The organism is Niameybacter massiliensis (genome assembly GCF_001282685.1).
Lineage (GTDB): Bacteria > Bacillota > Clostridia > Lachnospirales > Cellulosilyticaceae > Holtiella > Holtiella tumoricola.
On sequence record NZ_LN875035.1, the window covers coordinates 1,131,738 to 1,247,080 of the forward strand.

Consider the following 115,343-nt stretch of genomic DNA (forward strand, 5'->3'; position numbering starts at 1 on the left):
GTTGTGTAAGTTACAAATCGCTACTATTTCATCCATATCTGCTGATTGCCCATATAAGTTGACCACAATAACCGCTTTAGGTGTATAGTCTTCTAAGGCTTTTTGAAGTGCATGAGGGCTCATGTTGAAGCTACCTGGTTCGCTGTCGATAAATACTGGTATAGCGCCTTCATAACATATAGGATTACAGCTGGCTGCAAAAGTTAGTGTAGAGCAAAATACAATGTCTCCTTTTGTCACCCCAACTGCTTTTAAAGCTAAGTGAATGGCTGCTGTCCCTGAACTTAGTGTGACTGCATAAGGTTTATCTATATATGTCGCAAGCTCTTCTTCAAATGCATTGACATGTGGACCAAGTGGTGCAATCCAGTTTGTATCAAAAGCTTCCTTAATATATACCTCTTCCTTTTCTCCCATGTGAGGTGAAGATAAATAGATTCTTTTCATATCGTTTTCCCCTATTCCTATTTTCTTCTTACCATTTAGGTATACTTCATCACCTTAATGGTTTCCCCATTATCTTATAAACTCCTTTCTTATACGTAAATTATCTATCTATATACACCTTTATCACTTATATACGTATATATTTATATCCTTTTTTGGAAGAATTGTTATTTCATCCCATTTTACGTATCATTTCTATACGATTGCTTACTCCTAATTTTTTGTAAATATTGGAGGTCGTCTTGGCTACGGTTACATTAGCTACATAAAGTTGTTCTGCAATTTGCTTATTGGTCAATCCTTCTTTAATCAGCTCGGTAATTTGGAACTCTCTCTTTGTAAGTCCCCAAGTACTCCCTCTATTTTCTTCAATAGTTGACTTTTCTAAGGCTACAATAGGTTTAGAGCTGGCTTCTTTTAAAATTTCACTTACATGACTTCCTACCATACTATCTTGTTGCAAGCCTTCTAATAAAGGCCTTAGAGAAGTTAAATGCTCTCGGTAAGGCAGGATAATATAGTCTTCTTTTGCTATTCCAAGTCCTTTTTTTAGGTTGGCTTTAGCTTCACATACATTGCCTAATCTAAGCTTTAGAATACTTTCAAATAGGTAGTAATAAATTTGTCCAAACCGATTGCTCTTCTTGATAAAGTATTCACCAACTACATCTTGTAAAATTTCTAATTTAAGAATTTCATCTTGATTCATCAGAATTTGAGCATAAGCTATGTAACTACTGATGCCTATCTTTTTCTCATAACAAGTTTTTAGGATATTATTAACGTCTCTTTCTTTTAGTTGGTCTTTATCAATGGTGAGGCAACCTTTGATATACCATAATCCCATTTTACGCATTTCTTCTAGGGATTCACTGGTACTGTAGGCTGTATATAACTCTATATTTTTGATATATCTTTGACACTTGATTTCATCTTGCTGAGCAAGAGCAATCCTTGCTAGAATCAGCTCACTACAAAGTCTCATAATATAGTTTTGTCCCATCTCTGCCTTATAAAAGAGCTTATAGGCACATTTCTTAGACTCACTCCATTCCCCTCGGTAAAGGTAATGCTCTGCATAAAGTAAATAGCGTAGTTCTATACTGTACCCCTGACTAAGCATATTATGTGCTTTAACAACCTTTGTCATTTCTCGCTTATTACCTTGGTACCTCTCTGGTGTAATATGGTATCTATAACTAATGTACATACTATGCTTATGTATAATATCTATTACATTGACAACAATAGAGCCTTCGGGAATGAACTCTTCTACTTTGTCTACATTCTCTATAATCTCTTCCACTGTTTCGCTTGCTACAATACTACGGATGGCATAGAGTTCCCCTATGACTCTATTCATAAGTGGTGCATCATAAGCATTAACTGTTCTAAAACCTACCTCTACTTGATCCATATAGTTCTTAGCATAGACAGCATCCTTATAAAGTAGATGATAATAAATCATTTTAAGACACGCTATAGGATAATTTTGTAGAAGTTGATGATCTATTTTGTGAAATACATTAGCTAGCATTTCTAAATCTATATCTTCGTACTTATATCTCATTTCATCTTGTAAACATTTGAGTATACTCTCATGGTTGCCACTTTGTATAAGGTATGTAAAGGCTGTGTTCCAATCTTGCTTGACTAGATACCACTTGGCAATATACTCACAAGTACTTTGCAGTCTACCTTGCGCATGTAAAACAAGCTCTTCTTTTAAAAACTCTGTAAAGATAGGCAGTAATCTATAACATTCCCCTTTATAGTCATACTTCAATATATTATCTTCTAAAAGTTTTTCAATCCCTTTTAACACCTTTGCATAATCTGGCATATGAATCCACTCACTCATTTTAAATGGACCAATACCTGCTAATGCTATAATCAGCTTTTGATACCCTTCATCATAAATATTGTATATCCCTTCCTTAATCACCTTGTATAGATTATACCTATGATTAAGCTGATTATATTTCATATAATTTTCTTTCATTAAATAGATAGCCGTTGGCCATCCCCCTACATAATAAGCAATTTGCTGTGCTTCATTTGCTTCCATTTCAACACTGTTACTCTCAAAATATTCTTTAATTTCTTCTGAAGTAAGCTTTAGATCATCACAATCTATTATTTGACACTGATTCTTAATGCGCATTTCCTCAATGGCTATAAGTGGTATTGTACGTGTAATTAATACAATGTGTAAGTTCTCTATCGCTTGCTCAACAATTTGTAGTAGTTGCTCATAATATTTATACACATCAGGTATCTTATGATAGTTATCTAGTATAATCCAAGTTGGTTCTGAATACTGTGTGACTGGATACCATAATGTTTGCTTCTCATCATACCATTCCACCTTTGCCTTACTTTGGCTACATGCATTGTGTACAGCTAATGTTTTCCCATAGCCCATAGGCGCGGTGACAATAGTAAGTGGATACATTTCTATATTGGCTAACTTCCACTTAGCCTTTCTCCCCACTATTTTTACCGGATTTCCTTTATTCACTTCTATCTTCCCCTTACCTTTTTCTACAATATGGTATATTTTACCATTTAATATATTAAAATATTAAAATATTATATTGTCATATACAACCAACGTAGTATAAAATGATATTAATAAGGTTCAAAGTTTTTATACAAATATATATTTTAATTACATTCTAATATACCTTTATTGTAATAATATATGCATTCCATCTTAATATACTTTTAGCATTCAAATATACACTCCCATACTCAACACTAAGGAGGTATACCTATGGTTATTGCTCTTATTGAGTCTGATAATACCTGCACCACATTGCTTAAAGATTTTATTGTTCACTACTTCAGAAACTTTATGGGTGAATTATCTATTTATTCTTTTCCAGATTCAGACTCATTTTTTCAAACTTTCTCAAAAAATATCTATACTTTTATCTTTTTAAGCATGGATATACCTCATACGCCTAATCTTGTAGCTGCTGAATATATCCGTACTGTTGATCAAAGTGTAAATTTGATCTTAACAAGTCATAGTACAGACTATGCTATCGAAGGTTATACTGTCCAAGCTAATTATTACTTACTTAAACCGTTCACATATTCTAATGTAGAAACGGCGCTCAGCTTATGCCCTACTCCAACTGTTACGCTAAGACCTTTTATCGAAGTGGTCGTTAATCGTATCTCCACATTAATCTTTGTAGATGATATTATGTATGTGGATACTATCCATAATGGTATACAGATTCATACGACCTCTGATACTTTAAAAACCTATATGTCTTTTAAGCAATTCCTCAAGTTGGTCAAAGAGGAAGCCTGTTTCCTTCAATGTTACCGTGGCATTGTAGTCAATATGGACTACATTCATACCTTACAAAATGATAGTTTTCTCCTTTATAATGAAGAAGTTATCCCTATCAGACTACCTGATCGCTGCTTCTTGCGGGACACTTACCGTGCTTATACATTGCAAAAACATCTTCATGTGCCTCAAGAAGTGACTATATTTTAGAAGTATATAGACACTTCTTGAGGTCTATCTTCTATCCTTTTGTATCATTTCTTAAGATGATTCGTCCCTGTATAATGAATAAGGAAGTTTAAATCCATATTCACTTATACAAGGAGGTTTATGAAGTGAAGAGACGTTTCCTCTATATCCTAATCCTTATCCTTTCCTTAGGTCTCCTAAGCCTAGTTGGGATTTTTAATGTATTACATAATTGTAAAAGTGACACCTATGAATCCGACACATTAAAAGTTAATCTTGAACATGTTGAAAATGCTAAACTACAACAAGAGTACTGGATTGCTACTATTACAGTAAAAGATATGAAGCAAGTGAACTCAGCTTTTGCCCACGATACCTTCCCTGGAAAGAAAAAGCAATTTGTCAGTGCCATGGCACGCCAAAATCAAGCTATCTTTGCCGTTAATGGGACTGCAACGGGATTCAGTGAAGCTGGGATTATCATTCGAAATGGGGTCATCTATCGTGATAAAGTTTTTGACTGCGCCCCTCTTGAGATGCGCAAGGATGGTACACTCTTTATTGGAGAATATAGTAAGCGTACTGCACAACAAATATTAGAAGATGGTGCCTTACATACATGGGATTTTTGCCCTGACCTTATTGTAAATGGACAAGTTACCAATTATGTGGAGCGTCTATGGTTTAGTACAGACCGTGCACCACGTACTATTATTGGTCAGAAGGAAGCTTACGAATATATCTTCTTAGTTGCTGATGGGAGACGCAAGGACTGCCCCGGTATGTCTTATCTAGAAGCCGCAAATATTCTTCTAGAGCTTGGATGCAGCTTTGCCTATGCCCTAGATGGTGGCGGATCTACCACTCTGTATTTTAAAGGTCGCGTTGTGAACCACCCTTCTGGTATTATTCAACGTCCTTATTCAGATATTTTATATTTTGTTAATTGAAAAAGTGTAAGTGGTGAACTAACCACTTACACTTTTTAATTGTCACCTCATAACTTGCCGTTTGTTCAACACCAAGTTTCTTCATTTCTTCACCTTCTTACCTTTTATCCCTATTCATACCATATTGAATTCCTAACCTCTTTGCAATTGCTAAACTTTATATTACACAAATTTTTATACTTATATTAAATATATCTATATGTAATACTCCTAAAAATATATATACAACTATATCTTTTTTAATACAATAAATGTAGATAATTTTGTAAACATGTAATATACTATACACATTAGTAGTCTTCTAGGATTACACTTTTATACATATTATTTTTTAATTTTGATAGGTGAATTATGATTGAAACCTTATTACTTGTATTATTTATTAGCTATAAAAAAGGATCTCAGCTCAAGCTTTTATGGACTGAAAAAGCATTTTATCCTATCTTCCTTTGTGAAGCTTTTTATTGGATTATGCAAATTTTAATCTTTAATGGTAATTACAGCTTTTTAGCTTTCACAGGGCTTTTTAAAAGTATATATCTGTGTTCAACCTTGTTTATTGTCTATAGATATAACCTTTATAAATATGCCCTTATAGGTTCTGGATGTGTCCTTTTAGGCGGTTGGTGCAATGACTTAGCTATTTGGGCTAATCATGGCAAAATGCCCGTATTCCCTACACTTTCATTATGGACAGGTTATTCCTCACCAGAAATGTTTGGTGTTGCAGATCAATTGCATATCTTCGGAGATCAGACCACTAAGTTAAAAATGTTAACGGATTTCATCGACTTAGGTTACAGTGTGTTAAGTATAGGTGATGTACTGATTCGTATTTTACCTTTTATTGTAATTTATCAAGGACTTAAATCTGCCTCGACTCAATTATTATCTACTATTAAGGAGGATATTTAATTATGCTACAACTTACTCTTATGGAATTCTTTTTTAGAGTAATTCCTGATGCCATATTATTTATGATCGGTGCACATATTTTTTCAAATAAGCCTATGCAAAAAAATAATATGCTTAAATCTATTCTTTGTATGGCTATTACAGTATATTTAATTCGTTGTCTACCTATTACCTTTGGTATACATACACTTTTAGGAGTAGTAGCTACTACCTTGATTATTATAGGATTCCATAAAATAGATTTATTACAGGCTATTCGTGCTACGTTTCTTACTACGCTTATTCAATATATATCTGAACTACTCAATATGGTCTGGATTCAATTATGCTTAGGAAAAGAACTCGAAGCTATTTTTGCAAATCCTACTACTAAATTATTATATGGACTTCCTTCTTTAGCTTTTAGCGCCCTTATACTATATATATGCTATATTTTAAAAAGGCATAGGAAAGAGGCTGTAAGAAATGGGGATTGAAAAGTTTAATGAAAAGCTTGCTAATCATATAGGTGAAACGCTTCATTATACTGAGGAACAAACTAATGTTATAGCTTATGGCTTATTTACTCTTTTACAAACCATACTTTCTATAGGTCTTGTTATGATCATAGGTTTAATTTTAGGGATCATGACGGAATCTCTCATTGTCTCCTTCAGTATTGTGTTTCTTAGAAAATGTTCAGGAGGAGTACATGCTACTTCTCCTGAACGCTGCCTAATCATAGGCACTCTTATTTCCATATTAGGTGGGTTATTGGGTTATTGGTTTGGCTTTATTACTACAATACCTATACTTATCTGCATAGGTATTGTCCTTTTTAGCTGGGGCTTCTATGTTATCTATAAAAAAGCTCCTGTTACAAGCATTAATAAACCTATAAAGAGCGCTCATAGACAAAGAAAATTGAAACAAAGATCTCTCATTATGCTAGTAATCTATTTTATCATTGTATCTATCTTACTTTATGCCTATTCTTTTATATCTAACCCTAACTTTATAATATATAGTATCTGTTTAATGGTAGGTATGGGTTGGCAAGTATTTACATTGACCAATTTAGGTCACAACTTTGCTGAATGTATAGATCATGTTTTAATTTATATATCTAATACTATTAAAATTTTAAAATGTAAAAGGGGAAATCAATTATGAAACGTATTAACCACAAATTATTAATGACTCTTGCTGCTGTAGCAACTTTATTTGCATCTTTTACAGCTTCTTCTGCTTGTATGTGGGCATTTTACCAACCTGAAGAACCAAAAAGTTTAAGAGAAGAATAATCTGTAACCTACGTAAAGACCGACTTTGTCGGTCTTTATAATTATCAAGGAGACCTACTTTTATGCCATCTAAAGAGCTCAAACAAAAACGTATTGAACAACTTTTATCCATTGTAAAATTAGCATGTTTATTATTACCGACAGTTATTACTTTTCAAAATCTTACTTCTGTTAATTATTCGCAAAACTATTTACTTCCATTTGCAATATTAATCCCCGTAGTGCTAGGACTCATGTACTATATCTGGAGCTTCTCAACAAAACGTATTATAAATGAAGCTCATTCAAATAGCATTGCTTTTATTGAACATTTTGCATTGGGCATTTTCATTTTTTTAATCATCCTTCTCTCTGGAGGTGTTAGTAGCCCTAATAAATTTATGTTTATTTTCATTATCATTACCGCAACGATTCAACTCGGTCTAAAAGGTGGGCTCTATGTAGCAGGCATTTCATCTTTTGCAACTTTATGCATGGATTTATATATGGCAAAAAACCTGACTATAAATCCATATTTTGAAAACGATTTGACTTTAGCAGGTGTCTTTCTTTTAACGGCTTGGACTCTTGGTACCTATGTTGAAGGTGAACGTGAACATATTGAAATGCTTGAAAATATGGTAAATTATGATGGATTAACAAAGGTTTATAATCATCGTTTCTTTTTCGAGCAACTTCAAAAGGATTTCGATCATGCAAAATTAACAGATACACCTTTAACTCTTCTTTTCTTAGATATTGACTACTTTAAATGTTATAACGACCTTAATGGTCATTTAGAAGGTGATCAAGTTCTTACCCAAATGGGAAATTTATTAAGTACTACTGTCGCTTCTAGGGGAACTGTGGCACGATATGGTGGTGAAGAATTTGCCGTTTTACTTCCTAACTATGATCATAAGAAAGGTTCTAAAATTGCAGAGTTACTTCGTCAAACTGTAGAGCTTACACCTTTTAAAGGAGAAGAAAATCTCCCTAATAATGTACTGACTGTATCCGTAGGTATTGCAACTTATCCTAATCAAGCAAAAGATAGTATCGAACTCATAAAGTGTGCAGATGATGCACTCTATCGTGCTAAATTCTTTGACAAGAATAGAGTTGAAACCTATAGTTCTATCTTAGATGAACTTGAAAAGAATATTGCAAAAGAAGACTTAGATATTTTGAATTCTATTAAAACATTAGTAAATATGATTAATATAAAAGATCGATATACTTACGGGCATGTAGAACGCGTCGTAATGTATAGCCGCCGTCTTGGTAATGCTTTAAAGCTAAGTAAGGATGATCTACGTACACTAGTATGTGGCGCCTATATGCATGATGTGGGTAAAATTGACATTGATGAATCTATTTTAATTAAAAAAATGCCACTTACCAATGATGAATGGCTCCAACTTAAACAACATCCTGTAAAAGGCGAAGAAACCATTCAATATGTTCATTGCCTACAAAGTGCTAGACCTCTTGTTCGCCATCATCATGAACGTTATGATGGTTGCGGCTACCCAGATGGCCTAAAAGGTGAAGAAATTCCATATCTTGCACGTATTTTAACTGTCGTTGATAGTTTTGATGCTATGACTTCCAACCGTGTCTATAACACTAAGAAATCTTATGATGAAGCTATTATTGAGTTAGAACGCTGTAAAGGAGCACAATTTGATCCTGATATTACAGATTGCTTTATCTCACTGATTCGAAATACACCTAACTTCTAATATTATAAATAAAAGTCATATAGGCTAGGAATACATATCATGTTATCCTAGCCTATATGACTTTTTATATAATCAAAAATTTATTCTTCTTCAATCCAACTTATAGTTGGCCAAACAGCTTTACCATTATTAGCTTGAGGACTTCCAGGTGTACTACGTCCTTCTTTGACATACTTCACTAATAGGTTCTTTAGTTCTTCTACAATCTTTGGATATTGACTATATATATTATGCTGTTCTCTAATATCTTCTTCTAAATCATAAAGTTGGAAACTGGCTAATGCTGCTTCTTCTTCTGATCCAGGCATAGGTGCACTCCATCCTCCAGAGCCTTTGCACATTTCTAGCTTATACTTTCCTTTACGAATAGATAGTGATCCGTCTATACTTTGATGAACAATGGCTTCCCTTTCATAGGTAGCTCCACCCTTCCAAAGATCTAATTCACTTACACTATCTTCACCCATATGGTCTGGTAAATAAACCTCCAATATTTCTGCAACTGTTGCCATGAAATCTACTAAGCAAACTGGCTCTTTACAAATACTTCCGGCTTTAATTATACGTGGCCATTTAATAAGAAGTGGTATACGATGCCCCCCTTCATAAATATCTGCTTTGGTTCCCCTAAAGATATAACTTGGATTATGTCCTTTGGTTGCAAGTTCCCTATAATCTGCACTAGGTGAACATCCATTATCAGAAGTATAAATAATTATTGTATCTTCTTCTATGCCGCATGCTTTAACCTTTTCTAATACCTTTCCTACCATCGCATCGCACATCATTACAAAATCGCCATACTCATTGGTTCCTGAAATACCTTGCCAGTCTTTAGTTGGTAAAATAGGTGTATGTGGCGCAGGTATCGGGAAATAAATAAAGAATGGTTCTTCCTTATGCTGTTCTATAGTTTCTAAAACTTTATCTGTTAACTCAGGCAATACTTGTTCATGCTTAAAGCCTGGTGCAGTTGGTCCTTCTCTCCAGAACATTTTCCCAGTATTACTTGTTATATGAGTAGGTAACTCAACAACACAGTTATTTTCAATATAAACATAAGGTGGCATATCTAACGAACCACTTATACCATAGTAATATTGAAATCCAAAATCTATAGGACCATTTTTAATAGGTTGTGAATAATCTACATTTTCTACCACACCAAAGTTAGGTACATTCTTGAATTCACCGTGACATGCCCAGTCCATACCTAAATGCCACTTGCCAATACATGCAGTGTAGTAACCTGCATCTGATAATACATTAGCTACTGTCTGTCTCCCATCTTCAATAAGATGTGGTGTATATCCACCTACTACACCTGACTTCAAGCGTGAGCGCCAGTTGTACCTGCCTGTCAAAATACCATATCGTGAAGGTGTGCAAACCGCTGAAGTAGAGTGTGCATCAATAAAATTCATTCCCTCTCTACCTATTTGATCAAAGTACTTTGTTTCAAATGGGCATTTTTCATTTAAATAGAAGATATCTCCATATCCCATATCATCAGCTAAGATATAAATAATATTTGGCTTTCTCATTTTAATCCCCCAGATTATTTTTACTAAATTATATCATTTATTTTACCATATTTTATATTAATATACATAATTATTTATGACTTCGATTATGCTTTTTACTTTTACTTAAAATATACTTATACCATCACAGTAATAAAGTCATTGCTTGCATACTTACGTTCTTAAATAGCTTAAGCTTTCTTAACTACTAAAATGATATACCTTGCATTCTATCTTAGAATACGTAAAAAAGTCCTGTAAGAATATTTTACTATTCTTACAGGACCTTTCCTTATTTCTTATTTCTTATTTCTTATTTCTTATTTCTTATTTCTTATTTCTTATTTTTATTATCTACTGGTTTCTTTAAGAATCCTAAGATTAATGCACCAACAATAGCACCGATTGCAACTGCTGCTGCGTAACCAAGTGGATTACCAATTACAGGAAGTACAAAGATTCCACCATGTGGTGCCCTTAATGTACAACCAAATACCATTGTTAATGCACCAGCTATACCTGCACCAATGGCTGCTGAAGGAATTACACGAAGTGGATCTGCTGCTGCAAATGGGATAGCACCTTCTGTAATGAATGAAAGTCCCATAATATAATTTGTAAGACCTGCTTCTTTATCTTTTTTAGAAAATTTATTTCTAAAGATTGTTGATGCTAGAGCAATAGTAAGAGGTGGTACCATACCACCAGCCATAACAGCTGCCATAATTGCAAAATTACCTGATTCTAATGAAGCTACACCAAATACATAAGCTGCTTTATTGATTGGACCACCCATATCAATTGCCATCATTGCTGCTACAACAATTCCAAGTAATACTTGGCTTGTTGTACCCATACCATTTAAGAAGTTTGTGATTGCTGTATTTGCTGCTGCAACTGGTGGATTGACAACAAACATCATAATCGCACCAATAAGAAGTGTTCCAAATAAAGGATATAATAATGTTGGTTTAGTACCTTCTAATGATTGTGGTAAATAACTAAATACTTTAATTAAGCCTTTTACTAAGTAACCTGCTACGAAACCGGCTACTAATGCTCCTAAGAACCCAGCGCCACCAGCATTAGCTAAGAATCCACCTACAAAACCGATTGCAAGAGCCGGTCTTTCGCCAATACTCATTGCAATATATCCTGCAAGAACAGGAAGCATGAATCCAAATGCCGCTTCTCCTACTGTTTTTAAGAAAGCTGCAAATGGTGTGTTTTTACCAAAGTTAGCTGGATTAATTGAATAATCATCAAATAAGAAAGCTAAGGCAATTAACAAACCTCCACCGATAACAAATGGAAGCATATGAGATACCCCATTCATAAGGTGTTTATAAATTTGACGTCCAATACTTTCTTTTTCACCTGTGCTAGTAGAAGCATCTTTTTCGCCTGTATGATGATATACTGGTGCATCACCACGTACTGCACGTTCAAGTAATTCATCTGCTTTATGAATACCATCTGCTACTTTTGTAATAATGACCTTTTTACCTTCAAAACGTGCCATTTCAATTTTCTTATCTGCAGCTACGATAATACATGTTGCAGCAGCAATCTCTGCATCTGTTAATACATTTTTTGCACCTGTAGAACCATTTGTTTCTACTTTAAGTCCAATACCTTTATCATCTGCTTTGTTTTGTAAACTTTCTGCTGCCATGTAAGTATGGGCAATACCTGTTGGACAAGCTGTAACCGCTAATACTTTGTAACCTTCTGATTTACTCGTAGCACTTGTTACTTCTTCTTTTTCTCCATCAGGGAACTTTTGTTTTTCTTTTTCATCAATGCAGGCTAATAGATCTTCTTTAGTCTTAGCATTTAATAAACTTTCAATAAAGGCTTCATCCATTAATATAGTTGAAAGTCTTGAAAGTACATCTAAATGTACATTTTCGCCACCTTCTGGTGCTGCAATCATAAAGAAGATCTTAGCTGGCTGTCCATCTAAACTCTCATAATCTACACCTTCTACACTTCTTGTAACTACAAGACCTGGACGTTTAACTGCACTTGACTTTGCATGAGGAATGGCAATCCCATCACCAATACCCGTTGTACTTTGTGCTTCTCTTGCTAAAATACCTTCTTTGTAACCTTCTCTATTATTTAGGTTACCAGCTTGATCCATTAAACCTACAAGCTTATCAATAGCCTCAGCTTTATTTGCTGCAGCAAATGTTAAATCCATACCTTCTTTGCGGATTAAATCAACAATTCTCATGTTGCCACTCCTTTAGTCTGTTTAATTTCCCCTCAATGTTATAAAAAAATAGTTTATTGCCTCTTTTATCTCTTTATAGGCATTTAAGTAAAGCTTCTACCTCTTCTTTTGTTGCTAGATTATAAGAAAATGCTGATGCACTCCCTGTTGCAATACCCATTTTGAAAGCTTCTTCATAACTTCTATGCTGAATATATCCTGCAATAAAGCCTGCTACCATAGAATCTCCAGCACCTACTGAATTTTTAACTTCACCTTTAAGACCTGTATGTTTAAGGACTTCACCTGTTTCACTTACTAAAACAGCACCATCACCTGCCATAGATACAAGCACATTTCTTGCACCTTTTTCTTGAAGTTTTTTAGCATACTCTACAACTTCATCTTGAGTTGTAATTGTTACACCAAATAATTCACCTAGTTCATGATGATTTGGTTTAATAAGGAACGGACCACATTCTAATACATTCATTAATAAATCCTTTGTTGCATCCACTACCACATGGATATCACGTTCTTTGAAGTCTGTCATAATACGTTTATAGATATCACTTGGTACTGTTGATGGAATACTTCCTGCGAGTACTAAAATATCACCACTTTGTAATGTATCAATTTGACTATATAAAGCTTTAAGATGTGAATCTAAAATAGCTGGTCCATTACCATTAATCTCTGTTTCTTCATCACTCTTAAGCTTAACGTTAATACGTGATAGACCTTCTTCTAATTCGATAAAATCACTTTTTACACCGTGTTCTTCTACAAGTCTGCCAATTTCATGACCTGTAAATCCTGCTACAAATCCAAGTGCCTTATTATCTACACCTAAATTCTTAAGTACAATGGAAACATTAATACCTTTTCCACCTGGAAACATCTTTTCTTGTGCTGTACGGTTTACTGCACCCACTTTAAACTGATCTACTTCAATTAAATAGTCGATTGATGGGTTAAGGGTCACTGTACTAATCATTAGTTTGTTCATGCTTATTGTCCACCTCTATAATTGTTGTTTGTTCATAAAACTGTGAAGGTACTTTGCCATTTGTAATAAAGTTTGCTTGCTCTAAGCTAGCAAAACGTACAAAACTAACTTCATCTACCTTGCTATTATCTGCTAAAACATAAGCCTCATTACATTTATTTAAAGCTTTTTGTTTGACCATTGCTTCTTCAATATCTGGTGTAGTAAAGCCTTGTTCAGCACTTACACCATTAGCCCCGAAAAAGCCTTTTGTAAATTGATACTTTTCAAGTTCTGCTACAGCACCTGCTCCTACTACAGCTTCAGTATTCATTTTAACGCTACCACCTAGAATAATAGTTTGAATACCTTTTTGTAAAAGTTTTTGTACATGACCAATCCCATTGGTCACAATTACAAGGTCGTTTGCTTCAATGTAATCTATTAATGCCTCTATTGTTGTTCCAGCATCTAAATAAATGACATCCCCATCTTGAATAATGCTTGCTGCTTTCTTGGCAATCTGTTGTTTATCTTCCATATGCATTGCTTGCTTTGTAGACATTTTATGTTCTATATGAGTGGCTATACCACTTTTAAGCATTGCTCCACCATGAATTTTTTGTAGATATCCTTTTTCGTCCAACGTTGCCAAATCTCTTCGAATTGTAGACTCTGAAGCATTATATAACTCCACTAGTTCAGCTACGCTCACCGTACCTTTTTGCTTCAAAATTTGTAAAATCAGTTGTTGTCTCTCTTCGATCAGCATTTGTATCACTTCCTTATCTGTATTGTACAATCATTTTCAATCACTTTCAATCATAAATAATCATTTTTAACCATTAATTCCTCATTTTCATTCATTATCATTCATTTATTATGATTATTTTCATTCATTTTCACTCATTTAAGTTCATTCATCTTATCTATTCTTACTAATATTATCATATTATTATTAGACATAACTTCCTTTTTTATACTAAACCCTAACTTTTTTCATCAAATGATGCTTATTGAAATCTTCCATTTACAATCAAAAAAGCCACCACATGATGTAGCAGCTTATATATTTTCCTTGGAAGGTAAATTCCCCATATATTTTTTGTAAGTCTTACTAAAGTAGGATAAGTTAGGAATCCCACATTTTTCTGCACTTTCTTTCACATTGTATTTACCTGAGCTTAGTAAGTTCCTTGCATAGTCACAACGTAAGAAGTTGATATATTCTACAACAGTCTGCCCTGTAATCTCTTTAAATACACGACACATGTAATACTTACTGAACCCTACATGCTTACAAATATCATCAATGGTCAATGCTTCAGAGAAATGATTTTTAATATAAATAATCGCTTTTTTAACATTCTCCATTTTATGATTCCAAGTTGTATCAGAAACTTGAAGTTGTCCTAAACTATAGTTCCTATAACACTCTGCAAGTAATAAAATAACTAAGCCCTGTACCACTGACTTATAATGTTTCTTTTGTTTATCCATTTCGTCTATGATCTGCTCCATATAATGAACTAATCCATTATCTTTAATCAGATTTTGGAGAATTAAATCTTCCACATCTACTTCAAAGCTTTCACAAAAACTTTTATCTGCGATCAAACAATAATATTCTAATTCCATTGAAGCTGTATATAAAAAGTGTAATTCATTTGAATTGACAACAAGCAAATCCCCACATCCTACTTCTACATGGTTTGCACCGCAAGTAGCTACACCATTGCCTTTTACAAAATATAAAATTTCAATATTCTCATGGTAATGCATGGTAAAGCCTTCACACTTATTCAGTGTATCATAGTGAAAGATGATAGGAAATTTGGGATCTTGATGATGATGGTGCTCATAGATGATTTCATTCATAGTCATTCCCCTTAAAGCAATATTGTGTTAATTCCTAGCAAAATAGACTCTTTATAATCTATCTTATAACTATATAATGAAACTAGCAACACATTCTAATTAAATCATTTTTTAGGAGAACATCATGTACTTATTACCACAACCAAAACACCTAAACATTAATGAAGGCCAATTTATTATTAAACCTTCTACACTTCTTTTATTAGACGCAACTTGTGATTTTGATGATCTTAAAGCAATTAAGTTACTTCAAGATGAAATCAAACAAGCAACAAGCTTTAACCTTTCTATTAGCAAAGGTTATCACGCAACTGATTCAGCTTCTAATATTCAGTTTGTAAAAAAAGCAGGCTTTAATAAAGAAGCTTATGAGCTTACTATCATATCTGAAGCAATTACTATTTCTGCTTCAACTGGTGCTGGTATGTTCTATGGCGTGCAAACACTTCGCCAAATTATCCGTCAAAATGGTGCACTTGTACCAGCTCTTACAATCTGTGATGAACCACACTTTGCAAATCGTGGTTTCTACCATGACCTTACTCGTGGAAAAGTAGCTACACTTGATACCCTTAAAGAGCTTGTAGACCGTGCAGCTTTCTATAAACTTAACCAAATTCAACTTTACATCGAGCATAGCTTTGCTTTTGCTGGTCTTAGTGAAATTTGGGTAGACAAAGATCCAATTACTGCTGAAGAGATTTTATTACTTGATGCTTACTGTAAAGAACGTCACGTAGAACTTGTACCATCTCTTTCAACATTTGGTCATTTCTATGAGATTTTAAAAAGTAAATCTTTTAATCATCTTTGTGAAATTGATACTACTGATAAAAAGGATTACTCATTTGTTGACCGTATGGCACATCATACACTTAACACACTTGAAGAAGGAAGCTTCCTCTTAGTAGAAAAAATGCTTAACGAGTTTATTCCACTCTTTAGCTCAGATCAATTTAACATCTGCTGTGATGAAACTTTTGATCTTGGTAAAGGACGTAGTAAAGCAAAAGCTGATGAAGTAGGTGCAGGTAGACTTTACGTAGATTTCTTAAATAAAATTGTAGCATGTGTAAAACAACATAATAAAAAAGTAATGTTCTGGGGAGATGTTATCCTTCACCATCCAGAGCTTCTTAATGAAATTCCAGAAGATGTAATTTGCCTTACTTGGGATTACAGCTCTACTTGTAGTGACCATGCTGTAAAAACAATAGCTGAAACTGGACGTGAACAATATGTTTGTCCTGGTGTAGGTGGTTGGAGCATGCTCATGAACCTTATGTGGAATGCCTTTGAAAACATTCGTAGAATGGTTGAGTTCGGAAGAGACCACGGCGCAATTGGTGTACTTAACACTGACTGGGGCGATTATGGACATATCAATCTCCTTGGTAGTTCAATGCCAGGTATGATTCATGGTGCTAACCTTTCATGGAATCCTCAAACAGAAGAAACAGACTTTACAACAACTTACCAAGCAATCTCTCGTCTTGAATATGGTGATACAACTGAAACACTTGTTGGCTTACTTCACCAATTATCTGGCCGTCAAGGTTGTAGCTGGTCTGATGTGGTTAGATGGAAAGAGCTTCAACACAATCAACATGATGAAGTGGAAGTGCTTTCTAACTTAAATGTAGAACGTATCCTTACAGGTTATGAAACAGCTCTTCAAGTAGAGAAAGAACTTCTTGCACTTAGTGGTACAATGCGTCATAACAACTTCGATCTTCAAGAATTCTTAATCTCTGCAAAAGCGATTCAATTAGTGGATAACTTTGTTCTTACATTAATTCAAGATAAAGTAGGTACTAAAGAAGCTGTTCCTACTATGAGCAAATTAGAACTTGCTGCTGCGCTTGAAGTTTACTTTACTCAATTTGCAGCAATCTGGAGGACACGTAATAAAGAAAGCGAACTTTACAGAATTCGTGAAGTCATTACTTATATGTGTGCATACTTAAGAGATAGCGTTGCTTAAGCAATAACCTTTTTAAATACTTATACAAAAGAAACTACCTAGATATTAAATATTTAGGTAGTTTCTTTTGTATTTCCATACTTTTCCATTTTCTTTGGAAATGTTATAATTTAATCATTATTCTATTGTTTCATATCTTTTCTTACTCTTACAACATCTCAAGCTCCGATAAAGATATCCATTTAGTAAGCTATGCAATGAATGAATTAGCCCTACGCTTTTATTATTTATAGAGATTGTAGTAGGTAATACCTACCCATTAAGGAGTTGAAAATATGCATCATCAAATTAGCCAGATTATTGATCAAATAGAACGTGTTATTGTAGGCAAGCGTGAGATTTTAATTCAAGTAATGATTGGGCTTCTAAGTGAAGGGCATATCCTCATCGAGGATGTACCTGGAGTTGGCAAAACCCAACTTGTAGCTACCCTTGCCAAAGTCTTAGATGGAGATTTTAAGCGTATTCAATTTACACCGGAAGTAACCCCTTCTGACATTACAGGCTTTGCTATGTTTAATCAAAAAACTATGGAATTTGAATATCGTGCAGGTGTTAGCATGTGTAACTTCTTACTTGCTGATGAGATTAATCGAGCTTCTTCTAGAACCCAATCTAGTCTTCTAGAAATTATGGAAGAAGGGCGTGTAACAGTAGATGGTATCACTTATACATTACCTAAACCCTTTACTGTACTTGCTACCCAAAATCCTATTGAGAACTATGGAACTTATCATCTTCCTGAAGCACAAATGGACCGCTTTTTCATTAAACTCTCTATTGGTTATCCTAATAAATCAAGTGAACTCCAAATTCTAAATATGTATCAAGATACCAATCCTCTACATACACTATCTCCTGTTTGCTCTATGGAGACTTTCTTACAACTTCAAGATCAAGTAAAAGAAATTTATGTAGATGACTCACTAAAAAATTATATTTTAGATATTACTCATGCCACACGTAGTCACTGTCTCATTACCTTAGGCGTCAGTCCTCGTGGTAGCATCAGTCTGTTAAAAGCTGCTAAAGCCAAAGCATTTATAGACAATCGTAATTATATACTGCCTGATGATATTCAAGCTTTAGCTGTACCCATACTTGCTCATCGTATCATCATAAGCCAAGAAGCAAAAAATCAAAAACTTACACCTACAAAGCTTATTAAAATGATTGTAGAGCAAGTTCCTGTCCGTTAATCTTAATTTGGAGGACTTTATGGAAAATAAAATAGATCTTATTTTGACACTTATAGTTATACTCATCTGCCTATTCTTCATCGATATAACCTTTGGCATAACTTTACTCTGCATCTGGCTAACAGCAATGATTCTCACATGCTCTCTACCTTTACTATTTAAAAATCGTATACATATACACACCCACTTCTCCAATCAAATACTTGAAAAAGGAGATACTTTATCAATCACCTTCAAACTTACTAACACAACTTGTCTCCCAACGCCTTTAATCCAATTAGAGCTTTTATGCCCTGATAATCTTCAACTTGACTGTTCAAGCCACCTTGCACTTTCTCTTGCACCTTATGAAATACGCCTAATTACCATTCGCTATACTGCACTGGCACGAGGTGTCACAACAATCGGGTTAAATCAACTTCAGCTGTTGAATCCACTAGGCTTAAAGTCAAGACCACTCCTTATAGACTTTACACCTTTTCAGTCTATAATCACTATAGTCCCAGAACTTTATCCGATTCATCCCTCTCATCCTTTGATTCTTAATCATACTGGGACAAATGATGGTGAAGATGACCTGGAGATACCTCATTTAACTTATCACTCTTTTGGGGAGATAAACTTTGAATGCCGTCCCTACCTAGCTGGTGATTCCTTACAAAAAATTCACTGGAAACAATCTGCTAAGAAAAATCAGCTTATGGTAAAAAAAGACCTCGCAGCTAGCCTTGGCCGTAAATATCTTATACTGGATCCACTTTCACACTATGCACTTGAAGACTCTTTACTAGAAGCTTTCTTATCATTAGGCTATACCCTTTATCAAAGAGGTATACAAACTACACTATGCCTATTTGAAAATGATGCATGGCATCTTTACAAGCTAGAAAATGAATCCACCTTATATAACCTACAATATCAACTTGCTTCCTATCATTTTATAACTTCTAACATACCACTTACTGACCGATTAACTCCCTTAATACTAAAATCAAATATAGGTGAAAATGGCCAACTACTTATTTTTTCTCCTGTCACCCAAGATATATTTCAAGATACAAAAAACTTTTTTGCCCTACATCAAAGAGAGCTTCTTCATATCTCAAACAAACTTTAAGGAGGTACATCATGTATGCTACGTTTCAATAAGTGGTCTTTGACACCTTTTCATCTACTTACTCTGTTACTAACATTGACATTAACCTTATGGCTTCTAAATGTCTGCTTTAATCTTCCTACATGGCTCCTTCTTGTTCCAATAGCTCTCATTCAATTTTTATCCTTTCTTTTCTTCCATACAATTAAAGAAAAAGGAAATATAGCTGTTGTATACTACTGTGGCTATGCACTTGTTATTTTTCTTTTGTTTAAATGGTTCAATAGCATGGCTATTACATCTCTTACATACACCCAATGGTTAGGAAGCTTTATAATGGTGCCACAACCTGTATTTGCTTATTTTCTTAGCTCTACTTTAATGCTTTCTTCCATGTTCATCGCACTTATCTATTACTTTGTTATTATACATTTTCGTCCAATGGTGCTCATCTTGATAAGTGCATTACCTGCTACAATCTGCATACGTATGGGCAGACCCACTGTTAGTAGCTACCTCTTTATCTTTATGGGGATTCTCTTGTTACTTTATATGTATTATTGTAGCTACGAAGCGGAAGAGCTACCCTATACCGTCTTACCTTGCACTAAATCTTATTGGAGTACTATGAGCCTTCTCTTACTGTGTATTTTTTTAACCTGTAGTCTATTACTTATTCCCGGTTCTAACTTATCTAATCCTATTCATACACTCCTTCGAACCCAAGTGACTAACCACCTACAACCTAACTACACAACCTCTACACTTCCAAAAGAATCTACAGCCACAAGTGCACCTACAGCACTAAGTGATACTCCCATTTTTGAAGTGAGAGCAACCAAACCTGTTTATTTTCGTACAAGAGGTTGGGACTACTATGAAAAGAATGCATGGCATGTAAAAAGAGAAGCACTTAGCCTTGGCTATCAATTGCCTAAGTCAGAAATGAATCAAAAACTAGAACAAAAATCTTTAGTCCTATTAAATGTAATTGAGCGTTTAGAAAAAAATGGTCTCCTTCAAGATATGCCTGAACTTACTCACCTTTTAGAGGCTCCCATTTCACCTATTACTTACTATGCCGCCTATGTTACTACTCTAAATTATTCACACTATATGTATCTCAATCCACCAGGCCTTATTTCTATTAGCAATCCTTTTTCTCCACTTGACTTGTATTTAAATGCTTTAGAAATTTGCTTTGCGAATGATAAAACACGTCCTTATCCTAATGAAGGTTATGTTATTTCTTATATGGATACATTCCCAGCTTCTAATTCTCGTGAAATGTTACTTATTGAATCTTTAGATCCTTCTACCTATAACCAATTGATTAACTTTCTATTGGATAGAGTTTGGGAACAACACAATCTCCAACAAGCTCAAGAAGATGAATACTTTCTCAAAAAATGCAGCGATGAACTGGAAACGGCTACACTGCATTTTTTAGATATTCCTAACAGTATTACCAAGAGAACTTATGATTTAGCTCAAAAGATCACAGCGTCTTCAACATCAACTTATGAAAAAGCTTTGGCTATCCAAAATTATTTTTATAATGGTGAGTTTACTTACGACTTAAATTCCCCTGTTACACCTCTTGATAAAGATGCCATAGAATATTTTTTATTTGAAAGTAAACGTGGAACCTGTGTTCAATTTGCTTCGGCTATGACTATGCTATGCCGTGCTGCTGGTATCCCTACACGCTATATGGAAGGCTACGTTTGCGAAGAATATGATGCCTCAAAAGGCTGTTATATTATTAAACAAAAACATGCTCATGCCTTTCCTGAAGTCTATCTTCCTGGCTATGGGTGGCATATTTTTGAACCTACGATTCCAGCTACAGAAAATAAGAAGTCACCACTATCTCTTATCCTCTTATTGATTACATGCCTTATGTTTCTATTCATACTCTATTTTCTCTCTAAAGTTCTCTCAGAGCAGCTTTGGAGACTATGTATTGTACGTCAAGAACCCAAAATAGCTCTAGAAGCTATATACTCTCGCCTTCTTAAAAGACTCAAGAAGAACGGCTATGTAATAGAAGTTTCTATGACGCCTATTAATATATCTCATATCCTCCTTGAACAAGGGATTGATCTAACTTGGCTTACTGAACACTACTGTAAAGTTCACTATGGACATTGTAGTTGTGATAAGACGGTTGTCTTACAAGCCCTACAACTTTATAAATCCTTGTATCATATGCATCCTTAGTGTTAGAAAAATCCAGGACTGCTTCATCATTGAAGCAGTCCTGGATTTTTGCAATTATATATTTGTTTAAATGAGGGTGTGCTTATATTTAGCCTACTTGCGTGAGTTGGCTAGGTGGATTCTCCTCCACCTGCTACACTCCGCTTTCAGAGAAATGTAACTCATTCAAAAATAATAACGGTGTGAACTCGCTACGCTCAAACAGCACACCTAAAATCATTATTTTTTTATTTCGAACATTTCTTATCTGAAAGCTACGTAGGCAGGTTCCGGAGAATGCACCTATCCAGCTCACTGAATCAAGTCTACGAAATATGCCTCCCTCACTTTGTGGATTGCGCCGCCGGAGAGATTACTAAACTGCATGTAGCCTATATTCTAAGTCCATCCTCGAAAAAAGCTCCATGGAGGTCACCCACCCATCACCGCCCTTTTCTACTGAGAAAGTTAAGTTTTCACTTCCAGTGGCACGCCGTGGAGAGAAAAGAAGAACAAACGTCTCTTCTTTGGAAGACAAAACCTTGTATGTCTCAATGTCTTTTGCTATCTCTCTACCGGAAGGGTCTATAATGTGATGGGCTGTAAGGTGAGTTATTGTATGGAAACTTTCTCCGCAGACTTTTTAGAGAGGCTTAGAGAATGGAATCAAACTGGTTTTAGGGAAATGTCTGAAGAAAAGTGAACTTCTTTTCTGAGTTTTGACCGTTAGTTTGATGGAATGAACTTAGCCTCTCTTAATAGTCGAGGACTAGAAGTTGGAATACAATAAGCTTGCCTACATGTCCTCACACTTAATCAAATATTTAATTGCTAAGTTCATCTCTACCTGCACATTTTACTGCATAAGCTACATATTCATGTGCAAAATGATAGCCTAGCTTTTCAGCTAATGCCACTGATGCCTTATTTGCTGCATCCCAGCTTGGGTAAAGCCCTCTTTCTAGGCACTCTAGTACTAATCTTGCTCCACATACTAACGCAAGTCCTTGTCTTCTATAGTCTTTATGAGTATCTATTTCTATCTCTATTCCTTCTCTATAAATTGTATAAGAAGATGCACCACTTACTACTTTCCCTTCATGTAATACTACAAAACCTAATCCTCTTTGGGCATAGTCTTCATAGTTTGTAAACTGTGAACATAAGTCTTGGCTCCGCTCTTCTTCCATCACTTGCTCATAGACTTCTTGATCTATTGCTTTTAAAACATAGGATGTATCTAAACTTTCTACATATGACTTAAGCTTTGGGATGTTAAAGACTTCTGGTTCTTTTTTTATAGCGTATCTCGTAATTTTAAAGCTTCTCTCTAAGTATGTATCTTCAATAAATTTTGCCCAGGTCTCATTTTGTGGAACCATAATAAGGTACTCTGACTTATAATCTGTTGGTATATGCCTCACAATTTCAATATTAGGTTCACCTGCTAAAAAGCAAAAATCACCAACAACAATTTGGGCTGACTTAGGTTCTTCTGCATCATCTACCCATCCACATCCCATACAACCCTGTAGATATGACCATATCAAGGTCTCTTTCCAATCTTTAAATAACTTACTTACTCTATAACCTTCTATCCTATTAATCTGCTGCATAGATACTTTTCTCTCTTTCTTATTTTTTAATTTTATACCTTATATTTACTATTCTTATCTCCCATCCATATTCTTACTTCTCTTAGCAGTATCTCTCTCCTATAAACTGCACTCAACATTCTTTCTCTTTATCTATCTTATTAACTATACATCTCATGAACGCACAAAAAGCTAACCTAAGCCGTCCCTCCCTTATCTTACTTAGACGGACTTAAGTTAGCTTCTTGTTAGTGGCGCATTTCACACCTTAGGGGATGCTTCGCTTCGTAAATAACTTATACAGTTACACCATACAATATAGCTTACCTTGTTATGATGCGCTAATTGGTGTGCTCTAAGTGAAAGGGATGCCACTGCATTTATCACGGTAAGTGTCCGCATAGGCGATCATCCCATAGGAATGACCTCATGTATGTGTATAAAAGTAATAAGTTGTGGTGTGAAGTTGAATCATCGTATCCGGTGTATCTATTCGTAATCTCCTACAGTTTCCTTGCCACCACTAAAAACTGTAGTTGTGAGGAAAGCTTGCAAAGCTTCAAAATAAGGGAGGTAATCTATCTGCTTTGTATACTTTTCTCAGCCATCTTCTACACATTGAATCCACTTTACCTAGGATTAAGGCTTCATCTTAGCGCAGTTGATTAGCTTTAGATACTTGCTTATTTATAATATACGCTACAATTTTGGACATGTCAATATAATTAAATACATTTTTCTAAAAATTTTATCAAATACATTTTTTCTTCTCTCACTTCTTCTTGTATCGGACTACATTATTATAGAAAAAAGTATATTTGTCTTATTATTTTTTTATTGACATTTCAATTTTATAGTCTTATACTTAGTTTATCAATCAGCAAAGGCGCTGTAGGAACTCTCCTACAGCGCCTTTTTTTGTTTCAAAAACACAAAGGCGTGTTTTCTGTTTACTCAGAAACCACGCCTTTTTTTAATAGACTAATACTGAAAAAGGAGTGATGTTATGTATTCATCAATTGATACTGTATGGGTATTGTTAGGTGCCCTTCTCGTTTTCTTCATGCAAGCTGGATTCGCAATGGTAGAGGCTGGTTTTACACGAGCTAAAAATTCAGGGAACATTATTATGAAAAACCTTATGGACTTTTCTCTTGGAACCTTAGTGTTCTGGGTATTAGGTTTTGGACTTATGTTTGGTACATCTATAGGGGGCTTTATTGGTGTACCTGATTTCTTTGTTCGTGGAGACTATAGTGGAACTTACCCTACTATGGCATTTTTGATCTTCCAAACAGTTTTCTGTGCAACTGCTGCTACGATCGTATCTGGAGCAATGGCAGAACGTACTAAATTTTCATCTTACTGCATTTATAGTGTACTTATCAGTGCTGTTATTTATCCTATTTCTGGTCACTGGATTTGGGGCGGTGGTTGGTTAAGTCAATTAGGTTTCCATGACTTTGCTGGTTCTACTGCTGTTCATATGGTTGGTGGTGTAGCTGCCTTTATAGGCGCAAAAATTCTTGGACCTCGTATTGGTAAATATGGCCCTGATGGCAAACCAAAAGCAATTCTTGGCCATAGTTTAACTCTTGGCGCATTAGGTGTATTCATTCTTTGGTTCTGCTGGTTTGGTTTCAATGGTTGCTCTACTATTTCTGCTACTGGGGACGAAACACTTGTTGCTATGTCTACAATCTTTATTACTACAAACTTAGCCGCTGCCGCTGCTGCTACTTGTACAATGGCTATTACTTGGATACGTTACAAAAAACCTGATGTTTCTATGACACTTAACGGTGCACTTGGTGGCCTTGTTGCTATTACTGCCGGTTGCGACATGGTATCTCCTGTAGGTGCTGTAATTATTGGTGTTATTGCTTCTTTTGTTATCGTGTTTGGTATTGAATTTGTTGATAAAATCCTTAAAATTGATGATCCTGTTGGTGCGATTGGCGTACATGGTATGTGTGGTGCTGTAGGAACAATCTTAACAGGATGCCTTGCACTTGATGGCGGTCTCTTCTACGGTGGTGGCTTCTCATTCTTAGGTGTTCAAATCCTTGGTGTAGTAAGTGTTATGGCTTGGGTCGCTGTTACAATGACTATTATTTTCTTAGTCATCAAACACACTGTTGGTTTACGTGTTTCTAAGGAAGAAGAAATTGCCGGTCTTGATATTGAAGAACATGGTCTTGCAAGTAGCTATGCTGACTTTATGCCAATTCACTTTAACTCAGTAGCATCTACTGAAGCAGCAACAACTCTTGTACCACCTGTAGTTATATCTTCTACTGCATCTGATAGGACTGTTGCACCTCAATCCCATGATGGTGCTAAAATTACTAAACTTGTTATTTTAATGAATCAAAGTAAATTTGAAGCGTTTAAAAGTGCAATGAACCAAATCGGCGTAACAGGTATGACTGTTACCCAAGTACTTGGTTGTGGTATGCAAAAAGGAAGTAGCGAATATTATCGTGGTATTCCTCTTGAATTTAACCTTCTTCCTAAAGTAAAAGTTGAGGTTGTTGTGTGTAAAGTACCTGTTCAAACAGTTATCGATGCCGCCAAAGCTGTACTTCACACAGGTGCAATCGGTGATGGTAAAATCTTTATTTATCCTGTTGAAAATGCTGTTAAAATTCGTACTGGCGAAGAAGGTTATGACGCTTTACAAGATATAAGCTTATAATCCTTGTTCAAACTTGAAGAAATTATTTTTATCATATTTTTTTCTGATTTTAATAAGATCATCCTGATTTTTACCGTAATAAGCGTCTAAATAGCTGGTTATTTCGGCACCTGGGAAATTCACAAATGACCCTTTTGTCATGGTTTCAATTACTTTAAAACGTTCAACAAACCAGTTTTTATTAGGGTCACTATCCTTATTGTCCTCCCAGACCGTTTGGAAGCCCAAAATATATTGGCATCTTCTATAAGCAAAGGATGCAGTATCTTCTTTAACACTTGTTATATGACCTCCTAAACCATAACAAGAAAGTGCTGTATAGACTGCTCCTTCTGCTCTTTCTTTAATCATATCTAGGAGTTCATGCATGTGCTGTTCTTCTAAGTTTTGTTCTACAAAACGTCCTGAAGATTTATAGTGTTCATACTCTGGATGCGCATCTTGTATCCATCTATTAATCTCAAGTACGCTCATTGTTTGAACTAAAACTTGCAATGTATGTCCTAACTGAATAAATGGTGCCACAAGGTGATGTGCTTCTTCTCTTGTACCGTAATAGATACCAATGAGGAGAATGCCATCGCCTTTTTCTTTTGAATTATAAAAACTCAGTTTAAAATTCGCTTCTGGACATAAGTCTCCTATTGTTTCTTGCCATAATTTAAAGACTTCAATTTGACCTTTTCTTGTGACATGATGAGATTCTATTCGAATCAGAGTTGCTTCTTCTCTCTTCTTAGGTAACTTAAAAGTCATTTTGACCACTACGCCAAATTGACCTCCGCCACTCCCTTTAAGAGCCCAGAATAAATCTGCATTTTGCTCTTTACTTGCAACCACTACTTCTCCTTCTGCATTGATAAGCTCAATTTGTGTAATAGCATCACAACCTAGCCCTAGCAATCTAGCAGAATATCCCCATCCCCCGCCAAGGGCAAAACCTACTACACCTACTGTTGGGCAACCACCACCTGGAAATGGATAGCCTTTACTACAAACCGCTTCGTAAAGTTCCCTATTTCTGACACCACCTTCTATAGTCACTTCTCCTCTTGCTTCATCAAGGTGAATTTGATTCATCTCGCTTACATCAATCACTAATACATCATTCCCTGTTGAGTAGCCTTCATAATGATGTCTCCCTGATCTTATACGTACAGGCACTCCTTGTGCTTTTGCCCATTTAATACTTTTAGCCACATCTTCTGATGATTTACAAAATGCAATAGCTAATGGGTATTTTTCTATAGCTCTATTCCACATAGTTCTAGCTTCTTCATATACTAAATTTTCTCGTGTTACTACACGTCCTGATATTTCTAATGTCATCTTTCTACCTCATCTATTCTAAATGCTTCTTCTATTTTTATTAACTTAGTATGAAATAAATCCTCATAAAATATTATAACTAATTATAGGAGCTATTGCACCTAAGTACAATAACTCCTATATATGTAACACTTATCAAATACTTATGTATAGCTTTTAATATTTTATAACTATGGATTAAAATTCATATTTGGATAAATTGCTTTCATCTTACTATCTGGATAATGGTTATCAAAATAGGACCAATACTGTTCTAACCTTATATTGCCCTCTCTTCTTTGAGTCCATCTCTCTACTGCTAATCCCGACATCATTGTATTAAAAATCATAAATACAAATAATATCCACGTAAGTACCTTTCCAAAACGATTTGGAATTTTAATAATCCAAGTAATACACAACGGATATATTTTCTGTATCCATATCAGCCCCAAAATACCCCAAAAAATAGAATAAACCAAATTAATTCTTCCATGTAAATTAAGTGGTAAATGGGAGTAATCCCATGATATAGTTCCAAACATAACCTCTTGTATAAAAGAACATAAATACTCTATCAATGAGCCTATGAGCATACTCTCTAGAAAAATTCTCACATTACTCTTATTCCGCATCCAATAAAGACCTATTGTTAATGCTAGTGCTCCACATCCATATACCAAGTTAAAAGGCCCATATATAAGTCCTACTCTACTCTCATAATGAAAACGTGTGCAAATGCACCATATGGTTTCTATTACCACACCTAAAAAACAGCCTATAAAAAAGATCCAAAATAGCTTATAAAAGTTAATACCTTTTGCAAAATGGTTGGTTTCTTGCTCACATCGTTCCATCTGCTCGATATTAGGTATTCTATACATGCCCCATCCCCTTTCTTATTTCACCTATTCCAATAAAAAAACTCCTTAAACATTCTATGCATCGTTTAAGGAGTTTTTGTCACAAAGTATTCATCTTCTATCTACATTTTTTCTTGAATTTGTTCTATAAGTTCATTCATAGCCTGCGCTGGGTCTTGATAATAATAAGATGCACTGATATATACCATTTCCCACCCTATACGTTCAAGTACGGCAAGGGTATTAATCTCCCCCTCTAGTTCGGAGCTTTCTTGATACTTCTCACTTTCGCATACAAGACGAATTTCTTTTGTATCTCCTTCTATAACAAGACCTGTTAAGGTTGCTCCTGAAGGTGTATGACTTCTTACTTTATATCCTCTATTTTCAAGTTCATTCTTGATCTCTTGTTCAAAAGGTACTAAAGGTTCTTCATAATGAATGGTATCTACTGCAATATCTTTACCACAGTTGTAACAATACTCAAAGAGCCCTCTTCTAATATCTTCTTCTTTTAAGTCTGTCTCAGGATCAAAGGAATGCATAATAAACACTTGATCACGACCACGACTCATGGCAACATTGTAACGCTTTTTATATAAATTATCTGTTCCATAAGTCATCAGGCGAAGAGTATCTTTATCTCCTTTTGCATCTACCATAGAAATGAAGATAATATCTCTTTCATCCCCTTGGAATTGAGCTGGGCCACCACATAAAATGTTGCGCTTTGCATAAGCACGTGCTGTCATTTCCTTTTGTAATAAACTATCGATATAAGCCGCTTGTTTATCTCCTTTTAAGCTAATAACCCCAAAGGTTTTACCATTATACCTATCATCTGCTGCGCACTCTATAATCTTAGCAACAACTGCCTCAGCCTCTACTTGGTTCACTTGTCCTTCCTCTTTAGCATCTTGAATATAACAAGTTACAAGACTCGGCTTAAAGACTTTAGAGTTCTCGCGTAACGGTTCAATTTGGCCTTTATATGCTAGCTCATTGCTATATCCAATGATTTCTGGGACACATCTGAAGTGCTCCTTAAGCCTAACTGGCTGATAACCTGAAAGTTGAGCTAAGTCATAAATAGAAAAACGTCCAGAATACAGATAATGATTTGGTATATCTTCTAAATAAGTCTTAATCAAACGGCTAATCTCTTCTGTATTTTCTCCTACAGCAAGCGGACTTACTTGTTCATCATCTCCTACAATAAGGACTTGTTTCCCTAAGTAAAGTGCAATAAGCGCTGTCACATCTGCTTGACTCGCTTCATCAATAATTACCACATCAAATTGATTTTCTCTTGGGTCAAAGTGCTCTGCTACTTTATCAAGTGGCATAATCCATACTGGTACTGCCTTTTGACATTTTGGCATCAGCTTTCTAGCTTCTTGTTTAAGGAGCTCACGGTTTCTACCTTTACCTGCTCCCATCTTAAGAATCAACTGTTTCCACCCTTCTATAGCTTGAACTTCACTACGGTTGGCATCAAAGTCTACAAGTTTATGTAACCATGCCTTATCACATACAAGTTGTTTAGTATGATAACTTAAACGTCTTTCTACTTCTTTCATCTCTTCTTTGATGACACTGGCTGTACGCTCATGACGTTTTGCTAAAATATCTACCAATTGACGCCATAGCCATGCTTCTTCTACCCCTGTTGGAATCACAACTTCTTCGCCTTCTTCTTTGAAAGCTTCTAAGTAGCTTGCCCAACCTGGTGCTGCAAAAGCAAGTTTATCTAAAAGTTCTGCTTTACGTTTTACTTGTGGTTTCTTATCTCTCGCTTCTAAAAAGGCTTCGTAATGCTTTGTGTAGTTCTCCAAGTCTTTTGTCTTAAGTGCTACTTTAAGCCCTGTAAGTATTGGACTTTCTTTTGTACATTCTAAACTTTGTAACCATTTTTCAAAAGCTTCTTTTTCTTTGGCTGCCTTTGTTTTTTCACATCTTGCAACTTGATATTCTAATACTTCTATCATTTCTTTAAGTACAGTATGGTAAAGGTAATGTATATGACCATGCTCAGACTTGGTATAGTCTTGTTGCTCCATAATACCATCTATATCCACGCCATAAGCCTCAAGCTGTTTTGCAATAGGCATCCACTTTTTCTTATACCAATCTAAATATTTTAAAATCGCTTCACCGTACTTTTGACAAGTCATTTCAAATGGTGCTTCCATTTTATCTGTAGATTGTGCCCCAAGAGGTACCATCTGTCTTTCCCATCTTCCTTTAAGCGCTTCACGCTTTTCTTTCAGTACCATATAGTGAATAAGCACTTCAAAATCCTGCATCGTTTCTGGCTGCTTACCATTTACACGACTAGCTGCTATAATCGTCTTCATTTGAGGGTTAAGGAGCAATGTCATTTTAGATAGTTTACCAGAGTTTTGAAGTTTTTGATTGATTTGACTATAAAGGTCTAGTGGTTTTAGCTTATCATCAATTGGTGAAATTTGTGGTTCTTGTGCCATCATTTCATCTGCATAAGTTAAGCTCAGCTGATAAAGCTCTTTAATTTGAACAGCTAACGTTTGCCACTGTTCTTTTGCCTTATCTTCTCTACCTGCTTCAAGTACTGCCATACACCAAGGATCCTCTAAATGGACTTGCTCCTCTATCAATTTAATATTTCCAATTAAATCTTTTAAAGTTTCTACTTCGTAAGTATGCTCATCTTCTTTAAAATAATTTAACCATTTAGGCGTTTTATACTTTTTGAAGTTTTTCTCTGCTTCAATACATTCTTTAAAGCCTTCTGGTGTAAACATACCTGTTGTATTAAGTTCTAAGCTACAGATTAAAGCATCTTCTTTTGTTAAGTTGTCTTTAATACGATAGAGCTCTTGAACTTTATCTTCTCCAAGTGGCAGGATTGAACCATGTCGTACAGGTCCCATAAGCCACTCACAAGTTTCACGCTTTTCATCTATGTATTTAGCTGCTTCTAAAGGCTTGTAAGTCTTTCCAGCTACTTTAATCGGTGTATACTCAATTAATTTATGATTTTTCAGTTCACCAATTAATTTATCTAATGTTCTAATACACGCCTCGCGATTTTTCTCATGCATGGCAACACGTCTAGAAAGTTCACTACGTTCTAATGTGGCACGAATTTGATGAATACCTTCTAATGTATCTTCTAGTTCTTTTCTACTTTCTGCATCTTGCATTAAACTAATACAAAGTGTCTGTAATTCTGGAATAACATGATCTTTAACAACAGCTAGTGCCTTTTCGCTATAGCTTGTAACAAGAATACGTTTGCCTTCTGCTAAAAGGTGACCAATCATATTGGCTATCGTATGTGTTTTTCCTGTACCTGGAGGCCCTTGTACTAATACTGCTTCATTTCTTTCTAAGTGTTTAGCCACAAGAAGCTGTTCTTTATTGGCAGGTTTTGTAAAAAGGATTTTTTGGTCAATACCATTTACATCTAAAGCTAACTTTTTCATTGTCTCTTTAGAATTTTGATTTTTACGTACCACATCTCCTTCACCTACAATATCCGCTATAAAAGGTGGAATTTGTTTGCGCTTTTCTAAGTCTTCTAATATACCATCTAATGCAACTTGGAAGCCTAATTGTTTTTTTCTAAGGAATAACGTTGGATAATTAGAGATAATCTCTACTCCAGTATCCCCAAAAAGTCTATTTCGTACTTCCGTACAAAAACCTTCTACTCCTTTAATATCTAAGGGACTAATAGGCTCCCCTTGATAAAGCTTAATAAGCTCCACAATACTATCTTCTTCTAAACCTTCTACTAGCCCTAAAAGACCTTGATAAAGTTCTGGCCCCTTATCTTCTAAAAAGAGTGCGAAAGTTTCTGTTTCTATATCAAATGTTACATAAACTGTTTGTAGAATCAGAGGATGATTAACCTCTTCCATTCCCTCCATTCGTACTTGTCCATCTCCATAGACAAGTTCTAAAAGTTCTGGTTCCTTCTTAAGCCTGCTATAGACATTATAGAAGCTATTGTAGACTTCTTCTACTTCCTTAGCTTTTTCTTCATCTGCTAGCATCTGTTCATTCGGCTTACGAATGATACAAATAGGCTGGTCTAAAACTTGCTGTTGCCATCTTTCTTCTACACAAGCATGTTTTGGCCATCCCCCAAGTTGTTCTACCCATTCCCTGTCTTCTTCATTGGCAACCACAGGACTTTTCATACTGTGATAAGCTTTTAAGAAAGTATAGAGATTGGTTACTTTATCAATCTTATTGTTTGCCATGTTGCCCTCTTTCCGTTGTACTCTTTATTTTAACTTTTATAGTAATATTTAAAATTCACCCATCAATCAATTAGGTAAGATATGGTGCTACAACCTCTTCAGTTTAACATATATTTCGACATAAGAAAAAGGACTTTTCATGACTTTAGTCAGTTTTACCTAAATTTTTAATCAACTCTGTACCATCATATAAATTTGTGATTTCATGTTCACGATACATCCATTCCATACAAAGGTTAAAGTCCTCTAATCGAATAGGCGCTTGTGGCTCAAAGCTAAAATTCTTCATCCGTTTTGCAAAAGCTTCCTCATAGCCTAGTTCTTCATGACATAACTGAATCTTCTGAGCTTCACTTAAATGGTTAAAATAGTTTCCTGCTTCTTCTAATGCTTCATGGAAAGTACGCACACTCTCTGTATGTGCTTCATAAAATTCCTGATCAAATGCCCACATTACAAGATTTTTATCACTATTTCTTGTACTCCAAATAATCTGATGCCCTTTATCTGTTAAGTCAGTTACAAAAGGCTCAATGGCTACAAGTGCATCAATCTCTCCATGATCTAAAGCTTGCATACGTTCATAAGAATTGTTAATCCATACAATTTCTGCTTCTGGTACTAAATCTTTTAAATCATTTTCCAAGTACAATCTAAATAATCCTTTTCGATTAACCCCTGCTCGTATGCCTTCATAAGGTGGTTTAAGGCCTTTACGTCCTACAAGATGAATAGTACGGGTTAAATTTGAAGTAAGTACTGCCTTTTTACCCTGTTCTAACATATAAAAGAAAAAGGTTAAATCCCCCATCATCACATCGGATTTACCGTCTCTAAAAGGACTATTCCCATCAAAGGTAAAATCCTCTGCTAAATCTAAACAAACGTCTAAGCCTCGCTTAGCAAAAAAGCCCTTCTGATGGGCAATTAACGTTGGAATAATAAGTGGATTCTTTTTAGTATGGTGTAAATGAATTGGGTGCATATGCTGCCTCCTTAGAAATTTTATAGTTAATAAAATAAATATTTTATGGAGTGAAAACTTAGTAGTTGAGGTAGACCGGTCCGCACTACGTATGTGCTCTCCCTTTCGCTTTTGCTCAAATGGACTAAGAATGTATAAACGCCTATTCAGTTAGAACGTGCGAAAACTTGCTAACGCTCAGACACTCGCACAAAAGCCTTCCTTCATATTCGTTAACACATTCTAAGCCCATTCTCAATAAAAGCTACATGGAGGTCACCCACGCATCACCGCCCTTTTCTACTCAGTTAGGTAAATTTTCACTTCCAGTGGACACACGGGAGAGGCGAAAGAAGAGCAAACGTCTCTTCTTTGGAGATAGAACTTTCAAGTGTTTGATAAGACTTCTTTGTAGTTTACTTTTAACCTTAGAATAATTAGGTGGCTTTTATATAAAGAGTGTTTAGATAATAAAGCCATGTAGTCTAGCTAGCCTCAGACGGAAAGGTTATCATGTGATGGGCTGTAAGGTGAGTTATTGTATGGAAACTTTCTCCACAGACTTTTTAGAGAGGCTTAGAGAATGGAATCAAACTGGTTTTAGGGAAATGTCTGAAGAAAAGTGAACTTCTTTTCTGAGTTTTGACCGTTAGTTTGATGGAATGAACCTAGCCTCTCTTAAAAGTCGAGGACTAGAAGTTGGAATACAATAAGCTTGCCTACATGTCCTCACACTTAACCAAATATTTATTTGATTAGCGACCTACCATACGCATGATTAAAAACTCTATACCAAGAATTAAGTTAAAGCTATAGATGAGTAAAAGTGGTCTTGGTCCCCACTCTCTTCCCATAGTTGGGTAGACCTCTTGTATTTTGTAATAATCTTTGTACCAACGTCTATATCCATATTCATAGAAGATGACAAGACCTGTCAACATCATCCACCATGTGATCCCTCCTAGAAGATATAAGCTGATCCAACATACAACCATAACTATACCTTCTGGAATGAGAATCTTAATAGAATTTCTAAATCCGATAACATGTGGTAGTGTCACCCTTGAACCTTTGTCTTTTTCATAATCTGAAGTATTGTTTGTAGACATAAGGAATACAGTCATAATCATTGGAATAACTGCATAAAGTGTGCCTTCTGTTGTAATATGTCCTACTTGTAAGTAGGTTGAAATCCAGCTGCTTACACCACCTACCAAAAAACCCGATACTGCTTCTCCTATTGGATAAACAATATAGGGTTTTGGTCCTAAAGAATAGGTTACTGCTGCTAATGCTCCAATAACTCCCATCATAAGTACTAACAAACTTCTTGTGAGAAGGACAACCATAAGCCCACTTCCACTTGCTAGCAAGAAAAATCCAGCTAGTACAATCCAAGCATCTTTTAAAGTTGCCTCTCCTCGTACTAGTCCTTCACTACCCTTGTGATATGTAAAGGTTGACTCATCTTCCTCTGCCTTTAAATACCCCCTAATTTCATTAGCTACGTTTGCCACAATATTAAAACTAAAACCGCTAATGAAGAAGAAAAGTAACGGTAACAACTTCAAGTTGCCACTTAAGTAAGCACCAAAAAGGCCTCCACTTAATATAGGCAACCCTGTTGCAAAACCTGTTCTTACTTCCATAACGGTATATGCACGTCTAAAAAATGCTTTCATCATCTAATACTCCCTGCTGTTATGCCTTGATAAATATATTTTTGTAGCGCAAAAAATAATATTAGCATTGGAATCATACTTATAATAATTGCTGCACTAATCACATGCCAGTCTGTTTGATTAGGTCCTACAAATCTATGAATTGTCGTAGAAACTGTATTTAATTTTTCTCCTGGCATATAGAGATAAGGAATGTAAAAGTCGTTGTAAATAGCTATCATCTTTAAAAGAGCTACTGTTGCTGTTGCTGGTTTCAAAAGTGGGAAGATCACCTTTCTATAAATCTGGAAGTATGAAGCTCCCTCTAATAAAGCCGCCTTATCAATTTCTTTGGGCACCTTACTTAAAGCTTGCAGATAAATATAAACCATTAATACATCTGCTCCTAAATACAATACAATAGGTCCTAGTAAATTGTTATATAATCCTAACTTATGCATCAACTTAAATGTCCCCACCTGAGAAATTTCTAAAGGTACTATTGAGACTAATAAATAAGCAAATAATATAGTCTTCTTAAACTTAAAGTCAAAACGATTAATGACATAGGCTACCATAGAACCTATAATAATACTTCCCCCTACGCCAAATAAAATAAGAATAAACGTATTGGTAAATCCCATAAGCATTTTCCCTTCTATAAAGGCACGCTTATAGTTATCAAAGTTTAGAAAACTCTCTGGGGGGATTAATCCAGATGTATTTGTAAACTCATTATACGTTTTGAAGCTTCCAAAAAATAACGTAATAAGAGGGAAGAATATAATAAAGCTCCATAGAAGCAAACTACCATATTTTATAATATTGACTGCTATCTTCTTAATCATTTTCTTCCCCTTTATATAATTTATTTTGTATCATTGTAATAACTAAGATAACTAGACTTACAATAACTGCCATACTTGCAGCAAGACCAAACATCTTCTTCTCAAAAGCAGTCTTCATAGTTTGTAGTAAAAAAGTCATGGTGCCATTTGACCCATTGGTTAAAATGAGTGGCAATTCAAAAGCTGAAATAGCACCTATAGTCAGAAGGATAAAATTGATTTTGAGCACAATTTGTATCCCTGGTAAGATGACTATTCGTACCTTTTGCCAACCGGATGCCCCTTCTATTTCTGCTAATCTATAATGTTCTAAAGGTATACATTGTACTGCTCCAAAATAGAGAATAAAACTTTTACCCGTGTGCCTCCATATAGATATTGCACCTAATGTATAATTAACCATTTTAGGATCACCAAGCCAATATCTTGTATGCTCACCAAGACCTAGAACAGTTAATAGACTATCAAAACTTCCTCCTGGACTAAAGAAAAGGCGAAAGAGCATGGCTACTGCCATTCCACTAATGAGAGAAGGAAAAACAAATGATGCTTTAAAGAAGTTTTTCCCTTTTACCTTAGTAGAAAGTAAAATTGCAAAATAAAGCGCTATCACAATTTGAATAAGACCTGAAACGAAATATACCATGCAATTCAAAAAGACCCTAATATAACTAGGATCTGAGAGGATTTTGATATAATTTGAAAATCCTACAAAGGTCTTAGTAGGAGAAAGCCCATTCCATGAAGTAAAGCTATACTCGATAAGAGCAAAAATAGGATATATGCCAAATGTCAAAAGTAAAAGTAAAGGACAAAAAAGAAAGCAGCCAATAAGACGGCTTTCTTTTTTAGTTTGGTTACTTAGCATATTCGCTTACAGCTTTAGCCCAACTTGCTTCAAGTTCTGCAACATATGCTTCATATGTGCCATATTGATCTGGGTAAAGTCCCATATTGATAACATGTTGTAATACATCTGTTAATCTTGCTACACCTACTTCATTAGCAATGCTTGTATAAAGTGATTCTACTTCAGGTGTAACTGGTGGTGCTGTTAATACAATATTATTTGTTGCAAAAAGTGCCTGTTCTTCATCTGTAAAATCAGCAATTGATGGAGACATTCCACCTAAATCATCTGCATAATCACTTTCTTCAGAAATAAGGAAATTAAGGAAAGCACGTGCAGTTACTTTATTTGTACTGTTTACATTGATTCCTACAACTTCAGGTGCACCAAATGCAAGACTTGTTTTACCATTTAATTGAACTGGGATTGGTGCGATTTCAATATCATTACCTTCTGAAAGTTCCTCAATGGCTTTCACATCTTGTGAACCTTTCATCATCATTGCAATTTTTCCATCTGCAATCATTTGTTTACCCTGTGCAAAATCAAGTGTTACTGGATCTGGCTCTGTAAATCCATTTGCTGTAAGTGCATAGAAAAGATCCATTACTTGTCTAATAGGTTGCCCTTCTGCAAAAGCTGTACCTTTATCTAATGTATCTGCTTTAAAATTTTCCCCACCAAATGATGAAAGGGTTCCACCCCAAGTACCAAGCCCTTTTTCATAATTTGTAAAGAAAGGAATCGCATCTGTATTATCTTTAATCTTTTGACATGCATCAAGAAGTTCATCCATGGTTGTTGGGAAAGTTTCAACGCCTGCTGCTTGAAGTACTTGTTCATTATAAATAATTCCTAATGAGTTGATTGCCGTTGGAAGACCATATACAATCCCATCATAGTCAGCTTCTGTTACATCAATATACATTTTTCCAAGTTCATCTACTTTACCCAGTGGTTCAAAATAGTTTGGGTACATTTCAGGTTCACCTGACATGCTAAATGGAACGAAAAGGACATCGCCATAATCTGTTGTATTCATACGAGTCGTAATATAGTTATTGTAGTCTGCTGAAGACTCCCAAATAATATCTGTTACATTTGGATAAAGTGCTTTAAACTCTTCTTCAATATCTGCAAAAAGAATATCTGCATCTGTACGAGATGTTACAACAGTGATTGTTCCACCAATTTCATCTACTACTGTTTCACCATTTGTACCTGGTCCTTCATTTGGTGTATTCCCTGCACATCCTGTAAATACCATCGGAATAAGTGGTAATATTGCCATCCATTTTTTCATATTTAATCCTCCATTATCCTTTGTTGTGTTACTCTATCAAAATAATGTGCCTTTGCCACATTCAATTTGACTCTAACTTGTTCACCAATCTCAAAATTTCTATCACTATAGTCTTTTACTGTAAATTTACAGTTTTTATATTGTAGATGAAGCAAAGATTCACTTCCTAAATACTCTATTTTTATAAGAGTAGCTTCTAAATGCTCCCCTTCAGTCACACAGTCTATGTGTTCACTTCTTATACCCAATAAATAAGTTTGTCCTGCATACAGATTGGTTACATCTGCCAAAATCGAAATCTCATTTTCTAATGTAATGCCCTCTGTAGTCTTTTGACATGTAAAAATATTTAGTGCAGGTCTTCCTATAAATTGAGCTACAAAAAGATTATTAGGATTTTGATAGACTTCTTTTGGTGTTCCAACTTGTTGTATACTTCCTTCGTTAAGAATAACAATGCGATCTGCTATTGTCATTGCTTCTACTTGATCATGGGTAACGTACAGCATCGTTACACCTAATGTATCATGTAAGGCCTTTATTTCTTGTACCATTGTGTCTCTTAACTTAGCATCTAAGTTAGAAAGTGGTTCATCCATTAGAAAAAGCTTAGGTTCTCTTACCATTGCCCGTGCTAATGCAACTCTTTGCCTTTGTCCTCCTGATAATTTCTTAGGTTTTACTTTCAAGTAAGGTGTAAGCTCTAAAAGTTCTGCTGCCCACTCTACTTTTTCTTTAGTCTTTTCTTTGGATTCTTTACGAATACGCATACCAAAAGCAATGTTATCGTACACATTCAAATGAGGTAGTAAAGCATAGTTTTGAAAAACCATTGCCACATTACGATCTTTAGGAAGCTTATCCTTAATAGATTGACCTTCTATCAAAATATCCCCCTGCGTCAAATCCTCAAATCCGCAAATAAGTTCTAGTAAAGTAGACTTACCACTTCCACTTGGTCCAACAATAACAATAAGTTCACCATTATTCACTTGTAAAGTAAAATCTTTTAAAGCATATTCATTATGTTGATCATATTGCTTTGAAACATTTTGGAATAAAACGTCTTCCATTCGCCTCACCCCCGTCATTTCTGTAAATAACATATGTTATTTTTATAACTAACTCATTATATATAGTTTGAGAAACGTTGTCAATTTAAGGGAATTTTCTTAAGTTAGTATATACTTTTATACTAAAAGTATACATGTAAGAAAACAAAACACAGATAAACAAAGGTCAGCCTTTGAGTTTTATCTATCAGATAGTCTCTCAAGGCTGACCTTCTATATCTCTATTTAAAAATAAGTTTGCTTCAGTCCCCTACCCCAAAGTCTGTATTATTATACAGTACTTCGAATCTTGGGTCTTTGTCTAAGTAAGCATACTTTTCTACAAACCATGTTACAAGTTCTTCATCTCGTTTGATGGCTGTTGTATTGTTCACATATACGTTAACGGTCGCATGGTCAAAGTTTGCTTCAACTATTGCCATATCACGTTCTATCATTTCTTTGGCTTGTCCCTTAATGCCTACCATCATACAAGGTGAGTCAAAATATTGCTTGAGTTCTTTATAATCTTGGAATTTGGCATTTTTATTTAGAAATTCGTTTCTAAAAGTATAATCAAATGTTTCAACCCCTATTTTGAAGATAATAGGAATGCCAAAGAAATCTCTCATTTCTTGTAATCTATTTTTATAACACCAATGACTTTCTAAAAAAAGCTTTTCAATACCTTTTTCCTTAATAATCTCACGGATACGCCAAAGTGTTGCTTTGGGAAGTTCAAAACAACTTCCTGAGTTAATCACTTCTAACACTTTGTATTTTCCTGTAATGTTGGCAAGGACTTGTTCATTAAGACGATTCATCTCATCTTCTTGTGTCCCATTATCTTCTATGTAATCACAAAAACTACATTTGCCCCATACACAAGGAAATCCTTTTAAAAGTACAATCTCTCTTTGATTTTTGTTGGTTATTTCACTATAACGATCCATACGGTCTCCTTTATAAGCCTTCGTCGTGCGATTCTTGCTGTCCTATATTTGCTAGCTTTTTTAATGAACTTGGTAACACCCTTACTGTAGCAAGTACTAATAATACACCAACGTATTTATCAATGTAATCTGTAATAACCTGAACAATAAATACACTTACTACGGTTGGTACACCAATTACACCTAACACTTGTACAATATAAGATGATCCTGAAGACGTAACGCCTCCAAATACTGCAGCTGCAATCATAGCACTAATAATAGAAGTTGGTAAGGTAAAAATAAGTACACCAAGTGGTGTTTTATTCCCTTTTAAGTAACCTTTCTGGAACATCCACCCTGCAATAAGCCCTGTTGAAATCTGTACAGGTGCAAAATATAAAGAATAGATATCGAAAGTTACACCACTTACAATACTTCCTCCAAGTCCTGTTAATATGGCATATTTAGGTCCAAGTAAGCAGGCTACCATAATGGTACCAATGGAATCCATATAAATAGGCAATCTTAATGTAAGTGCTACAAAAGCCCCCACAATATTTAGTGCTATCCCAAATCCAACTAAAGTTATTTTTCTCACATCAACTTTTTGCTTCATCTTATAGTCCTCCTACCATAGAGTCTATAAGGCCTTCATAACCTACAAAAAGTTTTTTTAGAAATAGACTCATAAATTGTTTTTCATCTACGCTTACATTAATGATGGCATTAGGTTGCCTTTTATAGAAGTTTTCACTATCTACAATAGATTGCCCTACAGCAATGCCCTCCGTTACAACTTCTACTGAGCTTTCAAAACCTTGGCACAAGTTTCTATCTATAAAATAGGCCACGGCTAATGGGTCATTGATAACACATCCAATGATACCTTCTTGTTGCCAATGAAAATCAATGTAGAATCTTGTAATCTCAGTAATAAAGGTTGCAAGTTTTTCATCTAAACGATTTATGAATTCTATTAAGTTTGGTGTTAAAACAATTTTTCTTGTCACATCTAACCCAATCATATGGATTTTACGTGGTAAATGTTGATAAGTATAATCTGCTGCATGCGGGTCTACCCAGTAATTAAACTCTGCGACAGGTGAACAATTTCCATGAATCCTATAGGCACCTCCCATTGAAATAAATTCATCCAAATACCCAAAGGCTTCTTCATCTTGCATTAATGCCTTTGCAATATTTGTAAGTGGACCTAGTGCAATAATAGATACCTTCTCTTCTTTTCTTAGCGTATCTAAAATAAACTGCACACCATCTTCATGAATAAATGATTCCTCTACACCCTTGTAGAACATCTCACCTAGTCCATCTTCTCCATGTGTATCTTGCGCTGTTACCAGTTCCCTTTCTAGAGGAACCTCTTCCCCTACATACACAGGAACCTGTGTCTTTTCACAAAGTTCTAAAACTTTAAGGGCATTTTTTGCTCCCATCCTTGCAGGCACGTTGCCACTGCACACCGTGATACCTACTACATCCAGTTCTTCTGACTTTAATGCCAGCATCAGTGCTAATGCATCATCAATTCCTGGATCACAATCAATAATTACCTTTCTTCTTTCCATAACTTTCTTCCTCCTTAAGTTTATTAAATAGTTTAAGGAGAACCACATAAAAATTTTGAGTATTCTAAATCAAATAAGCCCCTTTAATGATAAATGTTTCATCAAAAGGGGCTCAATTACTCTCAATATTCTTATGCTAAGGGTCTAACAATATACTGCCACTATATGTTTACCTTAGTTTTTTATACTGGGAGGTTCTCGAACCAGTCCTAGAGATTTATTCTAGATTTACCTTGCTATAGTAGCATGTTTAAAACTATATTTCAACTTTCTCTTAAAAAGCTCTTTCTAAAAATAAATTGTTTCTACGTAAAAAAATCCTGTCTAACTAGATTTAAGTCTCTAACTAAACAGGATTTCTATTAATTAACAATTCCAGTTAATCTTGGCTGGATTTTTTTCGTCTTTTGCGGCAATCTCACATAGAGCTGCTTCCATTTTAGCACATTCATTTGCTGCAAGCTGATCATAAGTGTCTGCTGACTCATTTATTCCAACTTCATTATAGGCAATAGCTGCCGAACCATAAAATGCAACCGCTAATGAATGAGTTGGTGTATAAATAATCCCTGCTGCTGCACCAACAGCTCTAGCGGCCGCTTGAGATGCTGGACTTGCTTCTGCTTCTTTTGCCGCAACTTGCACTTCTTTGATTATTTTCTTAGCAATATGTAATTTGATCTTGCCATCAAGATAGTCCTGAGCCGCATTAAATGCATTTGCTAGGCGATTATCATTAGGATAATCCTTTTTATAAATAGGAAGTATATGGGCCTTGGCATAGTCCATTCCCCAAGTTGCAAGGGTTACTGTACTTTGTGTTTCAATTAATCTCATAAGAGATACTATATAGGGTGAATCCGCACTTCCAAGCATTTTTCTTAGTTTTGCCATCTCAATACGCCCTCTCTCTTGTATTTATAACTTTTCTTAGCTATCTCCTTACTTCTTAAATAGTGTTTACCCTACTCAAGAGGCTTTAAATTCTCTGTTCCATCTAAACTTAAAATCATTTGTACTAATAATTCAATCTCTGTTTCAATATCTTTTAGACTTGCAACTTCACATGGTGCATGCATATATCTAAGTGGAAGTGATACAAGTGCCACCGGCACACCTTTTCCAGTTAATCTAATACGGTCTGCATCAGTACCTGTTGAGCCTGGAGTAAGCTCATATTGAATAGGTAGTTCATTGACTTTAGCTACTTTTTCAAGTAACCCATTAATCTTCTTACTAATTGGTGCACCTTTTGAAAGAATAGGCCCTTTGCCAAGTGCTATCTCGCCACTCTCTTTAGGACTCATATCTGGATGATCTGTTGCAAATGATACATCACAAGCAATCGCCATCGTTGGATTGATATGGCTTGCTGCAAAGTACGCACCACCCATATTGGTTTCTTCATTAACTGTACTTACCGCATAAACAGCAACTTTAGGATCTTTATCTGCAATTCTCCTTAAAACTTCCGCTACAATAAAAGCACCTGTTCTATTATCTAAACCACGTCCTACAATCTTGTCATTTAATAAATACTCATAGTTTGTATCGTAAATAACATAATCACCAATCATTACAAACTTTTCTACTTCTTCTTTCGTATTGGCACCACAATCTATGTATAAGTCACTTACCTCAATCTTATCTTTAGGTCCACCTTTATGTTGAGGCTTCACCCCTACGATTCCTTTAAGTGTCCCCTCATGCCCTAATACTTTTACAGTCATCCCTAATGCTACTTTAGGATTAATGCCACCTGCTTTAGTTACATAAATATAACCATTTGAATCAATATAACTTACCATAAAGGCAATCTCGTCACAGTGACCAGCTAACATTATCTTAAAAGGGTTATCTGGATTTACAGATGCCATCACATTACCTATCATATCTGTTTCTATTTGATGTGCAAAACCTTTTACATAGTCCATCCATACTCTTTGAACGGCTACTTCATCTCCTGATGGAGAAGGTGTTGTAATTAATTGTTCTAAAAATGCTTTTGATGTTGCTTCCATATTATGCCCCCTGCTATCTCTTATTTAAATTTATATATTTTGCTATGCTTTAAACTTACTACGCTTTCTTCTATATCGTTTTATCCATTCTATGAACAGCTGTATGCTTATTTACACCCATTACTACAAGTGGAATAAATACGAGTTGAATGAGAATACCTGGTATACCTGTTACAACAGCGCCTTTTATGAAAAGGAAAGGACTAGGTAATCCAACCATAAAGAATGTGGCAAGAATCCATACCATCATTCCTGATGCTATACGGCCACAAATCATTGCACCTATTAAAGAAACATATACATTTAACTTATACTTTCTAGAGAGTAAACTTGTAACCACTCCATATATTGCAAGCTCCACTAGCATATAAGGTAATACCGGAAACATAGGTGGCATACCTGTGAGTAGTGCACTTAATATAGGCGTTACAATTCCTACGAGTAAAGCATAGGGAGCACTTAGAAAGAACCCTGCCATAATAACTGGTATATGCATAGGTAAGAATACCGGTCCTGCTCCTCCCATCCCATGAAACACCATAGGCAATATAAGACCAATCGCTACAAATATTCCTGATGTCACTAATTGTTTTGTTGAATTTTTCATTTGTATATTACTCCTTATCATACTCTACACTTTTATCTAACTCATTACTTCCACTAAGTTAAATTCTAATGTGTGTATTTTTTACTTAAGTATATATTATCATGAAAAATATAATAGCAAAACCTAAATAAAATAGGACTAGCATATTTACACTAGTCCACTCTTATCTTCCTATTCTCCTACTTTTACAACAGCAGGCACTTCTTCACCATTTGTATCTACAGTAATACTTTCAATCACTACTGGTTCCACTGGTTTATCATTTGAATCTGTTTGTACTTTTTCTAATGCTTCAATCACTTCAATTCCTGAAGTTACTTCTCCAAATGCTGCATATTGCCCATCTAAACCTGCATTGTCAGCTGACATAATAAAGAACTGGCTCCCTGCTGAATCAGGTTGCATACTTCTTGCCATAGAAATAACACCCTTTGTATGTTGAAGATCATTTCCCTCATGTCCATTTCCTGAGAATTCTCCCGGAATACTATATCCTGGTCCACCTGTTCCTACACCTTGTGGATCTCCACCTTGAATCATAAACCCTTCAATAATACGGTGGAAAGTAAGTCCATCATAAAAGCCGCTGTTTGCTAAAGTTACAAAGTTGTTAACTGTATTAGGTGCTTTTTCTGGATAGAGTTCTAATGTTACCGTACCATAATCTTTAACTGTCATTGTAACAATAGGGTTACTTTTCATTGCTTGCACCTGTCCTGTTGGTGCTTTGCTTGATGCAGGGCTTCCACACCCTACAAGTAATGTACTCATACATAAAATCATTGTTGTAAGTAGTTTTCTTTTGTGTCTCATCATTTTCCTCTTCTTTCTTCTTTGACTCCCCTTATTATTATTGTCATTATATCCTATTTTTATATAATTTAAAATATGTAGTCACTTGCTATACGCTTCCCCATATAAAAGAGGCTACTTATAGCAGCCTCTTTACTAAATTTCTTCTTTATAATTTATAACCATGACCTTCTCTTGGTTAATATCCAATTCCCCATTAAAATAAAATCCAAGTTTTTGATATAAATCAATGGCACCTTTATTGGTATCGTAAACACTTAAATAAATTTCATCATATTCATACTTTTTATAGAGATGATGTAATAATAATTTTACGCTTGCTTCCCCATATCCTCTTCTTTGGTAATCGCCTGAGATTAAAAATCTATCTAGCCATACTCTGCCCCATTTGCCTTCTTGCAAAAATAATCCATACATTGCAAACCCAATAGGCACATCTCCATCATATATCCCAACTGGTTCCCATCTAGAATCTTCACTGGCTTCTTTAAGACATTCTTTGGTTGTTTCAATAAAACTTTCTTGTCCTTTTGCTACTCTTAACTCTAAAATTTCTTCGTAGTTACTACTATCAACTTTTCTAATTGCTAGACTCATAGTTCTCACTCCTTATCACCAGGATAAACCCTCGAGTCACTCCAACGTCAAGTTATTTTGCAAAAGATTCAAAGATAATCTCATCTGGTTTAATCGCACAAGATGCATTTTGTTTCCAGTGCATCTGGGCCTTTACTTTAATCATACCTGGTTTTGTAGTTGAACGTACAAACACCCCAGCAATTCCCCCTTCTGGACGAATAGGATTTGCACCTATTGTATCATCTCCTACAATTTCACCTTCTCCTTCTACAGTGAAACGGATAGGATATTGGTCTGCTGTCATTGGTACTACGTTACCTGCATCATCCACTACTTTACAATATACCATAACAAGGTCAGAGCCATCTGCACGAAGTGGAATATCCATAAAGTCCGCTTCTAATTGTAATTTTCTTTGAACCCCTGGAGATTTTCTTGTGGCAGTTGCTACAACTTCTCCATCCACTAATGCTTCAACACGGATTGTAGAACGTTCACGTTGTTTATAGCAATTTCTCACGTTTTTGAAAGTAAATGGTGGATGTTTTACTGCTACTTCATCTGGACCAATTTCTTCTACTAATTCATCATTATGGTATAAGCGTACACGTTCAGCATTAGAGTATACTGTTACATCGTTAGAACTAATCTCTGACCAATAATTTGCAATAAAGAGTACTACACCTGCTTCTTCAATATCTTGTTGACTTTGGTAGAAGTAATAGGTAAACTTCGGTACACGGTATAAATCAAGTGTTCCACCCCAGCAAGGTGTAACTTGGTAGCCACGATTATGCTCTATACCTGGCCACACACCATATCCACAAATTTTATCATCATTGACCATATTCACGTAGTTTTGTCTACGACATTGAGGATCTAGCCCTATAGAACGATCAACTGCTCTTAGCATGCCTTCTTCTCCCCATCCTCTTGGTGTACGCCATGCACAACTTTGATTATCCCAATCATCTGGTCTATCATTATACTCTCTTACCCATACTGGTACATGTTCCTTATTGCTTAACTCATATTCATCCCCTTCAGGATCTAACATATTTTCATCAAACTCTTTGTATTGAATATCTGTTGGACCATTATCAGATGCTGTATAACAATCCTCATATGGATATTCTTCATGCACAATATGTTGAAGTGCCTGCTTAAAATCTTCTGACATAAAACTTTCATTCAACATTGGCTCCCAAATAATAATACATGGATTATTACGTTGCCATCTAATCATATCCCGCACATTGGCTTGTGCACGTTGTGCAAAGATTCCTTCTTTGAACCATTGCCACCCTGGTGCACTTACAATAAGTGTAAGACCATATTCATTACATGCATCAACAAATGCTGGTGTCAAAGGATAATGTGAACGAATATTTTTAAATCCAGCTTGACGTAACTTTAAAGCATCACGTCGAAGTACACTCTCTGGAAGTGCATTTCCAATATAAACATGTGTATGATGATAGTTAGCTCCTGAGATTCTCCTTGAAACTCCATTAAAAATAATACCTTGATCATATGTAAATTTAAATGTTCTAATCCCAATCTTAGTAGTTATTTCATCATATACTACACCCTCACAACGTACTGTAGTTACAAGCTCATATAAATAGGGTGTCTCTGGGCTCCAAAGCTCGGGATGTTCTACTTTTAATTCTTGTTCAAAGTGCTGTGCTTTATCATTTTTTAAAGTCACACAAGATTTAGTACTAGAAATGCATGTACCTCTTATATCAATAATCTGTTGCTCTATTTCAAAGTTTTTTTCTTCTTGTGTTTCATTCTGTACATGTGTTTTTACATTTACAAGAGCACTTTCATGTGTTACATCTTTGTAAGATACAAAGATTCCACCCCCTGCCACTTCATTTGCAAGTAATGCATGAGTAATGTGTAATGGCTCTACAAAGTAAAGTCTTGCTTCTCTATATAATCCACCATCATAAGTAAAATCTAATGTACCTTGTGGTCTACCTGGTGGTACATCTTCATTATCTGAATTATCCAGTTCAACTTTGATTTCGTTGATTTCTCCCCACTTAATATATGCTGTAATATTTTGAACAAGTGGTGTATAACCACAGTAATGTGTTTTAACAAGTTCTCCATTAATATAGAGTTTACTTACACCCATTGCCCCATCAAATTCAATAATCACTTTTTTATACTGAAGCTCAAGTGGCATCATCATTTCTTTATAGTAAGTACATAAACCTTGATAATTAATACAACCGCTTGAAATAGCAGGTGTAAGTTCTACTGTATGAGGTAAATGCACTTTTTTTGTTTGTCTCTCTTCACTCCCAAGTTGGAATGACCAATCATTATTTAAGTTTTGAATTATTCTTGTCATGTTTTTATACTCCTATTTTTTTACTTCTCTCTCCCTTATCTTAATCTATCTCTTACTAGGAGCACATTTCTTTTTGTAGCCTTCCTATATACATTTGTATTATTTTGCAGAATCCTTTATCATACTATTAATAGATTGATTAAGGACGGACATAAAATGAGTACCAATAAAATAGACTTTTTAAATAAAAAACGTTATAACATTGATTTAAATCTTTATACCTGTGGCCATGAAAAATGTCCACCTTCTATGCGCATTGGTCCTATACCACGCTATCACTATATTATCCACTATGTCGTTAGTGGAAAAGGCACTTTTGAGATTAACAATCAAATCTATTGTGTAGGCCCTGGTCAAGGTTTTCTCATAGAACCTGATATTCTTACTACTTATGAATCAGATTCCGAAGAACCTTGGGAATATATGTGGATTGGTTTTGTAGGGAGTAAGGCTAAGGAATATCTAGACCGTGCAAATCTTTCTTCTCATTCACCTATTTTTACTTATCATAAAGGAGATGCGCTAGAACGTTGTCTTAGTCAAACAGTCAAAAATCTAACTCTTGGACGTAATAATGACATCCTTCTTAACTCTAACCTTTATGAATTTATGTACTTATTAGTTGATAATAATGACACTACACCGCCTATACCTACCCTAGGCAAGGCCCAACAAGCATATATCGAACAAGCTATGCTCTTTTGTGAGAATAACTTCCATACTGCTATAACTGTTCAGGATGTCGCAGATCATATTAAAATCAATCGTACTTACCTTAATAAACTTTTTCACGAATATATCGGGAAATCCCCGAAGCAATTTCTTATGGAATTACGTATGAATAAAGCCTGTAAGCTGTTACTTGAAACAGGGCTAGATGTCTATACTATTGCCACCGAAGTAGGCTATCACAACCAATTTCAATTCTCTAAAATCTTTAAAAAATATAAAAGCGTCTCTCCTTCTGAGTATAGACGCCAAGTACCTACGGAATGGTTTTTGATTGATCCTTCTGAACGTTAGTAAGGGCAGTTAGTGCTACAAATAAATATTTGTTTAAGTGAGGGGGTGCTTATATTTAGTCTACTTACGTGAGTTGGCTAGGTGGATTCTCCTCCACCTGCTACACTCCGCTTTCAGAGAAATGTAATTCATTCAAAAATAATAACGGTGTGAACTCGCTACGCTCAAACAGCACACCTAAAATCATTATTTTTTTATTTCGAACATTTCTTATCTGAAAGCTACGTAGGCAGGTTCCGAAGAACGCACCTAGCCAGCTCACTGAATCAAGTTTACGAATATGCCTCCCTCACTTTGTGGACTGCGCCGGCAGAGAGATTACTAAACTGCATGTAGCTTATATTCTAAATCCATCCTCGAAAAAAGCTCCATGGAGGTCACCCACGCATCACCGCCCTCTTCTACTCAGTTAGGTAAGTTTTCACTTCTAGTGACACGCCCTGGAGAGGAAAGAAGAGAAAACATCTCTTCTTTGGAAAGAAAACTTCCAAGTATTTGATAAGGTTTCTTTCTAGTTTGTTTCTGAGCTCAACCTATCCTAAAAGGTGAGCGTTAGCAAAGCTACTGTGAAGCCTTGCATGTCTCAATGTCTTTTGTTACTGAGTTAAGTAAGATACACTTTGTAGAATTAATAGTACTTTTGATCTAAACTCGGAAATGATTAGGCACTTTCACATGAAGGATGTTTAGAAAATGGATCATGTAGTTTAGCTGTCTCTCTACCGGAAGGGTCTATAATGTGATGGGCTGTAAGGTCAGTTATTGTATGGAAACTTTCTCCGCAGACTTTTTAGAGAGGCTTAGTGAGTAGAATCAAACTGGTTTTAGGGAAATGTTTGAAGAAAAGTGCACTTCTTTTCTGAGTTTTGACCGTTAGTTTGATGAAATGAACTTAGCCTCTCTTAAAAGGCGAGGACTAGAAGTTGGAATACAATAAGCTTGCCTACATGCCCTCACACCTAACCAAATATTTATTTCGCTAATACGACTTGTGCAATATTAATAGCATGGTCTGAAATACGTTCCATATTACTAATGGTATCTATAAATACAATACCTGCTGTAGGATCACATGTATTCTGAACTAAGCGTTTGATATGGGTAGAACGCATAGTTTTTTCCATATCATCTACTTGATCTTCTAATCCTAATGCTTTTTCCGCTAAACCAGAATCTCCTGATGCATATGCTTTGATAGCAGATTCTAAACACTTCAATCCTGTCTGGGTAATCATGATAAGTTCTTTTTTTGCATCTTCTGTAAACGTAGAATCACTATCTATTAAATCTTGAGCAAGCTCTGCAATATTATCCGCATGATCTCCCACTCTTTCAATATCACTTATAATATGAAAAAGATTTGTAACACTTAAAGATTCCTCTTCTGAAAGGGAAACGTTACTTAGTTTAACTAAATATTGATTAATTCCTTTTTGTAATTCATTAATTTCTCTTTCTTTAGCAAAAACTTGTTCCATCTTATCAGCATTTTTTCAAATAAGGCTTGAATAGCTATTTTCACATTGTGTTGTGCAAGTTCACCCATATGCACAACTTCCTTAATGGCATTTTCTAAGGCAAATGCAGGAGTTTCAAACATACGTTCATCTAAATGTTGTAATTCTCCTGGCTTAGCTTCTCCTTTTCCTTTAACAAGATGTTCTGCAAGATATACAAGTGTACCTGCAAATGGGAAAAGTACAATAGTATTTACTACGTTAAAGATAGTATGAACAACACTGATTTCTGTTACCGTAATAATACGGTTCCCAAGACCTGGAACAACAAATTTAAATAGTACAACAGCAATAATACCAAAGATAACAGAGCCTAAAAAATTGAAAATAAAGTGGATAGCTGCTGCTCTTTTTGCATTTAAGGTTGCACCTATACTAGATAAAATAGCTGTAATACATGTTCCTATATTTTGACCAAGTATAATATAAATAGCTGAACTCCAAGGTACAAGACCTGCTAAAGCCAATGCCTGTAAAATACCTACTGAAGCTGATGAACTTTGAATAATTGCTGTAACACCAGCACCTACTAAAATACCTAAAATAGGGTTATGTCCAATGACAACAAACATGTTCTTGACTTCTTCTAGCTCACGAAGTGGTTTAGCCGCAGCACTCATAGAATCTAAACCTAAAAATAGTGCCCCAAAACCAAATAGTATTTCTCCTATATGTTTAATTTTATCTTCTCTTGCAAACATCAGAAGTCCTACACCTATAGCAATGCATAGTGGTGCAATTACCGATGGTTTTAAGAACTTTGTCCATTCTCCTAATGAAACGATCCATGCTGTAATTGTTGTTCCTATATTCGCTCCCATAATAACGCCTACAGCTTGTTTTAGAGACATAAGACCTGCATTAACAAATCCAACAACCATAACTGTTGTAGCTGATGAACTTTGAATTAGTGCTGTTACTCCAGCGCCTACTAATACGCCTAAGAAGCGGTTACTTGTTAAAATACTTAATAACTTTTTCATTTTAGGCCCAGCAGCTTTTTGTAACCCCTCTCCCATATACTCCATACCAAAGAGAAATAGGCCCAAACCGCCTATAAAGGTCAATCCCACATCTAGCCAATCAACTTGATTCATACATTTTACTCCTTACCTTTATCATATGTTACAATCAATTTCTACTTAATATGTCCACATTCAAGGTAAAATATCTCATTTTTGTTCTCTAAAACAAAAAATCGTAGTTATCTATCTGATAACCACGATTTTTCTCTATCTATGCTCTTTGTGAAACTACTACTTAGCTCATAACAGTTAGGATATATCCAGCTAATACAAGTACCCCATTCCATAAAATAATACCTAATGTTGAATAGCATACAAACGCTGCAAAGTTAACTCTAAATGTACCCGCCATTAATGAAATAACAGTTCTTGCACCTGGAATAACTCTCCCTATGCAGCATGCCCTATTTCCATATTGAGAGACTAATACATTGGCTTTATCCAATGACTTCCTAAGTCCCTTAAACTTTTTATAAAGTACATCATATATCTTAGGTCCAATCATAATTACCACTAAATAATATGTAATGTTTCCTAGAATACTTCCTAGAATAGTAATGAACAATATACTTATAAGCTTTATATTTCCTTCTGCTGCCATAATTCCTACCGTAGGGAGTATAACTATTGCCGGAATCCCTGTTAAATTTAATCCTTCTAAAATCATAATAAAGAAAATTATCATCTGAATAGTCATCTTACTAACCTCTTCTACCATTCTTTATGAATTTAGCATACCATTGCCTACGTAATATTTCCAACACTTTTTCACATCCTCACTTTAATCTACATGACTAAACAAATAAATCTTGGTTGATAAACTGCTCAACCAAGATTTATTTAAAAGGGATATGAATACTTATACCTATATAATTTTCCTTACATCTTCAAGCTTACATGGCTTAATATAACGATCTTTGCTACTTGTAATCACTAATTCTAAAACATCATTTTTAATTCTATACACTTTACCTTTTAATTTTGTACCTATCACATTTACAGGTGTCCCCAGTTTCACTTGTTTAATGTCATTGGCCTCACATGTGCAAGCATTTTCTTCATGAAAAACTTTTCTACATACGTTACAAAAATACACTTTCTTCATTTTCTTTTCCCCCTAGAATGTTTTTTTAAGGCTTGTATAAAAAATCTAGTTATTCTATTTATAATAAGGAAATTGAAAATGTATGCCTATTTTTTTATTCCCATAAATGTGATGGAATAAAACCAAATAATACTGGAGCAGCAGACCCATTGGGAAGCATATAGGTCCATTCAACAGATTTATTAGCTTTAGCCTTGCCAATTAATGCTGCTACTTTTTTACTATTTAATACCTCTTCATTGGGTACATCAAAAATAGTCTCTGTATTCCACTTAATACTTCCTAAATACCCCCCACCTCTTGCATTTAGGATAATCCCCATATCCTCTGACGAGGTTAACTGAATTTTAATTGGTAAGCCATAATTTCCACGATTAAGGGTCGTTTCTCCTGTTAAGGCATCGTATCCAGCTAGCCACTCATCAGCTTGTCCTCCTAGAACAATTTTTCCATAGGTATCTAGGTCTTTTATATTTACAGTATAATTTCTCTCAATTACATCAAAAGTACCTCTAATATGGCCATCTCGTTCTAAAGGTTTTAGCATAGAAACATATTCTATAGGCGTTGCTACGTCTACCGTATATACTGTCCAAACCACTTCCTCGTCACTCTCAAAGTCAAAGGTTCCGGATATAACTTCATCCTTTTCCCATCCTTTAATGGTGGAGCTATCATAAATACAAGTTAGTTCTCCTGGCTTAACTGTATAAACTTCTTCTTTGTTCCCTACAAAGAATTGTTTCACTGCTTCTTGTCCCATCTTCAATATATTTTTATGAGGTTGTTGAATAGCGTAGTCTTTCACTTTTACTTCAACAGGTTGATCCCCATTTGTTGTTGCAACTACGATTAACTTTTTGGTTACAGATGTATTATTTAAGTGGTGAACCACTAAACGTCCAATACCTTTACTTACATCTTGGTAAAGGATACCGCTACTAGATACCACCTCAGGGGAATTACTTACAATTAAAGTCCCAGGTACGTCTTGAACCTCTATATCTTCTAACACGTCAAAGGTATTATAGTCTTTGTCTATATAATCTTCGATAAGGTCTCCTGGCTTCCCTCTATTAAAGAGGTAACTTCCGTTTCGTTTAATCATTTCATTACTTACTTCTACTGTACAACTAGCTTTATTGGACCAATTTCCCCATTCATCTTGAATTTCTAAGCTTATTTCATAAGTTCCTGCCTTATTAAAATATCTAGGTTTACTCATTACAAGGCTTCCACCTGTAGTTACGTTTTTATAACGCCATCTTTGACTTTTAATGGTTAAATCATTAGGATTATTCAGTTCAAATACAAAATTTAACTTTTCACCAATATCATAAAGGGTTTGTTCCAGTTTAAAATCCGTAATTTCTAATACTTGTGTTTCTTTAACTTCAATTTTGCGGCTTATCCATTCACTCCAAGTTCCTTCAGCGTCCTTTGCTCGAAGAAAGACTTCTATGATTCCTGGTTGAACATTCTTTAATAATGTTGAAATATTATTTGCTTTTTTATATTCTCCATCTACAATCCGTTTCCACTCTTTTTGTGTAATCTTCAGTCCTTTTGGACTGTAGCTCCCTTCTTTTACTTTAATCGGTTCATCAACTTGATATGATTCTTTTTCAAAGCTAAATAATGCCACTGGTTTCTCTTCATTTGCATATAAAGCTATCGGTAGCATCAAGCATACAAGTACTACCACAATCATTGTCTTTAGTTTATTCATCAGGGCCCCCTACTCTCTTATTTCTTTTATTATATCCAACTCTTACCATAAAATAAATAACCTAATCTCTTTATCCAACATAAGTTGACATTTTAAGAGATTAGGTTAATCTTATAACAACCAAATTATTAAGCTATAATATTATATTGACCCTTTTTAATGCTTTTTATTTGTATATTATAGCAATTTTAAAAGAAAAATAATTTTAGTAATCCTAAAATTACAGATACTGTAACAAGATATTTAGCTATTTTATCTTTTTGTGGACTTTTCACTTTTAAAATAATCCCAGCAACAGCTAAAATTCCAAATACCCAACTTATAATAATCTCTATAGTATAATTACTTGGTAAGCTAGTTGCACTAATAAAAGCAATAAACATACCCAATACTGCTACAATATAGAAAAAGATATTTTGTACTTTTGTTTTTTTTGAAAGAAATAAAAAAGTAATACATAAACCTGATACAACAGCTAATGCTGTAAACATAATAAGTAATAATTCCATAATAATCACTCCTAATCTTTATTAATGATGGATTCATTATAGGAAAAACTTCTGTATTTTTCCCCTATCTAATTCTGAAGAATTCTGAAGACTACAGGTGTAATGCTATGGCTATTTCATAAATACCCTCTTCTTCTACAATACTCACTGTTCCTCTATACTTCTTAGCCAACTGTTTTATATTTCTAAGGCCTATTCCATGACTTTCTATAGTCTTATTCGGATCAATGCGTATCGTATTTTTCTCTATTAACTCTAAGATATCATTCTTCCTTCTCACAACTAACTCTATTGACTTGGTCGATTCAGCGTATTTTATAATGTTCGAACTTAAATTATCAAATATCCGTACCATATCTTGTGGATGAAGCCTAGTCTTAAATTCACCTAATGACTCGAGCATCACTTCCACTTTGAATCCCTCATCTTCTAAAATATCTTCATATTCTTGTATAAGTTGTTCTACTAATAGATGTCCATCGAAAACTTCCTCTGTAACTAATACACCTGTAGACCTATCTGTATCAAATAATAACTCAATCAGTTCCTTTATTTGAAACGCCTTACTTTGAATAATCCCTATATAATCTTCTAGTTTTTCTGTGCTATCATATCTTTTATGTTGAATAAAATCAGAATATGAAATAATTGCAGTAAGTGGTGTTCTTATATCATGAGAAAGTGACTGTATCAACTCTATCCTTTCCTTTTTCAACTCTTCTTCTTTTTGCATATAACTCTCTAATGTCTGTGCTAAATGATTAAGACTATTGGCAAGATCTGATATTTCATCCTCTCCTGTTACATCTATTCTGTAAGATAAATCTCCACCTTCTAGCTTTTGTATAGCTGTATTAATTTCTAAAATATAAGCAAATCTTTGTCCTATCAAAAATAGGACAATACCAAGAAATACTATAATTGCTCCTATAAAACTTACACCATCTATGACACTCAAAATATTATCATTAACCTCAATTTGCTCCCCATAAAATCCATAAAGCTGTATCTTTGTAACGATTGAATAAGACATATTGTACAAAAATCCAAAAGAAAAAAGAGCAATGATTAAGGACAATACTATATGACCTACAAACATTAACGATAGCTTTGGTATTTTATATTTTTTAATCAATATAATACCCCTTTCCCCATGCTGTTTTAATATATCTTGGATTTCTATTATCCTTTTCTATTTTCTTCCTTAAATTTTTAATATGAACCATCACAGCATTATCTCCTACTGCATCTTCCCCCCATACACTTGCAAAAATATTATCTATCGAGAAGATTTTTTTACGATGGGTAATAAGTAGTTCTAGAATTTTATATTCTGTATGGGTCAGTATAATAGGTTGTCCACTTATCAAAACAGATTCTGTATCCACATTAACTTCTAAATCCTCTATTTGAATCTGAGAATGATTCATTTCAACTTGTGGTTGGTAAATATAATAACGTCTGAGTAATGCTTTTACTCTTAAGAGTAGTTCCGAATTAGAAAATGGCTTCGTGATATAATCATCACCGCCTGCTGAAAACCCCATTGTTTTATCTGATTCTTGGGAGTGGGCTGTTAAGAATAAGATAGGTGCAAACGTTTTTTTACGTATTTCTGAAGCTGCAATAAATCCTGATTTACGTGGCATACTTACATCTAAAATAATGAGATTAATATTTTTATCTGCCTTTTCCACTGCCTCTATGCCATCACATGCTACGATGACATCGAATCCCTCACCCGCTAATAGTATATTAAGAATTTCTCTAATTTCCTGATCATCATCTGCTACTAGTATAGTATTATTCTTGTTCATATATTTTCCTTTCTACACAAGAGTTCTACTTGTTCTCTTAGTCTGAGTATACACATCCTTTGTTTTCTTAGCAACGTTCACCCGCCTACTCATACTTAGATATTATAGCAGCATCAACCTTCTATAATATAAGAAAGTCCTATGAGCAAATATACCAACAAAGTATTTACTTCATAGGACTTTCTTACTTTTCTTTACTTAAATATACTTAGAAGCTTAATTTTCAGCTTCTTCCACACTTCTAGATTTATTTTCCTTTATTGCCTAGTACTTGTATTTTCAGCTTATTTCCTACTACTTCTTCAACTATCTTATATATAATTTTCTCTTTAGTATCTCGACTTTGTATGTAAATACTCCATGCATTTCCTAAATCTTTGAGTTGCTGTTTATTAAACTTTAAACTTTGCAAGTACTCAATTGCTTCTTCATAAGAATCCATTATCTTTAGTTTTTGCTCGTAAGATTTATACGTTTCTTGCCAAATAATTTCTTTTTTATTTTCTTTTTTTACCTTTTTAGCTGATAAGCTCGGTTGTAATGTAAGTATATACTCTCCTGCTAACCACCTTTTGAAAGTAGTCTCATCTAAGCCTTCTATAAATTCAAGTGCCATTCGACACCCTTGTAGTGTCTCTTGATGACTTATTGACATGATAGATCCCCCATACGTTCAATTACTTCGTTAACTAAATCCTTAAACTCATCAGCAAGTTTCTTTTCTACAGACATTGTTTTTTCTCTTAGAATAACAGGAATTTTACTCTCTTGCCCCATAACCGTTTGGTTAAAACGTATACGTGTCTTAAAATACTTTAATCCTTGTTCCTTAATACTCTTTTCATACTGTCTATTCACAGTAATTAACTCATCCCCATTACTTTGTACCATTGTTGCTACCGTCCCCATCAACAGAGTCTTAACTGGATGATATGGTAAATTAAAGTAAGCAATATTCTTATTGGACTCTTTTATTAATTCTTCTATATGCCCTTTTAATGTAAGTCCTCCCAAACTAGACAAATGATCTAGCCTAGTTGGTACTAAATAATAATCACTTGCCACAATAGCACTTTGAGTAATAATTCCAAAACTAGGCTGACAGTCAATAAGAATAATATCAAATTCTTTCTTCAGCGATTCCAACCCATCATCTAGCAAATATAATGTTGCAAGCTTATTACCAGCTTCTTTCCTTCTATTTCTACCTAACAGCCCTTGTGCTAGTTCAATTTCTACCTTAAATAAATCTGTATGTGAAGAAACAATCGTTACCGGTACTTTTAAGTACTTATTTACTTCCAAATCTCTTATAAAAAGATTTTTAAAAGACATATATTTGCTATTCAAATAATTATCATACCAATTCTTAATTGTACGCTGCTCCTTATACTTATTAGCCCATTCAGATACCGAAACAAATGAAAATGTAAGGCTAGCTTGTGGATCCAAATCTATTACTAACACCCTATAGCCTTTCATAGCTAATCCTACAGTAAGATTAGCTACAACACTTGTTTTTCCCACACCACCTTTATAATTAACAACTGAAATAACTTCCAATAACATTCCCCCTTTAATTTGCCTCTCTTCTTCTATATATATATGGCTACATAAAAGGGAAATATGTGTAACCTTTAAGTTCTATAAAATTGTTGGTGATTATAGTCTTTCATAAGTTCTGTGTATTCACCTAATATCTTTTGATATTTCATATAATCTTTTTCTTTTAGATTACCTTTTTTATAATGTTCTTCTATCAGGCTAATTGCCTCTTTTCTTGCTTCAATGGCTAAATCTTTATAATTATTTTCTAAGTAAAGCTTTAAGTCATTTATTTGTGTTTCAATTTGAATTTTAATTTGTCTTTTTATTTTATTTCCAAACATATCGCTATCTCTCTACCTTACTATTTATTATTTAAAATTCTATACGTCCAAAGGATTTTTCACAATATAGTAATAACTTTGTTGGTTGCATCCAATTCAATTTCACAGCCAATAGGGAGTGTATACATAGGATGTGTATGGCTACAATCAAATTCTGCTAAGAAAGGTATCTGCCTACCATTTAATACTTCTAATAGCACATCATAAGGTTTACGTCCTGTATTTCCATCTTTAAAAAGTTCATGTTTACCTAATATAATTCCAGATACTCTATCTAGCACTCCAGATACTTTCAAGAGTGAAAAACTTCGCTCAATAGTTGCAATATCTTTTAAGGAATCTTCTATAAAAAGTATATCTCCTTCCTTTATCTCAGGCATATACTCACTTCCCCAAATACCTTCCATAGTATTTAGATTTCCCCCTATTAGCCTTCCTTGTGCTACACCCTCATATACCGTAACTAATTGATTTATATACTGAACTTTCTTTCTAGTTTGCTCTTCCCAGTTAATCATTTCATCGGTCCAAAATTCTGGTGGATTAAGTTTATACGGGAACACTGTATTCTCTATAAGTACCTCCTTAAAATAATCATATGTCATTGATACAAATGGATCAAGTTCACCAAATGAAGCTACTAATGCTGGCCCATAAAAAGTATTGATTCCTGTTTTGCTATAAATAGCAAGCAATATTGCTGTAACATCTGAATAACCTATAATTATTTTAGGATTTTGTTTAAAAGCTTCATAATCTATATATGGCAAAATAGAGTTCGAATTCATTCCACCTATAGTAGACATGATACACTTAATTTCAGGATTTCTAATAAGCTCATTCAGTTCCTCTGCTCGTTCTTGTATTGTCCCTGATCTATAAAAATCTGTTTTTCCTGTTAAACTCCCTTTTACGATATGAAAACCTTTAGCTTCTAAAAATTCAATAGCACGTTGAAATCGAACAGGACAATGATATGTTATGGGAGAAGATGGCGAAAATATCCCAACACCGTCTCCTGGCTGTAGCTTTAATAAGTTTTTCATAAATGAATTACTCCTTATAACTTGTAGATTTTATCTTAATATATTGTTTTTTATTATATATTAATAGGCTTATTTATGAAACCGAAAATAATTTTACTATAATTTTAGTGTATTTTTAATGAATTTATTAATGTTTTCTTATATACTAAATAAGTACTTACTTTATCACATAATTCAAGGAGATTTTTATGAACTATAATATTATTCCTGAACTCAAAAAAGTATCACTTACTAATCAGTCTATAACTTTAAACGACTACATACTTACAGACGAACTTAAAACCTTTATTCCTGTCTGTGAAGAAGTGCTTCAAGCAGGTTCTTATACCGGTACAGGTACTAAACCTATTGTCTACAAAATAGTAACTTACGCTCATGAAGAAGGTTATATTTTAACACTTACTGAAGAAAGCATTACAATTGAAGCCTCTTCTTTTAGCGGTGTATTTTATGGTCTAATGACATTATCTGAACTAGATCGTCTAAATCATGGGGCACTTACATCCGGAGTGATCGAAGATTATCCAGATATGGATTATCGCTCTCTCTCTGATGATATTTCTCGTGGTCAAGTTTCTACTTTTGAACATTTCAAAACCATTATCAGACGCTTAGCACGTTACAAATATAATGTGTATATGCCATATATTGAAGATGTTTTCAAGCTTAAATGCTGCCCTGACTGGGGTAAATACTCTGACGGCTTAACAGGTGATGAATGGTATGCAATATCTCAATATGCTAAAACGTATAATATCAGTGTACGCCCAATTATTAATTTACTTGGTCACTTTGATAAAAATGCTGCCATTGCGTCACTTCAACCGATTACTATTCACAACGAAAAAGATATGCCAACCAGCGTTATTGATCCATTAAATCCAGATGTTAAACCACTTATTCAAAATATTTTAGACGAAGTCATTGAAGCTTTTGGTCCTGGTGTAATCCACGTAGGTGGTGATGAGCCTTGTGCTATTACTGAAGTTTATGGCAAAGAAAGAGGTGGACAACTTTTCATTGACCACTTTACATGGATTCATGATGAGCTTAAAAAGCGTGGCTGCTCTATGATGATGTATGCTGACTTCTTTGCGCCACCATGGGGTGACTATGCAGTAGGGCTTGATCGTGCTCTTGAACTTCCAAAAGGGATTAACTTTGTATTCTGGGATTATGCACCACGTACAAGCTACCCTTATGTAGAAAAATTACATGAAATTGGTCTTACAGTAAGTGTGTCTCCTGGTACTTGGTCATGGAATCGCTTTGCTTGTGATATGAAAGTATGTTGGGACAATACTGCAGGACTTCTTCGTGCCGCTAACGGTAACTCTACACATATGATTATGTCTTGTTGGGGAGATGGTGGAGACTGTTCTCGCGAACTGAACTGGCCAGGATTACTTATTGGCGCAAACTGTTCTTGGGCTACCCAAACGAACTATACTTTTGAACAATTTTATGATATCTATCATGCTGTATTCTTAGGATTAAATCGCGAAGAAGCTGCAGCTTTATATTCTGTATATCACTATGATCGTGTATTAGGCTTAGAAGATAACTTTATTTTCAAAAATGAAATGTATAAATGTGCTTTACAACCAATTACTTTCCAAGCTCGTGAAAAAGCACACCTCCTGATTCCAGAAATGGAAAAAGCTTTAGCAGCTATTAAAGTTTTCAAAACAAAAGTAGAAGAAAAAACAGTAATAGATGCTCTATACTTAAGTGCAAAACGTATTCTCTTTACAGCAAAAAAAATTACTATGCTTCCTTGGCAACAACCTAAAAATCGTGAAGAAGCAAAAGCTTATATCACAGATATCTTAGAACTTGCTGCAGAACTTGAAACAGTACATCAATATCATGAAAAAGTTTGGTTTGATACAAATCGCTTGTCTGACTGGAACTATGTAGATATGCTTTATCTTGATTTAAAAGATGAGCTTACTCGTCTTGCTAGACATATGGCAAATGATAAAGATTTTAATAAAAACTTAGCCCATCACGTTTTCCAAGGCTAAAATAAAATGTCCTCTAAGCTTTACTTAGAGGACATTTTATTATATATTGTATACTCTACTCCATTTTTATATATACTAATATGAAGTAGAAGTTTCATTTAGAAAGGACAACATGGTAATGACATTAAATTTTGATCTTTACGAAACAATGGCCTTGGTTTCTCTTATATTTTATCTCGGTAAATATCTCCGAAATAAAATTTCTATTTTAACAAAGTATTGTATTCCCCCTTCAGTTGTAGGTGGTTTTATTTTTGCCTTGTTAATTCTTTTCTTTAATCTTACAGGTATTGCTACAATTAATCTTGATACAACACTTCAAAATATTTTTATGACTGCTTTCTTTACAAGTATAGGATTCACTGCTAGCTTGAAAATACTTAAACAAGGTGGAATAAAGGTTGCAACTTTATTAATTCTTGCTACCTCTCTTGTTATTCTCCAAAATATCGTGGGGGTTACACTCGCTACTCTCTTTAGACTTACCCCTCTCCTTGGTCTTTGTACTGGCTCTATTCCAATGGTTGGTGGCCACGGTACAGCAGGCTCCTTTGGACCAATTTTAGAAGATATGGGTATTTCTGGTGCCACTACAATTTCTGTAGCTTCTGCTACTTTTGGGCTTATTATGGGCAGTATTATTGGAGGCCTTGTTGCACGTAATCTCATTTTAGGCCATAAGCTTAAGACACCCCATGATGAAAACTCTACTATCCCCCCAGAAGAAGTTGGGGATTATAATGAAGAAAACCACAATATCCTTTCCTTTAAACGCCTCATGTCAGGGGCATGCCTTTTATTTATTGCAATGGGAATTGGTTCTGTAGTTTCTAAACTTATTCAAAATCTTGGCTTAGCTTTTCCTTCTTATATAGGTGCTATGCTTGTTGCAGCTGTTATTAGAAATATTTATGATTTTACTCATAAAGAGTTAGTAGAAAAAGAGATTGAGACATTAGGTGGCTTAAGTCTATCATTTTTCTTAACAATGGCCTTAATGGGATTAAAACTTTGGGAACTTTTTGATTTGGCATTACCACTTATTATTATGCTTATTGCTCAAGTACTTCTAGTTGGACTTTTTGCTTATATAATCACCTATCGTGTAATGGGCAAAAATTATGAAGCTGCTGTATTTGCGTCTGCAATGTGTGGTTTTGGTATGGGTGCTACCCCAAATGCTATTGCCAATATGGACGAGCTCACTAATCGCTACGGTTTTGTTCCTACACCTTACTTCGTTGTTCCTATTGTAGGTTGTCTCTTTATAGATTTTGTTAACTCTGCTGTGATCACTATTTTCATTAACATCATCGCTTAATAAGTCCTTTTTGTTGTGTAATCCTAAGCTTAGAAATGATGAGGTAGATTTTAGATTATCAATCCATGTAGTCTAGCTCTCTTTCTCTCCACTGAAAAGGTCTATAATGTGATGGGCTGTAAGGTGAGTTATTGTATGGAAACTTTCTCCACAGACTTTTTAGAGAGGCTTAGTGAGTAGAATCAAACTGGTTTTAGGAAAATGTTTGAAGAAAAGTGAACTTCTTTTCTGAGTTTTGACCGTTAGTTTGATGAAGTGAACTTAGCCTCTCTTAAAAGACGAGGACTAGAAGTTGGAATACAATAAGCTTGCCTACATGCCCTCACACCTAAACAAATATTTATTCTTTAAACAACAAAAACCATGTAAGAACTAGCCCCTGACGTCAGTTCTTACATGGTTTTCTCTATTTATTTACCTCTTACAGCCTGAGCCATTTCTAATCCAGTCATATAATCTAACTGTCTTGGCTCATACTCTTCATTTTCTTTTTGCCTTGTCATACCTGTATAGTCCCAAGTTGGCTCAGTTGCATCTTCTCTCCAACTTCTATTTTCCCAGTAATAGCCACGGAATGGGTCTCGTGAACGATTCATCTCATCTAATAATGCATTATGTAGTTTATTACGAATTTCTTTGTATGCTTCATCTTCTATTAAGTTGTTTATTTCACTAGGATCTTTTTCTAAATCATATAGCTCATCTGATGTAAGTAAGTTAAGCACTAACTTATGGCGTCCATCAAAAATTGCTCGAATAAGTTGCATACCTCCAAAGCCATCATGATCCACTTCATATCTACCAAATTCCATGAAAACATAATCTTTCACACGTTTTTTAGTAAGAATTTGATCCTTAATACTTGATCCCATAAACATTTTCGGAATAGGTACACCCATAAATTCAAAGATAGTAGGTGCTAAATCAATATGTGAGACAGGATTGTTGTCCACAATGCCCTTTTCTTCCCATTGCTTACAGCTCATAATCAATGGAATATTTGTAATCTCATCATACATTGCTGGCCCTTTACACCAAAGTCCGTGTTCTCCAAAGAATATACCATGATCGCTTGTATAGATAATTAAAGCATCTGGCGCATGTTTTTTAACTGCATCAACAACTCTGCCAATTTGAGCATCTGCAAAACTATTACATCCAAAGTAAATAGGATCTCTTCCTAGTTTACCACTTTTTGTCTGATTAGTTATTGCTTCTTCACTACGCCTTGCTTGATCTTTTTTCAAACCTGCCCATACTTTATGATGTTGTGGCTTATTTTCTAAAGTATCATAGTGTCCTTCGGTAATAGGTATAAAGTAATCATTATAGCTCTCGGCATAATGTGTTGGTGCTAAAAATGGTTGATGTGGCTCATCATAAGAAACAACTAAGAAGAAATCTTCGTCATGATGTTTTTCTAAAAAGTCAACAGCTCTATTACTACATCTATGTCCATAAGTAAATGCCTCTTCTACACCTTGTTTAAAAATAATGTTTTGGTCTCTTGATAAAACCCTTTCTTCTGGGGTAAGCTCTTCTAAATAATTTCTCATATCATACCAGTATTCTTTATCCCAGCCTTCTGGGCATCTGCCCATCCCGAAGTAATCTCCCCCATCTAAATGCCACTTTCCAATAAAAGCTGTATGTATGCCATGATCATTTAATCTTTGTCCAATATGTTGCACATCTTGCCCGATCCCCATTGAATTTGTCCATCCACCTGTAGAACGTGGATATTGACCTGTAAATAACCCTGCCCTTGCTGGCTGACAAACAGGTTGTGCTGTATAAGCCTTTTCAAATCGGATCCCCTCTTCTGCTAGCCTATCAATATTAGGGGTACGCATATGAGGATTACCATAGCATCCTACCATATCTTTGCGTTGACTATCTGTCATTATAAATACAACTTTTCTAATATTACCTTCCATTTTCCACCTCTATTTACTATATAAAATAACCTTCTTCTCTTGATGTATTTAATTATGTTCACAGATTATTATCTCATAAATTTATAATATAGTAAATGTTTGTTGACTTTTTAGTAAATTTTTATTTTTTCTTAGATAAATCTAATGAAGCACCATTCATGCTTTGAGGTTTAAGCTGCCCACGTAATTGTTTTGCACTTGCTAAATAGTAGTGTCTAGCATTGGCACTAGTCTGTATCCTTGCAAGTACAACAAGTCCCTGTGCTTTAAGTTCTTTGGCAATTTCAACTTCTTCTCCAGCAGCTAGTAAAATATCACAAAGCTCTACTGCCCATTGTTCCTCTTCTTGTTTCAATGCCTCTTCAATTTCTTCTATTACCTTTTTTGCTCCACCCATTAATTTTAATGTTTTTTGTGCATTTTTCATTTTTTGCATAGAACCTAAATGAGTTGGATTCCCATCAAACCATCCCAAATAGCCTGTAAAGATGCTTCTTACTGTCCACTCTACTGTGCCATAGTATTCTTGCAAATATGGAAGTTTTTCAAGTTCCTGCGGTAATTTGATCTGTTCAACTAATTCATCAATCGTCATACCTTCATTCATTCCTTTTAGTGTTTCTACTAATACATACTCGATTGCATCACGATAATTTGTTAGGCTCTGTTTAATCTTCTCTTTCCCTACAACAGCTCTTGTATGTCCTGGTAATAAATATTCTGCTTCATAGCTAATCATATGAGTTAAAGCATCTACCCAGCTACTTACATCACGATATTGTCCTCCTCTTATGGCATAAAGATTTGGCCATGATTCATAATAATTATCCCCACAGCATAGAACTTTTTCTTGTGGTAACCATGCAAAAATCTGATCATCTGTTTCTCCAGGGGCTGCAACTAACTCTAACTCAATACCATCTATAGTTAATACTAACTTTTCTTCACTAAAAAGTTTATTAGGTGATAAATTACTTTTTTCTCCGTTGTTATCATTAATTGGTGCAATGCCTAATGATAATATTTCTTCATTTGAAAGACCCGTACCAAATTGCATAGCTGTACGTTTTGCAAAAATATCCTTTAACAAATGACTCTTTCCATACTGAGGATAGGCAGGTATACGTCCTATAATTTCACAATCTTCATCTGCAAAAACACCTGCTCCACATGTATGGTCAAAATGATGATAATGTGTATAGATAATAGTTTTAATCGGCTTATTAGTTATCTTCTTAAACGCTTCTAATACTTCCTTCGCCACTGTAGTTCCATTTAAAGTATCAATGAGTATACATGTACTTTCACCTTCGATTAAAGTTGCTGTACTTGCACCATATCCCAACGCAAAATAAACACGTTCCGTAATTTTTGTAATACCTTTAGGAAATCCTATCTGTGCTTGCTTAATAAGTTTTTCTTCCCCTCTGAATCTTGTCATTGTATACCTCTTTCTTAATTTTAATAAAATACTTGGATATCAAATCATTCTCCTCCATTATACTTTGATATCCAAGCAGCTGCAACCCCTCCCTCAATGTATTATTTTTTATTTATTCTCTCGTTTAAAAAGTTTGAACCAATATAGGTAGTATATTATAGATACATCTTATAACTGAAAATATTACTTTACTTTCTATAACTTATATGTAAAAAAGGAGTGCTATTACGCACTCCCTTACTTATTTATCTATTTTGTAATAATATGTTCTCGCTTGATCTCTACCCGTACAAATCTGTAAAGTTAAATCATCTAAATTATAAACACATGACCATTGTGTATCTGATGGTATCGTTTCATTTAGCCCCTCAATCACACGTGTGCCTTGTGATGGAACGCTAAGTAATAATTCCATAGCTTCCTCTTCATTCATAATGCCACCTGTTTCTTCTTGCTTCGCTTTAATAACCTCATAACGATCTTGGCCACTTCCTTCGTTCATATCATTATAAAGCACAAAGTTTGTTGCAGCTGTGTAGCCTTCTTCTTTGGTTAGCACATGCATTTCATCATCTATGTATTCAATAATTGCAGTATCTCCTGTTGCATCAGCAATTTGGAAATGGTATCCTGTATCCCCACTTGAGTTCATATCATATTGTTCAAGTAAAGCTATAGCTTCCTTTACTGTTGCTGCTTTGTCTAAGATCATACGAATAGCTGACGTTGTTGTAATAGGTACTTTGCCTGTTGATTGATGAACAATCCCTTTATTAATAACAAGTACACCTATCGCTAGTCCTTTTTCATTAATCCCATCTAATGGTGCATAAGGTGCTGCTAAAGTAATCACACGATTTAAAAGATTTTTATCTGGCATATTCTCTGCACTTAATCCTAAATGATTTAAGTTAACAACAGATATAGACTCATAACCATCTGTAGGTGTCGTACGTACAATCATTCCTATAGAAGGTACATAATCAAAGTTTCTACCAAATAAATTGTCCCCTTCTGGTGATGTTGCTATAAATGTACTGCATGCACCATCTGGATTGACTTCAAACGGTATGCCTTTTAATATTTTTTGAGTCACAAAGCCTACAAGCTCATTATCTGTTGCTGCACCCTTTTCTAAAAATTCATCTAGTCCATAATCTGCATGGTAAGTCATTTCATAAAATGGATGTCCATTTAATTCTTTAAAGCTAAGTAATGTACGAATTTCTCCAAAGAATAAAGTTCCTACTCCTATTACCACTAGAAGAAGTACACTGACAATACTTATGCCCGTAATTTTTAATGCTTTTTTCATAACTGATCTCCCTGTATTTATTATTTATGAACTTATTATAAAACAGATTATCTTGATAATCAAATTATTTTTATTTCAAACTATTTTAACTTAAAATTATTTCATCATCAAACTATCTCTTTATACTTTTACTTATTTAATAATCAATAAGTTTCTGTATATTCTACACTCAAATTCAAATATACTTGAACAACACAGAATTACATGTTAAATTTACTTATATATCAGTAATTTTTCACTACAATTTTTACCTTTTACCTCATTATTTATAGCTTTTATTATCAACTTATATCCTAAAGGAGTTTACTTATGCTACATCAAATAATAGAAATTGATTCAAGAGAATGTGAAAAGGCACAACTCTATACTTATTTTTTAGATAACTATCAAGAAATTGACCTTGCAAGAAAAAGGCCTGTTGTCATCATCTGCCCTGGTGGTGCCTATGGATATACTTCTGAACGTGAAGCTGAGGCTATTGCTATTCAATATAATGCCCGTGGCCTTCACGCTTGTGTACTTAAATATCATTGTGCACCAGCAGAGTACCCAACTGCCTTACTAGAACTTGCAAAGACTGTGTCACATCTGCGTCAAAATGCAGAACAATATCACATTGACCCAGATAAAATTATTATTTCCGGTTTTTCTGCAGGCGGGCACTTAGCTGGAAGCCTTGGTGTATTTTGGCATCAAGATTGGTTGCAAACTTTAATGCAGGAACCTATGTCAAACTATAAGCCTAATGGCCTACTCTTATGCTATCCTGTTCTCACATCAGGTGAAAAAGGACATCAAGGAAGCTTTACAAACCTCCTTGGTTCTTCTTATACAGAAGAACTTAAAGCCATGCTTAGCTTAGAAACTCAAGTAACTGAGTATGTTCCTCCTACTTTCATTTGGCATACCCAAACAGATAATGCCGTACCTGTAGAAGGAACACTAATGTTTGCGACTGCCTTACAAAAAGTAAATGTTTCATACGAACTCCATATCTATCCAGTTGGAGGGCATGGTCTAGCTTTAGCCTCCCAAGAAACAATGGCTAACGGATATCCTGGTAGCATTCAAAAAGAATGTCAAAATTGGATTAGGCTTGCTTGTACTTGGGCTCATAATCTCTAAATAACATCTTTCTAAAATATAATAAAAGCAGGTATTACATTATTTCTATGTAATACCTGCTTTTATTATATTTATAAAGTCTTCTTTGTACACCAATAGTACTGATGGCTCTATCAAATTACTCCATACTTAAAGCTTTTTTCAATGCCTCTTTATTAAGATGTAATAATTCTTCAACTACAAACTCTCCATCTTTTCTAATGAGCACACCATCAAACCAAATCTCCCCTCCACCATCTTGTGGTTTATGAGATTGAATAAGGTCCCAGTGAATTGCCGAATTATGTCCTGGTGTAAAATGCATTGTACCAATCATTTTCTCATCAAAAAGTGTATTATAAATGGGTTGTTCCATAAATGGATTTGTTCCAAGAGAGAATTCACAAATATAGCGTGCTCCCTCATCTGTATCTAAAATAGCATTAAGCTTTTCTGTTTCATTAGCTGTTGCCTCAACAATCTTACCATCTTTAAACTTAAATTTAACATCTGTAAAAATAGTTCCTTGATAGTTAGATGGTACGTTATAAGCAATAGTTCCATTTACTGAATCCATTACAACACCGGCCATCCCTACTTCTCCATCTGGAATATTCCATCTTCCACTACATATACTTGTCCAACAATCTTTAATAGAAAATGTTAAATCCGTTCCAGGTGCTATAATATGCACCTTATCTGTTTTATCCATAAGATCATGTAAAGGTTTCATAAGTTCATGGAACTTGGCATAGTCTAATGCACATACATTGAAGTAATAATCTTCAAAAGCCTGTGTACTCATATGCGCTGTTTGTGCAAAGCTATTGGTTGGATAACCTAAGATACACCATTTAGTATTTTGACAGCGTTCCTTAGCATGAAGTGGCCCACTATACTCTGTATAAATCTTCATCTTATCTGATGGGACATCTGACATTTGATAGAGATTATCTACTTTTCTTACTCCTATATAGGCATCCATATCTTTCATACGCTCTAAATCGTATTTAAGTTGATACTCATATTGCTCTTTTGTCGCTCCTAAAAGAAGTGCTTTACGAATCACTTCTGATTCAAGGTTAACAAAAGGAATACCTCCTACACGATAGGCTTCTTCTACAAGTGCTGTAGCAATTTCTTCTCCTCCATTAGGAAGGTCGATTAAAAGTTTTTCCCCCGCTTGTAACTGTACGGAATACTGAATTAAGTTTTGTGCAAGTTTAGTTATTCTTGGATCTCTCATTGCTGCCTCCTAGTTTGTTCGTCTCTCTTACTATAACATATCATATTTATTATTATAAGTTGCAATTATGTACTTCTTTACAGATTTTATCAAATATAATATAATCTCCTGAAAACTTATTATTCCATAGTTTTTGTGCTAATACTTGAATACCTTCTTTAGCTCTATCATAGATATCTTCTTCTGAAACAGGTACATTTATCATATCATTCCAAATAGAAAAAGCACCTCCTAATAGCTGAGGATGTCCTGCCGGGATTGTATATGCCTCTCTGAACATATTTGGCTCCCATGTATTAAATAAATTTTCTTTATCTAAGTATTGTCTATAGTAATTTGCATGAGGTACAATATATAACCTGGTATCATCAGAATTAATAATCTGATAGCCCGCTTCAATCATTTCTATAGCATCCACCCAGTCTAAGCTCCATATATTGATTGTAACACCTTCACTTATAATAGGTGTCTGTCCCTTGAAACTACTTAAATTCCCCCATAATCTTGGTGTCTTACCTTTTGCTTTAATCCATTTCAAATAGTAGTCTGTATAAGCTCTAAAATGTTCTAATACTTCATCACTTCCAAAATATTCATCTGCTCCAATATGTACTTCCTTACATCTAAAGACAGGCATATCTCCTTGTAAATATTCATTCCATAGCTTATCTATAAATTCATACGCTTCTTCTTTCATAACATTAAGATGGTCTCTTCCCTTTCCAATTCCTAATGTTAAATCTTTATTATATTGAGTCAATGCTAAACAATGTGCAGGTGTATCGATCTCTGGCACTATATCTACACTATATTTATCTGCAAAATCTATTAATTCTCCAAATGCGCGCTTTGTATAATGACCATCTTTCGCCGTTAATCCTTGATATGTATCACACTCTAGTCTAAATGCTGAATAAGCCTTCTCCCAGTTTACTTCATCGATATGAATCTCATTGTCATTTAAGTGAATATGAAAATCATTCATCTTATACCATGCCATAAGCTTTACATATGTTCTTAATGCATCCATAGAGGAAAATCTTCTACCTACATCCAACATAAATCCTCTTTTTTTATATCTAGGATAATCTCTAATCATCCCCTGCTCTAATTTTCCTTTTTGACGTTTTAGCATTTGAAGAAGCGTTCTTGTTCCGTAAAATATTCCTCTTGTATGACAAGCACTTATCTTCACAAAGTTATTAATACATAAATTATATCCTTCATCTCCTATAATTTTATCTTCATTACTTAATACAAGTAATATGTCACCTTCCTTAACTATACCACCTATTACTATTTCTAAATCCAAACCTATTTCTTCATTTAAATCCTGTTTTAATATCTGAGCACTTACTATTAACTTCTCTTTAACATTTTCAGAAATTCTTATGATAGAATTCTTCGTAATTAAGTATTCCCCCTCTAAGCCTATCCATTCTTGTACCTCCGGAATAACATAAGGCTTAGTATTTATAGCTAATGGTGTACCATATTTTCCTGGAACAACTACTTCTAAACCTTTGGTCCACATAACTTCCTGCCCATAAGACACTTTAAAATCTACAATAACCTTCATATCTATAAATGGTGCATAAATATTACCTACATCATCAATAATTTGCTTATAATCTGAACCTAAAAATTCTATCTCAAATCCTTTTGGAACGTAGGGCATTAAAATTTTATGTTGGTTTGGACAAATCATTCTAACTTTTAAATTTTGCACTACTTCTTCAAGTTGTTTTTTTATAGTTATCATATTTTCCCCTTATACAATATATTTCTATATTATTTTAACATATTAAAACTTTATCTTTTAACTCTCTATTTACTAAATAATTGTTTAATTTTTATATATTTTCACTAAGCTTTATCATTTCCATGTCTGACATAATAAATATTTTATGGAGTGAAAACTTAGTAGTTGAGGTAGACCGGTCGGCACTACGTATGTGCTCTCCCTTTCGCTTTTGCTCAAATGGACTAAGAATGTGTAAACTCCTATTCAGTCAGAACGTGCGAAAACTCACTAATGCTCAGACACTCGCATAAAAGCCTTCCTTCATATTCGTTAACACATTCTAAGCCCATTCTCAATAAAAGCTACATGGAGGTCACCCACGCATCACCACCCTTTTCTACTCAGTTAGGTAAGTTTTCACTTCCAGTAGTTCACCGTGGTGAAGAGATAGGAGTAAATGTTTCTTCTTTCAGGGCAAAACCTTCAAGTGTTTGATAAGGCTCCTTCGTCGTTTATTCCTGATCTCAGCCTATCTTAAAAGGTGAGCGTTAGCAAAGCTACTGTGAAGCCTTTCAGGTTTCAATGTCTTTTGCTACTGAATTAAGTAAGATTCGCTTTGTAGAATTGATAGTACTTTTGATCTGAACTCGGAAATGATTAGGCATTTTCACATGAAAGATGTTTAGAAAATGGATCATGTAGTGTAGCTGTCTCTCTACTGGAAAGGCTATGATGTAATGGGCTGTAAGGTAAGTTATTGTATGGAAACTTTCTCCACAGACTTTTTAGAGAGGCTTAGAGAATGGAATCAAACTGGTTTTAGGGAAATGTCTGAAGAAAAGTGAACTTTTTTCTGAGTTTTGACCGTTAGTTTGATGGAATGAACTTAGTCTCTCTTAAAAGTCGAGGACTAGAAGTTGGAATACAATAAGCTTGCCTACATGTCCTCACACTTAACCAAATATTTATTTAATTAAAATGGGACCTCCACCGAGGTCCCATTCTGTTTTATTGTCCAAATACTTCTACACGTTTTCTCTTACCTAAATAATTAATTGCACGCATTTTACATCTACCCATTTCGTTGTGAGCGCAGAAGTTACTAAGGTCCATCAATAAAAATAATGTATCTGTCATAAGGTATTTAAGGTCCTTTAAATCATTTTCATGTTCACAATCTACTTGAACTTCTGCTGCATCATTTAATAATTTTTCAATTCCACCTTGAGTATCTTGGAAAATTTCCTGTAAGCTTTGTGCACTCATAGTCTCTTCTGTTTCTATATACTTCTCTAAAAAAGCTTCTAAAGTCTTATTTATATTTTTATATTGGTCATAAACTTCTACTAGTTCCATTTGATTTCCTCTTTTCTTAAGCTCATTGATTATTAACACTTTCACTATAACATGACTTCTTACTCTACAACAATAAGGGACTATTATGAAATCATTATAACTAGATTTCATAATAGTCTCTCTATCTATTCTATACACTATATTGTCTATTCTTTAACCCCTCCAAGCGCCACGCCTCTTACAATAAATTTAGATAAACATAAATACATAATGACAACTGGCATAATCGCAATGGTAATAAGCATATAAACCTGGCCTAAATCAAATTTCAAGAAATCTGCACTACGTAGTTGAGCAATTAAAATAGGTAACGTCTTTTTGTTACTACTATCAATAATCAAAGCTGGTATAAAGTAATTATTCCAACTGCCTACAAAAGTAAAAATAGCTTGAACTGCCATGGCAGGCTTTAAGATAGGTAATACTATTTTATTAAACGTATAAAATTCTCCTCCACCATCTACACGTGCAGCTTCGATTAACTCTATGGGGAGATTACTTGCCATATACTGTCTCATAAAGAATACAACAACAGGCGCTGCAATAGCCGGTAATATCAATGGCCAGAAAGTATCACGTAGCCCCATATCATTCACCAGCCTTACAAACCCTAGTGCTGATACCTGTGTAGGGATCATCATAATAAGTAATATAAAAGTAAATGCTTTATTACGACCTTTAAATTCATAAGCATGAATACCATATGCTGTCATCGCTGAAAAATAAATACTACATATAGCTGACACTGCCGATACAAACAAACTATTAAATATACCAGATAAAACAGGTAGGTTCTGATTACCTAATACATTTCTTAAGTTTGCCATAAAAGAACCACCTGGCACAAAACTAAAACCTTGTTGAATAGAAGAATTTGACCTTGTGGCATTAATCACTAACATATAAAAGAAGAATAGAGAAAGGAAGGTCAACAGAGCAAGTACTATATAGCAAACCATGCGGTAAAAATGAGTGGACATTTTTTCTTTAGATTGGTCTTTTTGACGGCTCATAGCTTTCCTCCCTCTCCCTTAATTTTTGTTCTTTTAGACTCTCTATTTCCTGTAAGATAAAAAACAATTAAACTAAGTACAGCAGCAATAATGAATAAAATTACAGATAATGCCCCTGCCATACCATAGTTCTTACTATATAGATGGTTATTTAAGAACATGATTAACGTTGTACTTGTATTATTGGGTGCCCCCGTTCCATTGGTTAATATTTGTGGTACATCAAACATTTGTAACCCACCAATAAGAGAAGTTATAATGACATACACTAATATAGGACGTATTAAAGGAAGCGTAATCTTAAAAAATATTTGAGATCCCTTTGCTCCATCCATTTCAGCAGCCTCAAAAGTAGATGTATCAATTCCCATTATAGCGGCCATCAAAAGAATGGTTGTGTTACCAAACCACATCAAAAAGTTCATCAGAGCAATCAGTCCTCTAGTCCCCCAAGTACTTGCTAAAAACCTGATAGGCTCTTTGATGATTCCTGCAGACATAAGGCTACTATTGACAGGACCTATATCTGAAAACAAAGCAAAGAATAACATTGCAAAAGCTGAAGCCATAATCAAGTTAGGCATATAAATTACTGTTTTAAAGAAGCCTGTTCCTCTAAGCTTCAATCTTAAATTAGTAAACCATGCTGCAAGTAGTAATGAAATAACAATTTGAGGGATAAATCCAAGTAGCCACAAAATCATTGTATTCCCCAAATAGGTTATCAAATCTCCTGATGTAAACAAGGTGATATAGTTTTGAAATCCTACAAAATTAGGCCCTATTATTTTCAGCCCACTTCGATAATTTTCAAAAAAACTATTGTAAAAAGTTGATACTAAAGGAACGAATGAAAAAATAAAAAAAGTAATAAAGAATGGTGCTAGAAAAAAGTATCCCCATTTAGAGTAACTCACACCTTTATTTTTTTTGGTTCTTTTTGTGGTCATTATCTCCCCTCGCTTTGTGATCATTGCTGCCCTACTCTCTCATAAGTGTAGGGCAACAATTTTTATAAACTTTCAACTTTATCTATTATGGTCTCTTAAGTTCAGGATATTTAATAAGTGCATCTTTGTAGAAATTATCAAGCGCTTGGTCTTTTGTTACTGTGCCATTAAAGTAATCCATAAAGGCTTGTTGGAAAGATTCATTTAATCCTTGATCATAAGGAGAAATATTATCCATGCTAATGTTTTTTGCAGAAGCATTAAAGAGCTTAATATGATTTTGACCACCTAAGAATGCAGATTGGAAATCACTTGATCCAATCTCTTCCATTGCAGCCTTATTATTAGTGTAGTCTTGTGTATCTAATGTAATTTGTTTCATTGTGTCACTATCACAAGTAAGTGTAAGCATAACGTCTTTTATTGTGCCCAAGTTATCTGTACCCTTTGCTGCACAAATCCAAGTTCCACCCCAATAATAAGCTTGTGGTCCTTCACATACTGCATAGTCGCCAAATATCCCATTCCCTACTTCTTCTTTTCCACCTTCTGCTATTGGTGTTTCAAGAGAGTTACCTAACAATGTAAAGTTAATACCCCATGTTGAATAAAAGAATCCAAATACATCACCACTTAGTCCTTGATCTTTTGCCCAACCATCGTTCCATAATGAGGTTTTGTTATTATAGCCCTTATCTGTATAAGTCTTAGTTTGGTCTACCCACTTCATCAAATTATCATCTATATCGATAACATTATCGCTTCCTACCCAAGGTGTTGAAACATTATTTGAGAAAGTACGATAGCTATCATCAAATCCTGATAACATCTTATAACCTTTTGCTGCTGACTTTTCAGCTACAGCATCAAATTTCTCCCAATCAGATAAAGCAGCTTGAACTTCTACTGGATCATCTGTTCCTAATACATCTTTTGCAATGGAACGACGATATACGAAAAGTCCTGGTGTTGCTTGCCAAGATACACCCTTTAATGCACCATTACTATCTGTTGTAATTTTTTGGGTATAGGTATATTGATCTACAAGATCAGCATCTGTTAAGCCAATATCCTTTTTAACATCTAAGGTATACTCTGTATCTACATATTTAAGTGCGTAGTCGGCTTCTACTAAAAAGATATCAATTTTATCATCTTTGGCCGCGGCATCTTGTTTTAATAAATCTTCATCTAACTTATTTTGGTACTGATTATTTTGATTTGGCGTGATAACCCATTTAACATTGATATCTGATGGCAGTTTACTTGCATAGTAATCATTGAAACGACTTTGGAATTCTTCATTCCATGCATAAATAACAAGTGTTTTTCCTTCCTCTGAATCTGTCGTATCTGGTTGTGTTGTCTCTGAAGTTGTAGTCTTAGTATCTGTATTTGTAGATGTTTGCTCATCTGATGTTGAAGGAGTAGATGTTGAAGAATCTGCAGTTTGCCCTGAACAGGCTGTTAAAGTAGATAATAATAATACCTGTGCTAATAATAAAGACATATGTTTTTTCATTAAAATACCCTCCTCAATTTAACTTCCTTTTACTTGCTATAACTTTTTCACTGAGTTACCTAATAGCAACTCCCCTTTTACAATGACTTGTTGTGGGATTGCTGTCTTTGGTTTTTCGATCAGTTCAATTAATCTAAGTGCTGCTAGCCTTCCTAATTCATCTGTATTTTGTTTGAGGGTTGTAAGTGAAGGTTCTAATACTCTAGATAAGTAAATGCCATCATACCCTACAATACTTATATCATCTGGTATACGAAGTCCTGCATCCTTGATCACATTGATACCACCAATGCTAGAAAAATCATCAGGAAAAATAATACAAGTAGGAGGTATCGCAAGTTCTAGAAGTTCTTTTGTCTTTATTGCTGTTGCCTTTGGATCATGATAAATCGCCTCACATACATATTCATCAGGTATCTTCATTTTTAGCTCTTCGCAAGTCTTATAAAAACTTGCTAACCTTTTTTGAGTAACTGAAGTATCTTCTCCATGGATAAATGCAATTTTTCTATGTCCACACTTGTGTATATACTGTACAAGTTGTTTCATACCATCTACATTATCTGAAAGAATAGCGGTTCTATCATTAAAAAGATGATCTATGGTTACAACAGGTATATTCCCTTCTATAAGCTCCATCACCTCTGGTGCCCTAAAGTCAACGCTTGCTATAACAATGCCGTCATAGCCACGGTGCATGCAATGTTGATAATAGCTCATTGGTTTGCCTCCAATGTTTTGGCTAATAAAAGTAATAGCATATCCATGCTTTTCTGCTTCTACTCTAAAACTTTCAAGTACACAAGAGAAGTACTCATGAGTTAATCCTCTTTGTGTTTTGTCGGTAAATAATACACCTAGATTATACGTTCGGTTAGTTTTTAAACTTCTTGCTGCTGCATTAGGCATATATCCCATATCACGCGCTACTTGAATAATCTCTTCTTTCTTTTTCTCACTAATATCTTTGTGCCCATTTAGTGCCTTGCTCACTGAAGATGTGGAAACTCCGCATGCTTTTGCAATATCTTTAAGTGATACCATACGCCTCCTCTCCTTGCTCCTTTCCTTAATCGTTTGAGTAACTTTCTATACTCATAATTTATGCAGTATGCTTTTTTATAATGACAATTTTATGAACTTTAAATAATTTTTTATCTCTAATTTAATATTTTTAGGTACTCATACACAGTTCTTCTTAATATATATACAAATATAATACGTTTGATTTTACTCAATCGTTTTCGTAAAATTTATTATCGAATGGAGTGACCGTTATGAAATTTGGCTTTTTTGATGATGTCCGTAAAGAATATGTAATCACTACTCCCTATACCCCACTTCCTTGGATCAACTACTTAGGTAATGATGGATTCTTTAGCTTAATCTCTAATACTTGTGGTGGCTATAGTTTCTATAAAGATGCCAAGCTACGCCGTATTACAAGATACCGCTATAATAATGTACCAAAAGATACCGATGGCAGACACTACTATATTAAAGAAAACGATGTGGTTTGGAGTCCTAGCTTTCTCCCTGCAAAGACACCTCTAGACGCCTATAGCTGTCGTCATGGGCTTGGATACACAATCATAAGTGGGACAAAAAATGATCTCTTAGCTGAACTAACTTGTTTCGTACCTTTAGGCAAGACTTGCGAAATTAATCAACTCAAATTAATGAATCAAAGTGACACCCCTAAAACTTTCAAGCTCTTTAGTGGGATTGAGTGGTGCCTTTGGAATACTATTGATGATGCTCAAAACTTCCAACGTAACTTGAATACTGGAGAGCTTGAAGTAGATGGCAGTACTATTTATCATAAAACAGAGTACAGAGAACGTAGAAATCACTATGCCTTTTATACTGTGAATAGCCCTATTACTGGTTTTGATACTAATCGTGACTGTTTCTTAGGTTCTTTTAATAGTTGGGATACACCTGTAGCTCTTAATCAAGGATGTAGCAATAGCTTAGGAATAGGTTGGTCTCCTATGGCAAGTCATCAGATTGAAATAACTTTATCTCCTTATGAAAGTAAAAGCTTTATCTTTATGTTAGGTTATATTGAAAACGAAGAATTAAATAAATGGGAAAGTGATGGTATCATTAACAAAGTACCTGCAAAAGCTCTTATGAGCGCCTTCGAAACAGATGCTCAAGTAGATACTGCACTGCAAGAACTTGCCACTTACTGGGAAAATCTTCTTGCTAACTTCTCTATTCATAGCAGTGATGAAAAACTTAATCGTATGGTTAATATCTGGAACCAATATCAATGCATGGTTACTTTTAATATGAGTCGTAGTGCAAGCTATTTTGAAAGTGGTACCGGGCGTGGTATGGGTTTTAGAGATAGTTGCCAAGACTTGTTAGGTTTCGTTCATCTTATCCCTTCTCGCGCAAGGGAAAGAATACTGGATATTGCTTCTATTCAATTTGAAGATGGCAGTACCTATCATCAATATCAACCCCTTACTAAGCGTGGGAATAGTGATGTAGGAAGTAGTTTCAACGATGATCCCCTCTGGCTTGTTGCTTGTACCAGTGCCTATATCAAAGAAACAGGAGACCAAACTATCTTAGATGAGCTGCTCCCTTTTAATAATGTTCCAGGTAGCGAACAAACGTTATTTACTCACCTTGAAAAAAGCATTTCCTATACCCTTACCCACTTAGGCCCACATGGACTTCCTCTCATTGGCAGAGCAGATTGGAATGACTGTCTTAACTTAAACTGTTTTTCTGAAGAACCTGGAGAAAGCTTCCAAACTTGCTCCAACTTTGAAAGTGGTAAGGCAGAAAGTATCTTTATTGGAGCCATGTTCGTAAAATACGGCAAAGAATATGCTGAACTTTGTAAACGCTTTGGCAAACCTAATGATGTAGCCTATGTTCTTGATAGTGTGAGTCAAATGGAGCAAGCACTCTTAACCTATGGCTGGGATGGTGAGTGGTTCTTAAGAGCATATGATGCTTTCCTTAATCCTGTTGGCAGTAACAGCTGTGATGAAGGCAAAATTTTCATTGAACCACAAGGTTTCTGTGTAATGGCAGGTGTAGGTTTAGAAAATGGCTATGCAAAAAAGGCCCTCGAAAGTGTAGAAAAACATTTAGCTACGCCATATGGTATCGTACTCCTTACACCTTGCTACTCAAAGTATTACAAAGAACTTGGGGAAATCTCAAGCTATCCACCAGGATACAAAGAAAACGGTTCTATCTTCTGCCATAACAATCCTTGGGTAAGTATCGCCCATACTTTAGTTGGTAATAATGAAGAAGCCTTTGATGCTTACAAGAGAATATGTCCCGCTTACCTAGAAGAAATAAGTGACATCCATGCTACAGAACCTTATGTGTATAGCCAAACCATAGCGGGTATAGCTTCTTACGATTTAGGGCAGGCAAAAAATAGCTGGCTCACTGGTACTGCTGCTTGGACCTTTGTCAATGTCAGCCAATATATCCTTGGTATACGCCCAACCTTTGATGGCCTTCAAATTGCTCCTTGCCTCCCTCAATGTCTCAAAAGCTATATAGCTACCCGTCATTTCCAAGGTTGCACTTATCAAATAGAAGTTCTTACTTCCCCAGTAGGTGAGTATAGTTTAACTGCTGATGGCAAAAAAATAGAGGGTAATATACTCCCTCTTCCACAAGGCAAAGAACTTTGTCATGTTACTGTTATGGTTTAATCTGATTACTACACATGAAAAGGTAGTAAAGGAGATGGTATTGACTCTAATAGGTGAATTATAATTAACAATGATACAGTCATTTCTCTTACTAACCCAAAATCACAGTGACTAGTACTACCAATTAAATAGCTCAATAATACAAAAACGGAGGTCCCATAGACCTCCATTTTTTAACTTATAACCTCTTTATTACGTTTGTATACTACAATACCAATAATCATGGTCGGAATGACACCTATTACTAAAGCAAGTGATGATTTAAAAGGTGAATCTACTATATAATTATATACTGTTGGAAGAATCGCTAATACACTATAACAGATGATTAAATGAATCACCTTATTAAAAGTATTTTGATTTTGAACATACCACTGTGTTGCAACAAAAGCTATTATCATAGCGATCCCCATAACTCCAAAAGCCATTTTATCTTCCATACCTGCCATAATATCTACTTTTAAAATAAGCGCTAATACAATGCCTGATAAAGAAAAGCCTATGCCTGTTATCATCATTGCTAGACAAGCTGTTTTATACTTATCTGACACGAAACTTTTCTTAGTAGCCTTTTGAGTTCTTGTAACAAAGTAAGAAAATAACAAAGTTTGTATGAGAATCTCTGGTGCTCCTTTTAAGTGGAATTCTAGAGGAAGTTGTGTGTAAATGATTCCTTCTATGGAACAAGGCGCAGGTCCAGGTGTATTAATAATACCTACAATAGCAAGGACTGCCCATAATTTTAAAGCACCATATTTCTTCCCTATAAAACTATCTTTGACTAAAAGCAAAACACACCCAAACAAAGCTCCTCTCACTATCTGTACCAAAGGTCCTATAACTGCACCTATCCCATATGCTGGTCGCATAAAGTACTTTGCATTACCTAATTCAAATAACCCTTCATAATTAAATATTGTAGAAAAAAACATTCCACACAAAATGTATGTGATCACATGTATCGCTGTTACTTTTCCAATAAACTTTAAATTTTGCTTCATTCTGATCTCCCCTTAACTTCTATTTAAAATCAATTTATTTATAAGTTAAGTATAAAGAAATCAGCTTTCTTATTTTAGTGTTAAAAGTCACCTTCTTCGTATGACTTTAGTCATATTCTTATATTTACTAGTAATTGATTAATTTTTTCACTAATTCGTCTACGCTCTTCGTATACCCATTTTTCATCAAAATCTAGCTTAAAACTTTTTGAAAAGGAATAATAAAGATTTACTTTCTGATAATAAGTTTCTAAAGAATTAAGGCCTCTTTCGCCCTCTGATGGTTTTGTAAGTGATGTCTCCTTTCTAATAAAATACTCTTCTACAAAATCAAGGAAAGTATCACATAATGCTTCATTGCCCACATCAAAAGGTAATTTCATAAGCCGCCACTGTTTACGTTCACTAAGTTGATATTTTTTGACTAACTCTAATATAATCAAATAATCCCTTACATCCATCTTGCGATAAAGATTTGACTTTTCCTCTCTCGTTGCCCATAGTGCTAACTTTTCCTTAAGTGGTAACTCTTCTATTTTAAGCAAAGCCTCACTCGGACCAATAACAGCCTCTCGTATTGGTTCATCTTCGCATTCTATTCTCTCCTTAACAAAAGCATTTCTACCACATGATGCACTGACATAACCTACTTCATAAATGCCTTTTCGCCCTGCTCTTCCTGCTATTTGTTTGACCTCCTGAGAAGTTAAATACCTAACTTCATCACCGTCAAACTTCTTAATATCCATAAATACAATGCGTCTAATAGGTAAATTAACACCCATGCCTATAGCATCTGTTGAAACTAAGAGCTGATTTGTTTTGCTAATAAAGTCTTGATACTGAAGCTTCCTCACTTCTGGTGGCAAATCTCCATAAATGATACTGGTCTTGATTCCACGATCTTTATATCTTTTGGCAAGTTCTAATACACGTTTTTTAGAAAAAGTAATAAGGGCATCTCCTGGCATAACCCCTTGCAAATCAAAATACTGTTCTTCCACTTCAAGGGGTACATTTCTTACATAAGTCTTAATTTCTATATCATCTAGACAATCTTCTAGTATTTTAACAAGGATTGCTTCAGCATTTTTTGCACCACATACATGCAGTTCTTTACATTGTAATCCAAGTAACGCTCTTGTCCATGCTGCACCACGCTGAGCATCTCCTATCATCTGAATCTCATCTATAACAGCTACATCATATCGTTCTTCTATATGCAGCTTTTCAATTGTTGAACTAATATGATTTGCACCTTCAACGTCAATCTCTTCTTCACCAGTAAGCAAATTGCACTTTACCCCCTCATCATTAAGGCGTTCATAAATCTCTAACGCTAATATACGAAGTGGTGCAAGATAAATACCTTTTTTACTTTCCATAAGCCTTTGTAGAGCATGATAAGTTTTACCTGTATTTGTCTCTCCTAAATGAAGATATACTTTTCTCTTAATGGTACGTGTCAGTACATATTCATCCTTTGGATTGGCTGGAAAATGTGTTTCAAAAGCTTTTGCAACTTTTTTAGGAATATGGGTCTTCATCAGAATTGTAATAATGCCTGAATTCAAATACCCTTCCGGATTATCTGCTATGATTTCAGCAAGCTTATAATCTTGCTTATTTTTCACATTATAATCTTGTAGTAATCTTTCTGAAAGATCATCTAAAAGTTCTCTATAACCTTCATAAATATCATCAATTTCTTTTATACCACTGCCCCTCATCTGCCCTAGAACTTTTAATTTTTTACGGACTGCTGCTTCATGGCTCCAAAGCTGAGAAACTCTTGTATATGCCACAATTTCTTTAATTTGACCTAATTGTTGTTTTAGAATTTTAAATTCCTTGTCTGCCTGCTTGTTCTTTTTCATAAAAACAACCCCTGTTCATTGTCCTTATAAAGATTATTTTAAACTTATATATGCTTTTTATTTATAAATAGTTCTATCAATTAAACCCAATATTAAAAAAGTTGCTTGTCTTAAAACATATTCCTTAATTGACGTAGGTATTCCAATAAAAAAAGAGATTACCTAAGTAATCTCCTTTTTTTATTTTCATCTGATTTATTATTTTTGTTTATGTTCTTCAATTAATCTTTCAATCGTTTGTTTACATCTTGCACCATGACAAACACCTGTACCAGCACCTGTTTTTTCACCTACTGCCTCAAAGGTTATAGCACCTTCTTTAATAGCTTTTATAATCGTTTCTTCTGAAACACCTTTACATAAACATACGTTAGCCATTTTAAACCTCCTATTAGTATCTTATTTCTCCTTTATTTTATTACATATTTATTGTATTATACATTAAATATTTATTATTTACTAATTTTGATAGTATATCTCTTGACTATCTTTTATCTACATGTTATTATATTGCCCACTTTAAATTTGCCTTTACAAACTATCAGGAGAACTAAATGATAAATAATGATTATATATTAGAAATACTACAAAAAACTATCGATACACTTATGGAAAATAAAAATTCTATTCTTTCTATTTCAGAAACTTTAAAAACTGAATATGAACAAAAAAAACAAGAATTTACTACTCTACAAAAAGAACTCCCCTCCCTATTTCAATATACAAAAAAACTTAGACTTGCAGATCGACAATTACGCAACCAACTCTCTGTACTTTCTTCAGATTTTTCTATTGAAGGTCATAAAAAGTTACATGCTATTTTTCTACAAGCTAGTGAAATTCATGCTCAACTTCTAAAAGCTGAGGAATCCGAGTCCACTTTAGTAAGACGACGTGACTCCTTAGAATTAGATATTAAACGTAATCTCTCAACTATTGAAAATGCCGAAAATGTTGCAAGACAACTAATGGCTTCTCTATCTTATTTACAGACAAGCTTAATCACTATTAATGAAGAAAATAAGACTGATAATCAATATAGTATAGATGGATCTTTTAAGCAATATATCTCCTTTATTACTTGTATCGAAAACGAAAAACTTCGTATTGCAAGAGATTTACATGATGGACCCGCTCAACAAATTGCTAGTGCAAAAATGCACATAGATATATGTGAATCAGTAATAACCAAAGATTTGCACCAAGGCCTAAAATTCCTTTCTAATTTAAAAAGAGATTTATCTCAAACACTTATAGAAGTACGCCAAATTCTTTTTGACTTAAATCCTGCCCCTCTAGAGAAGATGGATTTTAAAGATGCATTAGAAAATATGATTTATTCTATTTTAGATATTGAAACTATGAACATCAGTTTTTTCTATAATATTGACTCCAATATGATTTCACTTAATATGCAAAAAACACTCTATCGCATAATGCAAGAACTGATTAATAATATAAAAAAATACTCCAAAGCTACACAAATCATACTTCGTATTTATACTGCTAATGATTTTATTTATATTAACTTAATGGATAATGGAATTGGTTTTGCTGTCCCAGATAATCTAGATACTTTTCATATTGCCAACAAATCTTATGGACTTAGTAATATCTCTACACGTATTGCAGAACTTGATGGAAAACTTATTATTAATAGTGATTCTACAAATGGTACTTCTTTCAAGATCCAAGTTCCCAATCATACTTTTTAGACATTTTAAAAGGCAAGAAGCGTTTCTAATTAGAAACACATCTTGCCTTTTTATTATGCTCAATATGTATTAACCTTGTACATCAACAAAAATAGGATTACTGTAGAACCATAAATCTGAATAGTTATGGTCGTTGATAGAATCCGCAGATGGTCTTTCTTTTACTTCATCTCTTAATGGATTCCCCATTTCATCAGTTTGGCCTTCTACATTTATGTCTAAATTGGTACCTCTTAATCTGTAATAACGATCTTTATCAGCTTTTACTGTAAATGTAAGCGTATTATATCCTTCTTCATCTGTAGTCCAATCTTCACTTGTAAATGTTTGAATGACTCTTGTAGTTTCATTGGTAGGATTTGTGTAGTCTTTGCTACTTTGACTCACTTTCCCTGTTACTTCACCGGAAATGAGATCAATATGGTCTACAGCCACCTTATTGGTTGTTTCTGTATCTGTTCCAAAAATAGTTTGATAGTTGTTTACCTCTGGACTTTTGAAACGAACTGTAATAGTCACTTCTTCACCTTTTTGAACTTTTAAGGTACTACCCATCTCCACTTTTTCTGTTTTTCCCTTTGCAGTAAAGTCTAAAGTATCAATTAAGTCACCTGTGACTGCAAATGATTTACCTGAACGTAAAGCATCTGCAAGGTCGTTCATTCTATCACCTTCTACCCATGTGTAGTTTCTTGAGTATTCGCCTGGCCAATATCCACTATATGATCCACCTGTAGGATCTTTTCTCACTTTAAAATGGAAATCTGAATTAGCAAAAGTGAAGAATCTTCTTCCTTCTCCAAGTAATGCATCCCACATACCACCTACTTCAGCTAACATACCATCTGCACCACCGTATACTTCTTTACTTTCACCTCTACCATCATTAGACATTTGATTTCCTAAAATACCTTCAAAACCAAATACAATATTTGGCGCAATATCGTTCATTTTACGGATATACTCTATTTTAAGTTCTGCTTCTCCACCATCTTTACGTGCAGGGTGATTAATAAGTACATAGCTGTTTGGATAGTTATCTTTTAACCATTGTACTGCTCTAAATGTATTTTCTTTTGTATTTTCATTATGGCGCTCACCATATTTTTCTACATCTTCACTTGTAAAATAAGTATCTTTTGTTTCTTTACTAAAGAAATATTCAAAGGCTTTAATCCCCTCTATCATTTCTTCTTCGTTCGCTGCAACAATCCCTACTGCAGCATGATCAAGTCCTAGCATATCCCACTCAAATCCTGTAAAGATTAATTTACCTTCATATTTTCCTTCAGCTTGAAGTTCCTTGATCTTAGCAATCTGTTGTTGTAAACCTTGATAAAATGCAAGATCTTGCGCCATACCCTCTGGATTTCTAAAAGATGGTCTTAAATGGTCTGCAAGTACTAAGTAATCAAAAGCTGCCCCCTCTGCATCTGTTGCTTGTGTTGGGAGTTCCCAAGCTGCTGCCTTGCTCCAACCTTCTGATTCAAGATTAATCTCCTTAAATGCTGCATCTAGTATATGTTCTGTTATTGTAACCTTCTCACCTGCGTCTTTGGATTGAGTTGTATGAAGATGATATTCTCCACTCATCCATTGCCCATCTGTACTTTTTGCAAATAGGGGTACTGCACCTTGCATAATCATCATTGTTGCTAGTGACATTGCTACAACAAATTTTCTATTTTTAGTCATATTAATTCCTCCAGTAAATCATTCTAGTCTTATTTTGCCTGGGTGTATAATATGATATCTAAGTTAAGAATTTATAGGGATTAGGTTAAACTTATGTTAAACACAAATTAAAGTTTAGTCATCTTCTTCATTATCATCGTCCTCGTCATCACCTTCTTCATTGCCATTATCTTTGTCCTTATCTTTATCATTTCCCCCTATTTCATCATCTTCTTTATCTTTTATTTCATTTTCTTTATCATCATCTTCTTTGTCTTTATCTTTGTCTTTATCTTTTATTTCATCTTTCTTATCATCATCTTCTTTATCTTTGTCTTTTATTTCATCTTTCTTATCATCATCTTCTTTATCTTTGTCCTTTATTTCATCTTCCTTATCATCATCTTCTTTATCTTTATCTTTATCTTTATCTTTATCTTTATCCTTGTCTTTATCCTTGTCTTTATTCTGATTATTTATCTTATCTTTTATGTTCGTACTTGCTCCATTACCTAAATGATTAAGATTATTCATTGCATCAACTACATCATCTTTTTCTATATCATCATCTTCTTCTACATCATCTCTCTCATCATCCCAGTCATCAGTCTGACTCTCCTCATCCATCTCTTCAATGTACTGGATTAGACTTGGTATATCCATATTTCTAAAATCAACATCTTCTGATTTTTCCTCTAACAAAATACCTGCGCTATATCGCCCTAGACTTATTGCGTCCTTTTGTGAAAGTGTATACACTTGTTTATCACTAGGCAAGTAAACAATATGAGCATTTTTAAAGCTTTCTTCCATATAGATTGAAAGAAGTCCACCTAGATCAAGTGAGTTGCCTTTTAAGTCTGCATAGCTTACAAGAATAAAGTCTTCTACTGATTTAAACCCTTTACGTTCCAACTCCTCACTTAATGTATTAAGTGCACGCTCTAAAGGCTGTCCCTTTAACCCTTTTAATTCTAACTCCATACTATCTTGATTTTTATCAATGATTTTCTTAACTACTCCTTGTTTATTAATTAAAAGCTCAATACTTGGATTGATATCCAACGACACAACTGCAACTGGAACCTGAATGGTATAAAAAATAGGAAGGAGTACAAGAAGAAAAGCTGCTGCCAATGCGACTAATGTACTTGGCTTACAAATACGTGGAGATGTATAAGTAATAATATCTTCATCTATAAAAAAGATTCTTTGTCCAACCTGCATATCTTCTTTTAATTGAATACGATGGAATTGCCCTCCCTTTTCCATAACAACCGCATAGGATGAGGAAATAGACATAATAACACCTTTTTTTAACATAATACACCTACTTTCTTATCCATAATTTTAGATTACGAAGATTTTTATCAAAAATAATAATCACCGTAATAATAAATTTTTTACTTCCTTTAAGGATTTTCTGAGTAATATTGTATTTAAGAGAAATCCTTGTTATGGGTAGCCGTTTTTTTAGGTACATCAAATCCACAAGAGGTTGATCTTTACTTACTTTTTCACTAATATCAATAGCATTCGTACGCGTCTTTTCATGCTTAGGTGCTTCTGTACATAATGAAACTAAATCAAACTTAAAATCTTGTAAAACTGTTGTAAGCACCTGCACTTCTTCAGCTACTAGATCTACACCATCTAAAGTTGTCTCTAAATACTCTACTTTTAATTGTCCTATATTAATAGCTTGTTCTGTATCTAGTGAATCCAAAATTGCATGCTTCTTTTCGCTATTTAAGTAATTTAAAAGACGACTTCTAATAACCAATTGAGCAAATGGAAGAAAGTCTCCTTTATGAGCATCATATTTACAAATGGCCTCATAAAAAGAACTTAATCCAATACTAAATTCTTCATCATTTTCTATAGATACATAGCGATGTGTAATTGAGGATATAACCTTAACAATAAAGGGGATATAATCTTCAATCAAATCATCTGCATCAGTATAAATTTTATTATGTACACTAATATTGATCTGCATAAACTTCCTCACTTCTTCAAGAATAAAATATCTCCCTTATACTATAAAATACATTTCATGTTTTGTCATTGGGTACTCTTTTTTCTTAAATATATAAAAAAGCCTGAAATACCCTTCCATGAGTACTTCAGGCTTTCGCTCTATTTATCTGCTCGTGCTGGCAGACCTTCATATAGGTAGATAACTAAGAAACCATCTGTAAAATAGTATTCTCCAAATTCATCTTCCTCAACTTTTCCTTCTAACCATTCTTGTTCATCTTCCTCAAAAATAGTAATATCTTCACCACCAACCCAATAAGTCTCTTGATCTAACCCAAAGTACCCTTGATCATTTCTGAAAAGCATACCTTCTTTCATTTTGTCACCTCATTTATAGTATAAATAGCTAAAGCTATTATAATACTAGAGTGCCCTTTTGGCTATATCTAAATTTCTTAACTTATATAACAACTTATCTGAACTATTTTCACCAAGGTTTCTTAGCTCCTTGCCAAAGTCCTTTCACTAACTTCTTTCATTATCTATCTAAAAACAGTACGTCTAGTATTTTTCATATTTAAACAGAACTGCTTATTCACTTTAAAATAATTATATTTAACAAATCTCTCCTCTATGAATTCCTCTCACTTTTGTATATCTAACTATTAACTTGTATCTTTGCATTATATACTCTATAAATAATTTTTAAATTATTATAGCATAAAAAGCTCTATTATTATTGAAATAGCATGCTATTCTAAATTGAATGTGTAAACGCAAAAAGGGCAGTTGTGAACTAATCTATTGAGTTCGCTACACAACTGTCCTTTTTCTATCTATTTAATATATCCTCTTTCTACTAAAAAATCATGTGCAACCTTTTCTGGTGCCTTTCCTTGTACATCTACCCTATAGTTAAGCTGCATCATATCCTGATCTGTAATTTGACCTGTTAAGGTCTCTAGGACTTTTTCAAGTTCAGGATATTTTATAAGTGTATCCTCTCTCACTAAAGGTACTGCATAATACGGAGCAAAAAAGTTTTTGTCATCTTCTAATACTACTAAATCAAACTCTTCAACTAGCCCATCCGTTTTAAAGACATCTATAACATCACTCTCTCCACTATCAATAGCACTATATCTTAAAGCACCATCTACTGCTTTAACTTCTTTAAAATTTAAATCATAAACTTCTTGAACTCCTATTAAACCATCTATTCTATTTGCAAATTCAATAGTTGTTCCTGCTATTAACTCTTTCTCAATAGCTTTCAAATCTGATATAGTTTTTAAATTATATTTTTCCTTAGTATCTGGTCTAACTGCAAGTGCATAAGTATTATTAAATCCTAACGTTGGTAAAGTTTCTATTCCAAACTTCTCTCTATATTGTTCTTTAACTCTAGTATACATTTCTTCAGGTGTGTTATAAATATTTTCTTCACCTAATACATTAACTAGCATCGTCCCTGTATAATCTACATAGAGATCTATATCCCCCTTTTTTAGAGCTCCGAATGCTACCTGGGTACCTCCTAAATTTAATTTAGTCTCTACATTCAAATCCGTTTCTTCTTCAATCAGATAAGCTAACATAGAACCAACTATAAGTTGTTCCGTAAAGTTTTTAGAACCTATTACTATTGTATCTTTTCCTGTTGTTTTCACAAAATTTACCTTACCTAGTATTCCTACACTTAATCCTATAATTATTAATATTACTATTACGGTTTTAGGAGTTTTCTTTGAATTTTTAATAATCAACTCTCCATTGCTTCCTTTAATTCCATTAGGTGTTACACTTTTTTCTATTACTCCAATTACATAATCCATAAGTAATGCTAGAATAGCTGCTGGTATAGCTCCTAATAAAATTAAATGATTGTTAACCGTTTGAATTCCTGAAAATACTAAATAACCAAGACCACCTGCACCAACAAATGCCGCAATAGTCATCAGCCCTACAGCTGTAACAGATGCAATTCTAACCCCAGCCATAATAACTGGCATTGCCAAAGGAATTTTTATTTTTATTAAAATTTGTCTAGGTGTCATTCCAATTCCTTTTGCTGCTTCTATAGTATCAGGATTAATATTCATCAATGCAGTATACGTATTTTTTACAATTGGTAAGATAGAGTATAAAATAACCATTATAATAGCTGGCTTTGCACCAATACCCACTATGGGTATTAGAAAACCTAAAATCGCCAATGAAGGTATAGATTGCATCAGATTCGCTACTCCTATAACTATGCTAGCCATTTTTTTATTTTTAGTAATAAAAATCCCTAAACAAACACCTATAAGTACACTCATTATAATTGCAACAGCTGTTAGTTGAATATGCTCTATACATAATAAAAATAGCTCTTCTTTCTTCATAATTAATGTATTTATAAATTCTTGCATCTACTCATCTCCCTTTTCTATAAATTGTGAACCAAGCAGTGACAGCAAACTACTTCTTGTAATAAGTCCTTTCAATCTATCCTCCTCATCAACAATAGCCAAATACCCCAATTGTGTATTACTAAACTGATCTACTACATCTATTAGCGTACCGTTCTCATCTATAGTGGGAACATCACTACTCATTACTTGTTCTATAGTTAATTGCCCATGTTCTATTTTCTTCAATTTACTTAGACTTACATAGCCTAATAGAACTTTATCTTTATCCACCACTAATAATCCATCTATTTTCTTTTCTCTCATAGTTTCCATAGCCTGTAGAACTGTTCTTTTTTTACTAATGGTACCTGGATTTGCAATTGCGGCATCAATAGGTTTTATAAGTGCTGGATTGTTCCATATTTTTCCTTTTCCTATAAATTGCTCAACATATTCTCCATTAGGATGTTTTAATATATTTTCAGGTGTATCATACTGTAGAATCTTCCCATTTCTTAAAATACATATTTTGTCCGCCAACTTAATGGCTTCATCCATGTCATGAGTTACAAATACAATTGTCTTATTAAACTCTTCTTGTATATTTAATAATTGATCTTGTAAATCTGACCTGGTCATAGGGTCTAGGGCAGAAAATGGTTCATCCATTAAAATAATTTCTGGATCCGTAATCAAAGCTCTAGCTACTCCTACTCTTTGTTGCTGGCCCCCCGATAGCTGAGCTGGATATCTATCTATAAATACCTTTGGATCTAATCCTACTAATTCTAATAACGCTTTAGTTTTAGCTTCTAAAAATTCTCCCCTCTTCCCCAACAATTGAGGAATAATCTGTATATTTTCTTTTATAGTCATATGTGGAAATAAACCATGTTGCTGAATTACATATCCTATCTTTCTTCTTAATTCAATTGGATCCCAAGTTCCTATATCTGTCCCATTAACGACTATTTGTCCTTCAGATAACTTTATTAATCTGTTAATCATCTTAAGAAGTGTTGTTTTTCCTGATCCACTTTCACCAATTAATGCAACAATATTTCCTTTTTCAATTTTTAAATTAAATCCATCAATAACCGTTGTTCCTTTGTACTTTTTACATACATCTATAAATTCTATCATTCATATCCCCCTTCTTACAACTTTATATTTTTGTTAAGTTTTCAGTTTTAACAATTTAATGTTAATCTAAAGTTGTTAGTTTGTCAAATCGTTTCCCGCTCTTAGATACGTCACCTATAGTATTCTCCACAAAATATGCTATACTACTTATAAATAAATATATATAATTTAAAAGAGGAATTTTTATGAGTAAACCAAATATACCTAGATATACTAGTATCGCTATTGATATCGCACATAATATCTTGAATGATACTTATGCTGTAGGTGAGAAAATCAAGGGCCGTTCTACCCTGTCTAGCAAATACAGCGTATCTCCTGAAACTATTAGAAAATCTATTTTTCTTTTAAGAGATATGGATGTAGTAGAAGTAAATGAGAAAAGTGGAATTGTTATTAAGTCTAAAGATATGGCTTATATGTTTATTGAAAAGTATGATACACAAATTAATATTAATTTACTTCATCAAAAGATACTCGATCTTCAAAAACAAAAAAATGAGTTAGAATTACAAATTAATTTGCACCTTAATACAATTTTAGAATATACCCTTAAATACGAACGCACCCTCTCTTTAAATGCTCCTGAAGATTTAAGTGATCATATTGATACAATTAAATTAACATTAAGTGAGGAAGATTTTGTAATTGGTAAAAGCATTAGTGAAACTCAATTTTTCAAATATACTCATGCTACTATTGTATCTATTACTAAACAAAATGAACGTATTCTCTCACCAGGTCCATTTCATGTATTCCAACCAAATGATATTCTTAATATCGTCTGTGATGAAACACATATTGAAGTTGCTAAATCTTTTATAAAATTCGGTCCACATACATGTAATTAAAGACAAAAAGAGTAATAGATGCCTTTTATTGCATCTATTACTCTTTTTATCTTTAATCCTATTCTAACTTAAAATATTTTATGTTCTCTTTTCAATACATTATCCTACAATGAGGTTTACAACTGGTAAACCTACAATAATGGTTACAAGTAATGTAGCTACACAAAATACGGTTGCATACTTATAAATATCTTTAGCAGATAGCCACTGGCTATTCCCATGCAAAATTGCACCTACTGGTGAACTTGATGGTGTAATCATTGCAATACACGTGATAAAGAATACAAGAATAGCAATTGGCAAACTTGATGTATTCATTTGCTGTGTAAAGAGATAGAATATTGGTATCATAAGCATACCAATTACCATGTTGTTGCAAAGATTTGTGAGTACAAAGCTTATCACAATCATTAAAATTGTAAAGACTAATATACTCTTGCCTTCAAAAATAGGTTGAGTAATTTGTTCGAGTAATGGAATGATTCCCGTGCCTTCTGCTGTTAATGCATTTCCTATACAAATAGCTGATGCTACAATGAGTATAACTGACCATGCTGCATACTTAGAGATAACCTTTTGAAAATGAATAATGGGTTCTCCCTCTATTTTTAATGCGCACCCAAGTGCTACAAGTAAAATCGCTATACCATTTTGCATATTATTCATGAAGTCACGCACGACACCTTGTGGTAAAATAGATGGCATAAGTACCCATATCATATAGAAAACTAATGCATCAAGAAGAATCATTTGTTTCTTTGTAAGAGGTTGTAGTGGCTCTTTATTAAGTTGCTCATAATTAATATTTTTAATAGCTGAAATATCTGGTCTTAAAATATATTTAATTACAACAACCATTGCTAAAATAGAGACCAACGAAAGAATCACTGCAACTACCATATATGGAAAGTAGTCGATGCTTGTTCCAGTTATATTTGCATAGTTATTGAACATGGCTGGCAAAGCTCCTTTATAAGGAGTTGTTGCAAACCCAAGTGTCCCTGCCATTGCTACACTTATTAATAAAATCTTTACGTACGCATCTTCCTTTTTTAGTTTGAATTGTTCAAACATACTATAAAGAATTGGATACAATAAGAATAATGATGAGGTTACAAGAGTCATTACACTTAAAACATAAGAGGCTACTAAAATCATTGTTGTAAATACCCAAGGTCTTCCATTATTGATTTTACGTGTAAGGAACCACTTTGCAACATAATCACAAAGTCCTGCTTCTGAGATAGCCCCTGTTAAAATCATAATATAAAGAATCATATTTACCAGCGGATTACCTAAAGCTGTAGTAATAGCTTTATCAACTGGCATGTAACCTGATATACCTAGTAAAATAATCCCGATTAAGCTAGGCCATATGGTATCAATAAACATCCATGCATAAATAACACTGAACAAAATCCCTAGAATTCTCATTCCCAATGGCGTTACCGGTGCAATAGGTGGCATTAACCAAAATACTAAAAGAATGATTGCGCTGATTATTACATGTAAACCATAAGTACTTTTTATCTTTTGACTGCTCATATTTCTTCCCTTTCCTTATTTGTTATATTTATAACATCACTTTGTTATAAATATAACACTCTTACAACAAGAGAAATATAGCATATGCTATACTTTTATAGATTATATTTGATATAATTTATTTATAAAGTCCGATATTTTTCAACTAAGGAGCATACATCATGAGTTCATTATCCAAGGAATGCTTTAAGCAACTTTATTCAAGCGGTACAATTATGGAAATTCCTAAAGGACATTGCTTTACAACAGAAAGCTATGGTACTAATTCTGTTTATTGTCTTCTAGATGGTATCTGTGCACTCATTCGCTATACCAAATGCGGTAAAGAAATTATTTATTATTACTTTCAAGAAGGTGATATTATCGGATGTGTACGTTTTCATGCTGTTGAAAGCAAACAAGACCAACCTATTCACCATACTGTTAATTATCATGTCTATGCTAAAACAGATTGCACTATTTCTAGATTGAGTTTCAATAAAGTTGCTGAGCTTATGGATTCTAATATAGAAATTGCTCGCTATTTTAATTTTTCTTTATCTAATCATTATCTCTCTATCCTCAACCATCTACATTCTTCTAAAGAATGTGATACAACTGAGCGTCTTGCCCATCTTCTCATTGAGTTAGCTATTTATAAAAACGGCGCTTATATCGTCGATAAACACTTTACTTATGTAGAAATGGCTAAATATCTGGGCGTTCATTATGTTACCGTTTCGCGTATTATGGCTAACTTCAAACAATTTGGCTTTATTACAAAATCCGGTCATAATACAATTATTGAAGATATAAAAACATTGACTACTATGGCAAGTCCTGCTAATCAAGGTTCTGAAAATATTATCTTATAGCTCTAACACCTCCTGATATAAAAAAAGCCCCCTATATTTTAATCGAAAATATAGGGGGCTCTCTAATTATTTTATACTTTTAATACGTTACACGATTTCTACCCTTTTGTTTGGATTCATACATTTTTTCATCTGCACTTTTAAATAAATCTTGCGCTTTATCACTAAAACTAATACCTATACTTATGGTTACATTTAATGGTTGATTCCAGCTGAGGGCTTCTACTTTCTCTCTTAACTCATGCCCTAGTTGTATTATTTTATTGTGATCCACATTTCTACTCAATATACAAAATTCCTCTCCACCATATCTAAAGACTTGTGTTCCAGGTATCAAGTTTTTTTCTAATAGCTGTGCAACTGTCTTTAAAACATGATCGCCATGGGCATGTCCATAGTTATCATTAATCTTTTTAAAATAATCAATATCAATAACTAGGAGACCTATTAAATCCTTCTTCTGTAACATTTTCTTGTAGGTTTCATCAAATTTACCTCTATTATAAATTTGTGTTAAACTATCTTTTGCATTTTGTCTAGCTAAACGCTTAAGAATAACCCCTATAATGCCTGTTGCAACAACCGCTACAATACCTATAATAATATTTTTAAACATATTGGTACGTAGTTTATCTGCATATTCTAAGTATCTAAAATTATCTTCATACCTACTTAGAATAAACTTTACTGTTTTTTCATTCTTGCTTTTTATAAGTTCATCATATTTTCTAAGTAATATCTTTTCTAGATTATCTAATATTTCTTTTGTCTCTTTTTGATCTTCTTCTACATAAAGAGAGTGAATTTGTTCTATAATATGTGTCATATGATTAATTTGAATATCTATAGCTCCTTCTTGTTCACAAATTTCAAAAAGCCTATATCCCATATTCAACGCTTTATCTAAATAACCTTCATATAAGTCAACTTTAATTCTCATCCCTAAGTAAGGTATAACTAAATTGGCAATATCTGTGCTTTTTTCTATGTTAGGTTGTATTTCATCTAAAATTCTTTTTGCTTCTTCTACATTCTCCTGATAAAAAAGTGCTCTTGATGTTACTATTTTTCTTATCAACATTTTCATTTCATATTCATTTTCATTCCTATTTACAAACTCATAGGATTTATTGATGTATTCAATAGCTTCATCACTTCTATTAACTTTAGAATAAATATCTGCTAACTTAATATAACCATATTCTTTCACTCTTGCATCTTTAATTGGGTCTGTAATGGGCATTTCTAACGCTTGTATAATAAGATTTTCAGCAAATCCTGTCCCTCCAAGTTCAGCACATACATTGGCTATATCTATAAGACTTTTAGCTATCCTAAACTCATCTTTATTATGCTCTGATACCTTAAGTGATTGCACTGCATATTCTAAGCCTATATTATATTCATAGTCTTGGAAATAAATCATAGATATTAGATTTAAAAGCCTAGCCTTACTCTCTTCACCTATATAGACTAATTCATTTAGTAAATCAATTAATCGCTCTCTTTCTTCAACTCTTGCCTCTTTTGTAGCTAGTGACAAATGTACTGTCTCCTTAGCCAAAATCTTTTCATCTTGAAACTGATTTATCCTTATTTTAACTTCAAAAGCGCCTACAATAATTGCTAATATTATAATATTGATACCTATATATTTAAGATATTTTTTATTCATTTATTGTTCTCCCTAGGTGAAATTGCCTATCGTTAATCGCAATAAAAAATTATATACCTTAATGAGTAAATAGTCCATAATAATTATTATCTTTTAAAATAATCTTCTATAAATCCAAACTCCTATCACTTCATTTCTATACTTATATCATTGTTTTATTTTTTAAAATAGTTTAAATTTTACCAAAAACCTCTTCCTTACTTGATATATTATTGTAGTTAAGCAACCTATCTTTCACAGAAAGAAGGTAGATAGAATGGATAAAAATCAAGTAGCTTTAGCACCACCTATGTAACGAATACATCTTAAATAAAAATGTTATATAAAAAATAGCAAGGTCTATCACCTATTTGTGACCTACCTTGCTACTTTTATTTAGATACTCTCTTGTTTTTCTTTTGGAATCAAACAAGCTGCAATTAAGGATACCATTGGTACTGTTAGAACAACACCTAAACTTCCTGTAACTCCTTGTAAGATTTCAATACCTATATCGTACATATTCATTACTTGGTGATACTGCATACTATAGGCATAAATAAAAATTAACGTATTGATTGAACCACCTGTAAAGGCCAAAATAAGAGTATTAGACATTGTACCCATCATGTCCCTTCCTACACGCATACCTGATCTAAATAGATCTTTTCTCTCTAATATAGGATTTTGCGAATAAATTTCTTGTATGGTTGAAGCAATAGACATACTTACATCCATAACTGCTCCTAAAGAAGAAATGAGTATACCTGAAAATAATAATCCTGACACCTGTAAGTCTGTTGCACTACTGATAAACACCAATTCTTCAATATCCCCTACATTATTACCTGAAATATGGGTTAGTGCTCCAAAGAGCATAGCAAATACACCTGCTATTACTACACCGCCTATCGTTCCTAATATTGCCGACAAGGTTTTATAAGTTGTACCTCCTATTAGGTAGAGACTAACTATAGTTGTTAATACAACTACGATAACTGCTGACCAAAACGGTGAATATCCCTTATACAGCATAGGTATATAAAGAAAAACAATACATATAAAAGTAAAAATCAATCCCATCACAGAGTGAAGACCTTTACGCCCTCCAATGAGCCAAATACTTCCTATAAATAATGCCACAATTAAATACAGCATATTCTCTCTATCATAATTATAAACAGAAGCTACTACAATATCTTGATACACACTTACTTGTGCAATGACACGTAAGCCTACTGTACAGTCTGCGCCATATAAGTAACCTGAAAAACTTGTGGCTTCTACAATATCTCCCTTTTTATCCCCTGTTAGAAGTTTAAGCTTTACAATTTGCTGCCCCATTCTAGAGCCATCTTCTTGTAAATTATCTTTTACAACCTCAACAACCTTTGCCTTTTCAAATGTTCTTCCTGATGTATTAGATAACTCTACCTTTTCAGCTTGATTAAATTGATATAAAAAAAGAGCAAATATAATAATCAATACACCTACAATCCACTGTCTATACTTCATCCTATCTCCTTCGTCCATCCATAAACAAAGGGAATGTTTCGCAACATCCCCTTCATGTTTTATTTTATGCTTTATTTGCTTACACTTTTCTTTTTATTTATAAAGATTACACCTAATGCACCTATTCCAAGGATAGATACTAAGCTAAGTAATAAATCACTTACTCTATAACCTGTTTGTGGTAATTTTTCATCTTCAGCTTTTTCTACAAATATAACTTCATTACCAGCCGCCGCTGTCTCTGCTACAGTACCACTTACTGTTGATACATTGTTCGCCTTATTGTCTGTTGCTATTGCCTTTTTAGATGCTTGTGTTTTTACAATGGAGAATGTATTATCAATCTTTTCCATTGTATCTGTACGGTAAGTATCAATTGTAAAACGGTCTTTTGTAATATCTACAATAGAGAATGTTGGCACATTTTCTTGCCATCTAGCCGCTACATATGCTTGTTGCTTTTCTACTAATCCATAGTATTTACTACCTGTTGATGAGTTTGCAGTCATATATAAAATTCCCTGTGGATCCACTACTTCTCCACTTGCATTCGTTACATTTACCGCTTTAGCATCTTCAACACTTGCTAAATAGTTAGTGTATTTATCATCAATAGCAACTTCGCCTTCAAAGTATGCATCAAATTCATCTTCTGTAATCATAGTACTTTGATCTAACTTCCCACCTTCTAAAAGGAAAGTTCTTGAATACGTATGGTCATGCCCTGTTAAAACCACATCAATATTATTGGCTTCAAAGATTGGAATTAAGCTATAACGAAGGTTAACGATTTCTGGCTCATTCGAATGTTCGCCAGAACCATAAATATCTTGGTGAAGTGTTACAATACGCCATGATGTATCTGAACTTTCTTTAACCGCTTGTTCAATAAAAGCTTGATGCTCTGCAACATTTAAGTTGTTTGTATTAAGATTAATAAAAAGTGCTTCCCCGTAAGAGAAGTAGTAATCTCCACCTGCATAAGTAGAGCCTAAATCACTTGCATTTGGATTGTTGAAGTGATATGTATAGTTACTGCTTAATGCGTCATGGTTCCCTACAGTTGTTGCTACTGGAAGAGATTTAAGAGCATCTGCACTTAAGTAACCTGCATATTCAATTTCATTTCCTGTGTAAAGAGGATCTTTGTTTTTCTTATCTCTTGTTTGGATTTGATCCCCAGCTGATAAGACAAAACTTGCATTTGGACGAATTGCTAAAGCACTATTAATTGTGTTACTCCAGTTGAAGCTATCATTTCTTGTTGCTAAATCTTGACCTTGTTCTTCTTCACTGCCTGTTGCTGCATTTCCACTTGAAGAACCAATTTGTGGATCCCCTACATAGATAAAGCTAAATTGTTCTGGATTTTGAGTTTTATAAGAAATAGCTTCTGTCCATACACCATTTTTTGTATAACTATAGTAGTAAGTTGAATTTGGTTTTAAATCTTTTGCTATTGCTTTATTTGATTCATGCCCTTCAACTGCTGAAGTTGTAGTAACCTTTAACTCTTGTGCATCACTTAAGTCTGCTTTTTGACCTATTTTAATCTTTGGTTGTGCATCCCCGATTTTGCTGTACCAACCAAAGTTAAGTTCTGTTTGATTTTTCCCTGGTGTTAAAGACATTTGCGTCCAATCATCTTTAATATTTTCCCATTCATTACACCATTGTTCCCATGCACCATTTTTAGCTGCTTCTGTTTGTGTTGCTTCTGTCCAAGCATCATTGCTTGCTGCAAATGTATTAACCGCTCCACTTCCAAGCATTGCTGTTACTAAAGCGAACGCGATTAGTCTTTTTCTAGTTTTTAAGTTTCTCATATTGCCTCCCGGTATTTGCACCACTTTATCTGTATAATACGTTTTATCTAAAACTTATTATAATCATCCTAGTGTTTACTTCAAGGCAATTAACGGACCCTTAACTCATTTAACATAATTTTAATATTCAAAAACATATTCTGCATCATAAGGTAACGTCTCTAATAACTTCGCTGTCACTACTATTCGATGAGTTGGATTAAGCGCTGGCTCACAACTTGTTAATGTAACACATGGACCTTCTTTACGATAAACAACGCTCCAGTCATTTTCTTCTACCATTTGGGTTGTATCATATATGTATTTATAAATTGTATTCTCATATATAAGATAGAGAAGATCCCCTTCCTTCAACTGATCAATATCTAGAAAGCCTCCTCTTTTTTTAATACGATGTGAAGCAATACTTACATTTGCTCCTTCTTCACTTGGCAATTGCGCATATTCATATAAGCATGGACCATTCTTTAATGTATCCTCATCTGTTTTATCATAGACAGGTTCATCTATCTCCAATACAGGAATTTTCAATTGCATCGTTTCTGCTTCATAGGCCTGCCTTATTGGTGTGATAAAAAGTTGATCATACGGTAGCGTAAAAGCTACTAGCTCTTCAGCCTCTAACTCTTGTTCAACAGGCTCCACTACCTCTACTATATTATCTTTTTCTACTTCATTGTCTATAAGTGCTTGTGCAGCTACTTTTTGTTGTCTGGTTTCTAAATTTCTAGAACCACATACCATCAATACTGCAAAGCATCCTATCCCTAATAACTTCTTACCTGTATTCATATTCTTTATTTCCTTTACCTATTCCTTACTCTAATTATATCTAATTTTATACTATATCAGAAAACTATACAAAAATACAGAGTATAGCTTTATCCTTACTCTAGGCTATACTCCATATCATTTTATTCTATTTTATCTTATCTTCTACTTTCACTTTGTGTTAAAAGCTGATGACCTAATCTAATCACAAATTCTGCATTGTCTTCTACTAACTTTGTTATCTTTTCATCCTTATAAGCCTTATTGTGTATAGATAAATGTTGACCAAGAAGGGCAGAATGAATGATTGTTTCTCGGATGATATGAGTGTTTTCTTCATGCTTTAGGCTTCTAAGTGCTTCTTTTTCTAACTTAGTATTAAGACTATCTATTTTTTGAACCAGTTCATTGATGCCGTCCTTTAACTTAAATGGTTTAACTCGTACACTTAGTTCTACAATCACTACTCCTACCATTAAATAAATTAATCTATAAAAGATTAGGCCATTAATACCTGTACCAAAAGATGATAAACACATAGAAATAACCGTTAAGAAGAAAGACATACGATAATAGTCCTTAAATGTATACACACCATAAAAACCTAATGTGATTAAAAGTACTGATATCCATTCAATATCAACAATATTAATGATCACCCCAACTATGAGACAAGCAAGTAAATTGCTTCTTACTCTATCCGACTTACGCTGCATAGTATCCTCATAATAAGGCCTTGTTGTAGACATAATAGGGATAATTGCCCAAATAATTTTATAAAATCCTAATTGATGTGCGAGTAGTAACGTAATGGTCAAGATAATAGCAAGCCGTGCTGCAAAGTTAACACGCATACTCTTAGGATTAAGTGCATTTTGGAAGTTGTCATAAAGTTGATTTAGACTTGTTCTTTCCCATTCTCCATATACTGTATTTTTCTTCTTATAATTCATTTCATCCAACTCTACAAAGTTCTTATATAAGGCTTCTAAAATTTCCATAACTTCTGATCCAAAGCCATAATGAATTGGGCCTAGCTCTACAGCATTCTTAAGCACTTGTATAATTTCATCTCTTTTAATCTCATACTTAAAATACCTATTAATAGTTTCTGTAATACTGATTAACGCTAAAAGTTGCTTCTTTCCAAACTCTCCTCTAGCGTACTCTCTATCAATACTTTCTAATAGAACATTAAAATAACTAATATTCATATAAAAGTGAAACTGTACTTTTCCTTGCTGAGTTGTAAAGTAGCGCCTGTAACCTGTTCTATAGATTGTATGGGCAACCTCATTCATTGCTGTTCTACACGCTATACTTAATGCATGGTCAAAACGTCCTTCTAAAATATTGTGAAGTTGTTCATCAATCATCTTCCACCCCTTCCCAATATTAGAATCCAAAAGAGCCTTATTACGCAATTGGTAAACAAGGCTACTTATAAGTACGCATCCCATTGCAAAAACAACTAAAAAAAGTCGACTAGGAAGTTCGCTTAAAGTAATATAGCTATACTGGCAAAAGACATAAAGCATCATAAAAGTTTTATAAGAAATTTGATCATATGGTGATACTAAACTAAAGATAATGATAAATATAGCTATTAGGTTAAATGGAATACCCCACCACATATTTTGGCTTGCTATAAAGGCCATACATACAATAACTACATCTCGTACAAGAAGACGCAAAATCTTTTGTACGGTCTTAACACGTAAGTTTTCTTTTTCATAGATGTTAGCACCTAGTACAATGACGAAAGCAATCATCATATTTTCTTTTCCAAACAAAAGACCTGCTATAAAAGTAATGATTAGACCCACAGTGCCTTTTCTAAAAACATCTCTATAATTAATATTTTCTTTTACTTTCCACTGTTGTAACATCTTGTTCCTTCCCACTTTTTGTATTTTACTCCTTAGTGTGGTTTGAAAACATATAGCTTATTCGTTATAAAAAACTTTTTAATCTATCATTAAACCTATAGTTTAAAACCCCCATACCTAGTTTTTCTAGCTATGAGGGTTCATTGGTTACTTATTCTAATGTTCTATTACACCTGATTTTCCTAATTGTTTAGAGAATCGCTGTAAGAAAGCGTTGGCTTTTTTCTTTAATAATGCACCCATAAACAAGGATAAAACAAAGAAAAATACAAGTACAATCATATCTGCTACAAGTGTAGGGGAGTAAACGCCTGCAACAGCTTCTCTCATCCCACTAATACCATACGTAAATGGTAAGAGGTCATGAATTCTTTGGAAGAATTCTGGTGTAACTTGGATAGGGAATGTACCTCCAGATCCTGCAATCTGTAATACTAATAAAATAACTCCTATTGCTTTACCAACATTTCCAAAGAGAGACACAAGTGTATACACAATAGCTGTAAACACCATACTATAGAACATAGCCAAGCATACAAATAATACTGGATGCTGTGCCTCTACCCCTAGTACCACTATATCACCAAGACCTGCAATAAAGCCTTGTAGTATGGCTAATGTAGTGAATAAAAGATATTTTCCAAAGTATTCTTGTACAGGTGTATATTCAAAATCTGCATTTTTCGCTTTTGTACTTAATAGTGCACAAAGTAATAATGCACCTACCCATAGGCAAAGGGTTGTATAAAATGGTGTCATACTTGCACCATAGTTTGCCATTGGATAAAGCTTATGTGTATTAAGAATAACAGGTGCTGCTAAGAAATCACTCTTATTACTGTTATCTCCTGTAAGTTCATTGATTAATTCTCTAATATCTACCTTTTCATCAAGTTCTTTTAACTTATCTACTATTTTATTAATGCTATCTTCAACATTAGGTATATGTCCCTTAACTTCATTAATATCATCAACAAATACTTCACTCTTATCTTGTAAACGGGTACCAAAGTCTCTTAAGTAATCTAATTCATTTCTAACATTATCAAGTAATACAGTCACATCTCCTACAAATCCAGATACACTGTTTATTTGCTCTTTAAGCTTAGCAATTAAATCTGAATCTAATAAGTCAATAGTGTGTTCTAAGGAAGCTTGAATATTATAAGTAAGCTGAGAAATATTTTGTAACATTTCTTCTAATACCACTTTATCTTCTATAACATTGCCTAGCTCACCAAGTCGTCTTTCTAACTCAGCTAAGTTCTTACTTGTAGTTCCTAACTTATCTTGAATCTTTTCAGACTCTTTATGAGAAGCTTTTGTCATTTTCTTTGAAATTTCTTCTACTTTATCTTGTACCTTATCAATATTTACAAGCATTTTATCAATTTTAACTTGAGTACCTTCAGATACACTGACTACAATATTTTTGATGCCATTTGTACCGGCTCCTACTTCACGCATAAGTTGTTCTGCTGCTGTTAACTTACCTGTAATATTGTCAGTTAACATATTTAACTGCACGCGAAGATTCCCTATTGTATTACTTAAATTTCTACTTTCAGCTCTTAGATTATTTAGGTTTTCTTCTACTCGATCTGGGTTATTGGGAGCTGCATTTATTGCATTTAGGCTTCTTTCCATATCATCTAAAGCATATCTCGCATCACCTAAAAATTCTTCATTATTACTTATATCTTCTTTAGCTTCACGTACTAAAGCTAAACTTTCATTGACACCATCTACCAAATCGCCACTTGCATTGTTATCACTATCTGTATTGCTATCTCCTACAGTATTACTGTCTCCTCCAGTATTACTGTCTTCTCCAGTATTACTGTCTCCTCCGGTATTACTGTCTCCTCCGGTATTACTGTCTTCTCCGGTATTACTGTCTTCTCCGGTATTACTGTCTTCTCCGGTATTACTGTCTTCTCCGGTATTATTATCTTCTCCGGTATTACTGTCTCCTTCGGTATTACTATCTCCTCCGGTATTACTATCTCCTCCAGGTAGACTTGGAATAGTTGGTGGTTTAAGTCCCTCTATCGTACCTATAATAAACTGTAGCTTACGTAATTGTTCATCAATCTCATTAGCTTTTGCTTGAATCACATTACGTAAAGTGGCAATTTGATTTGCTAATTTTTTATTTATCTTTTCAATTGTATCTAATACTTTTAAAGCAGTTTCAGGATCATCTAAAACTTCTTTTAATTCTTTAAGTGCTTTTATGTAATCATCTAAACTACTTACTATTTCTTTTTGTATGGTATTAACCGTCTTACTTAAATTTTTATCTAACTCATTAGCTTTACTTGTAAGTTCCTCAAGACGGTCTTCGGCATTTTCTAATTTGATTATGCCTTGGTCAATATCATTAAGTAGTACAGGTTTATTCAGTTCTATAGCATCTTTAAGCTCAGCTGTTGAACGGGATACATCTGCAAAAATAGTTTGAATTAGTACAAGGTTTTCTTTAATATCTGGAATGACTTCATCTGGTTTTACACTTAATTCATCTAAAGTTTCAACTACATCACCATTAAAGCCTATGAGTTGGTCTAAAATCTTTTGCACCTGAACCACACTCTTATCTTGTCTATCTATCATAACCTTCCCATTTTCTGCTGTTTCGATAAGAGAATCTAGTCCTGATTCTAAGTTTGGAATTCTATCTTGAATACCTACTATCATATTTTCTAGTTTTTCAAGAGTTGGATATTGTTTGTCAATTTCAATACCTACAGAATGCATCACTTCTATAAGTTTATCTGCCACCGTCTCAACAAATGAAGTGCTGATTTGATTTTGAATAGTTGTTGCACCTTTATCTGTAATCTTTGGTGCAATGGCATTTATTTTTTCATTAACATAGTATTCAAGCTCAGGTTTAACTGGATTTCTTTCAATTAATGTAAGAATCTTACTTGAAAAGTCTTCCGGAATAATGATAGTTGCATAAACCTTTCCCTCGTCTAAATCTGTTAAACTTTCTTCGCGGTCTTCATGAAAGACCCATCCTAGCGTATCATTTTCCTTCAACGAGCTTACTACTTCTTCACCTATATTTACATTAATATCTTTAAGGCTTCCACCTTTATCTTCATTCACAATACTAATTTTAATTCCATTGGTATTACCATAAGGATCCCATGATGCATAAATGTTTACCCATGCGTAAAGGGATGGCAATAAGATTAATCCTCCCAAAACAACTAAACTTACCCAGTTTGTTAAAATTTTTGAAAGGTCAGCTTTATAAATTTTAAAACTATTCTTCAGTAATTTTCCAAACATGTCTCTGCTCCTTTCTATTCATCTGCATACCTCTAACACTGATTTATTATATCTGCCTCATATTTATTTACAATAGACAATTTACCCTGTTTGTCCAAACCAAAAGAAGCTGCTGCATTAGGTTTATGCAACAGCTTCTTGATTTATTACTATTCAATTACGAAGGTTTCTCCTACTTTTTCACCCTCTACATAAACATCACAAGTTATTGTTTTTGCTTGGGCTACAACATCTTTATATTCTTCTTTCGCTACAAACTCGCCTTTTCCTGCTTGCTCACCATTACTTATAAAGACTACTTTATTTCCTTTTTCATCTACTCCTATAATCTCCATATCATGTGTCAAGAAAGATGCACTTGCTTCATAATAAATACTTTGGCTAATAAGGTTACCTTTATAATCTAATAACTTAATTTGTTCATCATTTTCTAATGAATAAGTTTGATTAATTGTTACTCCATGTGTATCTTGTTTAAGCGCTTCACCATCTGCCTTAAATTCATATACCCAGTGTGGAGAGCGTTGTTGCCCTGATAAAGGCGTATTAAGTTCTATCTTCACTGAAACTTCTCCCTCTGGAATATGCTTTAATGGAAATGTAATAACTGAGTGGCCTGTATAATCATCTATAAGTTCTGAACGCCATCTTGCACCACCATTAACTGCCTCTCCATTAATATAGACAACACCACCTGGTCCCATATAGTTTTCACTCATATTTTTCTCACTTGTTGTTGTTACTGATACTAATAACTTATCATTATTAATAATGACTTCATTAATCTTCATAGTAATCCCATCTTTTGTAACTTCTTTCCCAACCATTGTTTCATAAGCTTCCATGTTCTTATCAATGCCTAAGAAGCTTGCTATCTTATATATAGTTGGGTTAGTTGTTGCCATTACTGGAACTGCACCTATTGTACCTGCCACTATAACCGCAGCTGCGGCTACACCTACATATTTTTTGAACTGCTTATTCATATGTAATCCTTTTGTTAATCCATTGCTAAATTTTTTCATTATTCTTTTTTCCTCCAATTTGGTTAATTCTACTTTTTCATAGCCTTCTAAGTCTGTCTCTATTTCATTGATTAAGTCATAAATATTTTTATCCATATCAGTTACCTCCTCTATATTTTAAATAGCTTTTTCACTTTACTCTTAGCTCTTGATAAACGATTGTAAATGACCTCTTTTTTCATACCTGTAGCTTGGCTAATTTCTTGAACAGATTGTTCTTTAATATACAAACTAATGAAAAGTTCTTGGTCTTCTTTTTTCATATACTCAAGTATTTGCTTAAAATAAATACTGACCTCATCTTTAACATTCTCTTCATAAGTAATATCTCCAGTTGCTAGGTCTGCTGCCTCTAAGGGCTCTTGTTCTAATTCTCGCTTATATTTTCTGACATAGTTTAAGGCCGTATATTTTGACACACCCGCTAGCCAGTTTTTAAAGCTATTTAAATCTGGGTTAAATCTATCAATATGTTGCCATACAGCTAGTAAGATATCATTCATACAATCTTCTTGGTAGTGAGATAAATGATATAGATGTTTTGTGACTACAGATTTAATAATCCAACCATAGTGCTCTATGACATAAGCTATAGCCTTCTCATTGCCTGCTATCATCTCAGAAACAAAGTTTTCTTCTGTTATGCGCATAATCTTTTTCCTTCCTCATTTGCTTCTTCATACTATACTTAACATCTCATATCCAATAATCTATCACTTTTCTAAAACTTTTTATTTATTTTTTATGTAGATATTAGTATGTCCCTTTAATCCCTTATTTTTACAACAAAAAATCTCGTAGAATTTCTACGAGATTTTGAATTTCCTATTTTGAATATATTGCTCATAAACAGCAATCACAGAATTAATTGAAACAATCATATAAAATACCGCAATAGAGCATCCACTACCTGTTTCTACCATATGATAACTCCATAAAAAAGTTCCACCTAGTCCAGACATCAATGTAATGACATATGCATTCTTATAACAAAAAGCTAATAATAAGCATGCACTTACACTGCATACAAAGAAAATCGTATCTAGCAACACACTTATACTCTTTGAGCCACCAAGAACAAAGTACATCATGACACCTAAAGTAGCCATTGCTATACCTAATGCTATATTTTGCTTAATAGACATCTCTCTCATAATACTTTCTGTACTCTTTTTCTTCCTAGCCCAGCTTACAAAACTGTATAAAGCCATGGGTGCTTGTAAAAAGATCATAAATACAAAAGTTGCATAAATCTGTGTATCATAGGCCACTATACCATTTGCAATAGCATAAATAACTCCAAATAAAAAGCCAATAGGTTTATTAATAGATACAAAGAAATTAAACACTACTCCTATTATAGAAATACCTATCATATATCCCATATCCTGAGATATAATACCTGCTAGAAGGATAGTTATTAATTGTACCACTAATACACTCTTGTAGTCTTTATGTTTCATTATTCTCCCCTTTCTTTTATATAAGATCAAGCTCTAACTTAAATGCAAATGTTTGATTTGGATGAATTTGCAAAGGCTCTCCACAGTAATTTCCCCATGATATGCTTGGATAATAATAACCACATGTCAGCTGTAAGTAGTTTACTCCTCTATTCTCATTTGCTGTATGATGTACCAAAGCAGCAAGATGCCCTTCTATAGGTTTAACCCCTAAACTACTTCTATTTTCAAATTGAACTGTATACTCAAGAATATGGTGTCGTCTCATTCTAAAGTCATTAGTCACTTCCTGGCTATTCTCTTCAAATAGAAAATAATTTGCCATATCCTGTTCCCATATCCAATTAGGCCTTATACCATAAGTATCTGCAGACTTTTCTTCTTTTCTTCTTAAATAAGCAATCCCTTCATTTCTTCCAATATGATCTAATGGATAGCTTGAATATAGACCTTTACGTTTCCATTTCACAGCTTCTACTGCCGGGAATAATGAATACTCTACTCCGAATTGTTGTAGTTGCTCTATATCACCTTTGTCTATAGCCTTGATAAAAGTATGTAGATTTTCACCATCAAAAATAATATCTAGTTGATTTTTTAATTTATTCTCATACACTTCATAAGCAGTCATATAAAATATACCATTTTGAATACGATACGTTATATTAGTTACCTCTGTTACTACGCCTCGCTTCCCATCTAAATAGAAGTAAGGTCCCTCTACTACCTTATCTTCTTCACGTAAGCGATATACAACGACTTTCCCTGTGTTCTTGTTTATAATTAATCTACTAGAAGTTGTCATAATCTTGATCTCATCTTGTACTACTTCTGTTTGAAAACCTTGTCTAGCTTTGATTTTATCTATAAGTAGTTCATTTGTTTTTTCTGAGAGATAGTATGTATCTACTAAAGTTTCTCCAAAATAAAATGCCAACTCTATACCTGTGCTATATGTATTTACATCTTCTAAATAAATGATTCCATCTTGATGAGGCATAATATTTTCTTTAATCAAATCATCATATAGCACATTTCCTTCTGTATCTGTACAAATAAGCTTAACTTCGTTTAAAGAAGCATGGTCAAACCAATTGCTTACATAGAGCGTTATACCTTTACCAAAAATACTCTTACCCTCATCTAAGCGAATAGGAGAAAAGGCTTTTTTAGTTAAATAGGCTTCTGGCTTTTCACGTTTATAACTATCTAGTACTGCTCCCCATTCACCATATCCAGTAGCTCTCCCTTTTGAATGTTCTTGATGTGCTTTACTCGTCCCCTCTGGTATATAAAAGACATCATCAATACCACCCCAAATAGCACATCCTAATGCCCCATCTGTCTTAAAGATATTTTCCCATCCCCGCTTAATACTTTCTCCCCAGAACTCACGACAGCTATTATCTTTTGTTAAATCTTCTAAGTTATAGCATGGCACATGGGCAAATTCATCATGTAAAACGGGCATTTTATCATTTCCTAATTTTCCTGTTACTTCTGCATAATGATGACTATACAAATCATAAGGAAGAGGTGTTGTTTTAACCGTATAAGGATAACTAAAGATCACAGGTCTTGTTGTATCTGCTATTTTTACATAATCGTATTCTGCTCTAAAAGCATAGGTCTTTTCAAAACCAGACTCATTGGCTAAAGACCAAATAATAACGGATGGATGATTTCTACTACTCTCTATCATCTCGGCAAAACTACTGATAAATTCTTGTGGTGCACAATGGATACCATATCCATTATCCCCTTTAAAACATGCAGAATTCTCTTGCTCTACATAGATTCCTAACTCATCACATACTCCTAACAAATAATCTGAGGCAGGATAATGAGATGTTCTAATATGATTAATATTATGCTTTTTGTAAGCAACAATTTCATCACGAATTTCTTCGTTGGTTAATGACCTTCCATATAAATAAGACACATCATGCCTACATACACCACGCAGTTTAATCTCACGTCCATTGATATAGACTTTATTACATGCCGTATCATGCATACCCCCATAACTAATCTGTCTAAACCCAACCTTATGACAATTTTCTTGAACCTTTTCATTGTCTATCCATAAGCTTACTCTAACTTCATAAAGATAAGGATGTTCTGCATCCCATAGTGTTGGTTGTTCAACATCCATTTCAATACATGCAGAGTATCCCTCTAATCCCGTTGGTCTTATAAATGAAGAAGAGATATAACGATTCTCAAACTTTTTATCATTTTCATAAGCTTCTTGATTTAATTCTTGCCAGCTTTTATCTGGTCTCATTTTCAAATGCTCATGTGGAAAATGCCATTTATCTAAGAATGTTTCATCAATGGTATAATTTTCTTCTTTTACCCTTTCACCATTTGCAGTATATAGTTCAACCTGCACTTTCATAGCTTGTTTATGACTATGAAGTTGTAGATCCATCTTTAAAGTTGCATTTATATAACTTTCATCTAGTACTGTTTGTAGATGAGTTCTTGCAATATAGTTTTGAGGAAGTGCATAGAGTGTAATATTGCGCAAAATACCACCTATATTATGATGTGCATAATAACTTGCCCAAGAGGAATCACTCACCATCTGCCCCTCTTTGTTCCATATACCAGGATTTTCTCCTTCTATATCTGCTACTCCTATAATCACTGTAATAGGTTCTTCAGTTACAAATTCTGTAAGGTCACAATCCCAAGCTGTGAATCCACCTACATGGGTTTTGATATACTTATTATTTACCCATACACGTGCATTAGAATAAACCCCTTCAAATCTTAAAATAATTCTACTATTTAAATATGCTTTTGGAATTGTTAATTTTCGTCTATAGTAATACTCTACATTATTTTCAATATCATAACCTTGCATGATAAGAGAACTTGGTACAATAACACCTTCCCATTTTTTCTCATCAATCTGTCCAAAATCATAGTCCTGGCTTTTATCAAATGGTGAAGGCATATCTTCAATAGTTTCAAACAAAAACTGCCATTCTCCCTCTACTCTATTCGTTAAACATATAGAACTTTCTTCTCTATCTTTAAGTTTATTTGGAATAGGTGGCAAAATAGGTGCCTCCCATATTGAATTGTTAAAATCAGTTCTGCGAATCATGTTCTATCCCCTCTCATATGTTTATATAGTTATTAATTACATCCTATATTGCCCTCGAAAATCCTTTGGAGAAACACCTGTTTTCTTCTTAAACATCATACTGAAATACTGAAAGCTGTTATAGCCCACATCCATTCCTATCTCAGAAATAGAGCTATGAGTATTCTTCAATAAATCTTTAGCCCTTTCAATGCGTAGCATTGTAATATATTCAATTGCACTAAAACCTACATACTCCATAAATATTTTTCTTAAATATCTTGAACTTACTTTATACATTTTGGCCAATTCCTCTAGCTGAATATCCTCCTCATAATGGGCATCAATATATGCCAAAGCTGTTTCTAAAAGCGTATGCTCATATCGGCCTTTCTTCAAATCGGTATGCTCAATATGCATAGATAGCATAACAAAAAGTTTCTGCAACTCTAGATTAAGTAAAAGTTTATTGTATTCGGAATAACTTTTATAGTTATAATAGGTATACATCTGATTCATACTTTCAAGTACATCTGTACAGTTTGCAATTTTAAAATATGGCTGCTTATATTTAAAAAGAGAAAGGGAGTCTAATACTTCATCTATGTTATATAATTTAAAACTTAACTGTGTAATTTGGCATTTTTGTAATCCATCTACCATAAAACTATGTCTATAGTTAGGTGGGATAATCACGCATTCCCCTTGTTTGAGTGTAACATTCTTGTCATCTATTACCATAATGCACCGACCTAAGTTAATATAATTAATCTCATATTCATTATGGGCATGCTCATCATAAATATAATGTGCACAAAACTCCAGTTTTCCTAAGTTAATAGAATTTACACCAAGCACTCTACTCACCTCCTATGAAAAATTTTCAATCCGTACATTTATTCTAACTATCCTCTATGAAAAATCCTATAAATTTCTAGCCAAATATTATTTTAAAATTATATTTTTCGGAACTACTGTTTCAAAAATCAATTCACAAAAAATAAGCAAGAGAGCAATGCTTTCTTATATGCATCACTCACTTGCCTATTCAATCTCTTATTCTATATCTTGTTCTCTTTGTTCTTCTATTTCATCAATATCTTCTTCTATTTCTTGTTCCATTTGTTCTTCTATTTCATCAATATCTTCTTCTATTTCTTGTTCCATTTGTTCTTCTATTTCATCAATCTCATCTTGTACATCTTCTTCTGTCAATGTGTAAATATGAGAAAACTTCTTTTCTAATGCCTTATTTAAATATTTGAGCGCACCTTTATATTTTTCTTGTGTCTCTAACAGTAAGGCATAATAGTAGTATGGATCTGGGAAATTGGCATAGTTTTCGATAAGTTCTTTGCAAAGTTTTGCAGCTTCCACATTCTCTTCTAGATAATAGTAGCTGGTTGCAAGATTACTTTTTATACGCTCATTGTTTTCATAAAGTTCAAAGGCTTTCAAGTTAAATTCTAATGCTTTTTCATACGCTTCTGCCTCAATAAACAAATAGCCTAATGTTTCATAAATAAGCATACTATTTTTTTCATTTAAAAGTGCCTCATAGATTTCAATAGCTCTATGTACATTCCCTTGTTTCCAAATACTTAGTGCATTTGTAGCATTGTAGTTAAGACGTTCATTTTCATTCATAATCGCTGGATTAAGTGTGCCTAAAATCTTTGCACACGCTTCTATATTGCCTTCACTTACTAAGCGATAGGCATATAAAATTTTCGCCATGTTCGGACAGTCTTGTACTGCAATGGCTTTTTCATACAGCTCAAAGCTCTTTGTAATATTTCCCTTTTGATAAGCAGATGCTGCTGAAGAAGCCCACAAAGCTGCCCTTTGCTTATACATAACAAACCCAAAGATTACAACAAACACTCCTATACCTAAGAATGCATTTTTCATAATAAAAGAACAAAAAATACTCAGTACAGCCCCTAGTAGTAATATGATATTAGCAGAATTAATCTTTTTCATAAAATCTCCTTTCATCTCCTGTCTAATTATAACTATTATAACCTATTTATAATTTTTTTAAAGAATAGTTACGAGATTTCACTAATGAATAACCAAAAATGATTAGTCCACTTATGGCAATAGCTATATAAAAACTGACACCTCTACTAAGTAACATTGCACCACTTAAGAGATGAGCTGGAAACAATGATTGATATAAAAGTACAAATCCGCTCTCACTTACTCCCATTGCCCCTGGTACAGGGAAAGCCGACACACTTACATAAAGGACTGACTGTAAGGCAAGGATCGTCCATAAAGAATACTGTTCTAAGCCAAATGATAAGTATATCCAATAAGGAATACTGTGTAATGCTGCAACCTGTAACACTGTTGTTAATAAAATTTGTAGAACAATCCCTTTTTTATTTTTCAAATGAGTAGCACTTTCTTGATACTCTTGTAAATGGCTATATAACTTTTCTTCAAGTTGTTCCACTTTTTTATAACGACATAACCTAATAAGCACAACAACACCATTTACTAATACTGTCGATAGTCTTTTTGAAAAAATAAAAATTAATACAATAACAAGAATCATAAAATTCATAAAAACGCCCAATAAAATAAGGTACCTTAACCCTCCAATGGACTGGGTCATACGGTTATATTGTCCTATCAAACCAATACATGCAAACATTATAGATACCACCTGAAAGCTAGATAACTCAATAAGTAATGCTAAAGAAGAATGTGAGATAGATACTTTATCCTTTTGCATATAATAGATTTGCATAGGTTGTCCACCTGTAGCAGAAGGTGTAATTGAGCTGAAAAAGAAACCTACCAATGCATATTTTATTGTCTGAAAAATGTTTTTATGATATCCAAATATTCCCAAGCACCTTTTAATATTCCACGCTTCGCCTAATACAAATAGCCCCATACATGCAAGTGCTATAAAAATATAAGGAATCTTCACACGTCTTATGATGTTCAAAAGTTCTGCTATATTTTCATTTCTTAACAAGATGAACCATGTAAGTGCAAGTACACAAATAAATACCACACCGCCCTTTAGTATTTGTTTGCACTTGCTTTGTTTATTCATAATAATGCTCCACTGTATCAAACTTATAACCTTTTGAAATCCAAAATGGTAATACACCCTCTAATGCTTCAATCATTCTTCTTGGCGCTTCATTACTCCCACGTCCATCATGTAAACATACAATATCTCCACCATTTGTTCTCACGATTAGTT

The 115,343-nt window shown here is 34.0% G+C and carries 92 protein-coding genes and 1 riboswitch (2 of these 93 cut by a window edge); of the genes, 20 read left to right on the top strand and 72 right to left on the bottom strand.

Features of this window, described 5'->3' with window-relative positions:
- Both BN2390_RS10980 and BN2390_RS10985 read right to left on the bottom strand, forming a co-directional pair.
- Window positions 1-447 carry the start of a DegT/DnrJ/EryC1/StrS family aminotransferase gene (locus BN2390_RS10980; protein WP_053984395.1) on the bottom strand. The gene continues 699 nt to the left of window position 1, outside the view, so the window shows 447 of its 1,146 coding nt (coding positions 1-447); its start codon is at window positions 445-447; its stop codon lies beyond the left edge, outside the window.
- A gap of 172 nt (window positions 448-619) precedes the next feature.
- Window positions 620-2,968 (bottom strand): LuxR C-terminal-related transcriptional regulator, encoded by a 2,349-nt coding sequence (locus tag BN2390_RS10985; RefSeq protein ID WP_053984396.1) that lies wholly within the window; start codon window positions 2,966-2,968, stop codon window positions 620-622.
- Window positions 2,969-3,223: 255 nt separating this feature from the next.
- Here BN2390_RS10985 and BN2390_RS10990 point away from each other — a divergent pair, with 255 nt between their 5' ends.
- The 7 genes from BN2390_RS10990 to BN2390_RS11020 all read left to right on the top strand — a co-directional run bounded on the left by BN2390_RS10990 (window position 3,224) and on the right by BN2390_RS11020 (window position 8,815).
- The gene (locus tag BN2390_RS10990; protein ID WP_053984397.1) at window positions 3,224-3,964 is read left to right on the top strand and encodes a LytR/AlgR family response regulator transcription factor; all 741 of its coding nucleotides are present in this window, start codon (window positions 3,224-3,226) and stop codon (window positions 3,962-3,964) included.
- Window positions 3,965-4,089: 125 nt separating this feature from the next.
- Entirely contained in the window at window positions 4,090-4,893 is an 804-nt protein-coding gene (locus BN2390_RS10995; protein ID WP_053984398.1) for a phosphodiester glycosidase family protein, read from the top strand.
- A gap of 351 nt (window positions 4,894-5,244) precedes the next feature.
- On the top strand, window positions 5,245-5,808 hold the full coding sequence (locus tag BN2390_RS11000; protein ID WP_053984399.1) for a DUF5317 family protein: 564 nt from the start codon (window positions 5,245-5,247) through the stop codon (window positions 5,806-5,808).
- Between the two features lie 2 nt (window positions 5,809-5,810).
- On the top strand, window positions 5,811-6,284 hold the full coding sequence (locus BN2390_RS11005) for a hypothetical protein (protein WP_053984400.1): 474 nt from the start codon (window positions 5,811-5,813) through the stop codon (window positions 6,282-6,284).
- Window positions 6,274-6,960: an accessory gene regulator ArgB-like protein gene (locus BN2390_RS11010; RefSeq protein ID WP_053984401.1), complete on the top strand. Its 687-nt coding sequence runs from the start codon at window positions 6,274-6,276 to the stop codon at window positions 6,958-6,960. Before BN2390_RS11005 ends, BN2390_RS11010 begins: the two co-directional genes overlap by 11 nt.
- Window positions 6,957-7,091, top strand: coding sequence for a cyclic lactone autoinducer peptide (locus tag BN2390_RS11015; protein WP_053984402.1), 135 nt, complete (start codon window positions 6,957-6,959; stop codon window positions 7,089-7,091). Before BN2390_RS11010 ends, BN2390_RS11015 begins: the two co-directional genes overlap by 4 nt.
- Before the next feature lie 62 nt (window positions 7,092-7,153).
- Window positions 7,154-8,815 (top strand): bifunctional diguanylate cyclase/phosphohydrolase, encoded by a 1,662-nt coding sequence (locus tag BN2390_RS11020; RefSeq protein WP_053984403.1) that lies wholly within the window; start codon window positions 7,154-7,156, stop codon window positions 8,813-8,815.
- A gap of 80 nt (window positions 8,816-8,895) precedes the next feature.
- Here the strand turns inward: BN2390_RS11020 and BN2390_RS11025 are convergent, their stop codons facing one another.
- From BN2390_RS11025 to BN2390_RS11045, 5 genes are all read right to left on the bottom strand, one after another.
- On the bottom strand, window positions 8,896-10,359 hold the full coding sequence (locus tag BN2390_RS11025; protein WP_053984404.1) for a sulfatase family protein: 1,464 nt from the start codon (window positions 10,357-10,359) through the stop codon (window positions 8,896-8,898).
- A gap of 313 nt (window positions 10,360-10,672) precedes the next feature.
- Window positions 10,673-12,577 carry a PTS fructose transporter subunit IIABC gene (locus tag BN2390_RS11030; RefSeq protein WP_053984405.1) on the bottom strand — a complete coding sequence of 635 codons (1,905 nt, stop codon included), beginning with the start codon at window positions 12,575-12,577 and terminating at the stop codon, window positions 10,673-10,675.
- 73 nt (window positions 12,578-12,650) lie between these two features.
- The gene (pfkB, locus tag BN2390_RS11035; protein ID WP_053986308.1) at window positions 12,651-13,553 is read right to left on the bottom strand and encodes a 1-phosphofructokinase; all 903 of its coding nucleotides are present in this window, start codon (window positions 13,551-13,553) and stop codon (window positions 12,651-12,653) included.
- Window positions 13,546-14,316, bottom strand: a complete 771-nt coding sequence (locus BN2390_RS11040) for a DeoR/GlpR family DNA-binding transcription regulator (RefSeq protein ID WP_053984406.1) — start codon at window positions 14,314-14,316, stop codon at window positions 13,546-13,548. The genes pfkB and BN2390_RS11040 overlap by 8 nt, the downstream gene beginning before the upstream one ends.
- A gap of 293 nt (window positions 14,317-14,609) precedes the next feature.
- A complete protein-coding gene (locus BN2390_RS11045; protein WP_053984407.1) occupies window positions 14,610-15,422 on the bottom strand; it encodes an AraC family transcriptional regulator in 813 nt (270 codons plus the stop codon).
- Window positions 15,423-15,546: 124 nt separating this feature from the next.
- Here BN2390_RS11045 and BN2390_RS11050 point away from each other — a divergent pair, with 124 nt between their 5' ends.
- The 4 genes from BN2390_RS11050 (at window position 15,547) to BN2390_RS11065 (ending at window position 21,924) form a co-directional block, all read left to right on the top strand.
- A complete protein-coding gene (locus tag BN2390_RS11050; protein ID WP_053984408.1) occupies window positions 15,547-17,406 on the top strand; it encodes a glycoside hydrolase family 20 zincin-like fold domain-containing protein in 1,860 nt (619 codons plus the stop codon).
- A gap of 275 nt (window positions 17,407-17,681) precedes the next feature.
- Window positions 17,682-18,605 (top strand): AAA family ATPase, encoded by a 924-nt coding sequence (locus BN2390_RS11055; RefSeq protein ID WP_053984409.1) that lies wholly within the window; start codon window positions 17,682-17,684, stop codon window positions 18,603-18,605.
- 19 nt (window positions 18,606-18,624) lie between these two features.
- Window positions 18,625-19,722, top strand: coding sequence for a DUF58 domain-containing protein (locus BN2390_RS11060; RefSeq protein ID WP_053984410.1), 1,098 nt, complete (start codon window positions 18,625-18,627; stop codon window positions 19,720-19,722).
- A gap of 15 nt (window positions 19,723-19,737) precedes the next feature.
- A complete protein-coding gene (locus tag BN2390_RS11065; RefSeq protein ID WP_053984411.1) occupies window positions 19,738-21,924 on the top strand; it encodes a transglutaminase-like domain-containing protein in 2,187 nt (728 codons plus the stop codon).
- Between the two features lie 803 nt (window positions 21,925-22,727).
- On the opposite strand, the gene BN2390_RS11070 is transcribed toward BN2390_RS11065, so the two are convergent.
- Window positions 22,728-23,519, bottom strand: a complete 792-nt coding sequence (locus BN2390_RS11070; protein WP_053984412.1) for a GNAT family N-acetyltransferase — start codon at window positions 23,517-23,519, stop codon at window positions 22,728-22,730.
- Between the two features lie 985 nt (window positions 23,520-24,504).
- Between BN2390_RS11070 and BN2390_RS22260 the strand changes: the two genes are divergently transcribed.
- Window positions 24,505-26,196 carry an ammonium transporter gene (locus tag BN2390_RS22260; protein WP_053984413.1) on the top strand — a complete coding sequence of 564 codons (1,692 nt, stop codon included), beginning with the start codon at window positions 24,505-24,507 and terminating at the stop codon, window positions 26,194-26,196.
- Here the strand turns inward: BN2390_RS22260 and BN2390_RS11080 are convergent.
- The 18 genes from BN2390_RS11080 to BN2390_RS11165 all read right to left on the bottom strand — a co-directional run bounded on the left by BN2390_RS11080 (window position 26,191) and on the right by BN2390_RS11165 (window position 48,204).
- Window positions 26,191-27,525: an FAD-binding oxidoreductase gene (locus BN2390_RS11080; protein ID WP_053984414.1), complete on the bottom strand. Its 1,335-nt coding sequence runs from the start codon at window positions 27,523-27,525 to the stop codon at window positions 26,191-26,193. The two genes, BN2390_RS22260 and BN2390_RS11080, sit on opposite strands and share 6 nt — an antisense overlap.
- 170 nt (window positions 27,526-27,695) lie before the next feature.
- The gene (locus BN2390_RS11085) at window positions 27,696-28,388 is read right to left on the bottom strand and encodes a putative ABC transporter permease (RefSeq protein WP_198524905.1); all 693 of its coding nucleotides are present in this window, start codon (window positions 28,386-28,388) and stop codon (window positions 27,696-27,698) included.
- A gap of 101 nt (window positions 28,389-28,489) precedes the next feature.
- Window positions 28,490-32,617, bottom strand: a complete 4,128-nt coding sequence (locus tag BN2390_RS11090) for an AAA domain-containing protein (protein ID WP_053984415.1) — start codon at window positions 32,615-32,617, stop codon at window positions 28,490-28,492.
- Window positions 32,618-32,762: 145 nt separating this feature from the next.
- Window positions 32,763-33,602 carry an ABC transporter substrate-binding protein gene (locus tag BN2390_RS11095; protein WP_053984416.1) on the bottom strand — a complete coding sequence of 280 codons (840 nt, stop codon included), beginning with the start codon at window positions 33,600-33,602 and terminating at the stop codon, window positions 32,763-32,765.
- Window positions 33,603-34,336: 734 nt separating this feature from the next.
- A complete protein-coding gene (locus BN2390_RS11100) occupies window positions 34,337-35,266 on the bottom strand; it encodes a prenyltransferase (protein ID WP_242847665.1) in 930 nt (309 codons plus the stop codon).
- Complete coding sequence (locus BN2390_RS11105; RefSeq protein ID WP_053984417.1) at window positions 35,263-36,090, bottom strand: carbohydrate ABC transporter permease; 828 nt, start codon at window positions 36,088-36,090, stop codon at window positions 35,263-35,265. Before BN2390_RS11105 ends, BN2390_RS11100 begins: the two co-directional genes overlap by 4 nt.
- Window positions 36,083-36,736 carry a carbohydrate ABC transporter permease gene (locus BN2390_RS11110; protein WP_242847718.1) on the bottom strand — a complete coding sequence of 218 codons (654 nt, stop codon included), beginning with the start codon at window positions 36,734-36,736 and terminating at the stop codon, window positions 36,083-36,085. The genes BN2390_RS11105 and BN2390_RS11110 overlap by 8 nt, the downstream gene beginning before the upstream one ends.
- Before the next feature lie 211 nt (window positions 36,737-36,947).
- Window positions 36,948-38,243 (bottom strand): ABC transporter substrate-binding protein, encoded by a 1,296-nt coding sequence (locus tag BN2390_RS11115; protein WP_053984419.1) that lies wholly within the window; start codon window positions 38,241-38,243, stop codon window positions 36,948-36,950.
- Between the two features lie 2 nt (window positions 38,244-38,245).
- Complete coding sequence (locus tag BN2390_RS11120; protein WP_053984420.1) at window positions 38,246-39,316, bottom strand: ABC transporter ATP-binding protein; 1,071 nt, start codon at window positions 39,314-39,316, stop codon at window positions 38,246-38,248.
- Window positions 39,317-39,558: 242 nt separating this feature from the next.
- Complete coding sequence (locus BN2390_RS11125) at window positions 39,559-40,248, bottom strand: radical SAM protein (protein WP_053984421.1); 690 nt, start codon at window positions 40,246-40,248, stop codon at window positions 39,559-39,561.
- A 10-nt stretch (window positions 40,249-40,258) separates the two neighbouring features.
- Window positions 40,259-40,846, bottom strand: a complete 588-nt coding sequence (locus tag BN2390_RS11130) for an ECF transporter S component (RefSeq protein WP_053984422.1) — start codon at window positions 40,844-40,846, stop codon at window positions 40,259-40,261.
- A gap of 1 nt (window position 40,847) precedes the next feature.
- Window positions 40,848-41,816, bottom strand: coding sequence for a nucleoside hydrolase (locus BN2390_RS11135; RefSeq protein WP_053984423.1), 969 nt, complete (start codon window positions 41,814-41,816; stop codon window positions 40,848-40,850).
- A 168-nt stretch (window positions 41,817-41,984) separates the two neighbouring features.
- Window positions 41,985-42,029: riboswitch (PreQ1 riboswitch) on the bottom strand.
- A gap of 153 nt (window positions 42,030-42,182) precedes the next feature.
- The gene (locus BN2390_RS11140; RefSeq protein ID WP_053984424.1) at window positions 42,183-42,710 is read right to left on the bottom strand and encodes a putative immunity protein; all 528 of its coding nucleotides are present in this window, start codon (window positions 42,708-42,710) and stop codon (window positions 42,183-42,185) included.
- Between the two features lie 71 nt (window positions 42,711-42,781).
- On the bottom strand, window positions 42,782-43,837 hold the full coding sequence (locus BN2390_RS11145) for a M20/M25/M40 family metallo-hydrolase (protein ID WP_053984425.1): 1,056 nt from the start codon (window positions 43,835-43,837) through the stop codon (window positions 42,782-42,784).
- A gap of 70 nt (window positions 43,838-43,907) precedes the next feature.
- A complete protein-coding gene (locus BN2390_RS11150) occupies window positions 43,908-44,444 on the bottom strand; it encodes an ECF transporter S component (RefSeq protein WP_053984426.1) in 537 nt (178 codons plus the stop codon).
- 171 nt (window positions 44,445-44,615) lie between these two features.
- Entirely contained in the window at window positions 44,616-45,146 is a 531-nt protein-coding gene (locus BN2390_RS11155; protein ID WP_334291894.1) for a peptidylprolyl isomerase, read from the bottom strand.
- Window positions 45,147-45,392: 246 nt separating this feature from the next.
- Window positions 45,393-45,854: a GNAT family N-acetyltransferase gene (locus BN2390_RS11160; RefSeq protein WP_053984428.1), complete on the bottom strand. Its 462-nt coding sequence runs from the start codon at window positions 45,852-45,854 to the stop codon at window positions 45,393-45,395.
- A gap of 52 nt (window positions 45,855-45,906) precedes the next feature.
- Window positions 45,907-48,204, bottom strand: coding sequence for a glycoside hydrolase family 2 (locus BN2390_RS11165; RefSeq protein WP_053984429.1), 2,298 nt, complete (start codon window positions 48,202-48,204; stop codon window positions 45,907-45,909).
- A 156-nt stretch (window positions 48,205-48,360) separates the two neighbouring features.
- On the opposite strand from BN2390_RS11165, the gene BN2390_RS11170 reads away from it, so the two are divergent.
- Complete coding sequence (locus BN2390_RS11170) at window positions 48,361-49,227, top strand: AraC family transcriptional regulator (protein WP_053984430.1); 867 nt, start codon at window positions 48,361-48,363, stop codon at window positions 49,225-49,227.
- A 971-nt stretch (window positions 49,228-50,198) separates the two neighbouring features.
- Here BN2390_RS11170 and BN2390_RS22345 read toward each other — a convergent pair.
- From BN2390_RS22345 to BN2390_RS11225, 12 genes are all read right to left on the bottom strand, one after another.
- The gene (locus tag BN2390_RS22345; protein WP_330373750.1) at window positions 50,199-50,705 is read right to left on the bottom strand and encodes a PhoU domain-containing protein; all 507 of its coding nucleotides are present in this window, start codon (window positions 50,703-50,705) and stop codon (window positions 50,199-50,201) included.
- Window positions 50,639-51,841 (bottom strand): Na/Pi cotransporter family protein, encoded by a 1,203-nt coding sequence (locus BN2390_RS11175; RefSeq protein ID WP_330373751.1) that lies wholly within the window; start codon window positions 51,839-51,841, stop codon window positions 50,639-50,641. Before BN2390_RS11175 ends, BN2390_RS22345 begins: the two co-directional genes overlap by 67 nt.
- A gap of 163 nt (window positions 51,842-52,004) precedes the next feature.
- On the bottom strand, window positions 52,005-52,466 hold the full coding sequence (locus BN2390_RS11180; RefSeq protein WP_053984431.1) for a DedA family protein: 462 nt from the start codon (window positions 52,464-52,466) through the stop codon (window positions 52,005-52,007).
- Window positions 52,467-52,634: 168 nt separating this feature from the next.
- Window positions 52,635-52,874 (bottom strand): hypothetical protein, encoded by a 240-nt coding sequence (locus BN2390_RS11185; RefSeq protein ID WP_053984432.1) that lies wholly within the window; start codon window positions 52,872-52,874, stop codon window positions 52,635-52,637.
- A 94-nt stretch (window positions 52,875-52,968) separates the two neighbouring features.
- On the bottom strand, window positions 52,969-54,603 hold the full coding sequence (locus BN2390_RS11190; RefSeq protein WP_053984433.1) for a hypothetical protein: 1,635 nt from the start codon (window positions 54,601-54,603) through the stop codon (window positions 52,969-52,971).
- Window positions 54,604-54,791: 188 nt separating this feature from the next.
- Window positions 54,792-55,112, bottom strand: coding sequence for a hypothetical protein (locus BN2390_RS11195; protein ID WP_053984434.1), 321 nt, complete (start codon window positions 55,110-55,112; stop codon window positions 54,792-54,794).
- A gap of 91 nt (window positions 55,113-55,203) precedes the next feature.
- Window positions 55,204-56,247: a HAMP domain-containing sensor histidine kinase gene (locus tag BN2390_RS11200; RefSeq protein WP_053984435.1), complete on the bottom strand. Its 1,044-nt coding sequence runs from the start codon at window positions 56,245-56,247 to the stop codon at window positions 55,204-55,206.
- Window positions 56,240-56,929, bottom strand: a complete 690-nt coding sequence (locus BN2390_RS11205) for a response regulator transcription factor (protein ID WP_053984436.1) — start codon at window positions 56,927-56,929, stop codon at window positions 56,240-56,242. Before BN2390_RS11205 ends, BN2390_RS11200 begins: the two co-directional genes overlap by 8 nt.
- A 247-nt stretch (window positions 56,930-57,176) precedes the next feature.
- Entirely contained in the window at window positions 57,177-57,584 is a 408-nt protein-coding gene (locus tag BN2390_RS11210; RefSeq protein ID WP_053984437.1) for a hypothetical protein, read from the bottom strand.
- Complete coding sequence (locus BN2390_RS11215) at window positions 57,575-58,492, bottom strand: ParA family protein (RefSeq protein ID WP_053984438.1); 918 nt, start codon at window positions 58,490-58,492, stop codon at window positions 57,575-57,577. Before BN2390_RS11215 ends, BN2390_RS11210 begins: the two co-directional genes overlap by 10 nt.
- 74 nt (window positions 58,493-58,566) lie before the next feature.
- Window positions 58,567-58,818: a hypothetical protein gene (locus tag BN2390_RS11220; RefSeq protein WP_053984439.1), complete on the bottom strand. Its 252-nt coding sequence runs from the start codon at window positions 58,816-58,818 to the stop codon at window positions 58,567-58,569.
- A gap of 59 nt (window positions 58,819-58,877) precedes the next feature.
- Complete coding sequence (locus BN2390_RS11225; RefSeq protein ID WP_053984440.1) at window positions 58,878-59,864, bottom strand: S66 family peptidase; 987 nt, start codon at window positions 59,862-59,864, stop codon at window positions 58,878-58,880.
- Between the two features lie 188 nt (window positions 59,865-60,052).
- Between BN2390_RS11225 and BN2390_RS11230 the strand changes: the two genes are divergently transcribed.
- Together BN2390_RS11230 and gltS are read left to right on the top strand one after the other, a co-directional pair.
- Complete coding sequence (locus BN2390_RS11230; protein ID WP_053984441.1) at window positions 60,053-61,891, top strand: glycoside hydrolase family 20 zincin-like fold domain-containing protein; 1,839 nt, start codon at window positions 60,053-60,055, stop codon at window positions 61,889-61,891.
- Window positions 61,892-62,003: 112 nt separating this feature from the next.
- Window positions 62,004-63,212 (top strand): sodium/glutamate symporter, encoded by a 1,209-nt coding sequence (gene gltS / locus BN2390_RS11235; protein ID WP_330373752.1) that lies wholly within the window; start codon window positions 62,004-62,006, stop codon window positions 63,210-63,212.
- Window positions 63,213-63,622: 410 nt separating this feature from the next.
- Here gltS and BN2390_RS11240 read toward each other — a convergent pair whose 3' ends face one another.
- From BN2390_RS11240 to BN2390_RS11250, 3 genes are all read right to left on the bottom strand, one after another.
- Window positions 63,623-65,149, bottom strand: a complete 1,527-nt coding sequence (locus tag BN2390_RS11240; RefSeq protein ID WP_053984442.1) for a sulfatase-like hydrolase/transferase — start codon at window positions 65,147-65,149, stop codon at window positions 63,623-63,625.
- A gap of 121 nt (window positions 65,150-65,270) precedes the next feature.
- Window positions 65,271-66,590, bottom strand: a complete 1,320-nt coding sequence (locus BN2390_RS11245; RefSeq protein ID WP_053984443.1) for an alkyl/aryl-sulfatase — start codon at window positions 66,588-66,590, stop codon at window positions 65,271-65,273.
- 241 nt (window positions 66,591-66,831) lie between these two features.
- Window positions 66,832-67,905, bottom strand: a complete 1,074-nt coding sequence (locus tag BN2390_RS11250) for a C45 family autoproteolytic acyltransferase/hydrolase (protein ID WP_053984444.1) — start codon at window positions 67,903-67,905, stop codon at window positions 66,832-66,834.
- A gap of 309 nt (window positions 67,906-68,214) precedes the next feature.
- Here BN2390_RS11250 and BN2390_RS11255 point away from each other — a divergent pair, with 309 nt between their 5' ends.
- Entirely contained in the window at window positions 68,215-69,030 is an 816-nt protein-coding gene (locus tag BN2390_RS11255) for an alpha/beta hydrolase (protein ID WP_053984445.1), read from the top strand.
- Between the two features lie 118 nt (window positions 69,031-69,148).
- Here BN2390_RS11255 and BN2390_RS11260 read toward each other — a convergent pair whose 3' ends face one another.
- From BN2390_RS11260 to BN2390_RS11290, 7 genes are all read right to left on the bottom strand, one after another.
- Complete coding sequence (locus tag BN2390_RS11260) at window positions 69,149-70,255, bottom strand: aminopeptidase (protein WP_053984446.1); 1,107 nt, start codon at window positions 70,253-70,255, stop codon at window positions 69,149-69,151.
- Between the two features lie 52 nt (window positions 70,256-70,307).
- Window positions 70,308-72,017: a family 20 glycosylhydrolase gene (locus BN2390_RS11265; protein ID WP_053984447.1), complete on the bottom strand. Its 1,710-nt coding sequence runs from the start codon at window positions 72,015-72,017 to the stop codon at window positions 70,308-70,310.
- A 990-nt stretch (window positions 72,018-73,007) separates the two neighbouring features.
- Window positions 73,008-73,355 (bottom strand): hypothetical protein, encoded by a 348-nt coding sequence (locus BN2390_RS11270; RefSeq protein ID WP_053984448.1) that lies wholly within the window; start codon window positions 73,353-73,355, stop codon window positions 73,008-73,010.
- A gap of 146 nt (window positions 73,356-73,501) precedes the next feature.
- The gene (locus BN2390_RS11275; RefSeq protein ID WP_053984449.1) at window positions 73,502-74,368 is read right to left on the bottom strand and encodes a carbohydrate ABC transporter permease; all 867 of its coding nucleotides are present in this window, start codon (window positions 74,366-74,368) and stop codon (window positions 73,502-73,504) included.
- Window positions 74,365-75,342 carry a carbohydrate ABC transporter permease gene (locus BN2390_RS11280; protein WP_053984450.1) on the bottom strand — a complete coding sequence of 326 codons (978 nt, stop codon included), beginning with the start codon at window positions 75,340-75,342 and terminating at the stop codon, window positions 74,365-74,367. Before BN2390_RS11280 ends, BN2390_RS11275 begins: the two co-directional genes overlap by 4 nt.
- 61 nt (window positions 75,343-75,403) lie before the next feature.
- Window positions 75,404-76,840 carry a type 2 periplasmic-binding domain-containing protein gene (locus BN2390_RS11285; protein WP_053984451.1) on the bottom strand — a complete coding sequence of 479 codons (1,437 nt, stop codon included), beginning with the start codon at window positions 76,838-76,840 and terminating at the stop codon, window positions 75,404-75,406.
- A gap of 36 nt (window positions 76,841-76,876) precedes the next feature.
- Window positions 76,877-77,884 carry a LacI family DNA-binding transcriptional regulator gene (locus BN2390_RS11290; RefSeq protein ID WP_053984452.1) on the bottom strand — a complete coding sequence of 336 codons (1,008 nt, stop codon included), beginning with the start codon at window positions 77,882-77,884 and terminating at the stop codon, window positions 76,877-76,879.
- 233 nt (window positions 77,885-78,117) lie between these two features.
- On the opposite strand from BN2390_RS11290, the gene BN2390_RS11295 reads away from it, so the two are divergent.
- The gene (locus tag BN2390_RS11295; RefSeq protein WP_053984453.1) at window positions 78,118-80,538 is read left to right on the top strand and encodes a glycoside hydrolase family 94 protein; all 2,421 of its coding nucleotides are present in this window, start codon (window positions 78,118-78,120) and stop codon (window positions 80,536-80,538) included.
- A gap of 173 nt (window positions 80,539-80,711) precedes the next feature.
- Here BN2390_RS11295 and BN2390_RS11300 read toward each other — a convergent pair whose 3' ends face one another.
- From BN2390_RS11300 to BN2390_RS11310, 3 genes are all read right to left on the bottom strand, one after another.
- Window positions 80,712-81,539 (bottom strand): hypothetical protein, encoded by an 828-nt coding sequence (locus tag BN2390_RS11300; protein ID WP_053984454.1) that lies wholly within the window; start codon window positions 81,537-81,539, stop codon window positions 80,712-80,714.
- Between the two features lie 110 nt (window positions 81,540-81,649).
- Window positions 81,650-83,416, bottom strand: a complete 1,767-nt coding sequence (locus BN2390_RS11305) for a helicase-related protein (protein WP_053984455.1) — start codon at window positions 83,414-83,416, stop codon at window positions 81,650-81,652.
- Between the two features lie 198 nt (window positions 83,417-83,614).
- Entirely contained in the window at window positions 83,615-83,794 is a 180-nt protein-coding gene (locus BN2390_RS11310) for a (2Fe-2S)-binding protein (protein WP_053984456.1), read from the bottom strand.
- 176 nt (window positions 83,795-83,970) lie between these two features.
- Here BN2390_RS11310 and BN2390_RS11315 point away from each other — a divergent pair, with 176 nt between their 5' ends.
- The gene (locus tag BN2390_RS11315; protein WP_053984457.1) at window positions 83,971-85,131 is read left to right on the top strand and encodes a sensor histidine kinase; all 1,161 of its coding nucleotides are present in this window, start codon (window positions 83,971-83,973) and stop codon (window positions 85,129-85,131) included.
- Window positions 85,132-85,200: 69 nt separating this feature from the next.
- Here the strand turns inward: BN2390_RS11315 and BN2390_RS11320 are convergent, their stop codons facing one another.
- The 6 genes from BN2390_RS11320 to BN2390_RS11345 all read right to left on the bottom strand — a co-directional run bounded on the left by BN2390_RS11320 (window position 85,201) and on the right by BN2390_RS11345 (window position 92,324).
- Window positions 85,201-86,826, bottom strand: a complete 1,626-nt coding sequence (locus BN2390_RS11320) for a CehA/McbA family metallohydrolase domain-containing protein (protein ID WP_053984458.1) — start codon at window positions 86,824-86,826, stop codon at window positions 85,201-85,203.
- Between the two features lie 114 nt (window positions 86,827-86,940).
- A complete protein-coding gene (locus tag BN2390_RS11325; RefSeq protein ID WP_053984459.1) occupies window positions 86,941-88,128 on the bottom strand; it encodes an anti-sigma factor domain-containing protein in 1,188 nt (395 codons plus the stop codon).
- A 7-nt stretch (window positions 88,129-88,135) separates the two neighbouring features.
- Window positions 88,136-88,804 carry a sigma factor gene (locus tag BN2390_RS11330; protein WP_053984460.1) on the bottom strand — a complete coding sequence of 223 codons (669 nt, stop codon included), beginning with the start codon at window positions 88,802-88,804 and terminating at the stop codon, window positions 88,136-88,138.
- A 140-nt stretch (window positions 88,805-88,944) separates the two neighbouring features.
- Complete coding sequence (locus BN2390_RS11335; RefSeq protein WP_053984461.1) at window positions 88,945-89,163, bottom strand: DUF5348 domain-containing protein; 219 nt, start codon at window positions 89,161-89,163, stop codon at window positions 88,945-88,947.
- 458 nt (window positions 89,164-89,621) lie between these two features.
- Entirely contained in the window at window positions 89,622-91,199 is a 1,578-nt protein-coding gene (locus BN2390_RS11340) for an ABC transporter permease/substrate-binding protein (RefSeq protein ID WP_053984462.1), read from the bottom strand.
- The gene (locus BN2390_RS11345; protein ID WP_053984463.1) at window positions 91,200-92,324 is read right to left on the bottom strand and encodes an ABC transporter ATP-binding protein; all 1,125 of its coding nucleotides are present in this window, start codon (window positions 92,322-92,324) and stop codon (window positions 91,200-91,202) included.
- A gap of 185 nt (window positions 92,325-92,509) precedes the next feature.
- Here BN2390_RS11345 and BN2390_RS11350 point away from each other — a divergent pair, with 185 nt between their 5' ends.
- Complete coding sequence (locus tag BN2390_RS11350) at window positions 92,510-93,175, top strand: GntR family transcriptional regulator (protein ID WP_053984464.1); 666 nt, start codon at window positions 92,510-92,512, stop codon at window positions 93,173-93,175.
- Window positions 93,176-93,274: 99 nt separating this feature from the next.
- Here BN2390_RS11350 and BN2390_RS11355 read toward each other — a convergent pair whose 3' ends face one another.
- Window positions 93,275-94,720: an SLC13 family permease gene (locus tag BN2390_RS11355; RefSeq protein WP_053984465.1), complete on the bottom strand. Its 1,446-nt coding sequence runs from the start codon at window positions 94,718-94,720 to the stop codon at window positions 93,275-93,277.
- A 161-nt stretch (window positions 94,721-94,881) separates the two neighbouring features.
- Between BN2390_RS11355 and BN2390_RS11360 the strand changes: the two genes are divergently transcribed.
- Complete coding sequence (locus BN2390_RS11360) at window positions 94,882-95,574, top strand: Crp/Fnr family transcriptional regulator (protein WP_053984466.1); 693 nt, start codon at window positions 94,882-94,884, stop codon at window positions 95,572-95,574.
- 79 nt (window positions 95,575-95,653) lie between these two features.
- On the opposite strand, the gene BN2390_RS11365 is transcribed toward BN2390_RS11360, so the two are convergent.
- From BN2390_RS11365 to BN2390_RS11430, 14 genes are all read right to left on the bottom strand, one after another.
- Window positions 95,654-97,249, bottom strand: a complete 1,596-nt coding sequence (locus tag BN2390_RS11365) for a GGDEF domain-containing protein (RefSeq protein ID WP_053984467.1) — start codon at window positions 97,247-97,249, stop codon at window positions 95,654-95,656.
- Between the two features lie 375 nt (window positions 97,250-97,624).
- Complete coding sequence (locus BN2390_RS11370) at window positions 97,625-98,743, bottom strand: YibE/F family protein (protein ID WP_082238759.1); 1,119 nt, start codon at window positions 98,741-98,743, stop codon at window positions 97,625-97,627.
- Between the two features lie 71 nt (window positions 98,744-98,814).
- A complete protein-coding gene (locus tag BN2390_RS11375; protein ID WP_082238761.1) occupies window positions 98,815-100,569 on the bottom strand; it encodes a metallophosphoesterase in 1,755 nt (584 codons plus the stop codon).
- A gap of 120 nt (window positions 100,570-100,689) precedes the next feature.
- Window positions 100,690-101,361, bottom strand: coding sequence for a sortase (locus BN2390_RS11380; RefSeq protein ID WP_053984469.1), 672 nt, complete (start codon window positions 101,359-101,361; stop codon window positions 100,690-100,692).
- Window positions 101,362-101,498: 137 nt separating this feature from the next.
- Window positions 101,499-103,229, bottom strand: coding sequence for an FUSC family protein (locus BN2390_RS11385; RefSeq protein WP_053984470.1), 1,731 nt, complete (start codon window positions 103,227-103,229; stop codon window positions 101,499-101,501).
- A 156-nt stretch (window positions 103,230-103,385) separates the two neighbouring features.
- Window positions 103,386-106,532 carry a YhgE/Pip domain-containing protein gene (locus BN2390_RS22265; RefSeq protein WP_053984471.1) on the bottom strand — a complete coding sequence of 1,049 codons (3,147 nt, stop codon included), beginning with the start codon at window positions 106,530-106,532 and terminating at the stop codon, window positions 103,386-103,388.
- A 149-nt stretch (window positions 106,533-106,681) separates the two neighbouring features.
- The gene (locus BN2390_RS11395) at window positions 106,682-107,653 is read right to left on the bottom strand and encodes a DUF4179 domain-containing protein (protein ID WP_053984472.1); all 972 of its coding nucleotides are present in this window, start codon (window positions 107,651-107,653) and stop codon (window positions 106,682-106,684) included.
- Window positions 107,654-107,667: 14 nt separating this feature from the next.
- A complete protein-coding gene (locus BN2390_RS11400; RefSeq protein ID WP_053984473.1) occupies window positions 107,668-108,207 on the bottom strand; it encodes a sigma-70 family RNA polymerase sigma factor in 540 nt (179 codons plus the stop codon).
- 156 nt (window positions 108,208-108,363) lie between these two features.
- A complete protein-coding gene (gene pnuC, locus BN2390_RS11405) occupies window positions 108,364-109,020 on the bottom strand; it encodes a nicotinamide riboside transporter PnuC (RefSeq protein WP_053984474.1) in 657 nt (218 codons plus the stop codon).
- A gap of 16 nt (window positions 109,021-109,036) precedes the next feature.
- A complete protein-coding gene (locus BN2390_RS11410; RefSeq protein WP_053984475.1) occupies window positions 109,037-112,138 on the bottom strand; it encodes a glycoside hydrolase family 2 protein in 3,102 nt (1,033 codons plus the stop codon).
- 36 nt (window positions 112,139-112,174) lie between these two features.
- Window positions 112,175-112,975 carry an AraC family transcriptional regulator gene (locus BN2390_RS11415; protein WP_053984476.1) on the bottom strand — a complete coding sequence of 267 codons (801 nt, stop codon included), beginning with the start codon at window positions 112,973-112,975 and terminating at the stop codon, window positions 112,175-112,177.
- Window positions 112,976-113,173: 198 nt separating this feature from the next.
- Window positions 113,174-114,100, bottom strand: coding sequence for a tetratricopeptide repeat protein (locus tag BN2390_RS11420; protein WP_053984477.1), 927 nt, complete (start codon window positions 114,098-114,100; stop codon window positions 113,174-113,176).
- 46 nt (window positions 114,101-114,146) lie between these two features.
- A complete protein-coding gene (locus BN2390_RS11425) occupies window positions 114,147-115,190 on the bottom strand; it encodes a lysylphosphatidylglycerol synthase transmembrane domain-containing protein (protein ID WP_053984478.1) in 1,044 nt (347 codons plus the stop codon).
- Window positions 115,183-115,343 carry the 3' end of a polysaccharide deacetylase family protein gene (locus tag BN2390_RS11430; protein ID WP_053984479.1) on the bottom strand. Its footprint extends 523 nt past the window's final position, so the window shows 161 of its 684 coding nt (coding positions 524-684); its start codon lies off the right edge, out of view; the stop codon is at window positions 115,183-115,185. The genes BN2390_RS11425 and BN2390_RS11430 overlap by 8 nt, the downstream gene beginning before the upstream one ends.

Coding starts and splice junctions, on each gene's coding strand:
- BN2390_RS10990 (WP_053984397.1), top strand. CDS start 3,224: ATGGTTATTGCTCTTATTGAGTCTGATAATACCTGCACCACATTGCTT.
- BN2390_RS11000 (WP_053984399.1), top strand. CDS start 5,245: ATGATTGAAACCTTATTACTTGTATTATTTATTAGCTATAAAAAAGGA.
- BN2390_RS11005 (WP_053984400.1), top strand. CDS start 5,811: ATGCTACAACTTACTCTTATGGAATTCTTTTTTAGAGTAATTCCTGAT.
- BN2390_RS11010 (WP_053984401.1), top strand. CDS start 6,274: ATGGGGATTGAAAAGTTTAATGAAAAGCTTGCTAATCATATAGGTGAA.
- BN2390_RS11015 (WP_053984402.1), top strand. CDS start 6,957: ATGAAACGTATTAACCACAAATTATTAATGACTCTTGCTGCTGTAGCA.
- BN2390_RS11020 (WP_053984403.1), top strand. CDS start 7,154: ATGCCATCTAAAGAGCTCAAACAAAAACGTATTGAACAACTTTTATCC.
- BN2390_RS11025 (WP_053984404.1), bottom strand. CDS start 10,359: ATGAGAAAGCCAAATATTATTTATATCTTAGCTGATGATATGGGATAT.
- BN2390_RS11030 (WP_053984405.1), bottom strand. CDS start 12,577: ATGAGAATTGTTGATTTAATCCGCAAAGAAGGTATGGATTTAACATTT.
- pfkB (WP_053986308.1), bottom strand. CDS start 13,553: ATGATTAGTACAGTGACCCTTAACCCATCAATCGACTATTTAATTGAA.
- BN2390_RS11040 (WP_053984406.1), bottom strand. CDS start 14,316: ATGCTGATCGAAGAGAGACAACAACTGATTTTACAAATTTTGAAGCAA.
- BN2390_RS11045 (WP_053984407.1), bottom strand. CDS start 15,422: ATGAATGAAATCATCTATGAGCACCATCATCATCAAGATCCCAAATTT.
- BN2390_RS11050 (WP_053984408.1), top strand. CDS start 15,547: ATGTACTTATTACCACAACCAAAACACCTAAACATTAATGAAGGCCAA.
- BN2390_RS11055 (WP_053984409.1), top strand. CDS start 17,682: ATGCATCATCAAATTAGCCAGATTATTGATCAAATAGAACGTGTTATT.
- BN2390_RS11060 (WP_053984410.1), top strand. CDS start 18,625: ATGGAAAATAAAATAGATCTTATTTTGACACTTATAGTTATACTCATC.
- BN2390_RS11065 (WP_053984411.1), top strand. CDS start 19,738: ATGCTACGTTTCAATAAGTGGTCTTTGACACCTTTTCATCTACTTACT.
- BN2390_RS11070 (WP_053984412.1), bottom strand. CDS start 23,519: ATGCAGCAGATTAATAGGATAGAAGGTTATAGAGTAAGTAAGTTATTT.
- BN2390_RS22260 (WP_053984413.1), top strand. CDS start 24,505: ATGTATTCATCAATTGATACTGTATGGGTATTGTTAGGTGCCCTTCTC.
- BN2390_RS11080 (WP_053984414.1), bottom strand. CDS start 27,525: ATGACATTAGAAATATCAGGACGTGTAGTAACACGAGAAAATTTAGTA.
- BN2390_RS11085 (WP_198524905.1), bottom strand. CDS start 28,388: ATGTATAGAATACCTAATATCGAGCAGATGGAACGATGTGAGCAAGAA.
- BN2390_RS11090 (WP_053984415.1), bottom strand. CDS start 32,617: ATGGCAAACAATAAGATTGATAAAGTAACCAATCTCTATACTTTCTTA.
- BN2390_RS11095 (WP_053984416.1), bottom strand. CDS start 33,602: ATGCACCCAATTCATTTACACCATACTAAAAAGAATCCACTTATTATT.
- BN2390_RS11100 (WP_242847665.1), bottom strand. CDS start 35,266: ATGATGAAAGCATTTTTTAGACGTGCATATACCGTTATGGAAGTAAGA.
- BN2390_RS11105 (WP_053984417.1), bottom strand. CDS start 36,090: ATGATTAAGAAGATAGCAGTCAATATTATAAAATATGGTAGTTTGCTT.
- BN2390_RS11110 (WP_242847718.1), bottom strand. CDS start 36,736: ATGGTATATTTCGTTTCAGGTCTTATTCAAATTGTGATAGCGCTTTAT.
- BN2390_RS11115 (WP_053984419.1), bottom strand. CDS start 38,243: ATGAAAAAATGGATGGCAATATTACCACTTATTCCGATGGTATTTACA.
- BN2390_RS11120 (WP_053984420.1), bottom strand. CDS start 39,316: ATGGAAGACGTTTTATTCCAAAATGTTTCAAAGCAATATGATCAACAT.
- BN2390_RS11125 (WP_053984421.1), bottom strand. CDS start 40,248: ATGGATCGTTATAGTGAAATAACCAACAAAAATCAAAGAGAGATTGTA.
- BN2390_RS11130 (WP_053984422.1), bottom strand. CDS start 40,846: ATGAAGCAAAAAGTTGATGTGAGAAAAATAACTTTAGTTGGATTTGGG.
- BN2390_RS11135 (WP_053984423.1), bottom strand. CDS start 41,816: ATGGAAAGAAGAAAGGTAATTATTGATTGTGATCCAGGAATTGATGAT.
- BN2390_RS11140 (WP_053984424.1), bottom strand. CDS start 42,710: ATGGCAAAACTAAGAAAAATGCTTGGAAGTGCGGATTCACCCTATATA.
- BN2390_RS11145 (WP_053984425.1), bottom strand. CDS start 43,837: ATGGAAGCAACATCAAAAGCATTTTTAGAACAATTAATTACAACACCT.
- BN2390_RS11150 (WP_053984426.1), bottom strand. CDS start 44,444: ATGAAAAATTCAACAAAACAATTAGTGACATCAGGAATATTTGTAGCG.
- BN2390_RS11155 (WP_334291894.1), bottom strand. CDS start 45,146: ATGAAAAGTAACCCTATTGTTACAATGACAGTTAAAGATTATGGTACG.
- BN2390_RS11160 (WP_053984428.1), bottom strand. CDS start 45,854: ATGAGTCTAGCAATTAGAAAAGTTGATAGTAGTAACTACGAAGAAATT.
- BN2390_RS11165 (WP_053984429.1), bottom strand. CDS start 48,204: ATGACAAGAATAATTCAAAACTTAAATAATGATTGGTCATTCCAACTT.
- BN2390_RS11170 (WP_053984430.1), top strand. CDS start 48,361: ATGAGTACCAATAAAATAGACTTTTTAAATAAAAAACGTTATAACATT.
- BN2390_RS22345 (WP_330373750.1), bottom strand. CDS start 50,705: ATGGAACAAGTTTTTGCTAAAGAAAGAGAAATTAATGAATTACAAAAA.
- BN2390_RS11175 (WP_330373751.1), bottom strand. CDS start 51,841: ATGAATCAAGTTGATTGGCTAGATGTGGGATTGACCTTTATAGGCGGT.
- BN2390_RS11180 (WP_053984431.1), bottom strand. CDS start 52,466: ATGACTATTCAGATGATAATTTTCTTTATTATGATTTTAGAAGGATTA.
- BN2390_RS11185 (WP_053984432.1), bottom strand. CDS start 52,874: ATGAAGAAAGTGTATTTTTGTAACGTATGTAGAAAAGTTTTTCATGAA.
- BN2390_RS11190 (WP_053984433.1), bottom strand. CDS start 54,603: ATGAATAAACTAAAGACAATGATTGTGGTAGTACTTGTATGCTTGATG.
- BN2390_RS11195 (WP_053984434.1), bottom strand. CDS start 55,112: ATGGAATTATTACTTATTATGTTTACAGCATTAGCTGTTGTATCAGGT.
- BN2390_RS11205 (WP_053984436.1), bottom strand. CDS start 56,929: ATGAACAAGAATAATACTATACTAGTAGCAGATGATGATCAGGAAATT.
- BN2390_RS11210 (WP_053984437.1), bottom strand. CDS start 57,584: ATGTCAATAAGTCATCAAGAGACACTACAAGGGTGTCGAATGGCACTT.
- BN2390_RS11220 (WP_053984439.1), bottom strand. CDS start 58,818: ATGTTTGGAAATAAAATAAAAAGACAAATTAAAATTCAAATTGAAACA.
- BN2390_RS11225 (WP_053984440.1), bottom strand. CDS start 59,864: ATGAAAAACTTATTAAAGCTACAGCCAGGAGACGGTGTTGGGATATTT.
- BN2390_RS11230 (WP_053984441.1), top strand. CDS start 60,053: ATGAACTATAATATTATTCCTGAACTCAAAAAAGTATCACTTACTAAT.
- gltS (WP_330373752.1), top strand. CDS start 62,004: ATGGTAATGACATTAAATTTTGATCTTTACGAAACAATGGCCTTGGTT.
- BN2390_RS11240 (WP_053984442.1), bottom strand. CDS start 65,149: ATGGAAGGTAATATTAGAAAAGTTGTATTTATAATGACAGATAGTCAA.
- BN2390_RS11245 (WP_053984443.1), bottom strand. CDS start 66,590: ATGACAAGATTCAGAGGGGAAGAAAAACTTATTAAGCAAGCACAGATA.
- BN2390_RS11250 (WP_053984444.1), bottom strand. CDS start 67,905: ATGAAAAAAGCATTAAAAATTACGGGCATAAGTATTGTCAGTGTACTT.
- BN2390_RS11255 (WP_053984445.1), top strand. CDS start 68,215: ATGCTACATCAAATAATAGAAATTGATTCAAGAGAATGTGAAAAGGCA.
- BN2390_RS11260 (WP_053984446.1), bottom strand. CDS start 70,255: ATGAGAGATCCAAGAATAACTAAACTTGCACAAAACTTAATTCAGTAT.
- BN2390_RS11265 (WP_053984447.1), bottom strand. CDS start 72,017: ATGATAACTATAAAAAAACAACTTGAAGAAGTAGTGCAAAATTTAAAA.
- BN2390_RS11270 (WP_053984448.1), bottom strand. CDS start 73,355: ATGGAACTAGTAGAAGTTTATGACCAATATAAAAATATAAATAAGACT.
- BN2390_RS11275 (WP_053984449.1), bottom strand. CDS start 74,368: ATGAGCCGTCAAAAAGACCAATCTAAAGAAAAAATGTCCACTCATTTT.
- BN2390_RS11280 (WP_053984450.1), bottom strand. CDS start 75,342: ATGATCACAAAGCGAGGGGAGATAATGACCACAAAAAGAACCAAAAAA.
- BN2390_RS11285 (WP_053984451.1), bottom strand. CDS start 76,840: ATGAAAAAACATATGTCTTTATTATTAGCACAGGTATTATTATTATCT.
- BN2390_RS11290 (WP_053984452.1), bottom strand. CDS start 77,884: ATGGTATCACTTAAAGATATTGCAAAAGCATGCGGAGTTTCCACATCT.
- BN2390_RS11295 (WP_053984453.1), top strand. CDS start 78,118: ATGAAATTTGGCTTTTTTGATGATGTCCGTAAAGAATATGTAATCACT.
- BN2390_RS11300 (WP_053984454.1), bottom strand. CDS start 81,539: ATGAAGCAAAATTTAAAGTTTATTGGAAAAGTAACAGCGATACATGTG.
- BN2390_RS11305 (WP_053984455.1), bottom strand. CDS start 83,416: ATGAAAAAGAACAAGCAGGCAGACAAGGAATTTAAAATTCTAAAACAA.
- BN2390_RS11310 (WP_053984456.1), bottom strand. CDS start 83,794: ATGGCTAACGTATGTTTATGTAAAGGTGTTTCAGAAGAAACGATTATA.
- BN2390_RS11315 (WP_053984457.1), top strand. CDS start 83,971: ATGATAAATAATGATTATATATTAGAAATACTACAAAAAACTATCGAT.
- BN2390_RS11320 (WP_053984458.1), bottom strand. CDS start 86,826: ATGACTAAAAATAGAAAATTTGTTGTAGCAATGTCACTAGCAACAATG.
- BN2390_RS11325 (WP_053984459.1), bottom strand. CDS start 88,128: ATGTTAAAAAAAGGTGTTATTATGTCTATTTCCTCATCCTATGCGGTT.
- BN2390_RS11330 (WP_053984460.1), bottom strand. CDS start 88,804: ATGCAGATCAATATTAGTGTACATAATAAAATTTATACTGATGCAGAT.
- BN2390_RS11335 (WP_053984461.1), bottom strand. CDS start 89,163: ATGAAAGAAGGTATGCTTTTCAGAAATGATCAAGGGTACTTTGGGTTA.
- BN2390_RS11340 (WP_053984462.1), bottom strand. CDS start 91,199: ATGCAAGAATTTATAAATACATTAATTATGAAGAAAGAAGAGCTATTT.
- BN2390_RS11345 (WP_053984463.1), bottom strand. CDS start 92,324: ATGATAGAATTTATAGATGTATGTAAAAAGTACAAAGGAACAACGGTT.
- BN2390_RS11350 (WP_053984464.1), top strand. CDS start 92,510: ATGAGTAAACCAAATATACCTAGATATACTAGTATCGCTATTGATATC.
- BN2390_RS11355 (WP_053984465.1), bottom strand. CDS start 94,720: ATGAGCAGTCAAAAGATAAAAAGTACTTATGGTTTACATGTAATAATC.
- BN2390_RS11360 (WP_053984466.1), top strand. CDS start 94,882: ATGAGTTCATTATCCAAGGAATGCTTTAAGCAACTTTATTCAAGCGGT.
- BN2390_RS11365 (WP_053984467.1), bottom strand. CDS start 97,249: ATGAATAAAAAATATCTTAAATATATAGGTATCAATATTATAATATTA.
- BN2390_RS11370 (WP_082238759.1), bottom strand. CDS start 98,743: ATGAAGTATAGACAGTGGATTGTAGGTGTATTGATTATTATATTTGCT.
- BN2390_RS11375 (WP_082238761.1), bottom strand. CDS start 100,569: ATGAGAAACTTAAAAACTAGAAAAAGACTAATCGCGTTCGCTTTAGTA.
- BN2390_RS11380 (WP_053984469.1), bottom strand. CDS start 101,361: ATGAATACAGGTAAGAAGTTATTAGGGATAGGATGCTTTGCAGTATTG.
- BN2390_RS11385 (WP_053984470.1), bottom strand. CDS start 103,229: ATGTTACAACAGTGGAAAGTAAAAGAAAATATTAATTATAGAGATGTT.
- BN2390_RS22265 (WP_053984471.1), bottom strand. CDS start 106,532: ATGTTTGGAAAATTACTGAAGAATAGTTTTAAAATTTATAAAGCTGAC.
- BN2390_RS11395 (WP_053984472.1), bottom strand. CDS start 107,653: ATGGATAAAAATATTTATGACTTAATCAATGAAATAGAGACAGACTTA.
- BN2390_RS11400 (WP_053984473.1), bottom strand. CDS start 108,207: ATGCGCATAACAGAAGAAAACTTTGTTTCTGAGATGATAGCAGGCAAT.
- pnuC (WP_053984474.1), bottom strand. CDS start 109,020: ATGAAACATAAAGACTACAAGAGTGTATTAGTGGTACAATTAATAACT.
- BN2390_RS11410 (WP_053984475.1), bottom strand. CDS start 112,138: ATGATTCGCAGAACTGATTTTAACAATTCAATATGGGAGGCACCTATT.
- BN2390_RS11420 (WP_053984477.1), bottom strand. CDS start 114,100: ATGAAAAAGATTAATTCTGCTAATATCATATTACTACTAGGGGCTGTA.
- BN2390_RS11425 (WP_053984478.1), bottom strand. CDS start 115,190: ATGAATAAACAAAGCAAGTGCAAACAAATACTAAAGGGCGGTGTGGTA.